Origin of the sequence: Streptomyces sp. WM6378 (assembly GCF_001279695.1) — a bacterium.
Lineage (GTDB): Bacteria > Actinomycetota > Actinomycetes > Streptomycetales > Streptomycetaceae > Streptomyces.
Genome location: NZ_LGDD01000121.1, coordinates 1 through 111,063, shown reverse-complemented (window position 1 = coordinate 111,063; position 111,063 = coordinate 1). Strand labels below are relative to the sequence as shown.

At 70.8% G+C, this 111,063-nt stretch carries 115 protein-coding genes and 2 pseudogenes (1 of these 117 only partly in view); 71 read left to right on the top strand and 46 right to left on the bottom strand.

Annotation, left to right across the window (positions count from 1 at the left end; genetic code table 11):
• Positions 1–23 carry the end of an ANTAR domain-containing response regulator gene (locus ADK54_RS13425; protein WP_063801965.1) on the top strand. Its footprint begins 808 nt before the window's first position, so 23 of the gene's 831 nt are visible here — the last part of the coding sequence; its start codon lies beyond the left edge, outside the window; its stop codon occupies positions 21–23.
• A gap of 26 nt (positions 24–49) precedes the next feature.
• On the opposite strand, the gene ADK54_RS13420 is transcribed toward ADK54_RS13425, so the two are convergent.
• Complete coding sequence (locus ADK54_RS13420; protein WP_053725833.1) at positions 50–235, bottom strand: hypothetical protein; 186 nt, start codon at positions 233–235, stop codon at positions 50–52.
• A gap of 165 nt (positions 236–400) precedes the next feature.
• Complete coding sequence (locus ADK54_RS13415) at positions 401–883, bottom strand: DUF5994 family protein (RefSeq protein ID WP_053725854.1); 483 nt, start codon at positions 881–883, stop codon at positions 401–403.
• Positions 884–1,201: 318 nt separating this feature from the next.
• On the opposite strand from ADK54_RS13415, the gene ADK54_RS13410 reads away from it, so the two are divergent.
• From ADK54_RS13410 to ADK54_RS47440, 5 genes are all read left to right on the top strand, one after another.
• Positions 1,202–1,774 carry a DUF5994 family protein gene (locus ADK54_RS13410; RefSeq protein WP_053725832.1) on the top strand — a complete coding sequence of 191 codons (573 nt, stop codon included), beginning with the start codon at positions 1,202–1,204 and terminating at the stop codon, positions 1,772–1,774.
• 5 nt (positions 1,775–1,779) lie between these two features.
• The gene (locus ADK54_RS13405) at positions 1,780–2,010 is read left to right on the top strand and encodes a hypothetical protein (protein ID WP_053725831.1); all 231 of its coding nucleotides are present in this window, start codon (positions 1,780–1,782) and stop codon (positions 2,008–2,010) included.
• Between the two features lie 111 nt (positions 2,011–2,121).
• Positions 2,122–2,394 carry a hypothetical protein gene (locus ADK54_RS13400; protein WP_053725830.1) on the top strand — a complete coding sequence of 91 codons (273 nt, stop codon included), beginning with the start codon at positions 2,122–2,124 and terminating at the stop codon, positions 2,392–2,394.
• A gap of 222 nt (positions 2,395–2,616) precedes the next feature.
• Positions 2,617–3,045 carry an STAS domain-containing protein gene (locus ADK54_RS13395; RefSeq protein ID WP_159047744.1) on the top strand — a complete coding sequence of 143 codons (429 nt, stop codon included), beginning with the start codon at positions 2,617–2,619 and terminating at the stop codon, positions 3,043–3,045.
• Between the two features lie 15 nt (positions 3,046–3,060).
• On the top strand, positions 3,061–3,396 hold the full coding sequence (locus ADK54_RS47440; RefSeq protein ID WP_053725828.1) for a fatty acid desaturase: 336 nt from the start codon (positions 3,061–3,063) through the stop codon (positions 3,394–3,396).
• A gap of 20 nt (positions 3,397–3,416) precedes the next feature.
• Here the strand turns inward: ADK54_RS47440 and ADK54_RS13385 are convergent, their stop codons facing one another.
• The 3 genes from ADK54_RS13385 to ADK54_RS13375 form a co-directional block, all read right to left on the bottom strand.
• Positions 3,417–3,824 carry a hypothetical protein gene (locus ADK54_RS13385; RefSeq protein WP_053725827.1) on the bottom strand — a complete coding sequence of 136 codons (408 nt, stop codon included), beginning with the start codon at positions 3,822–3,824 and terminating at the stop codon, positions 3,417–3,419.
• Positions 3,824–4,366 carry a hypothetical protein gene (locus tag ADK54_RS13380; RefSeq protein WP_234392040.1) on the bottom strand — a complete coding sequence of 181 codons (543 nt, stop codon included), beginning with the start codon at positions 4,364–4,366 and terminating at the stop codon, positions 3,824–3,826. Before ADK54_RS13380 ends, ADK54_RS13385 begins: the two co-directional genes overlap by 1 nt.
• 274 nt (positions 4,367–4,640) lie before the next feature.
• Positions 4,641–4,847, bottom strand: coding sequence for a hypothetical protein (locus tag ADK54_RS13375; RefSeq protein WP_053725826.1), 207 nt, complete (start codon positions 4,845–4,847; stop codon positions 4,641–4,643).
• 387 nt (positions 4,848–5,234) lie between these two features.
• Between ADK54_RS13375 and ADK54_RS45905 the strand changes: the two genes are divergently transcribed.
• The gene (locus tag ADK54_RS45905) at positions 5,235–5,411 is read left to right on the top strand and encodes a hypothetical protein (protein WP_159047743.1); all 177 of its coding nucleotides are present in this window, start codon (positions 5,235–5,237) and stop codon (positions 5,409–5,411) included.
• Positions 5,412–5,560: 149 nt separating this feature from the next.
• Entirely contained in the window at positions 5,561–5,965 is a 405-nt protein-coding gene (locus ADK54_RS13370) for a DUF1003 domain-containing protein (protein WP_053725825.1), read from the top strand.
• A gap of 9 nt (positions 5,966–5,974) precedes the next feature.
• Here the strand turns inward: ADK54_RS13370 and ADK54_RS13365 are convergent, their stop codons facing one another.
• The 4 genes from ADK54_RS13365 to ADK54_RS13355 all read right to left on the bottom strand — a co-directional run bounded on the left by ADK54_RS13365 (position 5,975) and on the right by ADK54_RS13355 (position 7,880).
• Positions 5,975–6,829 carry a hypothetical protein gene (locus tag ADK54_RS13365; RefSeq protein ID WP_159047742.1) on the bottom strand — a complete coding sequence of 285 codons (855 nt, stop codon included), beginning with the start codon at positions 6,827–6,829 and terminating at the stop codon, positions 5,975–5,977.
• Between the two features lie 203 nt (positions 6,830–7,032).
• The gene (locus ADK54_RS13360) at positions 7,033–7,395 is read right to left on the bottom strand and encodes a PRC-barrel domain-containing protein (protein ID WP_053725823.1); all 363 of its coding nucleotides are present in this window, start codon (positions 7,393–7,395) and stop codon (positions 7,033–7,035) included.
• 52 nt (positions 7,396–7,447) lie between these two features.
• Positions 7,448–7,621, bottom strand: a complete 174-nt coding sequence (locus tag ADK54_RS42650) for a CsbD family protein (protein WP_063801964.1) — start codon at positions 7,619–7,621, stop codon at positions 7,448–7,450.
• 91 nt (positions 7,622–7,712) lie between these two features.
• The gene (locus ADK54_RS13355) at positions 7,713–7,880 is read right to left on the bottom strand and encodes a hypothetical protein (protein ID WP_053725822.1); all 168 of its coding nucleotides are present in this window, start codon (positions 7,878–7,880) and stop codon (positions 7,713–7,715) included.
• A 307-nt stretch (positions 7,881–8,187) separates the two neighbouring features.
• Between ADK54_RS13355 and ADK54_RS13350 the strand changes: the two genes are divergently transcribed.
• From ADK54_RS13350 to ADK54_RS47435, 3 genes are all read left to right on the top strand, one after another.
• Positions 8,188–8,544, top strand: coding sequence for a PRC-barrel domain-containing protein (locus ADK54_RS13350; RefSeq protein WP_053725821.1), 357 nt, complete (start codon positions 8,188–8,190; stop codon positions 8,542–8,544).
• A gap of 33 nt (positions 8,545–8,577) precedes the next feature.
• Positions 8,578–8,745, top strand: a complete 168-nt coding sequence (locus ADK54_RS46730; RefSeq protein ID WP_199826943.1) for a hypothetical protein — start codon at positions 8,578–8,580, stop codon at positions 8,743–8,745.
• A gap of 274 nt (positions 8,746–9,019) precedes the next feature.
• Positions 9,020–9,379 carry an ANTAR domain-containing protein gene (locus tag ADK54_RS47435; RefSeq protein ID WP_053725820.1) on the top strand — a complete coding sequence of 120 codons (360 nt, stop codon included), beginning with the start codon at positions 9,020–9,022 and terminating at the stop codon, positions 9,377–9,379.
• A 537-nt stretch (positions 9,380–9,916) separates the two neighbouring features.
• On the opposite strand, the gene ADK54_RS13340 is transcribed toward ADK54_RS47435, so the two are convergent.
• Complete coding sequence (locus ADK54_RS13340; RefSeq protein WP_053725819.1) at positions 9,917–11,095, bottom strand: magnesium and cobalt transport protein CorA; 1,179 nt, start codon at positions 11,093–11,095, stop codon at positions 9,917–9,919.
• Positions 11,096–11,314: 219 nt separating this feature from the next.
• Here ADK54_RS13340 and ADK54_RS13335 point away from each other — a divergent pair, with 219 nt between their 5' ends.
• Positions 11,315–12,457: a winged helix DNA-binding domain-containing protein gene (locus ADK54_RS13335; protein ID WP_053725853.1), complete on the top strand. Its 1,143-nt coding sequence runs from the start codon at positions 11,315–11,317 to the stop codon at positions 12,455–12,457.
• 6 nt (positions 12,458–12,463) lie between these two features.
• Here ADK54_RS13335 and ADK54_RS13330 read toward each other — a convergent pair whose 3' ends face one another.
• Together ADK54_RS13330 and ADK54_RS13325 are read right to left on the bottom strand one after the other, a co-directional pair.
• Positions 12,464–12,814, bottom strand: a complete 351-nt coding sequence (locus ADK54_RS13330) for an SAV_915 family protein (RefSeq protein ID WP_053725818.1) — start codon at positions 12,812–12,814, stop codon at positions 12,464–12,466.
• Between the two features lie 285 nt (positions 12,815–13,099).
• On the bottom strand, positions 13,100–13,759 hold the full coding sequence (locus tag ADK54_RS13325) for a LysE family translocator (protein ID WP_053725817.1): 660 nt from the start codon (positions 13,757–13,759) through the stop codon (positions 13,100–13,102).
• Positions 13,760–13,897: 138 nt separating this feature from the next.
• Here ADK54_RS13325 and ADK54_RS13320 point away from each other — a divergent pair, with 138 nt between their 5' ends.
• Together ADK54_RS13320 and dmpI are read left to right on the top strand one after the other, a co-directional pair.
• Positions 13,898–14,794: a LysR family transcriptional regulator gene (locus ADK54_RS13320; protein WP_053725816.1), complete on the top strand. Its 897-nt coding sequence runs from the start codon at positions 13,898–13,900 to the stop codon at positions 14,792–14,794.
• Between the two features lie 137 nt (positions 14,795–14,931).
• Entirely contained in the window at positions 14,932–15,114 is a 183-nt protein-coding gene (dmpI, locus tag ADK54_RS13315; protein ID WP_053725815.1) for a 4-oxalocrotonate tautomerase DmpI, read from the top strand.
• 17 nt (positions 15,115–15,131) lie between these two features.
• Here the strand turns inward: dmpI and ADK54_RS13310 are convergent, their stop codons facing one another.
• Positions 15,132–16,358, bottom strand: a complete 1,227-nt coding sequence (locus tag ADK54_RS13310; protein ID WP_063801963.1) for an MFS transporter — start codon at positions 16,356–16,358, stop codon at positions 15,132–15,134.
• Positions 16,359–16,421: 63 nt separating this feature from the next.
• Here ADK54_RS13310 and ADK54_RS13305 point away from each other — a divergent pair, with 63 nt between their 5' ends.
• Together ADK54_RS13305 and ADK54_RS13300 are read left to right on the top strand one after the other, a co-directional pair.
• Positions 16,422–17,237 carry a helix-turn-helix domain-containing protein gene (locus ADK54_RS13305; RefSeq protein ID WP_053725852.1) on the top strand — a complete coding sequence of 272 codons (816 nt, stop codon included), beginning with the start codon at positions 16,422–16,424 and terminating at the stop codon, positions 17,235–17,237.
• Between the two features lie 126 nt (positions 17,238–17,363).
• Positions 17,364–18,905: an AMP-binding protein gene (locus ADK54_RS13300; protein WP_053725814.1), complete on the top strand. Its 1,542-nt coding sequence runs from the start codon at positions 17,364–17,366 to the stop codon at positions 18,903–18,905.
• Positions 18,906–19,013: 108 nt separating this feature from the next.
• Here ADK54_RS13300 and ADK54_RS13295 read toward each other — a convergent pair whose 3' ends face one another.
• Entirely contained in the window at positions 19,014–19,955 is a 942-nt protein-coding gene (locus tag ADK54_RS13295; protein WP_053725813.1) for a ScbA/BarX family gamma-butyrolactone biosynthesis protein, read from the bottom strand.
• Positions 19,956–20,323: 368 nt separating this feature from the next.
• Here ADK54_RS13295 and ADK54_RS13290 point away from each other — a divergent pair, with 368 nt between their 5' ends.
• From ADK54_RS13290 to ADK54_RS13275, 4 genes are all read left to right on the top strand, one after another.
• On the top strand, positions 20,324–20,947 hold the full coding sequence (locus ADK54_RS13290) for a ScbR family autoregulator-binding transcription factor (RefSeq protein WP_053725812.1): 624 nt from the start codon (positions 20,324–20,326) through the stop codon (positions 20,945–20,947).
• Positions 20,944–21,888 (top strand): NAD(P)H-binding protein, encoded by a 945-nt coding sequence (locus ADK54_RS13285; protein WP_234392039.1) that lies wholly within the window; start codon positions 20,944–20,946, stop codon positions 21,886–21,888. Before ADK54_RS13290 ends, ADK54_RS13285 begins: the two co-directional genes overlap by 4 nt.
• 95 nt (positions 21,889–21,983) lie before the next feature.
• Entirely contained in the window at positions 21,984–22,754 is a 771-nt protein-coding gene (locus ADK54_RS13280; protein WP_234392038.1) for an SDR family NAD(P)-dependent oxidoreductase, read from the top strand.
• A gap of 189 nt (positions 22,755–22,943) precedes the next feature.
• Positions 22,944–24,095: an MFS transporter gene (locus ADK54_RS13275; protein WP_199826948.1), complete on the top strand. Its 1,152-nt coding sequence runs from the start codon at positions 22,944–22,946 to the stop codon at positions 24,093–24,095.
• 74 nt (positions 24,096–24,169) lie between these two features.
• On the opposite strand, the gene ADK54_RS13270 is transcribed toward ADK54_RS13275, so the two are convergent.
• The gene (locus tag ADK54_RS13270) at positions 24,170–25,375 is read right to left on the bottom strand and encodes an IS701 family transposase (RefSeq protein WP_420717301.1); all 1,206 of its coding nucleotides are present in this window, start codon (positions 25,373–25,375) and stop codon (positions 24,170–24,172) included.
• Positions 25,376–25,546: 171 nt separating this feature from the next.
• Here ADK54_RS13270 and ADK54_RS13265 point away from each other — a divergent pair, with 171 nt between their 5' ends.
• Positions 25,547–26,329 carry a TetR/AcrR family transcriptional regulator gene (locus tag ADK54_RS13265; protein WP_234392037.1) on the top strand — a complete coding sequence of 261 codons (783 nt, stop codon included), beginning with the start codon at positions 25,547–25,549 and terminating at the stop codon, positions 26,327–26,329.
• A gap of 456 nt (positions 26,330–26,785) precedes the next feature.
• On the top strand, positions 26,786–28,393 hold the full coding sequence (locus ADK54_RS13260; protein WP_053725810.1) for an AMP-binding protein: 1,608 nt from the start codon (positions 26,786–26,788) through the stop codon (positions 28,391–28,393).
• Here ADK54_RS13260 and ADK54_RS13255 read toward each other — a convergent pair whose 3' ends face one another.
• Positions 28,394–29,089, bottom strand: coding sequence for a hypothetical protein (locus ADK54_RS13255; RefSeq protein WP_053725809.1), 696 nt, complete (start codon positions 29,087–29,089; stop codon positions 28,394–28,396).
• A 294-nt stretch (positions 29,090–29,383) separates the two neighbouring features.
• On the opposite strand from ADK54_RS13255, the gene gcl reads away from it, so the two are divergent.
• Positions 29,384–31,165 (top strand): glyoxylate carboligase, encoded by a 1,782-nt coding sequence (gcl, locus tag ADK54_RS13250; RefSeq protein WP_053725808.1) that lies wholly within the window; start codon positions 29,384–29,386, stop codon positions 31,163–31,165.
• 60 nt (positions 31,166–31,225) lie between these two features.
• On the opposite strand, the gene ADK54_RS13245 is transcribed toward gcl, so the two are convergent.
• Entirely contained in the window at positions 31,226–32,023 is a 798-nt protein-coding gene (locus tag ADK54_RS13245; RefSeq protein WP_053725807.1) for an ArsR/SmtB family transcription factor, read from the bottom strand.
• 274 nt (positions 32,024–32,297) lie between these two features.
• On the opposite strand from ADK54_RS13245, the gene ADK54_RS13240 reads away from it, so the two are divergent.
• The 3 genes from ADK54_RS13240 to ADK54_RS13230 all read left to right on the top strand — a co-directional run bounded on the left by ADK54_RS13240 (position 32,298) and on the right by ADK54_RS13230 (position 34,220).
• Positions 32,298–32,519 (top strand): hypothetical protein, encoded by a 222-nt coding sequence (locus ADK54_RS13240; protein ID WP_053725806.1) that lies wholly within the window; start codon positions 32,298–32,300, stop codon positions 32,517–32,519.
• A gap of 282 nt (positions 32,520–32,801) precedes the next feature.
• Positions 32,802–33,974, top strand: coding sequence for an alpha/beta hydrolase family protein (locus ADK54_RS13235; protein ID WP_053725805.1), 1,173 nt, complete (start codon positions 32,802–32,804; stop codon positions 33,972–33,974).
• A gap of 60 nt (positions 33,975–34,034) precedes the next feature.
• Complete coding sequence (locus ADK54_RS13230; RefSeq protein ID WP_053725804.1) at positions 34,035–34,220, top strand: hypothetical protein; 186 nt, start codon at positions 34,035–34,037, stop codon at positions 34,218–34,220.
• A gap of 95 nt (positions 34,221–34,315) precedes the next feature.
• On the opposite strand, the gene ADK54_RS13225 is transcribed toward ADK54_RS13230, so the two are convergent.
• From ADK54_RS13225 to ADK54_RS13195, 7 genes and pseudogenes are all read right to left on the bottom strand, one after another.
• Complete coding sequence (locus tag ADK54_RS13225; RefSeq protein WP_199826942.1) at positions 34,316–34,975, bottom strand: HAD family hydrolase; 660 nt, start codon at positions 34,973–34,975, stop codon at positions 34,316–34,318.
• 134 nt (positions 34,976–35,109) lie between these two features.
• A complete protein-coding gene (locus ADK54_RS13220; RefSeq protein WP_053725803.1) occupies positions 35,110–35,295 on the bottom strand; it encodes a hypothetical protein in 186 nt (61 codons plus the stop codon).
• A gap of 167 nt (positions 35,296–35,462) precedes the next feature.
• Positions 35,463–35,933: a hypothetical protein gene (locus ADK54_RS13215; protein ID WP_053725802.1), complete on the bottom strand. Its 471-nt coding sequence runs from the start codon at positions 35,931–35,933 to the stop codon at positions 35,463–35,465.
• Between the two features lie 185 nt (positions 35,934–36,118).
• A pseudogene (locus ADK54_RS13210) lies at positions 36,119–36,684 on the bottom strand (class I SAM-dependent methyltransferase).
• A 708-nt stretch (positions 36,685–37,392) separates the two neighbouring features.
• The gene (locus ADK54_RS13205) at positions 37,393–38,850 is read right to left on the bottom strand and encodes a catalase (protein WP_053725801.1); all 1,458 of its coding nucleotides are present in this window, start codon (positions 38,848–38,850) and stop codon (positions 37,393–37,395) included.
• A 201-nt stretch (positions 38,851–39,051) separates the two neighbouring features.
• Positions 39,052–39,942 (bottom strand): 2-hydroxy-3-oxopropionate reductase, encoded by an 891-nt coding sequence (locus ADK54_RS13200; protein WP_053725800.1) that lies wholly within the window; start codon positions 39,940–39,942, stop codon positions 39,052–39,054.
• 77 nt (positions 39,943–40,019) lie between these two features.
• Complete coding sequence (locus ADK54_RS13195) at positions 40,020–40,853, bottom strand: TIM barrel protein (protein ID WP_053725799.1); 834 nt, start codon at positions 40,851–40,853, stop codon at positions 40,020–40,022.
• Positions 40,854–40,977: 124 nt separating this feature from the next.
• On the opposite strand from ADK54_RS13195, the gene ADK54_RS13190 reads away from it, so the two are divergent.
• The 9 genes and pseudogenes from ADK54_RS13190 to ADK54_RS13150 all read left to right on the top strand — a co-directional run.
• A complete protein-coding gene (locus ADK54_RS13190; protein WP_053725798.1) occupies positions 40,978–41,229 on the top strand; it encodes a hypothetical protein in 252 nt (83 codons plus the stop codon).
• Between the two features lie 53 nt (positions 41,230–41,282).
• Positions 41,283–41,603 (top strand): helix-turn-helix domain-containing protein, encoded by a 321-nt coding sequence (locus ADK54_RS13185; protein ID WP_078966356.1) that lies wholly within the window; start codon positions 41,283–41,285, stop codon positions 41,601–41,603.
• Between the two features lie 167 nt (positions 41,604–41,770).
• Positions 41,771–42,283: a 2-oxo-4-hydroxy-4-carboxy-5-ureidoimidazoline decarboxylase gene (gene uraD, locus ADK54_RS13180; protein WP_053725796.1), complete on the top strand. Its 513-nt coding sequence runs from the start codon at positions 41,771–41,773 to the stop codon at positions 42,281–42,283.
• Complete coding sequence (gene uraH / locus ADK54_RS13175) at positions 42,283–42,687, top strand: hydroxyisourate hydrolase (RefSeq protein WP_053725795.1); 405 nt, start codon at positions 42,283–42,285, stop codon at positions 42,685–42,687. Before uraD ends, uraH begins: the two co-directional genes overlap by 1 nt.
• Positions 42,688–42,692: 5 nt before the next feature.
• Positions 42,693–43,616, top strand: a complete 924-nt coding sequence (gene pucL / locus ADK54_RS13170; protein ID WP_053725794.1) for a factor-independent urate hydroxylase — start codon at positions 42,693–42,695, stop codon at positions 43,614–43,616.
• A gap of 68 nt (positions 43,617–43,684) precedes the next feature.
• A complete protein-coding gene (locus ADK54_RS13165) occupies positions 43,685–45,085 on the top strand; it encodes a nucleobase:cation symporter-2 family protein (protein WP_053725793.1) in 1,401 nt (466 codons plus the stop codon).
• Between the two features lie 53 nt (positions 45,086–45,138).
• On the top strand, positions 45,139–46,530 hold the full coding sequence (locus ADK54_RS13160; protein WP_053725792.1) for an 8-oxoguanine deaminase: 1,392 nt from the start codon (positions 45,139–45,141) through the stop codon (positions 46,528–46,530).
• A gap of 423 nt (positions 46,531–46,953) precedes the next feature.
• On the top strand, positions 46,954–48,363 hold the full coding sequence (locus tag ADK54_RS13155) for a nucleobase:cation symporter-2 family protein (RefSeq protein WP_053725791.1): 1,410 nt from the start codon (positions 46,954–46,956) through the stop codon (positions 48,361–48,363).
• Between the two features lie 210 nt (positions 48,364–48,573).
• Positions 48,574–48,921, top strand: a pseudogene (locus ADK54_RS13150) (PTS transporter subunit EIIC); the annotation flags it as partial.
• A gap of 141 nt (positions 48,922–49,062) precedes the next feature.
• Here ADK54_RS13150 and ADK54_RS47430 read toward each other — a convergent pair.
• Positions 49,063–49,518, bottom strand: a complete 456-nt coding sequence (locus ADK54_RS47430; RefSeq protein ID WP_053725789.1) for an excalibur calcium-binding domain-containing protein — start codon at positions 49,516–49,518, stop codon at positions 49,063–49,065.
• A gap of 188 nt (positions 49,519–49,706) precedes the next feature.
• Positions 49,707–50,585 carry a chitosanase gene (locus tag ADK54_RS13140; RefSeq protein WP_053725788.1) on the bottom strand — a complete coding sequence of 293 codons (879 nt, stop codon included), beginning with the start codon at positions 50,583–50,585 and terminating at the stop codon, positions 49,707–49,709.
• A 130-nt stretch (positions 50,586–50,715) separates the two neighbouring features.
• On the opposite strand from ADK54_RS13140, the gene ADK54_RS13135 reads away from it, so the two are divergent.
• On the top strand, positions 50,716–51,351 hold the full coding sequence (locus ADK54_RS13135; RefSeq protein WP_234392035.1) for a TMEM175 family protein: 636 nt from the start codon (positions 50,716–50,718) through the stop codon (positions 51,349–51,351).
• Between the two features lie 56 nt (positions 51,352–51,407).
• Entirely contained in the window at positions 51,408–52,247 is an 840-nt protein-coding gene (locus ADK54_RS13130) for a pentapeptide repeat-containing protein (protein ID WP_053725786.1), read from the top strand.
• A 24-nt stretch (positions 52,248–52,271) separates the two neighbouring features.
• On the opposite strand, the gene ADK54_RS13125 is transcribed toward ADK54_RS13130, so the two are convergent.
• Together ADK54_RS13125 and ADK54_RS13120 are read right to left on the bottom strand one after the other, a co-directional pair.
• Entirely contained in the window at positions 52,272–52,880 is a 609-nt protein-coding gene (locus ADK54_RS13125; protein ID WP_053725785.1) for a TIGR03086 family metal-binding protein, read from the bottom strand.
• Positions 52,881–53,200: 320 nt separating this feature from the next.
• Positions 53,201–54,403, bottom strand: coding sequence for an FAD-dependent monooxygenase (locus tag ADK54_RS13120; protein WP_053725784.1), 1,203 nt, complete (start codon positions 54,401–54,403; stop codon positions 53,201–53,203).
• A 156-nt stretch (positions 54,404–54,559) separates the two neighbouring features.
• Between ADK54_RS13120 and ADK54_RS13115 the strand changes: the two genes are divergently transcribed.
• Both ADK54_RS13115 and ADK54_RS13110 read left to right on the top strand, forming a co-directional pair.
• Entirely contained in the window at positions 54,560–55,342 is a 783-nt protein-coding gene (locus ADK54_RS13115; RefSeq protein ID WP_053725783.1) for a M20/M25/M40 family metallo-hydrolase, read from the top strand.
• On the top strand, positions 55,339–56,937 hold the full coding sequence (locus ADK54_RS13110) for a YfcC family protein (protein ID WP_078966347.1): 1,599 nt from the start codon (positions 55,339–55,341) through the stop codon (positions 56,935–56,937). The genes ADK54_RS13115 and ADK54_RS13110 overlap by 4 nt, the downstream gene beginning before the upstream one ends.
• Before the next feature lie 61 nt (positions 56,938–56,998).
• Here ADK54_RS13110 and aceB read toward each other — a convergent pair whose 3' ends face one another.
• Together aceB and ADK54_RS13100 are read right to left on the bottom strand one after the other, a co-directional pair.
• Positions 56,999–58,618 carry a malate synthase A gene (gene aceB, locus ADK54_RS13105; RefSeq protein WP_053725781.1) on the bottom strand — a complete coding sequence of 540 codons (1,620 nt, stop codon included), beginning with the start codon at positions 58,616–58,618 and terminating at the stop codon, positions 56,999–57,001.
• 291 nt (positions 58,619–58,909) lie between these two features.
• Positions 58,910–59,512 carry a nucleotidyltransferase family protein gene (locus ADK54_RS13100; RefSeq protein ID WP_053725780.1) on the bottom strand — a complete coding sequence of 201 codons (603 nt, stop codon included), beginning with the start codon at positions 59,510–59,512 and terminating at the stop codon, positions 58,910–58,912.
• Between the two features lie 165 nt (positions 59,513–59,677).
• Between ADK54_RS13100 and ADK54_RS13095 the strand changes: the two genes are divergently transcribed.
• Positions 59,678–59,995 carry a DUF5955 family protein gene (locus tag ADK54_RS13095; protein WP_078966346.1) on the top strand — a complete coding sequence of 106 codons (318 nt, stop codon included), beginning with the start codon at positions 59,678–59,680 and terminating at the stop codon, positions 59,993–59,995.
• Between the two features lie 58 nt (positions 59,996–60,053).
• On the opposite strand, the gene ADK54_RS13090 is transcribed toward ADK54_RS13095, so the two are convergent.
• Entirely contained in the window at positions 60,054–61,541 is a 1,488-nt protein-coding gene (locus tag ADK54_RS13090; RefSeq protein ID WP_053725778.1) for a PLP-dependent aminotransferase family protein, read from the bottom strand.
• Between the two features lie 100 nt (positions 61,542–61,641).
• Here ADK54_RS13090 and ADK54_RS48260 point away from each other — a divergent pair, with 100 nt between their 5' ends.
• Both ADK54_RS48260 and ADK54_RS45900 read left to right on the top strand, forming a co-directional pair.
• The gene (locus ADK54_RS48260; protein WP_267887003.1) at positions 61,642–61,770 is read left to right on the top strand and encodes a hypothetical protein; all 129 of its coding nucleotides are present in this window, start codon (positions 61,642–61,644) and stop codon (positions 61,768–61,770) included.
• Entirely contained in the window at positions 61,767–62,258 is a 492-nt protein-coding gene (locus ADK54_RS45900) for a universal stress protein (RefSeq protein WP_053725777.1), read from the top strand. The genes ADK54_RS48260 and ADK54_RS45900 overlap by 4 nt, the downstream gene beginning before the upstream one ends.
• 63 nt (positions 62,259–62,321) lie before the next feature.
• Here ADK54_RS45900 and ADK54_RS13080 read toward each other — a convergent pair whose 3' ends face one another.
• The 5 genes from ADK54_RS13080 to ADK54_RS13060 all read right to left on the bottom strand — a co-directional run bounded on the left by ADK54_RS13080 (position 62,322) and on the right by ADK54_RS13060 (position 65,968).
• Entirely contained in the window at positions 62,322–62,882 is a 561-nt protein-coding gene (locus ADK54_RS13080) for a hypothetical protein (protein ID WP_053725776.1), read from the bottom strand.
• 8 nt (positions 62,883–62,890) lie between these two features.
• Positions 62,891–63,700 carry a papain-like cysteine protease family protein gene (locus tag ADK54_RS42645; RefSeq protein ID WP_063801961.1) on the bottom strand — a complete coding sequence of 270 codons (810 nt, stop codon included), beginning with the start codon at positions 63,698–63,700 and terminating at the stop codon, positions 62,891–62,893.
• A gap of 9 nt (positions 63,701–63,709) precedes the next feature.
• Complete coding sequence (locus ADK54_RS13070; protein ID WP_053725847.1) at positions 63,710–64,036, bottom strand: hypothetical protein; 327 nt, start codon at positions 64,034–64,036, stop codon at positions 63,710–63,712.
• Between the two features lie 109 nt (positions 64,037–64,145).
• Positions 64,146–64,787 carry a response regulator gene (locus tag ADK54_RS13065; protein ID WP_053725775.1) on the bottom strand — a complete coding sequence of 214 codons (642 nt, stop codon included), beginning with the start codon at positions 64,785–64,787 and terminating at the stop codon, positions 64,146–64,148.
• Positions 64,784–65,968, bottom strand: coding sequence for a sensor histidine kinase (locus ADK54_RS13060; RefSeq protein ID WP_053725774.1), 1,185 nt, complete (start codon positions 65,966–65,968; stop codon positions 64,784–64,786). Before ADK54_RS13060 ends, ADK54_RS13065 begins: the two co-directional genes overlap by 4 nt.
• A gap of 133 nt (positions 65,969–66,101) precedes the next feature.
• Between ADK54_RS13060 and ADK54_RS13055 the strand changes: the two genes are divergently transcribed.
• The 3 genes from ADK54_RS13055 to ADK54_RS13045 all read left to right on the top strand — a co-directional run bounded on the left by ADK54_RS13055 (position 66,102) and on the right by ADK54_RS13045 (position 69,651).
• On the top strand, positions 66,102–67,145 hold the full coding sequence (locus ADK54_RS13055) for an ABC transporter permease (RefSeq protein ID WP_053725773.1): 1,044 nt from the start codon (positions 66,102–66,104) through the stop codon (positions 67,143–67,145).
• Positions 67,142–67,837 carry an ABC transporter ATP-binding protein gene (locus ADK54_RS13050; RefSeq protein WP_053725772.1) on the top strand — a complete coding sequence of 232 codons (696 nt, stop codon included), beginning with the start codon at positions 67,142–67,144 and terminating at the stop codon, positions 67,835–67,837. Before ADK54_RS13055 ends, ADK54_RS13050 begins: the two co-directional genes overlap by 4 nt.
• A gap of 164 nt (positions 67,838–68,001) precedes the next feature.
• On the top strand, positions 68,002–69,651 hold the full coding sequence (locus ADK54_RS13045; RefSeq protein WP_053725771.1) for an alkaline phosphatase family protein: 1,650 nt from the start codon (positions 68,002–68,004) through the stop codon (positions 69,649–69,651).
• Positions 69,652–69,702: 51 nt separating this feature from the next.
• Here the strand turns inward: ADK54_RS13045 and ADK54_RS13040 are convergent, their stop codons facing one another.
• Positions 69,703–70,506: an IclR family transcriptional regulator gene (locus ADK54_RS13040; protein WP_053725770.1), complete on the bottom strand. Its 804-nt coding sequence runs from the start codon at positions 70,504–70,506 to the stop codon at positions 69,703–69,705.
• Between the two features lie 332 nt (positions 70,507–70,838).
• On the opposite strand from ADK54_RS13040, the gene allB reads away from it, so the two are divergent.
• The gene (gene allB, locus ADK54_RS13035) at positions 70,839–72,176 is read left to right on the top strand and encodes an allantoinase AllB (protein WP_053725769.1); all 1,338 of its coding nucleotides are present in this window, start codon (positions 70,839–70,841) and stop codon (positions 72,174–72,176) included.
• A gap of 4 nt (positions 72,177–72,180) precedes the next feature.
• Positions 72,181–73,296 (top strand): allantoicase, encoded by a 1,116-nt coding sequence (gene alc / locus ADK54_RS13030; protein WP_053725768.1) that lies wholly within the window; start codon positions 72,181–72,183, stop codon positions 73,294–73,296.
• Positions 73,297–73,504: 208 nt separating this feature from the next.
• Here the strand turns inward: alc and ADK54_RS13025 are convergent, their stop codons facing one another.
• On the bottom strand, positions 73,505–74,245 hold the full coding sequence (locus tag ADK54_RS13025) for an SDR family oxidoreductase (protein WP_053725767.1): 741 nt from the start codon (positions 74,243–74,245) through the stop codon (positions 73,505–73,507).
• Between the two features lie 180 nt (positions 74,246–74,425).
• Here ADK54_RS13025 and ADK54_RS13020 point away from each other — a divergent pair, with 180 nt between their 5' ends.
• From ADK54_RS13020 to ADK54_RS13010, 3 genes are all read left to right on the top strand, one after another.
• Positions 74,426–75,244, top strand: a complete 819-nt coding sequence (locus tag ADK54_RS13020) for an AIM24 family protein (RefSeq protein ID WP_078966345.1) — start codon at positions 74,426–74,428, stop codon at positions 75,242–75,244.
• A 102-nt stretch (positions 75,245–75,346) separates the two neighbouring features.
• Positions 75,347–75,973, top strand: a complete 627-nt coding sequence (locus tag ADK54_RS13015) for a dihydrofolate reductase family protein (protein ID WP_053725766.1) — start codon at positions 75,347–75,349, stop codon at positions 75,971–75,973.
• A 115-nt stretch (positions 75,974–76,088) separates the two neighbouring features.
• Positions 76,089–77,003: a DMT family transporter gene (locus tag ADK54_RS13010; protein ID WP_053725845.1), complete on the top strand. Its 915-nt coding sequence runs from the start codon at positions 76,089–76,091 to the stop codon at positions 77,001–77,003.
• Here the strand turns inward: ADK54_RS13010 and ADK54_RS13005 are convergent, their stop codons facing one another.
• Positions 77,004–77,210 carry a hypothetical protein gene (locus tag ADK54_RS13005; protein ID WP_053725765.1) on the bottom strand — a complete coding sequence of 69 codons (207 nt, stop codon included), beginning with the start codon at positions 77,208–77,210 and terminating at the stop codon, positions 77,004–77,006. It abuts the gene before it with no gap.
• A gap of 146 nt (positions 77,211–77,356) precedes the next feature.
• Here ADK54_RS13005 and ADK54_RS13000 point away from each other — a divergent pair, with 146 nt between their 5' ends.
• The 3 genes from ADK54_RS13000 to ADK54_RS12990 are packed head-to-tail and all read left to right on the top strand — an operon-like array spanning position 77,357 to position 80,465.
• Positions 77,357–78,580, top strand: a complete 1,224-nt coding sequence (locus ADK54_RS13000) for a sensor histidine kinase (RefSeq protein WP_053725764.1) — start codon at positions 77,357–77,359, stop codon at positions 78,578–78,580.
• Positions 78,577–79,254: a response regulator transcription factor gene (locus ADK54_RS12995; RefSeq protein WP_078966353.1), complete on the top strand. Its 678-nt coding sequence runs from the start codon at positions 78,577–78,579 to the stop codon at positions 79,252–79,254. Before ADK54_RS13000 ends, ADK54_RS12995 begins: the two co-directional genes overlap by 4 nt.
• Before the next feature lie 26 nt (positions 79,255–79,280).
• Positions 79,281–80,465 carry a cytochrome P450 family protein gene (locus ADK54_RS12990; RefSeq protein WP_053725762.1) on the top strand — a complete coding sequence of 395 codons (1,185 nt, stop codon included), beginning with the start codon at positions 79,281–79,283 and terminating at the stop codon, positions 80,463–80,465.
• A gap of 21 nt (positions 80,466–80,486) precedes the next feature.
• On the opposite strand, the gene ADK54_RS12985 is transcribed toward ADK54_RS12990, so the two are convergent.
• Positions 80,487–81,260 carry a hypothetical protein gene (locus ADK54_RS12985; protein ID WP_159047741.1) on the bottom strand — a complete coding sequence of 258 codons (774 nt, stop codon included), beginning with the start codon at positions 81,258–81,260 and terminating at the stop codon, positions 80,487–80,489.
• Positions 81,261–81,414: 154 nt separating this feature from the next.
• Between ADK54_RS12985 and ADK54_RS12980 the strand changes: the two genes are divergently transcribed.
• Entirely contained in the window at positions 81,415–82,617 is a 1,203-nt protein-coding gene (locus ADK54_RS12980; protein WP_053725760.1) for a cytochrome P450 family protein, read from the top strand.
• Between the two features lie 62 nt (positions 82,618–82,679).
• On the opposite strand, the gene ADK54_RS12975 is transcribed toward ADK54_RS12980, so the two are convergent.
• Positions 82,680–83,678 (bottom strand): Gfo/Idh/MocA family oxidoreductase, encoded by a 999-nt coding sequence (locus ADK54_RS12975; RefSeq protein ID WP_053725759.1) that lies wholly within the window; start codon positions 83,676–83,678, stop codon positions 82,680–82,682.
• A gap of 125 nt (positions 83,679–83,803) precedes the next feature.
• Between ADK54_RS12975 and ADK54_RS12970 the strand changes: the two genes are divergently transcribed.
• The 9 genes from ADK54_RS12970 (at position 83,804) to infA (ending at position 91,824) form a co-directional block, all read left to right on the top strand.
• Positions 83,804–84,553 (top strand): GntR family transcriptional regulator, encoded by a 750-nt coding sequence (locus tag ADK54_RS12970; protein WP_199826945.1) that lies wholly within the window; start codon positions 83,804–83,806, stop codon positions 84,551–84,553.
• 124 nt (positions 84,554–84,677) lie between these two features.
• Entirely contained in the window at positions 84,678–85,682 is a 1,005-nt protein-coding gene (locus ADK54_RS12965) for a substrate-binding domain-containing protein (RefSeq protein ID WP_053725758.1), read from the top strand.
• 98 nt (positions 85,683–85,780) lie between these two features.
• Positions 85,781–86,794: a sugar ABC transporter substrate-binding protein gene (locus ADK54_RS12960; protein ID WP_053725843.1), complete on the top strand. Its 1,014-nt coding sequence runs from the start codon at positions 85,781–85,783 to the stop codon at positions 86,792–86,794.
• Positions 86,791–87,828, top strand: a complete 1,038-nt coding sequence (locus ADK54_RS12955; RefSeq protein WP_053725757.1) for an ABC transporter permease — start codon at positions 86,791–86,793, stop codon at positions 87,826–87,828. The genes ADK54_RS12960 and ADK54_RS12955 overlap by 4 nt, the downstream gene beginning before the upstream one ends.
• The gene (locus tag ADK54_RS12950) at positions 87,825–88,667 is read left to right on the top strand and encodes an ATP-binding cassette domain-containing protein (RefSeq protein WP_053725756.1); all 843 of its coding nucleotides are present in this window, start codon (positions 87,825–87,827) and stop codon (positions 88,665–88,667) included. Before ADK54_RS12955 ends, ADK54_RS12950 begins: the two co-directional genes overlap by 4 nt.
• Before the next feature lie 75 nt (positions 88,668–88,742).
• Positions 88,743–89,912, top strand: coding sequence for an ROK family glucokinase (locus ADK54_RS12945; RefSeq protein ID WP_053725755.1), 1,170 nt, complete (start codon positions 88,743–88,745; stop codon positions 89,910–89,912).
• The gene (locus ADK54_RS12940) at positions 89,912–90,499 is read left to right on the top strand and encodes a hypothetical protein (RefSeq protein ID WP_053725754.1); all 588 of its coding nucleotides are present in this window, start codon (positions 89,912–89,914) and stop codon (positions 90,497–90,499) included. The genes ADK54_RS12945 and ADK54_RS12940 overlap by 1 nt, the downstream gene beginning before the upstream one ends.
• A gap of 204 nt (positions 90,500–90,703) precedes the next feature.
• Positions 90,704–91,501: a GNAT family N-acetyltransferase gene (locus tag ADK54_RS12935; RefSeq protein ID WP_053725753.1), complete on the top strand. Its 798-nt coding sequence runs from the start codon at positions 90,704–90,706 to the stop codon at positions 91,499–91,501.
• Between the two features lie 98 nt (positions 91,502–91,599).
• Complete coding sequence (gene infA / locus ADK54_RS12930) at positions 91,600–91,824, top strand: translation initiation factor IF-1 (protein WP_053725752.1); 225 nt, start codon at positions 91,600–91,602, stop codon at positions 91,822–91,824.
• A 169-nt stretch (positions 91,825–91,993) separates the two neighbouring features.
• Here infA and ADK54_RS12925 read toward each other — a convergent pair whose 3' ends face one another.
• The 3 genes from ADK54_RS12925 to wecB are packed head-to-tail and all read right to left on the bottom strand — an operon-like array spanning position 91,994 to position 97,796.
• Positions 91,994–94,300, bottom strand: coding sequence for an NHL repeat-containing protein (locus ADK54_RS12925; protein WP_234392034.1), 2,307 nt, complete (start codon positions 94,298–94,300; stop codon positions 91,994–91,996).
• Between the two features lie 20 nt (positions 94,301–94,320).
• The gene (locus ADK54_RS12920; protein ID WP_078966344.1) at positions 94,321–96,609 is read right to left on the bottom strand and encodes an NHL repeat-containing protein; all 2,289 of its coding nucleotides are present in this window, start codon (positions 96,607–96,609) and stop codon (positions 94,321–94,323) included.
• Positions 96,609–97,796, bottom strand: coding sequence for a non-hydrolyzing UDP-N-acetylglucosamine 2-epimerase (gene wecB, locus ADK54_RS12915; protein WP_053725751.1), 1,188 nt, complete (start codon positions 97,794–97,796; stop codon positions 96,609–96,611). Before wecB ends, ADK54_RS12920 begins: the two co-directional genes overlap by 1 nt.
• 451 nt (positions 97,797–98,247) lie before the next feature.
• On the opposite strand from wecB, the gene ADK54_RS12910 reads away from it, so the two are divergent.
• The 6 genes from ADK54_RS12910 to ADK54_RS12885 all read left to right on the top strand — a co-directional run bounded on the left by ADK54_RS12910 (position 98,248) and on the right by ADK54_RS12885 (position 103,379).
• Positions 98,248–98,532 (top strand): hypothetical protein, encoded by a 285-nt coding sequence (locus ADK54_RS12910; RefSeq protein ID WP_053725750.1) that lies wholly within the window; start codon positions 98,248–98,250, stop codon positions 98,530–98,532.
• The gene (locus tag ADK54_RS12905; protein WP_053725749.1) at positions 98,529–99,890 is read left to right on the top strand and encodes a glycosyltransferase; all 1,362 of its coding nucleotides are present in this window, start codon (positions 98,529–98,531) and stop codon (positions 99,888–99,890) included. The genes ADK54_RS12910 and ADK54_RS12905 overlap by 4 nt, the downstream gene beginning before the upstream one ends.
• 89 nt (positions 99,891–99,979) lie before the next feature.
• The gene (locus ADK54_RS47425) at positions 99,980–100,393 is read left to right on the top strand and encodes a hypothetical protein (protein WP_078966342.1); all 414 of its coding nucleotides are present in this window, start codon (positions 99,980–99,982) and stop codon (positions 100,391–100,393) included.
• Entirely contained in the window at positions 100,390–101,157 is a 768-nt protein-coding gene (locus ADK54_RS47420; RefSeq protein ID WP_053725747.1) for an isocitrate lyase/PEP mutase family protein, read from the top strand. The genes ADK54_RS47425 and ADK54_RS47420 overlap by 4 nt, the downstream gene beginning before the upstream one ends.
• Positions 101,158–101,693: 536 nt before the next feature.
• The gene (locus tag ADK54_RS12890) at positions 101,694–101,909 is read left to right on the top strand and encodes a DUF6243 family protein (RefSeq protein ID WP_199826940.1); all 216 of its coding nucleotides are present in this window, start codon (positions 101,694–101,696) and stop codon (positions 101,907–101,909) included.
• 321 nt (positions 101,910–102,230) lie between these two features.
• Positions 102,231–103,379, top strand: a complete 1,149-nt coding sequence (locus ADK54_RS12885) for a serine hydrolase domain-containing protein (RefSeq protein WP_053725746.1) — start codon at positions 102,231–102,233, stop codon at positions 103,377–103,379.
• 234 nt (positions 103,380–103,613) lie between these two features.
• On the opposite strand, the gene ADK54_RS12880 is transcribed toward ADK54_RS12885, so the two are convergent.
• On the bottom strand, positions 103,614–104,348 hold the full coding sequence (locus tag ADK54_RS12880; RefSeq protein ID WP_053725745.1) for an alpha/beta hydrolase: 735 nt from the start codon (positions 104,346–104,348) through the stop codon (positions 103,614–103,616).
• Between the two features lie 1,773 nt (positions 104,349–106,121).
• Between ADK54_RS12880 and ADK54_RS12870 the strand changes: the two genes are divergently transcribed.
• Complete coding sequence (locus ADK54_RS12870) at positions 106,122–107,204, top strand: serine hydrolase domain-containing protein (RefSeq protein ID WP_234392033.1); 1,083 nt, start codon at positions 106,122–106,124, stop codon at positions 107,202–107,204.
• A gap of 2 nt (positions 107,205–107,206) precedes the next feature.
• Positions 107,207–108,799: an alpha/beta fold hydrolase gene (locus ADK54_RS12865; RefSeq protein ID WP_199826944.1), complete on the top strand. Its 1,593-nt coding sequence runs from the start codon at positions 107,207–107,209 to the stop codon at positions 108,797–108,799.
• A 532-nt stretch (positions 108,800–109,331) separates the two neighbouring features.
• Here the strand turns inward: ADK54_RS12865 and ADK54_RS12860 are convergent.
• Positions 109,332–109,937 carry a dihydrofolate reductase family protein gene (locus ADK54_RS12860; protein WP_053725742.1) on the bottom strand — a complete coding sequence of 202 codons (606 nt, stop codon included), beginning with the start codon at positions 109,935–109,937 and terminating at the stop codon, positions 109,332–109,334.
• Between the last annotated feature and the right edge of the window lie 1,126 nt (positions 109,938–111,063).

Genomic DNA, 111,063 nt, shown 5'->3' with positions numbered 1-111,063 from the left:
CGGGAGCGGCGCACGACGACTGACGCACGAGCCGGTAATGCCCCCCGGGTCAGCAGGGGTGCTGCCGCGCAACGTCGTTGGCGAGGGCTTGGCGCAGTGCCATGAGGGAGGGCAGGTCGGCCTCGGTGACGAAGCGGTCGAGCAGGATGCTGACGCGCCATTGCCGGCCGTCGTGGACCGCGGTCACGATGTCTGCGATGGCCCTGCGCTGGTCTTGTGAGGGCGAGTTGGTCATGCGAGTCCCTGGGGTTGGAGGACCGTGGGGTCCTGTTCCCCACTCTCCTCGCTCCGAGGGAACATGGCTCTGGCATATCCCGGATCTGGCCGGGTTTCACTCTTGGCTCGCCGTCCGGCGCGGACACCTTCGGCCCTGCCACCCGCTTGAGCGGCTCGGCGGGTGTCAGGGAGCCGGCTGCTCCGAGGGGGCGGTGGCAATGAGGAGTTGTGCGGCCTGGGTGGTGTTGTCGGCGCGGACCGCACGGGCCATGGCGTTGCGCGCGGCCTCGACGCTCGTGTGCGGAGGGACCACGAGCAGCGCGAAGTGGTCGTTGTGACCGCGGGTGATGAGGACGGTGTCGTCACCGACCGGGAAGGAGTCGAGGTGTACGACCCGGTCGTCGATCACCAGGCGCGTCGGGATTTCGTTCCAGGCGGTGGCGTCCAGGCCCACGCGGGTGATGGGGCCGAGGTGCTCGGTCAGCGCGCTGACCAGCGCCGGCAGCTCCGCCGCTATGTCACGGGACCGAGGCCACCACGCGCCGTCCAGGAGTCCTTCACGGGACTGCGTCGTCTCCAGCCGGAGGAGGGCCGTTCCGGGTTTCACCGCCTGGTGAATGGCGTCCGGAAGCAGCTTCGCAGGAGTGGAGGTGTCGGATTCAGCCATGATCGGTTCGCCTACCCGCGAGGTGCGGCGACACATCGTCCTTCGCCCGTACTGACGTCGGCACCGCGATGGTGGCCGGTGAAATGCCGCCCTTGATTCACGGTACTCCCGGTGTCTGCCGTGAGGCTCGGCACCGCCCGTCCGGACTGCCTTCCATCTCCCGGAAAATGCCTGGTCGCACGGCCGCTTCGGGAGCCTTGGACCGGAGTAGAGTGAAGGAACCGGGAGCATTTCGTACGCCCGCTCCCACGCGGATGTCGTTTCCGGCGATCATAAGCACCGGGCTGTCGCAGACGGGCCCGGGGGCAGGTTCGCGCCATGACCACCACCGTCGACAGCGCGGCAGTCCGCGTCCTTGCTCCACCGCTTCCGGCACGGCTGTCCCTCACACCCAAGACCACGCTCGCCGGCCAGCTCGACGGCGCCTGGTGGCCCCGCTCCCGCAACCTCGACGCCGAACTTCCGACACTCCTCGATGCCCTGGACGGGACCTGGGAGCGCATCACCCGCGTCACGGTGAACCCCACTCACTGGCCCGTGATCCCGCACAGGGTGCCCGTCGCCGGGCACACCGTGCACGTGGGCTGGTTCACCGAGCAGGACCCCGACAAAATGATCCTGCTCTCCCGCAGGGTCGGCCGCTGGGACCTTCTGGTGATCCCGCCGGAGACCGAGCCGGCCGCCGCGGCCCGGCTGATGTCCGCCGCCGCGATCCCGGGAAGCGTTCTCACCGCCGCCGCATTGCTGACCGCCGAAGCCGTGACCGGCAGTGCCGTCGAAGCGCGGGGCAGGGAAGACGCCTGGGAGACCGAAGGCGGGGCGTGCATGTCCCCCTTCGGGTACCCGATGGGATGCCGGTTCGGCCCTCCGCCCACGGACGCGTGGAGGTGAGGAACATGGAGACCATCATCCTCATCGCGGCGATCATCGTCATGACCGGCATCGGAGTGCGCCTCGTCCAACTGCTCAATGCCCAGCACCATGCGCGGATCGCGTCCTACCACTTCGGCGACGTGCTGCCGGGTGTCGGCCGACGAAGCAGGAAGCACCACAGGCACACACCGGCAGCTCCCGGTCGACCGACCGACACCACCGGCCGCGCCGGCCGCGGCGGCACAGGCCGATGACCCGGACCGCCATCTGACCGGGGGCAGCGAGTGGGACGCCTCAGGCGCCCCGCCCGCCGGCCTTCCGCCTCGGCGCCCACCCAACCACTCCACGCACGAGAGGACGCGGCCATGGCGACACTGCGCGAGCGGAAGACCTACCGTGAGCAGGTTCTACGAGCCCTGTACGAAGCCACCGAGGGCAATCGCCTTCTCGGCGTGACCGGCGCAATGATCTGCAGCACCCTTCGGGTCCCGGAGCAGGACCTGGCCGCTGCCTGCACCTACCTGGCGGGTGAGGGCCTGATCACCGTCGACTGGGACCCGGGCAACATACCCGCGATGGTCATGCTGACCCACCAGGGAATCCGGCTCATGGAGGCCGAGGAAGAGGAGCGCGGCTGAGCCGAGGCGTCGCCAGGGCGTCTTCGACGTTCAAGTGCCGTAGCGCTGGTACGTGGCTTGGGCTGTTCGCGGCGCAGGGGCGGGACTAGGCTGTCGGCACGGCCCCAGTCCCCGGCAGCGTGAGGATCCGCTCCGAGGAGGCGCACGGTGTCCAGAGGTGCCAGAACTTCTCCCATCCCCGCGGACGCGCTCCGCTCGCCCCCTGAGACGGTGGGCACACGTGTGCCTGTACGGAGCGGCCACTCCTCGCCGTCGCTGCCTGTGTCCGTTCCGGACGGACAGCCCGCGCCCACCGGTGTTCCTGCGGACCAGGCGGTCGTCGTGGTCAGCGGAAGCCTTGGCCTCGCCACTGTTCCAGAACTGCGCGGGCGCCTGCTGCGGGTGTCCCACGGCCCTGGAATCCGGTTGGTCCTCGATCTGTCGGGCGTCACCTCCTGCGACACCCTGGGCCTCGGGCTGATCGTCGCCACCGCCCGCCGGGCCCGCTCCTTCGGCGGCAGCCTGCGCCTTGTCGCCCCGAGCCCCGCCGTTGCCAGGGCCCTCGGCACCAGCGGGCTGATCCGGCTCTTCCAGGTCTTTCCCACTCTCGACACGTCGGCCAGGGCTTCGGCCACCGAGGCGACGAGCCCGGATCTCCGCGAAGCGGCCTAGACACTGAGCCAACCCGTGGAGGCGGTCAACTGCCCTTCGCTCGCATCCTCTTCGTGGCCATGGCCGGCCCCTCCGCCCTGTATCGGCAACCCCATCGCCAACACTGTCCGGAACCTCTGGTCGCACCCCATCAGCTTCTGCGGGCACTTCCCCGAAGGCGTCCGGACCTTCACCGAAGAACACCTCGACGGTGAGACGTGCGGCGGCTGGTACCTGCGGCAGATCCAGGGCTCGGCCAACAACGACGGCGGACCCCTCTTCCACATCCTCAGCGGCAACCTCGGCCACCAGATCGAGCACCACGCCTCCACCTGGACCCGCGTTCTGCGATTCGCCGTACCAGGCCCATGAACCACAGAGGTCGCGATTGCTCAGATGGCCAGCAGCCGCTCTGCGGTCTCGCGGTACTGCCGCAGGGCGATGCGCAGTTCCTCGGTCTCTGCTTGGGTGTCCTGGCTCTGCCAGTTCGCGCGGAGGGTGCGTTGCCGTTCCGCGAGGGCGTTCGTCAGGAGGGTGACCATCTCGGCGACGGTGCCGTCGGCCTCCTCCACGGCGTGCCGCGGGCTGTCGACGAAGTTGTTGACGGCCCGCTGGAGGCGGACGGCCAGCTTGTCCCGTTCGCCCGCCGCCAGCAACCGCTGCTCCGAGCCCGCGGCGCCGGTGAACGGTTCGCCCGGCGCCTGGGACGGTTGTGGTCCAGTTGTCCGCGGGGCGTGCTGCTTGGTGGGATCCGGGCCTTCGGCCGCGGGTTGCCTCGCGCGTTCGGAGTCGTACAGCATCACGTGCCACTTCCCTTTGCTTGGTGTCGGCCGTGTGTGGTGGGTGTTTGGGCATGGTCGCCGGGGGACCGCGTGCGGTGCCGGCCCGAGTCGGCTGCCTGTTCGGTGGTCAGTGCGGCGAAGAGGCCGCGGGCCTCGACCATGGCCTCGCGCATCTCTTCGGTGCTGCTCTGGCCGCGGACCGCTGTGTGCATGTCGCGGTAGCCATAGACCTGGTCAGCGTGGTGGACGGAGAGCGCGGCCAGTTGCTCGTGGAACTGCTCCCGGCCCGGGAATCCCCGGTCCTCGGCCAGTCGGGCCAGGAGCGCGTCGGCCTCGGCGACCGCCTGGTGCGGCGAATCGACGAACTGCTCCTGGATATTGGCCCATTGGGCGACGTACCGCTCGCGGGCCTCGGGCGGAAGTCGCTGCTCCTTGAGGGATCCGTACAGCCGTACGCGTTCGCTCAGTTCTTGCTCGGCGGCCTTGGCATTGCCGTTGTGGTGGGCCAGGGTTCGGCCGTACTCGGGGCCGAAGCGGCGCTTCAGCCCCGAGTACGGCACCGCGCTGGCCGAACCCGATGAAGAGGACCGCGGCCCCGATCACGACAACCACGGCGATCATCACGATGGCGAACATCGACATGACGTGCACGGTGAAGCCGACCCCGAGCAGCAGCAGGACTAGCAGGAGAAGGAGAATGAGGACGATCATGGCGGGGCCTCCGGCAGTCACAGGGCCGCAAGCCCTGTTCTCCGCGGGGTCCGGGCGAAACAGAACGGGGGGCGCGTCGTCCGGGGGATCCGGAACGGCATAGCCCGACGCCGTACGGGCCAGTCAACTCCGGGCGCCCTGCCCTGTCAACGCGACAGCGATACGGGCCGGTTCGCGATCCGGAACCAGGACGGCGGGAGCACGCACGGGCTCGGCGGCCGCCTCCTGCGGCGTCGCCGACGGCAGCAGGTGATCCTCCCACCAGGACAGGCCCATGAGCATGGCGAGCAGGACGAAGGGGGCCAGAACGGGGAACAGTAGCGCGTACATGGGTACCGCCTGTTGTCTGGAATGGCGCTCGGGCCGGTGACAGCGGAGTCCTGCCGGTACCGCCCGGATGAGGCGCATCGAGGCCGCGTCGGGAACATGGTGCGAGGGTGCGGGCGCCGATGCGCGCGGTGCGCTCCGGAATGGGGGGCGCGGTAACTGCTCGACGCTGCCGGGGTCCTGGGCCGCTCCGCGCACGCTAGCGCCGCCCGCATTCTCTGAACAGACGTCAAGCCGCCAACGCTGGGTATTCGCAACCTCCGTACAGGACTGGGCGGTTGAGTCAGGCCCCGGTCCCCGGTTGCGATGATCCGTTCCGCGTCCGGAGGCCCGCCGTGATCGCGCTGCTCGTTCTTCTGGTCATGGCCCTCCTCGGTCTCGGATTCGTGAATGCCCTGTGGTGGGTGCTCGGCGCCGCGGTGGTGGTCTTCGGCCTCTTCCGCCACCGACGAGGGCAAGGCGCTGCACGGGGACTGCGGGAACATCGGCCACGTCCGCGGCATCGTGCAGCACTGCCCGCCCCTGCCCGGCGCGGTGGCTGCCGCCTGGCCGCTGCGGGCCGGATAGCCGTCCAACTGGCCTACCAGGGCGACTAGTTCGGCTTATCCCGTGCACCGTCCGAGGAGCACACGCAGACTGTCCCTCGGACTGTCTGACATCATCGAGCGCCATCGGGTGCGACGGCAGCGTCGACTCAGGGAAGCGGGCAGGAGCGGATGAGCGAACCCGACAGCGCGACGCGGCACCACCCGGTCGTCGTCGCCCATCAATCCAGCCGTGCCGGTGACATCCAGCTGCGCATCGCTGATGCGATCACCAAGTTCGCAGGCTCGATGACGTTCGTGTATCTCCACGCGGTCGGCTTCGCGGTCTGGATGCTGTTCGTGGAGTCCAGCCCGTGGCCCACGCTGACCCTCGTCGTGTCCCTGGAAGCGATCTTCCTGTCGACGTTCGTCATGATCGGCCAGAATCGGCAGGCAGAGTTCCAGCAGGCCAAAGCCGATCACGACTTCGTCGAGCAGGAACTGGAGCTCAAGACCAACACCGAGCTGACCCGGGCCATCCACACGATGACCGCCGAACTCCACCGCCGACTGATGGCGGAACCCGAGCAGCGGTAAGGCCGGGGGTCAGGCCGGTCGGTGCGGGGTGGACTCCGCTTCGTCGTCGGTCCATGTGGTGGTGTCCGCGATGTGCCATCCGCCCGGGCGGCCGCGGGCGGGTGGGTCCTGCGGGTTGTAGTGGCCGGCTTCCCGGGTGCAGGTGACCCTGACCCCGGAGGGGGAGTGGATCGTGGTGGCGTTGCACAGGTTCCCGGCTTCCCCGAGCGCCTCCAGGGCCCGGCGGCGCGCGGTGCTGTGGGCGCGGGCCGAGCGCGCCGCACGCTGGACGAAGGCCCGCAGTGCCTCCAGCTCGCCATCGGCGCCGAGCAGGTCCTCTTCCACGCGGATGATCCGGTACCGGCCGACTCCGTACAGTCCGCCCTCCCGTTCATTCTCCCGCAGGGCGAACATTGCGGCCTCGGCCACCGACGGCGCCTCCAGGTGCACGGTGATGGACGAGACACCGGGCAGGGAGGCGCTGATGCGTTCCGCCACGACCCGGTAGACCCGGTTCTCCTCGACCTTGACCGGCCCCCGCCCCTCCCGCTCCGCCGCCTCGGCCTCGGCCGCCACCCTCTCCAGACGCCGCAGCTCCAACTCCTGGACCCTGGAATCACGCTCCGGCGCGTAGAGGTCCATCGCCTCCTCGGCCATCACAGAACTGATCCGGCGCCACTCCGTATGCTTCCACCGCGCCAGCCGCAGCGACTCCAGCCGCCCCGGCTCCAGCCCTCCCAGCTCCTGCGGGCCCCGCTCGGTCCCGCGCTCCCAGCCTTGCGCCGTCCTGGTCTCCGCCGCCACCTGCTCGCGGGTCATCCCGGTGGCCTTCCGCTGCACGTTCTTGCGGACGATTTCCTGTGCCGTATACCTCTGAACAGGCATCTGCGTTCCGTCCCGACTGCGAAGCTCAGCGCGGTGCAGCTCCTGGAGCTGCACCCGGGGGAGCTGGGATTCTCACCTCTCTCCATGCTGCACCTCCAAGGCCGGCGGGAAGGACCCCAGCGCTGCCTGCCCGGCCGACGGCAGGTGCCCGGCCAGTGGGGCCGGGCACCCGGAGCATGGTTTTGGCGGGGAGGCCGGTCGCCCTACATCATCGGTCGCGGACGCGGGTGCGCGTAGTAGGTGCCCACCTGCTGGTGGTAGTCCGGGTTGCCGAGGTGCTTCTCCTTGTCGAACTCGGGGGCGCTCTTGATCTGGTCCTTGGTGCGGTCGACGTAGATCTTCTTTTCCTTCGGGTCGACGCGTACCACGACCCCGGCGGGCAGGAGGACCTCCTTGCCGAAGATCCATGTTCCGGTGTCGACGACGATGTACGCGGCGCCGACGTCCTCGGAGTGCTTGTCGACCTTGCCGATGCTGCCGTCACTCGCCTCGACCTTGAAGCCGGTCAGATCCATGCCGGACTGATAGGCGGCCACGGGCCGGTATGCCCACACGTTCTCGTCCACGGAGGTGCTCCTTCGCGAATGGTTCTGGGTGAGTGGGACGCTGGATCGGTGTTCAGTGCCGGAAGCTGTCCTTGGCCTTCTCTCCGGCCTGCTTCAGGTCGCCGGCGGCCTGTTCACGGCGGCCCTTCCTCCTGAGCCGCCTGTTGCCGACGGCTCGGCCGGTGCCTTCCTTCAGCCGCCCGGTGAGCGACTGGGCGCTGTTCCTGAGTTTGTCGGCGAGGCCCATGAGGGTCCCTCTTCTCGTTCGGTGAGGCGCCGGGAGGAGTCTCCCGGCGCGGGCCGCCCGTCCCGCAGACGAGGGGACGGGCAGGCGGGGGTCAGCGGTGGCTGCCGGCGGAGCGGCCCGAGCCCATACGGCCGCGCATGAAGAATCCGATGACCCACAGAACCAGCAGCACCGCGGCGACGTACCACAGGACGTGCATCGTGAAGCCGAACCCGAACAACGCCAGGGCCAGCACGATCAGAACGATCCAGAGAAGCACGGCCGAACCTCCGGTTCGCAGGAGTGCACTCTGCGTTCCGCGGGGTCTCGGCGAAGCGAGTGGCGGGAGGCCGCGCCCGGAATTCCCGGAGCGTCATGGCCCGGCGCCCTGTCCGCCACTCAACGCCGCGCCGCATGCCCTGTCAATGGCTCAGTGACGCCGGCATCGCGGGCACCGCGGTTTGTGGCGCTGTGACGGACCTGGCGGACGCCTTCGCTTGATCTCCCGTCCTATGGTGCAGGTGGACGGGCGGGAGCAGACTTGAGTAGTGAACCCGGAGTCACCGTCGAGGGCGTAGGGGCTGAGGATGATCCAGGCTGCGGATATCCGTGAGTGGCGTACTCAGGGCGTCGTCGACCCGGACGGGCACAGGATCGGCTCGTTGGAGGCGGTCTATGTGGACACCCGTACCGATGAGCCGGCGATGGCCACGGTGCAGGTCGGTCTGCCCACGCGGCACCGCCTGGTCTTCGTACCCCTGGACGACGCGATCGTCGGGCCGGGCTATGTGAAGGTCGCCTACGAAAAGGCGCTGGTGAAGAAGTGCCCGGCGATCGGCACGGACGACGTGCTGCCCGCCGAGGACGAAGAGGCGGTCTTCGCGCACTACGGCCTGACCTACCAACCCGGTGCCGGCGGTGAGCGGCAGCTCGCCCGCCGATAGAGCGCCTGCACCGGCCGAGGAGGCATCCGCGTCATGGTCTTCTTCCTGCTCCTGGTCATCGCGGCGATCGTGCTCGGCGTCATCGGCGTGCTCGCGCACGGACTGCTGTATCTGCTGTTCATCGCGATCGTGCTGTTCGCCGGCGCGCTCGTCCATCTCGCCGCGCGCTGGCGCCGCTCCGGCCGACGCCGGGTGCGCTGACCGTACGTGCGGCCCCCGACTCTTTCCCGATCTCGATCCGGGCCGGTCCACCCGGAGTTCGATGAGGTCTGAACAGATGCCGAGCCGACATCGGCAGGTGTCCGCAACATGGGGCAGGGCTACGCTGTCGGGCGAGGCCCCAGTCCCCGGCGGCGATGATCCGGTCCACGTCCGGGAGTCCCGCCGTGATCGTGGTGGGACCGCGGTGACGACTCCGGGTTCCGTGGCCACTAGGACCGCGAGCATCACAGGTGACCGCGCCAGGGGGTGCACCGTGTACGAGGCGATCGCGATCCACGAGGAACAGCATTCCGCCGTGCCCCTCGCCTCGGCGAGGGACGCCGCGCTGACTGCGGAAGTCCTCGAACTGCGCCTCCAGTGTGCCCAGTTGCGCCGGGCACTGGACAGCCGCGCCGCGATCGACCAGGCGCGCGGCATGGTGATGGCTCTCGCGCCGTGTTCGTGTGGCAAGGCATGGGACGTACTGGTCGACGTGTCGCAGCACTCCAACGTCAAGCTCCGTGATGTGGCGACCGCCCTGGTCGCCACCTCGGAGGGCGAGCCGCTTCCCACCGCGCTGCGCCGCGCGCTGCGTCTTGCACTGCGCCGCTGCAGGCCGGCGGAGCGGGCGTGAGGCCGCTTGCGGTGCGACGCCGGGGGCTGTGTCTTCAACCCGCCGGCGCCCTTCGTCCCGGCATGCCTGTCGGACATCCGGGCGAGTAGCCCGCCGCCCGGTCCTCAAACCCGGGACCTCCGCTCCGCCGCCGGTACGTTCCGGGGCTATGCTGCTGAAGAGACGTCCCAGACCCCGGCGGCAACACGGCAGTTGGCCACGATGCCCGCCGGAAGCGGACCGTCCGGCGCATCCCTCGACGGAATCGACGATGACCGGGCCCGGAACTCGAGCCGTCGGAACGGACGTTGATCCCTCCCCTCGCACGCACGCCCAGATCGGGAGCGCCGCCATGCCTGTCCCCGTACGACGCGACGGCACCTGGTGGCGCGGATTCCACGGACCACTGCCACAACATCGAGCAGCTCACCGCATCCGGTCACGTCTTCGCGATCACCGAGGTCGTGGTCCATCCGCACGAGATGGCGGGACGGCAAGAGGACGGGGCTGTCCGTGTTGTTCCGACATGAAGCCGGCGCAGAGGATTCGCGCTGCTGGCTATAGCCAATGCCGCCGCTTGAAGATGAAGTACAGGCTCACGCACACCACCGCCATCAGCAGAATCGCGAACGGATACCCGAACGTCCACCTCAGCTCGGGCATAGCCTCGAAGTTCATCCCGTAAATAGTCCCCACCAACGTGGGTGCAAAGAGAATCGCCGCCCACGACGAGATCTTCTTGATCTCCTCGTTCTGCTCGAAGCCCGCCTCCGCCAACGCCCGCATTTCCGCGTTCTGTTGCTGCGTCACCAGCGTCGCGTTGACCGTGAGGATGTCGGTCAGGGCCTGGCGGAAGCCGTCCACTCGTTCGCTGATGTGGGTCACGTGGTCGGCGACGTCGCGGAGGTAGCGCTGGAGTTCCTCGTCCGTGCCGTACTTCGCGAAGCCTGCCATCAGGGCGTGCAGCATGCCGACCAGGGGGCGGGTGGCGCGCTGGAACTCGACCATTTCCCGGGAGAGTTCGTAGATGCGGCGGGATACCTCCGGGTCGCCGCGGAAGACCTCCGTCTCGATCTCGTCGATGTCGTTCTGCACACCCGCCACGACCGGCGCGTACCCGTCCACGACCGCGTCCAGGATGGCGTACAAAACCGCTTCCGGGCCCAGCGCCAGCAGGTCGGGGTCCTCCTCCATGCGGCGGCGGACCGCGGAGAGGTCGGGGGCCGCGCCGTGGCGGACCGTGATGACGAAGTCCCGGCCCACGAAGACGTGGAGCTCGCCGAAGTCCACCTCCTCGGGGGCGTCCAGGTAGCGGGCCGCGCGCAGCACCACGAAGAGGGTCTCCCCGTAGCGCTCCAGCTTCGGGCGCTGGTGGGCCTCCAGAGCGTCCTCCACGGCCAGCTCGTGCAGATCGAACTCGCCGGCCAGCGAAAGGAGTTCGGACTCCGACGGGCGTTGCAGGCCGATCCAGGCCATGCCCTCGGGGGTCTCCCGCAGCTGGCGGAACGTCTCGGCCAGGGAGCCCGGCGAGGCGATGTGCCGGCCGTCGCGGTACAGGGCGGACTGGACGATGCTGCCGGCCCGCCCGTTCCCCGCCGGTACGTCGCCGGGGGCGGACTTCCCGTCGTCGGCCGTGGGAGGTGCGGGCTCGGCGACGGCCGGGGCGCCGGCGGGGGGCTGCCTGCGCCAGGAGTGCTTCTTCGGCGGCCGCGCGGGGCGGCCCCGTCGCTCGGGCACGATCTCATCTCCCGCTCTGCAACCGGCCCGGCGGGCGGTCGAAACGTTCGCCTGTATGCCCTCGGAATGGCCCGGGACATCTCCGAATGCCTCCGGTGAATGCCTCTGGGCAGGATATACGGCTCAAATGGCACTGGCCCGGTGGTCCGGAGGGGGCCGTCCCCCTTCGGGAGGCAATGCGGACAGGATCTGTCCTCTTGGGTGAGTACCGTGCTCGGCATGGCTTCCAAGACCGGTACCAGCGCGCGGCACGACCACCCCGTCCTCTCGCGCCGCGCCCTCAACCGCGCCACCCTCGACCGCCAGCTGTTGCTGCGGCGCAGCGACGCCTTCTCCGCCAAGGACGCCGTCGCTCACCTCCTCGGGCTCCAGGCGCAGAACGTGAAGCCGCCGTACTTCGCCCTCTGGTCGCGGCTCGCCGGATTCCGGCCGCAGGCACTCTCGGAGCTGATGGAGGCCCGCGAGGTGGTGCGGATCGTCACCCTGCGGTCCACCATCCACACGCACACCGCCGACGACGCGCTCACGCTGCGCCCGCTCGTGCAGGCCGCCCGGGACCGGGAGCTGAACACCTTCCGCAAGGGTCTCGCCGGGGTCGACCTGGAGCGCCTCGGCGGGATCGTCCGCACGCTGGTCGAGGAGCGGCCGCACACCATGAAGGAGCTGCGCGAGGAACTCCTGGCGGTGTGGCCCGACGCGGACCCCCTGGCGCTGTCCCTCGCCGCCCGCTGCGTGGTCCCGCTGGTCCAGGTCACCCCGCGCGGGGTGTGGGGCCGCAGCGGGCCGGTCGCGCTCACCAGCGTCGAGCACTGGCTCGGCCGCTCGCCCCGGCCCGTGCCCGCGGTCGACGAGACGGTGCTGCGCTACCTCGGCGCGTTCGGGCCCGCCTCGGTCAAGGACATGCAGACCTGGTCCGGGCTCACCCGGCTCGGCGCCGCCTTCGAGCGGCTGCGGCCCCGGCTCGCGGTGTTCCGGGACGAGAACGGTGTCGAACTCTTCGACCTGCCGGACGCCGTCCGGCCGGACGAGGACACCCTGGCGCCGCCGCGTTTCCTGCCCGAGTTCGACAACCTGCTGCTCTCGCACGCCGACCGCGGCCGGGTCGTTCCGCCCGAGTACAAGGGCCGCAGCTGGACCGGCAACCAGGCCCACTGCACCCTGCTCGTCGACGGCTTCCTCGCCGGGATCTGGCGGATCGAGGAGCGGAAGGGCACCCCCACTCTCCTCACGGTTCAGCTGTTCGGCGCGCTCGGCAGGGCCCAGCGCGCCGCGGTGGCCGAGGAGGGTGCGCGGCTGCTCGCCGACATGACCTCGGCCACCTCTTACGACGTACGGTTCGGTGAGTTCGTGAGCCGGAGATGAGAAGAGCTAGTGGCTCAGCGCGTGGTCCCGGCGGGCGCAGGCGGCCGCGCTCTGGCCGGGCCGCCTGCGTGGGGCGGGCGGGGCGAGCAGCGGGTCGACCGTCACCAAGGTCACGCCGAGCGGTGCCGACAGCGCCCGCAGGGCGGGTTCGGCGAGCCGGATCCAGCTCTGGTCGCCGCCCAGGACGGCGTTGAGCCGGTCCGGGCTGGTGAATCCGACGGCGGTGCGTGCGCCGAACTCGTCGCGTAGGAAGCGCAGTTGGTGTCCTCCGGCAGAGCCGAGCCGAACCGGCACGTACAGCGGCCCTGCCGGGCGGCGTTCTTCGGGGTCGGCGTCCTCGATGGTGAGGCTGTCCATGGTGTCCTCCGGTGCGGAAGTGTGGATGCCGTACGCGTCATGCGCCCGTACACCCGAAGTTATGCCCCCGGCACCGGCCCGTTCTCGCGCCATGACGCGGCATTGACCTCGACGCCCCGGATTTTGACGCCCTCCTGGCGCAGGTCGGCGCGGGAGGGTCGGCCGACCGGGTGGCGGCGGCCCCGTACGACAACTTCATCCCACCGGGTGGCGGCGGACCGCGCTCGGGCGGCCCGCCGCCACCCGAGCCCTCGGTGGGCCGTGGGCCCAGCCGGCCCGAGCGCGTCAGTCGGCCCGCCCCGTCGCCGCGACCGTCACGCCGAGCCCGATCATCGCGAAGCCGCCCGCGCCGCCGATCAGCGAGAGGCGCCGTTCGGAGCGGGCGAACCAGCCGCGCGCCGCCGCGGCGCCCAGGCCCCACAGGGTGTCCGTGATCAGGCCGATGGTGATGGGGATCAGGCCGAGCAGCAACATCTGGGAGGGCAGGTGCCCGGCCGTGTGGTCCACGAATTGCGGAAGCACCGCCGCGAAGAACACGATGCCCTTCGGGTTGGTGACGCCCACCAGGACGCCGTCCGCGACGGTCCGCAGATCGCCGTGGGCCGGCCGGACCGCGGCCACGGTCTCGCCGATGGCCGCCACCCCGAGCCGCATGTCCTTGCGGTGCCGGTACGCCTGCACCCCGAGCAGCACGAGATACGCGGCGCCCGCCAGCTTCACCGCCATGAACACCGACGCCGAACGCTCCACCAGCGCGCCGATGCCGAGCGCCACCGCGACCACCAGCACGTACGAGCCCAGCACGTTGCCCAGAACCGTCGCGAGCGCGGTGCGGCGGCCGTGCGCGAGGGCGCGGCCGATCACGAACAGCACGCTCGGTCCCGGGATCACGATCACAAGGAGGGACATCGCGGCGAAGGCGAGGAAGCGATCGGTGGACACCATTTTGTCATTCAACCTCACCTGTGTGCCGCGCGCCCAGGGCATGGACATCCCATACGTGGCCCACGCCCATACCGTCGGGCCCGGCCGCCCCGCCGCCCGCACGGGAAAGGCCGCCAACCGCCTGGATACAGTCCCCGCATGGAACTGCGGCAGCTCAGCTACTTCGTCACCGTCGCCGAGGAACTTCACTTCGGGCGGGCCGCCGAGCGGCTGCACATCGTCCAGTCGGCGGTCAGTCAGCAAGTGCGGCGCCTTGAAAGGGAGTTGGGGGCCGACCTCTTCGACCGCTCGCCCCGGCACGTGCGGCTCACCGGGGCGGGGGAGCGGCTGCTGCCCGAGGCGCGCGAGGTCCTGGCCGCTGCCGAGCGGGCCCGGGCCGCCGTCCGCGAGCGCACCACCCTGCGGCTCGGCACCAGCGCCGGGCTCGGCGAACACCTCGACCGGGTGCTCGGCGCGTTCGCCGAGATCGCCCCGGGCACGGCCGTCGAGCTGGTCTCCGCGCCCACCCGCGACCGCCTGGCCCAGGTCGCCGACGGGCGGCTCGATGCCGCGTTCGTCCGCTCGCCGCAGCCCGCGCCGGGCCTGCGCGTCCTGCCCCTGTGGGAAGACCCGCTGGTCGTGGCCCTCCCCGCGGCGCATCCGCTCGCGAACCAGGACGAGATAGCGCTCTCGGACCTGGCCGCGCTTCCCCTGTGCATCACTGCCCGGCGCAACAACCCCGCGCTCGTCGACCTCGTCGTGGGCGCCTGCCACGCCGCGGGCTTCGAGCCGGTACCGGGCCCGGTCGGCGGCTCGCTCCAGGACACCCTGGCCACCATCGGACTCGGCCAGTTGTGGACCGTGGTGTACGCGGCCCATGCCCGCGTGCTGCACAGCCCCCGGGTCGCCTTCCGCCCGGTACGCGCCCCCGGCCTCGCACTGCCCACTGGTCTGGCAGTGGGTGCCGACCACATACCGGCCACCGTCGAGCTGCTCCTGAAGGCGTGCTCAACCTCCATGAAGACCTCCATGACGTCCTCGACCACAAGCCCGTGACCAGTAACGATCACGAAAGCTGATCGCTGTGGTCGCGGTCTGCTTCTTGGCCGGGCCCGGCAGATCCGATGGACTGGCGGCACGCCGGTGAGCGACCCGGAAAGGCCGGGAAGCCGCCGCCCACCAAGGAGTTGGCCATGCCCATCGTCACCATTCAGCAAGGTCCCCGCGATGTCGAGCTCAAGCGCGAACTGGTCAAGCGCGTCACCGACGCCTTCGTCGACGCGTACAGGATCCCGGCCGAGACCGTCCAGGTGTGGATCCACGAGGTCCCCACGGACAGCTGGGGCGCGGCGGGCACGCTGACCGCCGACAAGTAGCCACGCACACCCCCGGTTCACCGCCGCCGGGCCGGGCCGTCCGTACGGGGGTCGGACGGCCGCAGGCCCGCCGCCCGCCGGGCACCCTCCCGGCGTGGCGGGCCGCCGTCCCCGTAACGACGTCGGCCGTACGCCGCGAGGGCCGTCAGCGGTACGGAGGCGACGGCCGCCACCCCGAACAGGCCCTGGAATCGGCCCAGTTGGGCTGATCCGGCGGCCAGTCCCGTGCCCAGGGCGCTGCCCAGGTAGAGGGCGACGCCGAAGAAGGCGACCCCGGTCGCGCGGGCGGTCGGCACGAGCAGGGTCGCCCACGCCTGCACCGTCGAGTGCAGGAACGCCCAGCCACCGCCGAGCAGCAGCGCGCTCAGCCCGAGCGTCACCAGGGACGGGTACAGGGCGGCGACGGCGTACGCCAGGGTCAGCTGGACGCCGCCCGCCACGATCAGCGCGACCGGACCGAGCCGGCCCGCGAGCCGCCGCACCACCTGGGCTCCGCCCATCGCCGCCACCCCGTACAGCGCCGCCACCGCGCCCGCGGTCGCCGGGCCCGCGCCGAGCGACTCCAGGGCGGGCGGCAGATAGGTGAAGCAGCCGAGCAGCACGCCTCCTTCGAGGAGGGCCACCCCCATCACGTACCACTGCCAGCGCGAGCGCAGGACGGTGCGCAGGGCGCCGCCCGCGCGAGGCGCGAGCACCGGTTCGGGCAGGCGGTGCAGGGCGAGCGCCAGATACCCGGCGAGCAGTCCGGGCAGCGCGAACACCAGGCGCCAGCTCACCCAGTGCGCCAGCGCCCCGGCGACGACGGTGGCAAGGGCGGTGCCGAGCGCGAACGCCGTCATCAGTGTGCCGAGCGCCCGCTGCCGTCCGTCGGGCGCGACCGTGTCACCCACGTACGTCAGCGAGCCCGCGATGGCGGCCGCGAAGCACGCCCCCGTGAATCCCCGCGCCGCGACGAGGGACCCGGCCCCCGGCGCCGCCGCGGACGCGAGTGCTCCGGCCGCGGACGCCGCGAGCGACAGGCGCATCACCCGCACTCTGCCGAACCGGTCGCTCGCCATCCCCCAGGCGGGCTGTGCGAGCCCGTAACCGAGGGTGTACGCGCTCGCGGCGAGCGCGGCCGTGCCGAGCGGCACACCGAACGCGGAGCCGATGAGCACCAGCATCGGCGCGATGGAGAAACGGTCGAAGTTGCTGACGAACCCGGCGGCGCAGAGCAGCCCCCCACGGGGCGGTGAAGTGGTCATGCCCCCAGCTCAGCAGGGGTGCCAACGGCTGTGTGGGCTCAGCCGATTACCATCACTCACACCGTGACGCACTCACCGGACCCCCGCGCGGAACTCGGCGCGTTCCTGCGCTCGCGCCGCGAGCGTCTGACCCCGGACGCCCTCGGACTGCCGGCCGCGCCCCGCCGCCGCACCCCCGGCCTGCGCCGCGCCGAAGTCGCCGAATCCGCCGGAATCAGCGCCTCCTGGTACGCGTGGCTGGAGCAGGGCCGGGTGCGCACCTCCGAGCAGGTGCTGCGATCCGTCGCGCGGGCGCTTCGTCTTGACGCGGCCGAGACCGCGCACGTCCTGTCATTCGTCGAGGACGTGCCGCCGCCGAGCGCCGCCCCGGCCAGCTGGGTCTCGCCGAACCTGCGCTCCCTGGTCGACGCGATGCTTCCGCACCCCGCGATGGTCATCGACCCGCACTGGGACCTGCTCGCGTGGAACGCCTCGTACGCGGCCCTCCTGACCGATCTCGCCCGGCTGCCGCCCAAGCGGCGCAACATGCTGTGGCTGGTGTTCCGCTGGCCGCCGTGCCGGACGCTGCTCGCCGACTGGGAGGCCGAAGCCCGTTCGCTGCTCGGCCAGTTCAGGGCGCGGGCCGCCCGCCATCCCGACGATCCCCGGTACGCCGAGATCATCGAGGCGATCCGCGCGGATCCCCGCGCCGCGCGCTGGCTCGACGAGCGGGAGACCGCCGCCTTCCGCCCGGCCGTCAAGCACTTCCGGCACCCGGCGGTGGGCGAGCTGCGCCTTCGCTCGGTCAAGCTCGCCGCGGTCGACGAACCAGGCCACCACTTCCTCGCCTATCTGCCGGACGGCCCCGGCTCCGAGGCGGCCCTGCGCCGGCTGCGCTGAAGGGCCGGCCTCGATCGGCGGTTCCAGCAGGTCAATTCGGGGTTTCGGCCGCTGCGGGCGTCGGTAGGTACCAGACTCCCCACTTGACAGCTGTTGCTGATGTTGCGGATACAGGAGAGAAGAGCGATGCGGATTCCGATGACGGTCTCGGACTTCCTCGACCGGGCAGAGCTGGGGTTCTCCTCCAGTACCGGCGTCGTCGACGAGCCGGACCAGCCGGGCCCACCCGTGCGGGACCTCACCTATGGGCGGGTCGCCGAGCGGGTGCGCGCCTGGCAGGCGGGGCTCGACGCGCTCGGCGTCGGCGAGGGCGAGCGCGTGGCGGTGGTCAGCCACAACTCGGCACGCATGCTGGAGCTGTTGTTCGCGGTGCCGATGAGCGGCCGGATCTGCGTGCCGGTCAACTTCCGGCTCAAGCCGGAGGAGATCGAGTACGTGGTGCGGCAGAGCGGGGCCTCGGTGCTGCTCATCGACCCGGAGGTGGACGACGCGCTGTCCGCCGTCAAGGCCCGCCACCGGTTCGTGCTCGGCGAGCAGACCGAGAACGAACTGATGCGGTTCGGCGTGGCGCCGCGCCCGTGGTCCCACCCCGACGAGGACGCGACGGCCACGATCAACTACACGTCCGGAACCACCGCCCGCCCCAAGGGGGTTCAGCTCACCCACCGCAACATCTGGGTCAACGGCCTGACGTTCGGACTGCACACCCGGGCCTGGGAGGGTGACGTCTACATGCACACCCTGCCGATGTTCCACTGCAACGGCTGGGGCATGCCGTACGTGATGGCCGGACTCGGCGTCAAACAGGTCGTGCTGCGCAAGGTGGACGGCGCCGAGATCCTGCGCCGGGTGGAGGAGCACGGGGTCACGCTGATGTGCGGGGCGCCCGCGGTGTGGAACATGGTCCTGGACGCGGCGGCGACGTGGCAGGGCGAGATCCCGGGCCGCGACCGCGTGCGGGTCGTCTGCGCGGGGGCGCCCCCGCCGACCCGCATGATCCAGCGGATGGACGATGAGCTGGGCTGGGAGTTCACCCAGATCTACGGGCTCACCGAGACGTCCCCGCTGCTCACCATGAACCGGGCCGGGCCCGCCGAGGTGGAACTGCCGTCCGCCGAGCGGGCGCGCAATCTGTCCCGGGCCGGCGTGCCCGCGCTCGGCGTCCGGCTGAAGGTGTCCGACTCCGGCGAGGTGCTCGCCCGCTCCAACGTGGTGCTCGACGGCTATTGGGAGAAGCCCGAGGAGACCGCGGCAGCGCTGGAGGACGGCTGGTTCCACACCGGTGACGGCGGCACGATCGACGAGAGCGACGGCTCCCTGACGATCTCGGACCGCAAGAAGGACGTCATCATCACGGGCGGTGAGAACGTGTCCTCGATCGAGGTGGAGGACGCCATCTTCAGTCACCCGGCGGTCGCCGAGGTCGCCGTCATCGGTGTGCCGCACGACAAGTGGGGTGAGACGATCAAGGCGCTGGTCGTCCTGGCGGAAGGTGCCTCGGTGACGGAGGCAGACATCATCGCGTACTGCAAGGAGCGCCTCGCCCGCTACAAGGCACCGACCTCGGTCGAGTTCCGCGAGGCCATCCCGCGGACGGCCACCGGCAAGATCCAGAAGTTCAAGCTCCGCGAGCCGTACTGGTCCGGTCTCGACCGCGGCATCAACTGACGTCTGTCATACGCGAGTTGGCGTACGCGTGCGAACCCGGCCGCTCCGTGCACCCTCGGAGCGGCCGGTTCTGCGTGGAAGGCCGTGCGATGAGAGTGGGCCCACCGGTCACCCGCGCCAGGTGCTGCTCGCGGAGTCGAGGCGCTGGTGGGTGAGGGTGGTGGTGAAGTGCGGGGTGTTGTTCTGGTGGAACGTGAAGGTCGTGCGGGGACGGCCTTGCGCGTCCGGGGGGAGCTGCCGGGTGTCGATCCAGCAGGGCGTGTGGAGTTCGAGGTAGCGGTGGAACAGGCAGTCCATGGCCAGGGGAATGACCGGCTCGGGGTGGTGCAGATGGTGGGCCGCCTGGTGGGCCGCCTCCAGGAGCAGCATGCCCGGCACGTGGTCGACCGGGTGGTCGAAGAGCACGGGATGCCGGGGGTCGAGCCGGAGCTGATGGCGGTGCGGGGTGCGGCTGGGTGACAGAACCACGTCGCGGGCATGGGTGCGGGCCACACGTGTGGGCGGTACGGGGAGGGTGAGTTGGGGCGTGGGCCACATATGGGCGTCGGCGTACCGGGCGCGCAGGCGGCGGTAGACGGTCGGCGTCTGGATGGTGAAGCGGGTGCGGGCGGTGGCCAGCGGGATGCCGCCGCGGAAGGCCTGGATGAGCAGCGTCAGGGCGGTGGTGCGCCGGCCGCGCCGGACCGCCTCCAGGCAGGTGACGTGCAGGTCCACAGTGGGCGGAAGTAACGCGGCGTCCAGGGCGGCGGGGTGCAGCTTGAAGCGGTAGTGCTCCCACAACAGGTGGTGCCCGAACGGCACTTCGTACGCGGCGTGCGAGAGCAGGGGGAAGATCTGCCGGATCGTCTCGCTCAGGATCAGCGGGTCGTGCAGGCCGTGGCGCACCTCGTAGAAGGGGTGGCCCTCTGGCCAGCGGGCGGTCAAGGTGAAGGCGTCGGGCGCGGTGCGGTGCCAACCGGTCAGCAGCACCTCGTCCGGATTCGTCTTGTGGACCAGCTCTCTGGGGACCGCGGAGACGGGGAGTGCGGGGCATGCGGGCAGTGGCGGCATGGGTACTCCTCACAGCCGGCCGGCCGGCGCGGGCGCCGACGACGGGCTCAGGGGTGGGGGTGCGTGGGGTGAAGGGACGCGCCGTACTGGAATGGCCGAACCGGAGTAACTGACGTGCCAAGACCGCGAGTTGAGGCAGGAGATGGGGCAACTGCTGCCACGCCGGGCAGGATCTGACGGGGCGCACCGGGTCGGCAGGTGACCGGCACGAAGCGGTGGGCGCGCGCTGGATTCCCGACGTCATGCGACCCCCCGGGCACAAGCCGAAACGGTCGATGCGTCCGCGAGATCGATGGACCGTCGTACCGATGGCCGATAATATAAAAGGCGTTCTCTATTCTTGTCGAACCCAATTCGGGAGCGAAGCGATGGCGGAAATCAGACAGGAGCGAGCGGTGCGGACCCGCGAGTTGCTCCTGCGAGCCGCGGCGGAGGAGTTCGACGAGAAGGGCTACGCGGCGGCGCTGATCAACCACATCCTCGCGCGGGCCGGGCTCACGGCGGGGGCGATGTATTTCCACTTCAAGTCGAAGGAGGACCTCGCCGTCGCGGTGATGAACGCGCAGAAGCACACGATAGAGCCACACCTCAACTCGCGTGGACTACAGCGACTTGTCGACATCACCCTGGTCTGGGCGCACCGGCTGCGCGTCGACCCGCTGCTGCGCGCAGGCGTCCGACTCGCCGTTGAGCAGGGCAGTTTCGGCATGCACGACGCCTCCACGTTCCTGGAGTGGCGCGAGATCATGGTCAAGTGCCTGGCCGACGCCGAGAGCGACAAGGAACTCATGCCGGGAGTGGTGCTTGAGGACGTCGCCGAGTTCGTGGTCGGCGCGTGTACGGGAATCCAGCTGTACGCGAACCTGGTGAACGGCCGCGAGGACCTCGTCGAGCGCACCGTACGGATGTGGGAACTGCTGCTCCCCGGAATGGCCGTGCCCAGTGCCGCGCGCCGTATCAGCCTGGACGCGGAGCGGGGTCAGGTCTCGTGAGTGAACGGAACTTGTGGCCGGATGACATCCGGGAAACCCTGGGCGCCGACGGCGAGTTGGACGGCGACGCCGCCTTCGGCGAGACGCGGCGCATGCGTGTCGTGGTCACCGGGGCGGCCGGCACCGTGGGCGGCGAGGTGGCCCGTCTCCTGGCGCCGAACCATGACGTACGTTCGCTGACCCGGGACCCGGCACGGGCCGCCCGGCAGGGGGTGGCCGGCCACATCGTGGGCGCGGACCTAGGAGATCCCGCCACGCTGCGTCACGCGATGGAGGGGGCGGACGCCCTCCTGCTCGTCACGTTCGACCCGCTGAACCCCACGCACGATGCGAACGCGCTGGCCGCCGCCAGGGCGGGCGGAGTTCGGCATGTGGTGAAGCTGTCCGCAGCCGCGGTGTGCGACCCGCTGGCCCAGGACCGGATCACCTGCTGGCAGCGCGAATCGGAGGAGCGGGTCAGGGCCTCGGGCCTGACCTGGACGCTGCTGCGGCCGAGGGCGTTCATGTCCAACGCCCTCGGCTGGGCCGCCGGGGTGCGCAAGGAGGGAGTGGTGCGGGCGCTGTACGGAACCTCGCGCAACTCCTGCGTCGACCCGCAGGACGTGGCACGGGCCGCCGTCCGGTCCCTGGTCGTCCGCGGCCAGGCGGGCCGGATCCACGCGCTGACCGGACAGCAGGCGCTGAGCGTGCGCGAGCAGGCGGACCAACTGGGCGAGTCTCTCCAACAGCCCGTCTGCTACGAGGAGTTGACGCCGGATCAGGCGTTGCGGGGATGGCGGGACAGGCTGGGGGAGCCCCTGGCCCGCGCCCTGCTGGCCAGCGCCGAACGGCAGGCGGCGGGCGCGAAGGAACAGGTCACCGATGGCGTCCGGGAGGCCACCGGCCGGCCCCCGGGCACCTTCAGGGCCTGGGCATCCCGCCACGCGGCGGCGTTCCGCTGAGCTGCCGCGCGCGAGCCGCACGAGAAGCGGCCGCCCCACACGCACCCACACATACGTACCGGCCGGGAAACCGGCACCGGGAGGGAAGAAGCACCATGACCGAAGCGCACGGCATGCTCGCGGGCAGGACCGTTCTGATCACGGGGGCCTCCAGTGGCATCGGGGAGGCCGCGGCGCGGCTGTTCGCGGCGGAAGGGGCCGCGGTGGTCCTGATGGCGCGCCGCGCGGACCGGCTGGACGCGCTCGCTCACGACATAGTCGAGGCGGGCGGCAAGGCCGAGACCGCCCCCGGTGACGTGGTCAGCGAAGAGGACGTGGCCAAGGCGGTCAAGGCCGCGGTGGGCCGGTTCGGCCGGCTGGACGGGGCGTTCAACAACGCGGGCTGGGCCACGGCGGGCACACCACTGCACGAGACGGACACCGCGATCTTCGACCGGACCATGGACGTGAACGTGCGCGGGGTGTGGAACTGCCTGCATCACCAGATCCCCGCCATGCTCGACGCGGGGGGCGGCTCCATCGTGAACACCTCCAGCGTGGCGGGCCTCCAGGCCACAGGGGCATCGGCTGCGTATGTGGCCGCCAAACACGCCGTGTTGGGGCTGACCCGGGCGGCCGCCGCCGACTACGGACGGCAGGGGATCCGGGTCAACGCACTGGTGGTGGGCAGCACCCGCAGCGAGCTGATGGAGGAGGTGCTGGCCGGGACCCCGGAACTGGAGGAGAGCTTCGTGGCCCGCTCGGTCCAGCGCCGGATGGCCGACCCGGTGGAGATCGCCCAGGCCGCCGCCTGGCTGTGCAGCGACCGCGCCACGTTCGTCACCGGCGCGGCCATGCCGGTGGACGGCGGGTGGACCGCGGCGTAACCGCCTCCGGCGGCGGAATTCCCGGCTCTCCGAACGGCATGTGACCCACCTCACGCCACTCCTCGTTGACCCTCACATAGGTGTGAAGGTTCGAGCATTCACACCATGTCAATCAGTGAGCAGCAGACCCCAGTTGATGCCCGTGACCCCCATGTCGGAATCAAGAACCAGAGCGACCGGAAACTGCCCATGCTCGCGCTCCTCGCGCTGGCCACGGCGGTCTTCATCACGAGCCTGACCGAAACGCTGCCCGCGGGTCTGCTGCCCGCGATGAGTGCGGACCTGCGTGTCAGCGAGTCCGCGACCGGCCAGACGATCACGATCTACGCCATCGGTACGGCCCTCACCGCGATCCCGCTGACCGCGGCGACGGCGGCCTGGCGGCGCAAGCGGCTGCTCCTGGCGTCGATGGCGGGGTTCGCCGTGGCCAACACGGTGACCGCCCTCTCGGGCACCTACTCGGTGACGATGGTGGCCCGGTTCGTCGCAGGGGTGGCCGCCGGTCTGGCCTGGGCGCTCCTCGCCGGATACGCCCGCCGCATGGCGCCGGCGCACCTCCAGGGCAAGGCGATCGCCATCGCGATGGCCGGTATCCCGGTCGCCCTCTCCCTGGGTGTCCCGGCCGGCACCTTCCTGGGCAAGGCCGTCAACTGGCAGGTCGCCTTCCTGGTCATGACCGGGCTCACCGTGGTCCTGCTCGGCTGGATCGGCGCCATGGTCCCGGACTACCCCGGCCAGGCCCGGAGCGGCAGGACCCCGATGGCCGCGGCGCTGAAGGTCCCCGGAGTCACCCCGGTCCTGTTCGTCACTCTGGTCTTCGTGCTGGCCCACACCATCCTCTACACGTTCATCTCGACCTTCCTCGACCAGCTGGGCATGGGCAGCTCCACCGACCTGGTGCTCCTGGTGTTCGGCGCGGCCTCGCTGGTGAGCATCTGGGTGGTCGGAGCGCAGATCAACCGCCGGCTGCGTGCGCTGATGATCGCGAGCACCGTGCTGATCGCCATCGGGGCCGCCGTCCTCGCCGTCCTCTCGGACAGCACCGCCATGGTGTACGTCGCCGTCACCCTCTGGGGGCTCGGCTGGGGCGGCGCCCCGACGCTGCTCCAGACCGCCGTCGGTGACGCGGGCGGTGAGCACGCGGACGCCGCGCAGGCCATGCTGGTGACGCTGTGGAACGTGGCGATGGCCGGTGGCGGCATCGTCGGCGGCATCCTCCTGAACCTACTGGGCTCGACCTCCTTCCCCTGGAGCATCCTGGTCCTGCTCGCGCCGGTCCTCGTCGTGGTCCTGGCCGCCCGCGCCCACGGATTCCCCGCCGAGCGCGGCAGTGCCTCCTGAGAGGGGGCGAGGGGGCGGGTTCGTTCGCCCGGAAGCTCGCGGGCGCGGTGCCGGGGCTCCCCGGGCCCGCCGGGTCACAGGCGGGCGGGCTGCCGCGCGCAGTGCTGGAGGCGGTGGTAGAGATAGGCCGCGGACGACATCGTCATGTGGTGGTGCCAGCCGGGGTAGGAGCGCCCCTCGAAGTCGAGGAGCCCGAAGTCGTCCTCAAGGCGCTGCGTGGTGGCGTGGGTCAGCGAGGGCCCGCGCAGCAGCGAGAGCACCTCGTCCGTCCGGCGGTCGCCGAGGCTGGTGAGCCAGAACCGGGCCGGGCGGCGCCCCGCCGAGAACTGCTCGGCGATCAGCCGGTGGACGCGCCCGGTGCTGGGCGCGGCCGGGGAAGTGCCGGGCAGCCGGACCGGCGCGGAGAACACCTGGACGCGCCGTGTCCGGCCGCCCTGCTCCACGTCGATGACGGACGGGTGGCGTGCCCCGCCCTCCCGCATGAACTGCCGCGCGCTCACCGGCCGGTCCGGTCCGGGCAAGGTGCCGATGCCGATGGCCGCATGCGGCGCGGGCAGCACGGGCTGGTCGGGACGTACCTCAAGGACGAAGTCCCGCTCGCGCAGCTGGAGATGGGCCGCGAGGCGAGCGGCATCGAGGGCGCAGTGCCGGTCGATCACCAGTGGAGCCGGGCCGGACACCTTCAACGCGGCCAGCCGGTCGGCCAGCTCCAGGACATGAGCCCACGCCGGCTTCGCCCGTACGGCGTCGGGGACCCTGGCCCGGCGTCTGCGCACCTCGTCGCCGCACCAGGCTTCGTCCATCAACAGGGACCACTCGACGGGGACGCTCTCCGATCCGGAGGTGAGGAACAGCCCTATCCCCACTTGGCAGTTGACGGTCCGGCCGGCCTCGGGCACGAAGCGCCTGTGCACACCGACCGAGTGCTCACCGCGCTTCTCCACCAGCGTCGTGCCGACCGTCCAGCTGTGGCCGGGCAGCCGTACGGCCGCCTTGCGGGCCAGCGACTCGCGCGCCGCGCTCCAGTCCCACGGGCTGGCGCTGATGAACTGCTGCAGCGCCTGCGCCGCGCCGCGAGGCAGACAGGCCCCCTTGGCCAGCCGCGAGACCGTCTTCTTGCCCGGGGCCGTGAGCAGCCCGCACAAGTAGGCGTCGGCCCACCGGCGTTGGTCGACGCGGGGCAGATGACCGAACACGTCCTGCGTGAATCCCGTGAAGTCGGTCATGCGGTCGTCCGCGTGCTGAGGCTGCGGCAGGACTGCTCGATGCGATAAAGCCACGGTGGATCCCTTTGAACGTCGGCGGCCGGCAGGACCTCAAAATATAGCGAACGCTATTTCTGTTTATGGCCGGGCGGGGCGATCCCCGCCGCGACTTCGGCAAGTCGGCGTTGCCGCCGAGCGCTTCGGCCGGGGAAGGTGTCCGTCTTGTGCAGGTCGGTGCGGAGAAAGGTGTTCGAGGTTGATAGGCACCCGATGGCGCGCGGCGACGAGGAGGTGCCGGCCGGGCGGCCGGCCCGGCTGCCCGCCCCCCTCTTGCTCCGCGGGTGCGCCCGCGGCGCACTGTTGTCCCGGGCACCGCACCGGGCGGCGGCCGTGGTGAAACAGCTGCGCGCGGCCCGCACCCGCGCCGCCGTGATCCGTGCGGCCGCCGTCGAAATGGACAGAGGCGGCTATGCCGGCACGTCGCTGGTCCGCATCTGCGCCGCGGCCGGGATCTCGCTGGGTGCCCTCACGTTCCACTTCCCGGCCAAGACCGCCCTGGCCGACGAACTCCAGGCTCGGGGGAGCGCGATGACCCGGGCCGCCGTGACCCAGGTCCTCGTGCTCCCCGCCTCGCCGCTGCGTCTGGCGCGGGCCGTGCTGTTGGCGGTCGCCCGGCTCCTGGAGGAGCAGACCGAGGTCCGCGCCGCCGCCCGGCTGACCCGGGAGCGTCCGCGCGAGGCAGCCGACTGGACGGCCGCATGGCTGCCCGAACTGCGCAGCCTCGTCGAACAGGCGCGAAACGAGGGCCAGTTGAGCCACTCGGTGGATCCGGAGTCGGTGACGGCGCTCGCCGTCAGCCTCGTCACGGGCGTGGACGCCCAACTCCGCCTGCGCGCCCACGCCGGGCCGGACCCCGGCGCCGAAGCGTCCACGGATGCCATCGGCCGGCTCGCCGAGCTGTGGGACATCGTTCTGTACGGGGCCTCCGCCACCGGGCCGCCCCGCTCGGAGCGGAGCGAACACGATTGAACGGCCCGAATCCGAGCCCCAGTTGACGTAACGGGGTAGGTGGGCGCCGGTTTCCGAGGGGAAGAGGGTGGGGGAAGCACAGTCCGCGGCGACTTATTGAAGTCCGTATGTGCGCCCTCGTGCGGCCCCGGCAAGATGGTGCCCGCGAAGTCACCCGGAACGGATCGTGGGCCCGGTCCACGATCCCCCGGGAACGCCTCGCCGGTGCCCCTCCAACGCACCCGACAAGCCGGGGTGCACCGTCCTGCCGAGCGCCTGACGGATGGCCATCCCCCGTCCGGCCGTCAGCCCCGGCCGGACGGTGCGCCCCACCGGGCGGCTCCCCGCCGGTCGCCCCCAGCCGGTTCGACGAGCAGGACACCCACCGAGTCGATCTTCCACACGCGCAAGCCTAGGCAGGTCAGGGCTGGTCGGGGCATGCTGGGAGTCACGGTTGAGGAAGTGAGGCGCGCTGCGATGGTGACTGACTCGTACGCCCACGGGGTGAGCGGTACCGCCCTGCTCGGCGACACGATCGGCGGCAACCTGGACCGCGCGGTCCAGGCGTACGGGGAGCGTGAGGCGCTCGTCGACATCGCCTCCGGACGGCGCTGGACGTACGCCCAATTCGGCGCGGACGTCGAGCAGTTGGCCTGTGCGCTGCTCGCCACCGGGGTCGCCAAGGGGGACCGGGTCGGGATCTGGGCGGTGAACTGCCCCGAGTGGGTGCTCGTCCAGTACGCCACCGCGCGGATCGGCGCGGTCATGGTCAACATCAACCCGGCCTACCGGGTGCACGAGTTGGAGTACGTGCTGCGCCAGGCCGGGATCTCGGTGCTCTTCGCCTCGCTGTCCCACAAGTCGAGCGACTACCGGGCGATGGTCGAGCAAGTGCGCGGCAACTGCCCGGCGTTGCGGCGGGCCGTGTTCATCGGCGACCCGGGATGGGGCCGCCTCATGGCCGACGGGGTCGGGCGGCCGCGCGCGGAACTGGCGGCCCGCGAGGCCGGGCTGTCCTGCGACGACCCGGTGAACATCCAGTACACCTCGGGCACGACCGGCTTCCCGAAGGGGGCCACGCTCTCTCACCACAACGTCCTCAACAACGGTTATTTCGTCGGAGAGTTGCTCTCCTACACCGAGGCCGACCGGATCTGCATCCCGGTGCCCTTCTACCACTGCTTCGGCATGGTCATGGGCAATCTGGCGGCCACCTCGCACGGCGCCTGCATGGTGATCCCGGCCGCGTCCTTCGACCCGGAGGCGACGCTGCGGGCCGTCGAGCAGGAGCGCTGCACCTCGCTGTACGGGGTGCCCACCATGTTCATCGCCGAGCTCAACCTGCCCGGCTTCGCAGCGTACGACCTCTCCTCGCTGCGTACCGGGATCATGGCGGGCTCGCCGTGCCCCGCGGAGGTCATGAAGCGGGTGGTCGCCGAGATGCACATGGCCGAGGTGTCCATCTGCTACGGCATGACCGAGACCTCCCCGGTGTCCACGCAGACCCGTACCGACGACGACCTGGAGCGGCGCACCGGCACCGTCGGCCGGGTCATGCCGCACGTCGAGGTGAAGGTCGTCGACCCGGCGAGCGGCGTCACCGTCCCGCGCGGCGAGCCGGGTGAGCTGCGCACCCGCGGCTACAGCGTGATGCTCGGCTACTGGGACGAGCCGGAGCGGACCGCCGAGACCATCGACGCGGGGCGCTGGATGCACACCGGCGATCTCGCGGTGATGCGCGAGGACGGCTACGTCGAGATCGTCGGCCGCATCAAGGACATGATCATCCGGGGCGGCGAGAACGTGTATCCGCGCGAGATCGAGGAGTTCCTGTACCGGCATCCCAAGATCGCCGACGTGCAGGTGGTCGGGGTGTCCGACGCGAAGTACGGCGAGGAGATCCTGGCCTGCGTCATCCCGCGCGACCCGGCGGACCCGCCCACCCTGGACGAGGTCACCGCGTACTGCCGCGAGCAACTGGCCCACTACAAGATCCCCCGCCACCTGCGGATCCTCGAAGCGTTCCCGATGACGGTGAGCGGCAAGGTCCGCAAGGTGGAGCTGCGGGAGGGCTACGGCGCCTGATCAGGCACCCGTCGTGACGAGCTCCTGAGCCGCGTCGTTCACCGGCTGCGGCGTGCCCGTCAGGTCCAGGACGAACAGCGGGACGCGCAGCTGGTCGGCGCGCGCCCTGGCGTCCTGCGCGTACCCGGCGAGCGAGAAGTGGACGCTGCGCGCGGACGCGGTCATCCCGTGCAGCCACAGGCACTCGACGGCCTTCAGTGAGGCGGGCCGCGTCGACGGGTCGACCTGGGCCACCAGGCCCCGGCCGCGCAGGTCGATGCCGGAGGCCGGGGGCGGCTCGGCCTGCAGTATGTCGCTGAAGCCGAGCCAGGTCAGGTAGAGCCCGGCCGCGGTCACCGCGTCCCTCGCGGTACGGATCGTGAGTGGCCGGAACGCCGTGCGGGCCCGTGCCGCCGACGGCTGTGGGACCTGCGCGGGCGCCGGCGGCGCCGTCACGGGCCGCACCGGCACCCTGAGGACACAGCCGCAGGAGCAGCCGAGCTCGGGCTGCGGCCACTGGCTCTGCCGCCCGCACGCCCGGCACCGGACCGTGACCCAGGCGTCCGTCCAGGTGCGGTGCGTGATCGGCGAGGGCGCGGCGCCCCGCTGGATGGGCGGCGCGAGCGGGGCACCGCAGACGCAGGGGTAGGCCGGCGGCACATAGAGGTGATCGCGCCGACAGGTCGGGCAGCGCACCGGTACGCCGTCACCGTTCATCCGCCCCCACCTCCATGACGACGCGACTTGAACGGGTTCCGCTCCACGCCGGACTCGGCCCCCCGGCGCGGCCTGCCCGGGGGCTCCGCGGTCCATGGTCCATCAACCGCGACCGCGGCGTGGCCCATTCGCGCATCCCGGTCCTCCCTTGACGCGCTGGCGAACCCGTCCTACATTGCTTCCACATAGCAGAATGAAACTTCCGCATTACGGAATAAGGCTCGAAGGTGGCGCGGCCAGGCGGCCCGTCGGAGCCGAGTCCGCCGGCCGAAGCAGGAGCACCCCATGCCTCGTATGACCGCTGCCCGAGCGGCAGTTGAGATCCTCAAGCTCGAAGGCGTCAGCCACGCCTTCGGTGTGCCGGGCGCGGCGATCAACCCCTTCTACAAGGCGCTCAAGGAGGGCGGTGGCATCGACCACACGCTCGCCCGCCACGTCGAAGGCGCCTCCCACATGGCGGAGGGCTACACGCGCTCCAACCCGGGCAACATCGGTGTCTGCATCGGCACGTCGGGCCCCGCGGGCACCGACATGATCACCGGCCTGTACTCCGCGATCGGCGACTCGATCCCGATCCTCTGCATCACCGGCCAGGCCCCGGTCGCGGTGATCCACAAGGAGGACTTCCAGGCGGTCGACATCGCCTCGATCGCCGGGCCGGTCACCAAGGCCGCGACGACCGTCCTGGAGGCCGCGCAGGTCCCCGGCGTCTTCCAGCAGGCCTTCCACCTGATGCGCTCCGGCCGTCCGGGCCCGGTCCTCATCGACCTGCCCATCGACGTCCAGCTCACCGAGATCGACTTCGACCCGGACACCTACGAGCCGCTGCCGGTCTACAAGCCGGCCGCGACCCGCGCCCAGATCGAGAAGGCCATCACCTTCCTCCTGGAGTCCGAGCGCCCGCTGATCGTCGCCGGCGGCGGCATCATCAACGCGGACGCCTCCGACCTCCTGGTCGAGTTCGCGGAGATCACCAACACGCCGGTCGTCCCGACCCTCATGGGCTGGGGCACCATCCCGGACGACCACGAGCTGAACGCGGGCATGGTCGGCCAGCAGACCGCGCACCGCTACGGCAACGCCACGTTCCTGGAGTCGGACTTCGTCCTGGGCATCGGCAACCGCTGGGCCAACCGCCACACCGGCTACAAGCTCGACGTCTACACCCAGGGCCGCAAGTTCGTCCACGTCGACATCGAGCCCACCCAGATCGGCAAGATCTTCGCCCCGGACTACGGCATCGCCTCCGACGCGAAGGTCGCCCTGGAGCTCTTCGTCGAGGTCGCCAAGGAGCTGAAGGCCGCCGGCAAGCTGCCCGACCGCTCGGCCTGGGTCGCCTCCCACCTGGAGCGCAAGTCGACGCTGCTGCGCCGCACGCACTTCGACAACGTGCCGATGAAGCCGCAGCGGGTCTACGAGGAGATGAACCGCGCGTTCGGCCCCGAGACGCGCTACGTCACCACCATCGGCCTCTCCCAGATCGCCGGCGCGCAGATGCTGCACGTCTACAAGCCGCGCCACTGGATCAACTGCGGCCAGGCCGGCCCTCTCGGCTGGACCATCCCGGCCGCACTGGGTGCCGCCACCGCCGACCCGGAGACCCCGGTCGTCGCCCTGTCCGGCGACTACGACTTCCAGTTCATGCTGGAGGAGCTGGCGGTCGGTGCACAGCACAAGATCCCGTACGTCCACGTTCTCGTGAACAACGCCTACCTGGGTCTGATCCGTCAGGCGCAGACCGGTCTGGACATCAACTTCCAGGTCAACCTGGAGTTCGAGAACATCAACTCTCCGGAGCTGGGCGTCTACGGCGTCGACCACGTCAAGGTCGTCGAGGGCCTGGGCTGCAAGGCGATCCGCGTCACCGAGCCGGACCAGCTGCTGCCCGCGTTCGAGGAGGCCAAGAAGCTGGCCGCCGAGTTCCGCGTCCCGGTCGTCGTCGAGGCGATCCTGGAGCGGGTCACGAACATCTCGATGAGCCCGACGTCCGACATCAGCGCGGTCAAGGAGTTCGAGGAGATCGCGACCGAGCCGGGCCACGCCCCGACGGCGATCCGCCCCCTCCAGGCCTCCTGAGCCACCCAAACGGTCCGGCCCCCGTTCCCCCGCACTGGGGAGCGGGGGCCGGACGCATTTCTAGCGCGGGCTCTCCTCGCGTTCGAGCAGCGTCTTGAGCGTGGAGAGGATCATCACCCAGCCGTCGCTGACGCCCTTGAGCATCTCGCTGTCCACGCTGTCGAAGCCGTCGTGCGTGATGGTCAGCTTCACCCCGAGCGCCGACGTCTCGGCCGGCTGGATGTCGAACGCGACCTGGGACTGCTCCGTGCGCGCACTCTCGAACTCCCCTTCCGTGTCGAAGAGCTGACGGTGCATCGGAAGCAGCCGATGCCAGGTGTACGCGAGCTTGCGGGCCGGCACCGCCTCGATCACCGCCTGGCCGAGATCCTCGTACGTCCCGTCCGGGCCCGTCTTCCACAGCACCGGCGAACCCACCCGCCAGTCGGACATGGGTCCCCAGCCGCCGAAGTACTCCTGCGCGAACTCGGCGTCCGTCAGGGCCTCGTAGAGCCGCTCGGGGGTGGTCTGGATATAGATGACATACACGAACTCGGGCTTGTCCATGATGAGTTGCTCCTCCAGGCTCCGCTTCGGTCTGCCGGGCGCGTCGAGCCGGCCGCGCTCGTACTTGCCGATCCAGCGCTCCGACAGCTCCTGGATCGGCACCGGATTCAGGTAGTGGATCTTCTCCCGGCCGCGCCGCACGGACGTGACGAGGCGGGCCGCTTCGAGCACCGCGAGGTGCTTGCTCACGGCCTGGCGCGACATGGCGAGGTCCTCGCCCAGCTCCCGCAGCGTCTGCCCGTTCCGCGCCTGGAGCCGGTCGAGCAGCCGCCGCCGGCTGGCGTCGGCCAGCGCCCTGAAGACGTCGTCCACACGCACCTCCGGCGTCGTGCGCACCTGCCCTGCGGCGTGGCGCCCGCCCACCTCGGGCGACGCGCATACGCAATCCCCGGACGTCGCGCACGCGCACCTCGGGCGCCGCTCGCGCACCTTCATTTCCAGATTTGCAACCATGGGGTTGCGTGTCAATTCGTGACGATTTTCGCACCAGGATGCGTTCCGGTCGGCGCAGATACCGGATCGATTCCCCATCGTCATCCGGCGGGCCTGCCCTTCAGGCCGTTTCGCGGCGCATACTGGGGTGACGATGACGAAGCCATCCGCGCCCCGGCGCCACCTGCCCACCAGCCCCTTCAAAGCCCCGGACGCTCCGGCGGCCAAGCACTTCATCCTGGGAGACCGGGTCACACACGACCAGTTCGGCCTGGGCACCATCATCGGGGTCGAGGACGGCGTCGCGATGCTCGTCGACTTCGGCTCCCGCCAGGCCCGAATCGTCAGCCCGTACACCCGCATGGACAAGCTCTAAATCTCGCCGCCAGGCGAGAGCCGCCGGGCCGGACCGCAGCCGCGGCCCGGCCCGGGTGGCACGCCCCTGGCCCACCGTGCCCCGCGAGGACTGCCCTTCCGGGTGAACCTGCCGCCCCGCCGCCCCCATGCGTACGGCCTGCAATCCATACCGTCCGCAATCCATACGGACCGCGTCCAACCCGGGGCGTACGAAGCGACGCCCGTCCCGACACCAGAGGCGGACGTGTTCCGACACCTGAGGCGGACGTGTCGGACGAACGGTCCGCCTAGCGTGTCGTCCATGGTCAAAATCTCCCGCGCGGCCACGGCCGTCGCCCTGTCCTTAGTCCTCGCGGCCCCGCTCGCCGCCGCGACCACGGCCCAGGCGGCCCCGCCGAAGCCTCCCGCCGCCTCGACGCTCGCCGCCGAGCGGATCGAACTCCCTCGCCCGATCGGCCAGTACGCGATCGGCGCGGACACCCTGCACCTCGTCGACCATTCCCGCCGCGACCCCTGGGTGTCTAGCCAGGACCGTGAGCTGATGGTGACCCTCACCTACCCTGCGGCCCGCCCCGGCGCCGGCCACCCCGCCCCGTACACGACCTCTGCCGAGGCCCCGGTCCTCCTGAAGGAGCTCGGCATCGACCCCGCGAGGGCGAGAGAGGTCACCGGCACGAGGACACACGCCCGGATCGGCGTGCGGCCCGCGCGGGGCGCCCATCCGCTGATCGTGCTCTCTCCGGGCTTCGGCGCCCCGCGCTATTCGCTCACCACGCTCGCCGAGGACCTCGCGAGCCGCGGCTTCGTCGTCGCGTCGGTGGACCACGCCTACGAGTCGTTCGGCACGAGTTTCCCCGGCGGTCGTCTACTGACCTGCGTCGCCTGCAAGGCCATGCAGGACGGCACATCAGGCAGCGTGGTCACCGCGACGCGCGCGGCGGACGCGTCGTACCTCCTGGACCGCCTCACCGGAAAGCACCCGGCCTGGCGGTACTCCACCGCGATCGACAAGCGGCACATCGGCATGGCCGGCCACTCCATCGGCGGGGCCGCAGCCCTCGCGGCCATGGCGCGCGACGGGCGCATCGATGCCGGGGTCAACATGGACGGCGCGTTCTGGGACACGCTCGCGTCCAAGGGGCTCGGCGGGCGGCCGTTCATGATGCTGGGCACCGACGACGAGACGCACCGCCCCGGCGGCAAGGACAAGACATGGGACGCCACGTGGCCCGCCCTCGACGGCTGGAAGCGCTGGCTGACCGTCGCCGGAGCCGAGCACATGACGTTCTCCGACGAGCCGGTAATTGCCGACCGCTTCGGTCTCCCGCACTCGCCGCTGCCCGCGCAGCGCTCCGTCGCCCTCGTCCGGACGTACGTGGGTGCCTTCTTCGAGCAGCAGCTGCGGGGCGTCGACCGGCCGGTCCTCGCGGGACCGACCGCCGCCAACCCCGAGGTGACGTTCAACAACCCCTGACCGCCGAACGCCCCCAACCGGGGGCTTACCGCCCGGGTTTACCCCGGTCCCAGCCCTCGGTTGACGACCCGGGGCGAGCCCGGCACCGGCTACACCGGCCGCGCCGGCTACTGGTACAAGGGCCAGGTCACCATCACAGGCGTCCGCAACTCGCCGCACCAGGTGCGCACCGCGTACTGCAACGTGCCCGTTTCGCAGTCCGGTAACTGGACCTACTGCGACGGGCGCAGCAACCGCACCCTGTAGCACCGCGATACGGCCCCGCTGAAGGGCCAGGGCCCCACCCCTCAAGACCGGGGGGGTGGGGCCCTGTCTTTCCCCGTGCCGCCAACTCAACTTGTTTATAGGGGAGTTGACGAATTGTCAGTGGCAATGGAGGTGAGCTGAGTGAGGGAGTCGATCCGCCAGTCCGCCGCCGCGACGACCTTCGAATCGTCCGCCCACCAGTGACCCCAGGGCCCGCGCCGCAGGTGTGCGACGCGCAGCCCGGCCGCCTTGGCGGGGAACACGTCGTTCACCGGATGGTCGCCGACGTACACGGTCGCGTGCGGCGCCGACCCGGCCACCTCCAGCACCCGCTCGAAGAAGGCGGGCTGGGGCTTGGACACACCCCACTCGTCGGAGGTGACCACCAGGTCGGCCGGCAGGTCGAGGCCGCGCAGGAGTTCGCCGGCGCGGGCCGTCTGGTTCCCGGCGACGATGACCCGGATGCCGAGCTCGCGGAGCCCGCCGAGGGCGGGCCGTACGTCGTCGTACAGGTCGGTCTCGTCGAGGTGCTCGCCACGGCCCGCCGCCTCCCGGGCCAGGTACGCCGCGCGGACGTCCATGCCGGGTTTGAGCATGCGCAGCGCGTCCGAGGCGTCGCGGCCTTGAACGACGACCGCCCCGACGAGCGCGGCGAGGGTGTGCCTGGGGACGCCGATCCAGTCGGCCCAGGATGCCCAGTAGCGGTCGTCGCGTACCAGTGTTTCGCCTATGTCGAGCACGATCGTCTCAATCATCGAGGCCGATCCTAGGCGGTGAGGCGGGCATGTACGTGGGACGACGCCACTACGAGTCGGTTGGCGCCGCGGTGCGGTCCGATGGCGCCACTGCGACGTCGACGGCGCGCCATGGCGATGTGTGGACGACGCCCCTACAGCGCGGACTGGAACGCCGATGCGGACGGCACGGTGTCGCCCGGCGTGGTGATGCGGTCGAGGGCGGCGGGGGCGAGCCCCGCGTGCTGGGCGGCGGCGCGGGCGGCGAGCGCCACGCGGGGGCCGGACGCGGGGACCGGGAGGGTGCGGCGGGCGGCGGCGGATACGAGCATCGTGGTCATGCCTCATTGTGCATGGCCGGACCCTGTGCCGGGCGCCGTTTCCGACGGCTCAAGTGGCAAACGTACGTGGGTGGTTGGGGCATCGGTGGTTGAGCTGCCGGGCTTCGCGGCGCGGCAGCTCATGGGGTCGACCGGGAGCCGCCGACTCGGGGGAGGGGGCCGCTGGGTCACTCACGTGAAACCTTTGCCGTGACCTTCCAGGGCACGACGACGAGAGGGCATACGTGGCCGGGGTCGGGGCGGCAGGTCCGGACGGAGGCGATCATGATGACGCCGGGTTTCCCGGCGTGGAAAACGGCGCTGGCACCGCCGGTCGGTGTGGTGCGGGCGGCAGTCCGCCGGAGCACCCCGGAGTCGCCGGACTGCGGAACGTTCCAGGTGTAGGTGAGCCCCTGGGAGCGAGAGCCGGTGAGCCGGACCTCGATGTCGTCGCCGGTCGTGACGACGACGATCCGGTCGTCGTCGGCGTTCGTCAGCACGACGCGTTTGGCGGCGGAGGCGTGGTGGGCCGCGGGGGTTGAGGGTAGGTGGGGCCGGGCGGTGGCCGGTGCGGCAGCGGCGTTCGTGGCCGACGCCGGCCCCAGCGCCAGCCCCCAAGCCAGCGGAATGGCGAGGTACTTCGATGCCTTCGTCTTCAAGACCCCTCCGAGGGTGGCCGGATCAGGCAGAACGGCGGGTTCTGCGCACGGGGATCAGGGTGACGCGCACTCGGGGTCGAGATCACTGCCTTTGCAGGTGAATACACCGAATTGGTGACAGCGGATGCCGAGCCCTTTACGGGTGCGCCCCGCCGGGCGGGAAGCGAGGCCGCTCGGGCCCCGGATCACATCTCGGCGGGGCTCTTCCGCCAGACGAAGACCTCGGTGCTCGGCTGCCGCTCGGAGAACCACCCCGACGGCGAGGCCTCCCTCAGCAGCCGACGCACGTCCGCCTCGAAGGCTTCGCCGCGCGGGCCGAACAGGTGCGGAGCCGCGTACGACATCGAGAACACCCACGCCACGACGTCGTCACACGTGCGTTCCAGCGGCTGTCCGCCGGGAACGACGTGGCGATCGGGGCCGGTGAATCCCGCCCGCGTGAGCACCGCCGCTTCATCGCCGGGCGTTCCGTGCGGCAGCACGCTGCGGCCGGCCCGCCGGCATAGCGAGTGGCCTCGGCGATCATCCCACTGTCCGCGTCCACCCCGACGACCTCGCTGAACAAGTGAGCAAGCCCCAGGGCGAGAGTGCCCGGCCCGCATCCCACGTCGATGAGGCGCCCGTGCCCATCGAGCTTGAGAACGCCGGCGAGTACGTCCGCAAGGCCGGGCGCATAGGGAAGCCTTCCGCGCCGGTAATAGGCGGCGGCACCCCGGAACAGGCTGTCGTCCCACTCCCAGCCGGCACTCACGCCCGCTCACCGCCCTTGATGGCCCGTCGTGCGTCCAGAGTTCAAAGTCGGCGGCGGTACATGGTGCTCTGCCATTGAGCTACGCCGACCCGAAGTCGACGACGGGACTCGAACCCGCAACCGCCCGTTCCCAAAACGAAGTAACCGCTGCCTGCGCACCTGGACGAGCACCACGGTAGCTGCGGATGGCGATGCCGGCACGTGAATATGAGTCCGGCTGCCCCATCCCGAGCGGGTGTTGCTCGGGATCTCGGATTCGGGCCGTGACTCGCGTCGGCCGAGCTCATGCGCGCCATCGTCAAGGGCATGAAAAAGATCAAGGCCCCACCTGAAACCACAGGTAGGGCCTTGATCATCGGACGCTCGGTTCGGGACCGTAAACCGAACCCAGCGTCCTGGCTGTGGAGTTGTTGCCGCCCGGCGGAACGAGGCTGGCGCGACAGGACGTTCGCACCGCCGGGCGGGGTTCTCGGGGGAGGTTGCGGGGATCGCGGCGGCGGCGATTGGTGTGGGCGCCCGGGTCCTTCCTTCAGGTCAGGAAGGGGGGCGCGCACGCCTTCACCACCGCACTGGCATCGCCACACCGCCGCGATCCTCGGGTTGTCCATATCCGCCGACCACCCCTCATCCGGGTCGGCGGATCGGACTGTGCAAAGGGTTTGACCTCCCGTCAAATCCCTTGCACGGTCTGGAGGTTGAACCGGGCGACTAGTCCTCGCGCAGGGCGCGGACGGCCTCCTCGACGCGCTTGCCGTACTCGGCGTCCGCGGCGTGGAAATGGGCCAGGTTCTTTTCGAGCACGTCGTCGCGGGAGACCTGCGAGAGGCCGCCGGCGATGTTCGCGATCAGGCGGGACTTCTCGTCGTCCGACATCAGGCGGTACAGCTCGCCCGCCTGGAAGAAGTCGTCGTCCTTCACGTGGGCCGGGGCGGCGTGCGTGCCCGTGTAGCCGTGGATCGCGAGCGGGGCCGACAGGGCCGCGTCCGTCTGAGCGGGGCCCGAGTACGAGTTGGGCTCGTAGTTCTTGTCGGTGCGGCGGCCGTTGCGGGTCGCCATCAGGCCGTCGCGGCCGTAGTTGTCGGCCTCGGTCGCCTTCGGGGCGTTGACCGGCAGCTGGGTGTGGTTGACGCCCAGGCGGTAGCGGTGCGCGTCCGCGTAGGCGAACAGGCGGCCCTGGAGCATCTTGTCCGGCGAGGGACCGATGCCGGGGACGAAGTTGTTCGGCGAGAAGGCCGACTGCTCGACCTCCTGGAACACGTTGTCCGGGTTGCGGTCCAGGACCAGGCGGCCCACGCGCTGCAGCGGGTAGTCGCTGTGCGGCCACACCTTGGTGAGGTCGAACGGGTTGAAGCGGTAGTCCGCGGCCTCGGCGGCGGGCATGATTTGGACGTACAGCGTCCAGGACGGGTTCACGCCGCGCTCGATGGCCTGCAGGAGGTCCGTCTGGTGGCTGTTCGCGTCCTTGCCGACCTGCTCGGCGGCCTGGTCGGAGGACAGGCTGCGGATGCCCTGGTTCGTCTTGAAGTGGTACTTGACGAAGAAGGCCTCGCCCTGCGCGTTCGTCCACTGGTAGGTGTGCGAACCGTAACCGTTCATGTGACGGTACGAAGCCGGGATGCCGCGGTCGCCCATGAGCCAGGTGATCTGGTGGGTGGCCTCGGGGGCGTGCGCCCAGAAGTCCCAGACGTTGTCCGGCTCCTGCTTGCCCGTGAACGGGTCGCGCTTCTGGGAGTGGATGAAGTCGGGGAACTTGATGGGGTCCTTGATGAAGAAGACGGGCGTGTTGTTGCCTACGAGGTCGTAGTTGCCCTGCTCCGTGTAGAACTTCAGCGCGAAGCCGCGCGGGTCGCGGACCGCGTCCGCGCCGCCGAGCGAGTCGGCCACGGTGGAGAAGCGGATGAACGTCTCCGTGCGCTTGCCCACCTCGCCGAGGAAGTCGGCCTTCGTGAAGCCGGTGACGTCGTCGGTCACCTCGAAGTAGCCGTACGCGCCGGAGCCGCGGGCGTGCACCACACGCTCCGGGATGCGCTCACGGTTGAAGCGCGCGAGCTTCTCCAGGAGGTGCTGGTCCTGGAGCAGGATGGGGCCACCGACGCCGGCGGTGGCGGAGTTCTGGTTGTCGGCGACGGGGGCGCCGGACTCGGTCGTAAGCACGCGCTTCGACATCGTGACCTTCCGTACTGGAGCTGCACTGGTGACTTGTTCCGCAGTCCCTGGAGCGTAAATTCGCCCGGAACGGAACGTCAACAGTTTGTTGAAAGAGAAGTTTGAGCTTCCGGGCGGCGGCGGCGCCTGGGCGCGACAGGACAGGTGTCAGCGCCGCCGCCGCCCGGAAATCTGGGGACCCCGAGGGGGTGTTTCAGCGGGTCAGACCTGCGAGCCCGAGAGGCGCTCGACGGCGCGGAGCAGGGCGGAGTGGTCCAGGCCGCCGTCACCCTGGGCGCGCAGCGAGGCGACCAGCTGGGCCACGACCGCGCCGACCGGAAGGGCCGCGCCGACGTTGCGGGCGGCGTCGGTGACGATGCCCATGTCCTTGTGGTGCAGGTCGATCCGGAAGCCGGGCTTGAAGTCCCGGTTCAGGAAGTTGTCCTTCTTGCGGGTCAGGACGGTCGAGCCGGCCAGACCGCCGTTCAGGACGTCCAGGGCGGCGCTGAGGTTGACGCCCGACTTCTCAAGGAAGACGACGGCCTCGGCGCAGGCCTGGATGTTGACCGCGACGATGAGCTGGTTGGCGGCCTTCACCGTCTGGCCGGAGCCGTGCGGGCCGCAGAGCACGATGGTCTTGCCGAGGGCCTCAAGGATCGGCAGCGCCGCGTCGAAGTCGGCCTGCTCGCCACCCACCATGATCGACAGGACGGCCTCGATGGCGCCGGCCTCGCCGCCGGAGACGGGGGCGTCCAGGACGCGGATGCCCTTCTCGGCGGCGTTCTTGGCGAGGTCGACCGAGGTCTGCGGGGTGATCGACGACATGTCGACGATCAGCGCGCCCTGCTTTGCGTTGGCCAGGATGCCGGCCTCACCGTACGCGATGGCCTCCACCTGGGGGGACGCCGGAACCATCGTGACGATCACGTCGGCGTCCTTGACGGCCTCGGCGATCGAGCCGGCCGCGGTGCCGCCGGCCGCCGTGAGGCGGTCCAGCTTGTCCTGCTCCAGGGTGAAGCCGGTGACCGAGTAGCCGGCCTTGATCAGGTTCTCGGACATGGGGGAGCCCATGATGCCGAGGCCGATCCATGCGATCTTGGGGAGGTTGCTCATGAGGGTGCTGCCTTCCTAAAAGCTTTGGTACGTCAAGAAGTTGAGGTCCCGGGGGTCAGGGGGCGTCCCCCTACGCCTCAACGGGCCGCGCGGGCCTCGGCGGGGAGCCACTCGAAGGAGGCGGCGGCGTCGGCGGCCTTGTACTCCAGGCCCACCCAGCCGTCGTAGCCGGCCTTCGCGAGCTGGTCGAGCAGCTCCTCAAGCGGCAGCGAGCCGGTGCCCGGCGCGCCACGGCCCGGGTTGTCGGCGATCTGCACGTGGCCGGTCTTGTCCGCGTACGCCTCGATGACCTCGGCGACGTCCTCACCGTTCATCGAAAGGTGGTAGATGTCGAGGAGGAACTTGGCGTTGCCCAGACCCGTCGCGGCGTTCACCTTGTCCACGACCTCGATCGCGGACGGGGCGCTCACCAGCGGGTAGAGCGGCGACTCCGGCTTGTTCAGGGTCTCGACCAGGAGGATCGCGCCGACCCGGTCGGCCGCGCGGGCCGCCAGGACGAGGTTCTCCAGGGCGAGGGCGTCCTGCACCTGCGGGTCGGCGCCCTCGACGCGGTTGCCGTAGAGCGCGTTGAGCGCCTTGCAGCCGACCGAGGCGGCGAAGTCGGCCGCCACCTCGATGTTGGCGCGGAAGCGGTCCGACTCCTCACCGGGAATCGACAGCGCGCCGCGGTCCGGGCCCGGCAGGGCGCCGGCGTAGAAGTTGAGGCCCACCAGCTGGGTGCCGGCGTCGTCGAGCGCCTTCTTGAGGGCGTCGAGCTCGGCCTGCTCGGGGGTGGGGGTCTCGATCCAGGGCCACCACAGCTCGACCGCCGTGAAGCCCGCCGCGGCCGCGGCCGCCGGGCGCTCCAGGAGCGGGAGTTCCGTGAAGAGGATCGAAAGGTTTACATCGAAGCGCTGGTTCGAGTAGCCCATGAGGGGTGTGCGCTCCTTCCGTATTGCGGAAGTTGTTTTCTGCTTGATGGAAGGTTGCAGCGGGACCGGCGAGCTTGTCAAGGGGGCCTCCCGGATTTCGTCGACCGCGCAGTAGGTTGAGCGCGTGCGATTGAGAGTGGAGTTCACGACCGAGCCCTTCGACCTCGACGAGGCGCCCCCGCATGCCGTGGTCGCCCGCGACGTCATTCAGGCGGCCCGGCTCGACGCGGTCGACGTCGGCCCCTTCGGCAATACCGCGGAGGGTGGCGCGGACGAGGTGCTGACCGCAGTGGACGCGCTGCTGCGCAAGGCCCTGGCGGCGGGCGCCACCCGCGTCTCGCTCCAGGTCAACGTGATCGGGGAGGGTGAGAAGTGATCGAACCCGCGGACCACCCTCTGATCCAGGCGGTCAAGCCGCTCGTCGACGCCATGGGCGCGGAGATATTGCCGCCCGCCCAAGCGCTGCCCGACGACGTGGTGCTCGCCTGGGAGGGTGAGGACGTGGTGGCCGTGCGGCTGCCCCAGCTCTCCGACTCCCTGGATCACATCCTGGCCGCCATGGAGCGCCGCCACGGCATGCCGCTCGCGTCCCTGGACCGCAAGGCCAAGCAGTCCGCCGTACGGACCCTGGAGGCGCGCGGCGCCTTCTCCGTGCGACACGGCGTGGAGACCGTGGCCTCGGCCCTCGGGGTCAGCAGGTTCACCGTGTACAACTACTTGAACAGGGAAAACTCCGCCAAGGATGACTGAGCGAGCACGCTCGGTGCCTGCTCAGGCACCCCCCGCGCAACGAACCGCCGTCCGGCCACCGGGCGGCGGTTTTTGTAACCCCAAGTTTTCAACAAAGTGTTGACGGGATGTTTCGGAGGGCGTTAGCTATCCGCAGCCCGTTCAGCACCAAGGCCACGGAGGCCGCCGTGACTACGACTTCGACGCCGGGCCTCGCCCGGTTCAACACCTCCAAGGACGATGCGGCGCTCGCCGCGCTCCACGAGGTGTGCGCCAGTTCGGCGTGGGGGAGCAAGCTGCTCGCCCAGCGCCCGTACGCCACCGCAGAGGACCTCTTCACCGCCAGCGACGCCGCTCTGGCCGAGCTGGGTGTGAAGGACCTGGAAGAGGCGATGGCAGGGCACCCGCCGATCGGCCGGCCGAAGCCCGGTGACCCCACCTCCGCACGTGAGCAGCGCGGAATGGCCGGGGCCTCCGAGGCCCTCAAGGCCGAGCTGCTCGAACTGAACCTGGCCTACCAGGAGAAGTTCGGCCACGTCTTCCTGATCTGCGCCACCGGTGCCACCGGCGAGCAGATGCGCGACGCGGTGAAGACCCGGATCGGCAACACCGCCGAGGAGGAGCGCGAGACCGTGCGCACCGAACTCGGGAAGATCAACCGAATCCGGCTGACCCGTCTCGTAGAAGAGGACAAGGACTGATGAGCACCGCGACCACCGCCTCGGTGTCCACGCACATCCTGGACACCAGCGTCGGACGCCCCGCCGAGGGCGTCGCCATCTCGCTCGCGGCCCGCTCGGGCTCCGACGCCGAGTGGATCTCGCTCGGCGGCTCCGCGACCGACGCGGACGGGCGCTGCAAGGACCTGCCGGCCCTGCCGGAAGGCACCACCCACGTACGACTCGACTTCGAGGTCGAGGAGTACTTCACGCGTTCAATCAAGACAGTGAAGCAAGCCGAGGCGCAGCAGGACGCCCCCCGCGTAAGGGACAGCGGTGCGTTCTTCCCGGAGGTGGCGATCACTTTCGCCGTCGCCCCGGGCGAGCACTATCACGTACCGCTGCTGCTCAACCCGTTCGGCTACTCCGTTTACCGAGGGAGCTAGCAGACATGCCCACGATTCTCGGCCAGAACCAGTACGGCAAAGCAGAGAACCGCGTCGTCAAGATCACGCGGGACGGCGACACGCACCACATCAAGGACCTCAACGTCTCCGTCGCCCTGTCCGGCGACATGGAGGACGTGCACTACTCCGGCTCGAACGCCAACGTGCTCCCGACCGACACCACCAAGAACACGGTGTACGCGTTCGCCAAGGAGTACGGCATCGAGTCCGCCGAGCAGTTCGGAATCCACCTCGCGCGGCACTTCGTGACCTCGCAGGAGCCGATCAAGGTCGCGCGCATCCGCATCGAGGAGTACTCGTGGGAGCGCATCGAGACCTCCGAGGCCAACTCGAAGTTCATCGGCTCCGACGACGTCAAGCACTCCTTCGTCCGCAAGGGCCAGGAGACCCGGGTCACCCAGATCACCTACGACGGTGAGAAGTGGGAGGTCATCTCGGGCCTCAAGGACCTCGTCGTGATGAACTCGACGAACTCCGAGTTCTGGGGCTACGTCAAGGACAAGTACACGACGCTCCAGGAGGCGTACGACCGCATCCTGGCGACGCAGGTCTCGGCCCGCTGGCGGTTCAGCTGGAACGACGACGAGCAGAAGGCGCCGAACTGGGAGAAGTCCTACGAGCAGGTGCGCAAGCACATGCTGCAGGCCTTCGCCGAGACGTACTCGCTCTCGCTCCAGCAGACCCTGTACCAGATGGGTTCGCGCATCATCAACAACCGGTCCGAGATCGACGAGGTTCGCTTCTCGCTGCCGAACAAGCACCACTTCCTGGTGGACCTCGAACCGTTCGGGCTCAAGAACGACAACGAGGTCTACTTCGCGGCCGACCGTCCCTACGGTCTGATCGAGGCGACCGTCCTGCGCGACGGCGTCGAGCCGCAGATCCCGGTCGACATGACCAACCTCTGACGCGGCACTGAGCCGGCCCCCGCCCGCCCGCAGTCGGGCGGGGGCCGGCCAGACCGGAGGGACATCCCATGGCACAGCCCGCAGTTGGGCCGGCACCAGCCGACGGCCCATGTACCACCCCACCTGAAGGTGCCGTGCACCCGGTGGACGAAAAGCTTCCTGCCGCGCGGCTCGTTCCCGCCGCGCTCCAGCACATCGCCGCCATGTACGCGGGCGTCGTCACCCCTCCGCTCATCATCGGCCAGGCCGTCGGCCTGGACACCGCGGGACAGACCCGTCTGATCGCGGCCAGCCTGCTCATCGCCGGGCTCGCCACCGTCCTGCAGACCCTCGGCGTCGCGAACTTCGCCGGCAACCGGCTTCCGTTCGTCAACGCCGCCTCGTCGGCCGGCATCGCGCCCATGCTCGCGATCGCCGAAACCAGCGCCAAGGGCCATCAACTCCCCGCCATCTACGGCGCGGTGATGGTCGCCGGAGTCTTCTGCCTCCTGGTGGGTCCCTTCTTCGGCCGGCTGCTGCGTTTCTTCCCGCCGCTGGTGACCGGTGTCGTGATCACGCTCATCGGCGTCACGCTGATGCCCGTACCCGTGTCCTGGGCCCAGGGCGGCGACAAGAACGCCGCCGACTTCGGGTCCATGAACCACCTGGCGCTCGCCGCCTTCACGCTCGTCGTGATCCTCCTCTTCCAGCGCTTCGGCCGCGGCTTTCTGCGCCAAGTCGCCCTGCTGCTCGGCCTGTTGATCGGCACACTCGCGGCGATCCCCTTCGGGATGGCCGACTTCTCGGCCCTGAAGTCCGCGCCCGTCGCCGCCCTGCCGACACCGTTCTCCTTCGGCGCCCCCGAGTTCCACCCGGCGGCCGTCCTGTCGCTGTGCATCGTGATGCTGGTCCTGATGACCGAGTCCAGCGCCGGCATGCTGGCCATCGGCGAGATCTGCGAACGCCGCACCGACGGGCGCACCATCGCCCGCGGCCTGCGCACCGACGGCATCGCGACGCTGCTCGGTCCGGTCTTCGGCGGCTTCCCGACCAGCGCGTTCGCCCAGAACGTCGGCGTCGTCTCGCTGACTCGCGTACGCAGCAGGTACGTTGTCGCCGTCGCGGGCGCAGCCCTCCTCGTGCTAGGCGCCTTCCCGGTGCTCGGCGCGGTCGTCTCACTGGTCCCGATGCCCGTCCTCGGCGGCGCCGGAATCGTCCTGTTCGGCTCGATCGCGGTGAGCGGCATCCGTACCCTCTCCGAGGCCGGGCTCGACGACAGCTCCAACATCATCCTGGTGGCCGTGGCGCTCGGGGCGGGCATCATCCCGCTCGCCGCGCCCACCTTCTACGCCGGATTCCCCGCCTGGGCACAGACCGTGCTCGGGTCCGGCATCAGCGCGGGAGCGCTCACCGCGGTCCTGCTCAACCTTTTCTTCCACCATCTCGGCACCCGGAGCAGCGTCACCGCCCCGGTACTCAAATCCTCGTAGGGTCCTGCCGTGCCCCGTAGTAACAGCCGCCACTGAACGAAGAAGGAAGCACCATGGCACCTTCGGCAGCCCCCCAGCGCATCGTCATCGAGAACTGTGCGATCGCCACCGTGGACGCGAATGACACCGAGTACGCCTCCGGCTACCTCGTCGTCGCCGACAACAAGATCGAGTCGATCGGAGCCGGTCAGGCCCCGAAGGGCCTTACGGGCGTGGTCCGCCGCATCGACGGCACCGGCCACCTGGTCACCCCCGGCCTGATCAACACGCACCACCACTTCTACCAGTGGATCACGCGTGGTCTGGCCACCGACCACAACCTCTTCAACTGGCTCGTCGCCCTCTACCCGACGTGGGCGCGCATCGACGAGCAGATGGGGCGCGTCGCGGCCCAGGGCTCGCTCGCGATGATGGCCCGCGGCGGTGTCACCACCGCGATGGACCACCACTACGTCTACCCGCGCAACTCGGGCGACCTGTCCGGCGCGATCATCGGCGCCGCCTCCGAGATGGGCGTGCGCTTCACCCTGGCCCGCGGCTCCATGGACCGCAGCGAGAAGGACGGCGGCCTGCCGCCGGACTTCGCCGTCGAGACCCTCGAAGGCGCGCTCTCCGCGACCGCCGAGACCGTCGACCGCTTCCACGACGCCTCCTTCGACTCGATGACCCAGGTCGCCGTCGCCCCCTGCTCGCCGTTCTCGGTGTCCACCGAACTCATGAAGCAGGGCGCCGAGTTGGCCCGCGCCAAGGGCGTACGGCTGCACACCCACGGCTCGGAGACCGTGGAGGAGGAGCAGTTCTGCAAGGAGCTGTTCGGCATGGGCCCGACCGACTACTTCGAGTCGACCGGCTGGCTCGGCAACGACGTGTGGATGGCGCACTGCGTCCACATGAACGACTCCGACATCGCCGCCTTCGCCCGCACCGGCACCGGCGTCGCCCACTGCCCGTCCTCCAACGCACGCCTGGCCGCCGGCATCGCCCGCGTCCCGGACATGCTGAAGGCGGGCGTCCCCGTCGGCCTCGGCGTCGACGGCACCGCGTCCAACGAGTCGGGCGAGCTGCACACCGAGCTGCGCAACGCGCTCCTCATCAACCGCCTCAACGCCCAGCACCGCGAGGCCGCGCTCAACGCCCGCCAGGCGTTGCGCCTGGGCACCTACGGCGGCGCCCAGGTGCTCGGCCGCGCCGACCAGATCGGCTCGCTCGAAGCCGGCAAGCTCGCCGACTTCGTGCTGTGGAAGCTGGACACCCTGGCCCACGCCTCCATCGCCGACCCGGTCACCGCGCTCGTCTTCGGTGCCGCGGCCCCCGTCACCGCCTCGTTCGTGAACGGCAGGCAGATCGTCGAGAACAGCCGTCTCACCACGGTCGACGAGGACGCCATCGCGGTGGCGACCCGCGAAGAGGCCCAGCGCCTCGCCCGGATCGTCGCGCAGGCCTGACCCCAAGGAGTCCGGCCGAGGGGGACGGCCCTCGGCCGGTCGCCGTGGACCCGAGCGGGGTTCACGGCAGCTGGACCGGGGAGTGCGTACTACAAGGACGTACGCACTCCCCGGAACGGTGAACGTATCAATCCCCGTACGCACACCGTGAGTTGGCGCGAGCCGCGCCGACCGCACAGCCGTACCGGAAGCGTGGTCCCCGCGCTGTCCGCACCGTCCCGGCACCACGGGCCATTGCTCGGCCGGCCCACAACCGTTCGGCCCCACCCGCGAACCCGATCGGTGTCACTCCGCGTCAAACAGCCAGCCGCGCTGTTCGCACTGCCCCTGCACCACCTGTTCCAGCTGCTCAACGCACCACAACGCACCACCTCCATGACACCCGCGTCCACCGCCGACGTGTAACCGACCGGAGGAACCGCCGTGGCCGCACAGCCCAGGTTTCGCAACTTCGCAGTCAGCCCCGCCCAGACCGGCGAGAAGCACCCGGTCGACGAGACGCTCCCCCCGCTGAAAATGTTCACCAGTGGCCTCCAGCACGTGGCCGCGATGTACGCGGGTGTGGTGGCCCCGCCCATGATCGTCGGCCCCGCTGTGGGTCTTGACACCAAGGAAACCGCTTTTCTGGTCGCCGCGAGCCTGTTCACCGCGGGCCTCGCCACACTTCTGCAGACCCTCGGGATCTGGAAGATCGGCGCCAAGTTGCCCTTCGTGAACGGGGTTTCATTCGCCGGCGTCACCCCGATGATCGCCATCGGCAAGGAGCACGGCCACAACGCGATCCCCGTCATCCTCGGCGCGGTCGTCGTCGCCGGACTGCTCGGCTTCATAGCCGCCCCGTACTTCGGCAAGCTCGTCCGCTTCTTTCCGCCGGTCGTCACCGGCACCGTCATCACCCTGATCGGCGTATCGCTGCTCCCGGTGGCCTTCAACTGGTCCTCCGGCGGCAACGAGAAGGCCGCCGACTACGGTTCGCTCTCCAACCTCGCGCTCGCCGGGATCACCCTGGTCATCGTGCTCGCACTGCGCAAACTCCTGCGCGGCTTCCTGCAGCAGATCGCGATCCTGCTCGGTCTGGTGGCGGGTTCGGTCATCGCCATCCCGATGGGCAAAACCAGCCTGGACGCCATCAAGAACGCGGACGTCGTCGGCTTCCCGACGCCGTTCCACTTCGGCGCCCCGCAGTTCGACATCGCCGCGATCGTCTCGATGTGCATCGTGATGCTGGTCTGCATGACGGAGTCCACCGCCGACATGCTGGCCCTCGGCAAGATCGTCGAGCGCCCTGCCGACCAGGAGACCATCGCGGCCGGCCTGCGCGCCGACACCCTCGGATCCGTGCTCAGCACCGTCTTCAACGGCTTCATGGCCAGCGCCTTCGCCCAGAACATCGGGCTCGTCGCGATGACCAAGGTGCGCAGCCGGTTCGTCGTCGCCACCGGCGGGCTCATCCTGATCGTCATCGGCCTCTGCCCGGTCGCGGCCTCGGTGATCTCCCTCGTACCGCTGCCGGTGCTCGGCGGCGCGGGCATCGTGCTGTTCGGCTCGGTCGCCGCGAGCGGCATCCAGACCCTGTCGACGGCCGCCCTGGAGAAGGGCGAGAACGCGCTGATCGTGGCGGCCTCGGTCGGCATCGGCCTGATCCCGATCGCCAAGCCGGACTTCTACCACGCCTTCCCCGACAAGGCGCTGGTCGTCCTCGACTCCGGGATCTCCACCGGGTGCGTGGTCGCCATCGTCCTCAACCTGGCGTTCAACCACTTCGGCAGGAACCGGGCCGAGGCGGCCGACGACGACCTGGCCTCGGCCGAACCGGCGGTCGCCGTGCACTGAACCCTCGGTCCTTCGGCCCGGAAGGTCCCGGCCGGTCACGGGACCTGTGGCTCAACCTGCCGGGCCCTAGGTCGCCCCTCGCCCGCTCAGCCCATTTATCCGCTGTTCACGGTGTTAGAACGGAAGGGCCGCATCCCACCACGGGATGCGGCCCGTTCGGATGTTGCGCTCCCTGCCACGGCAACACCACCCTTTCCGTGGAGGAAGCAGATGAGTACGGCCGCACAGACGGACGCGACCGAGAAGAAGAAAAAGGGCTCCGGCGTGATGGCCGTCATGCAGCGCGTCGGCCGGAGCCTGATGCTGCCGGTGGCCGTGATGCCGGCGGCGGCCCTCCTCGTACGCCTCGGCAACACCGACATGCTCGGCCGGGAGTCCTTCCCGACCGTCGTCACCAAGATCGCCGGATATATGTCCGCGGGTGGCGGCGCGATCATCAACAACATCGCGCTGCTGTTCTGCGTGGGCATCGCGATCGGCTTCGCCAAGAAGGCGGACGGCTCGACCGGACTCGCGGCCGTCGCCGGATACCTGGTCTTCCAGAAGGTGCTCGCCACTACCGCGATCTGGCGCTCCTCGAAGCGGAAGGGCGGCTGCACCGCGTGCGCTGCGGCGCGACCGCCTTCCCGAGCGCCCGGTTCGAGGACGGCGCGGACTGGATGACCTGGCGGCTCACCCAGCAACAGGCCGCCTGACCTCCTACTTCTCGCAGGCGATGCCGTCGCCGTCCCGGTCCAGGTGGGCGGCGTAGCCGGGGTCGCCGCGATGGAGGGGAGCGGCTCCGGCGGCGCGGACGGCGGCGCAGTTCTTGTAGGAGACGCTGCCCGCACCGCCACCGCCGATGTCCCCGCCGCCGTTGCCCCCGCCGTCGTTCCTCGGGGGCGGCAGGCTGGGGCCGTTCGTCTTGGGCTTCGGCGGAGCCTTGGGGGGCGGGGGCGTCGGGGCGGCGGGCTTCGAGGCCGACGGGGCGCTCGGGCTCTGACTCGCACTGGCCGACGGGGTCGCGGAAGCGGACGCCGAAGGGGTGGCGGCCGGGCTGCCGGCCGGGGGCTTCAGCGGCTTGTTGCCGTCCTGGCAGCCGGTCGTGGTGAAGGCGAGCGCACCGAGCAGGCCGGAGATGAGCAGAGTGCGGACGGCTGGCCTTGATATGCGCATGCGGCGGCTCTTTCGGACGATCGGGTGCTTGTGATGATCTGGTGAAGGAGAGAATACGGCCCGCAAAGGTTACGTAAAGAGAGATTGGCCAACTCGGCCGAATTCGGCCGCAGTACGGTCGGAGAACGTACGGAAAGGGCGGGTGCGGCAGCCCTCCGCTGCCGTACCCGCCGTTCCTGTGGGGGCTGTTACCCGATGTGGTACGGGTCGCCGTACACCTTCCAGTCGAGCGGGGTGTCCAGGTTCAGGTTGCCCTTCTTCAGGAAGACCCGCTGCTCCGTGTCGACGCGGCTGGTGTCGCTGTGCGCCTCCTCCTGCTTCATCGCCCAGACCCGGGCGTCCAGGAACGCGTTGAGGTACGTCGTCTCGTTGCCGCCCTGCGACGGGGGCTTCGCCTTGGCGAGTGCCTTCTTGCGGATGGAGCTGAAGCTGGTCGGGTCGCTTCCGTCGCCGTGCATCACGATGGCGTCGTAGTAGATGAACTGGCCGAGCGTGCCGACCCCGTCGGACTTGCCCTGCTTGACGGCCGGGTTGAAGTACACCCGGTCCCGCTCGTCGTTCTGCGCGTCTTTGAACGCCGTCTCCGACGCCGCTGTCTTCCAGTCCTTGGTGAAGTTCGGGTCGAGACCCTTGTGCGAGTCGGTCCCGTTGACCTTCTCCAGGGCCGGCAGGTACTTCGCGAGGACGTTGCCGGGATTGCGGGACGTGTAGAGCTTGACCAGATCGAGCATGTCGCCGGTGCCGGAACAGAATCCGATGATGCCGGCGGTGTAGCCGCGCCCGTCCTTGATGTCCTCGATGTACTTGTACTGCGCCTTCCAGTTCAGCGAGGAGTTCTCCGCGCTGGAGACGAGCTGCATGGCTATGTCCTTCTTCGCCGGGTCGTCGAGCCCGGTCGCGGCGGCGTTGTTCACCGTCGCATTGTCCGCCGTGGCGGCGGCCGGATTCTCAGCGGCGTACGCCGTGACCGGAACCGCCAGGAGGGCGGTGCCGAGCAGGGCGCGTACGGCGATCTTGGTACGACGTGCGGTGGTCTTGCGGTGGGGGGTGTGCACCTGGACCTCCATGAGGAGTTCGTCGCTCCGGTGTTCTGTTAGGAAACTTTCCTACCATTACCGCGGAGTGGCCGTACACCCCTGCGGCACAAGGAAGTTGAAGGGCCTTGCGACCGGGGCGGCTGTGGGGTTCATTGCCCGGGTGACTGAAACCAGCCGTTCCGAGTCGAGCCGCGTGGAGGCGTTCAGCGACGGCGTCTTCGCCATCGCGATCACCCTCCTGATCCTGGAGATCAAGGTGCCGCCGCACGCGGGCGACCACCTGTGGCGGGAGCTGGGCCACCTGTGGCCCTCGTACGCGGCCTATGTCGTGAGCTTCCTGATCATCGGGATCATGTGGGTCAACCACCACACCCTGTTCAGCTATGTGGCCCGCATCGACCGCACCCTGATGTTCCTCAACCTGCTGCTCCTGATGACGGTGGTCGCGATTCCCTGGCCGGCCGCGCTGATGGCGGAGTACCTCCGCGAGCCCGGCGCCTCGCACGTCGCGGCTGTCGTCTACAGCGGCCTGATGGTCGTGATGGCCCTCAACTATCAAGCCCTGTGGTGGCACTTGACCCGTACGGGCCACCTCTTCGACGACCGGGTCGACAACGCGGCCGCCCGCGCCACCCGTATGCGTTTCGCCATCGGCTCGCTCGCCTACCCGGCGACGGTGGCGCTCGCCTTCGTCTCGGCCCCGCTGACCCTGGCCGCGCACGGCCTGCTCGCCGTGTACTACGGCTTCAACCAGCTCAAGGTGCCGGTCGCGGCGGCGGGGGAGGAGCGCGACTAAACTGGCGGGCCGACGTCGCCGCACGTCGCACGACCAGCCAGAAGGAGTCCCGCACGTTGTCCGAGAACCACGAGGCAGCCGCCCCGGCCCCGGGTGCGACCCGCCTCACCCTCGTCTCCGACTGCGGCAACTGCTTCGGCCTGTGCTGTGTCGCCCTCGCCTACGCGGCGTCCGCCGACTTCGCGATCGACAAACCGGCCGGGAAGCCCTGCCCCAACCTCCAGCAGGACTTCCGCTGCGGAATCCACCGCGACCTGCGGGGGCGCGGCTTCCAGGGCTGTACGGTGTACGACTGCTTCGGCGCCGGCCAGAAGGTCTCACAGCAGACCTTCGGGGGCCGCGACTGGCGTACCGCGCCGGACACCGCCGCCTCGATGTTCGAGGTCTTCCCGGTGATGCGCCAGCTCCACGAGCTGCTCTGGTACGTCACCGAGGCGCTCGCCCTGCCGAAGGCACGGCCCGTCCACGCCGAGTTGCGCGCGGCCCTTGAGGAGACCGAGGCGTTCACGGCGCTGGCCCCCGAGGCCCTCGCCGAGCTGGACGTGCCCACCCACCGCGACAAGGTCAACAAGCTGCTCCTGAAGGCGAGCGAGCTGGTCAGGGCCGACTTCAAGGGTAAGAAGAAGGACCGCCGCGGCGCCGACCTCATGGGCGCCAAGCTGAAGGGCGCCGACCTGCGCGGCGCGAACCTGCGGGGTGCCTTCCTGATCGCCGCGGACCTGCGCGGCGCCGATCTGCGCATGGCCGACCTGATCGGCGCGGACTTCCGCGACGCACGGCTGTCCGGCGCCGACCTGACCGAGGCGTTCTTCCTCACCCAGGCCCAGCTGAACGCGGCGCGGGGTGACGGGACGACGAAGCTCCCGCCGTCCCTGGTGCGCCCTTCGCACTGGTGAGGATCACACCCGGCGGAGCGTCGCTCAGCGGGCCCAGCCCGGGTCCCGGCCGCTCATGCCGATCAGGCGGTCCAGCATCGGCGCCTCGTCCGGCACGTCGACGACCGGCCCGAACGCCGTGCCCCGCGCGGCCGGGTCGTCCTTCGACGGGGCGAGGAGCCCGTAGGAGACCTCCAGGTCGACCGGGGCGGGCCGGTACGTCTGGCCGGTGGCCCGCGCCACGTCCCAGCCGTGGACGACCAGCTCGTCGAGCGCGACGCGGCCCGCGATCGCCGCGGGGAACGTGAGGCCGCCCGCCTGCGTCTCGCCCTCCCAGGCCGCCGGGTCCCGCCAGGCGTCCGCCATCGCGGCGAGGTTCTCCGGCATGGACTTGCGCCAGTCCCCGGCCAGCTCGGGCGGCCTGACGCTGCCCGGGGCGGTGCTGGTCGAGGGGCCGAACTCCTTGTGCGCGGCATCCCGGAAGGCGACGCTGAGGCCCGCGATGTGCGAGAGGAGATCCCGCAGCACGTACTCGGGGCAGGGCGTCGGGACCTCCAGCTGCTCGTCGCGTACGCCTTCGAGGAGCCGTGTCAGCTCGGCCGCCGCGGGGGCGAGGTCCGGGCGGGGTGCTGGGGCGTTCGTTTCGCTGCTCATGCAAGGCAGACGGCACGGGGAACGAAAACTCATCGCCGGCCGCGCCACGCATCTGTGCGGGGGCCCGGCCTGGGCGTCGCCCTGCTGCCGCTCACCGCGTGCGGGACACAGGGGGCGACAAGGGCCGGCAGAGCCCGTCCGTGCCCGGCGGAGTCACCGCGCAGGCGAGCAGCGCCAGGTCCGTACACGTCATGTGGCACCCGCTGCAGCGTGAAGATCCGGCGCGAGGCTGCCGGGCGGGAAATGGCGCGACTTCTCGGCGCAGCCGACCGTGGTCGTCCCCTGAGGAGTCGGCCGACCGCGGTCGGGCCCCCGAGCTGTCAGGAGAGCTTCCGGCCGCCGAACGTGCTCGATCCGTCCGCCTGTCGCCACCACTTCTCCAGGCCGCTCTGGTCCATCGCGCTCCAGTCCGGGCTCTGCTGTACGAGTCCGAGGCCCAGGCGGCGGCCGAGGTCGACCATGCCGCGCCCGGCCGTGGAACGCCTGGTGTCGTAGGCTGCCAGCGCCTCGGGCCAGCTCGCGGCCGAGGTCAGCGCGGAACCCAGGGCGGTGGCGTCCTGCAGCGCCTTCACCGCGCCCCCTCCGGTGTGCGGGCGGGCCACCGTGGCGGCGTCCCCGGCCAGGGCGAGCCGGCCGACCGCGTACCGGGGCGCCGTGAAGTCGTACATCGGCTGGATGAAGAGTTCCTCGGGTGCCGTCAGGTGCATCAACTGGCCCCAGTACGGGGCGAGTTGAGTGTCCGCGATCTCCAGGGCGCAGGCGCGCAGCGCGTCGGTGAGGGTGCCGGGCGGCAGGCTGGTGGGGGAGTCGAGGGGCAGACCGTGGCCGTCCGGCGGCGCCGCGTACAGCACCCAGTTGACGCGGTGGCCGCCCCGGCCGTCCGGGATGCGGTAGATGATCGCGTGCCCGCCCGGGAAGACGGCGTACACGCAGTCCTCCACCGGCCAGAGCTCCGGATCGGGCAGCCGCTCGACGGGGAAGGCGCCGCGCCAGGCGAGATAGCCCGCGTACTTGGGCCGCACCTCGGGGTAGGCGGCGGTGCGGACCACCGAGCGGTAGCCGTCGGCGCCCACGACGAAGTCGAACCGTTCGCTGCGCCCGTCGCCGGTGCTCAACTCGGCGTGGTCCGGGGTCAGTTCGAGCCGCTCGATCGCCGTACCCGTACGAAACTCCACCGACTCCGGTACCCGTGCTCGCAGTTCGCGCCAGAGCGGGCCCCAGTTGTACGTGCGGAACGGGAAGGGCAGGATCCCGACGCGGCGGCCCAGCGGGGCCTCGCCGTCGCGCACGTACCAGCAGCGCCTGACCAGTTGGATCCACGGCATCGCCGCGTCCACGTACCCGGCGGCCTCCAGTTCGGCATAGCGGTCGTTGTGCATCGCGAGCCCCACCCCGCGGTCGGCCAGCTGCCCCGCGGCCCGCTCGTACACCGTGATCCCCTCGGCGCCACCGCGGTGTGCGGCCAGTGCCGCGGCACACCCCGCGACACTCCCGCCCACGATGGCAACTCGCCCTCCACGCATCCCCGCACCCCTCGCACTTCTCGTCGGACAGGGGGCCGGCCTTCCCCGGCACGGCGCACGCCCCCGCGGGATTCTCGCAGAACGGGTGGCGAGCACAGGAGGGTGCTGGGTCGATCACGGGATGCGGCGCCGTGCCCCACATGGTCCATTGGGCCCATGAACGCGGACCAGGACCTGCGATCGACGGTCGACGCACTGATGGACGGGCTGCGGGCCCGCGGCATCGCGGACGACAAGTCCAACATCGTCGTCCACCTGGGCATGCTGCGGGCGTACGGCGGACGCCCGCCCACCGGCATCAAGATCGTGATCGAGGGCCAGGAGGAGTACGGCAGCGCCTTCGACGACTACCCGCCCACCGACCCCGCACGGTTCGCCTGCGACGCCATGGTCATCGCCGACATGGGCAACATCCGCCCCGGCTCGCCCACCCTCACCACGGGCCTGCGCGGCGCGAGCGAGGTGATCGTAGAGGTGCGCACGCCGGCCGAGGCGCGGCACAGCGGGGAGTTCGGCGGCGCCGCGCCCGACGCCCTGCTCGTCCTGCTGCACGCCCCGAAGGAGGCGCAGGGCGCGCTGGTCGCCCATTTGGAGGCACTGCGGCCGTTCGGAATTCCGCTCACCGTCACCCCGGGCGACGCCGGCCCCGGGTTCGAGCCCGCGACCGGCGGCCCGGCCTACCGCGCCGCGCTCACCGCGCTGCGCGAGGGCTGGGGAGCGGAGCCCGCCTTCGCGGCGAGCGGCGGTTCGATCCCGCTGGTCAACGGCCTCGCCAAGGCGGCTCCCGGCGCGGAGGTGCTGCTCTTCGGCGCACAGGACAGCATGTGCGCCCTGCACGCCCCGAACGAACGCGTCCTCCTCTCCGAGCTGCGCGGCGCGGTGATCGCGGAGGCGGCGTTCCTGCGGGAGTACGCGGCGGCGTTCGGGGGTGAGTCATGACGACGGGTCCGCCTGCTGGACAGCCGCCCCAAGTGCCGCCCCCGGAGCCGCCGTTCGAGGAGCCGACGCCGCACAAGACCGGCGGATTCCGCTTCCCGAGCGCGCTGACGATCCTCGCGATCGTCACGGTGGCCGTGTGGATCCTGGCGTTCGTCATCCCGTCCGGCTCGTACGACCGCAACGCCGACGGGGCGCCCGTCGAGGGTACGTACCACCGGGTCGACAACGGCCAGAGCTTCGTGGACCGCCTGAACGACCTGTTCCTCTCGCCGGTCAACGGCCTGTACGGCATCCAGGACGCCAAGTCCGGCCGGGTCGGCCCCACGATGGCCGGCGAACTGTACGGCAGCGCCGGGGTGTTCCTCTTCGTCCTCGCCATCGGCGCGTTCATCACGGTGGTCTTCGCGACCGGCGCCCTCGACCGCGGCATCGGCCTCCTCGCCCACCGACTCCGCGAGCGCGGCGCGCTGCTCATCGCGGGCGTGATGACGGTCTTCTCCGTCCTCGGCACGGTCGAGGGGTTCGCGGAGGAGACCCTCGGCTTCTACGGCCTGATCGTGCCGCTCATGCTGGCGCTCGGCTACGACCGCCTGGTCGCGACCGGCACGATCATCGTGGGCGCGGGCATCGGCGTGCTGTGCTCGACGGTCAACCCCTTCGCGACGGGCGTCGCCTCCTCGGCCGCCGGAATCTCCCTGGGCGACGGCATCGTCCTGCGCTTCGTGATGTGGGTGGTCCTGACGGCGGTGTCGATCCTGTACGTGGTCCGCTACGGGCGGCGCGTCCAGCGGGACCCGTCGAAGTCCCTGACGGGCTTCCTGCCGGGGGACCTGGAGCACCGGGAGGCGCAGGTGCGTCCGGCGGACGGGGCGGCCGAGGCGTCTCCCGGGGCCGAGCCCCCGGAACTGACCAGGACCCACAAACTGGTCCTGACCCTCCTCGCCCTCGTCTTCGCCTTCATGATCTTCTCGGTGGTGCCGTGGTCCAGCGCCCTGACGGGCAAGGCCGACGCCACCCCGTACGGCTGGGAACTGGGCTGGTCCTTCCCGCAGTTGGCGGCCTTGTTCCTGGTGGCGGCGGTCCTGGTGGGCGTCGCGGCACGCCTCGGCGAGGCCGAACTGAGCTCGACGATCATCCAGGGCGCCGCGGACTTCATCTCTCCGGCGCTGGTCATCGTCCTGGCCCGGGGCGTCACGGTCATCATGAACAACTCGCAGATCACCGACACGGTGCTGCACTCGATCGAGGGCGTCGTGAAGGGCGCCCCGTCCGCCCTGTTCGCCGTGATCGTCTTCATCGTCAACCTCCCCCTGGCCTTCCTGATCCCGTCGACCTCGGGCCACGCCACCCTCGCGATGCCGATCCTGGCCCCGCTGGCGGACTTCGCGGGAGTCTCCCGCGCGGTGGTGGTGACGGCCTGGCAGGCGGCGAGCGGCTGGATGAACCTGTGGGTCCCCACGACCGCCGTCACCATCGGCGGCGTGGCCCTGGCGAAGGTCGGCTACAACAAGTACCTCCGCTTCGTGGCCCCGCTCCTCGCCATCCTGTTCGTCCTGATCTGCGCGTTCGTGGCGGCGGGGGCGGCGTTCACCTGACACGGCTCCGCCCCCGGTGCTGTGCGGTACCGGGGGCGGAGACGGGGGACAACTGCCGGGGCTAGCCCACCAGTTGGTCGTATGCCGGGAGGGTCAGGAAGTCGGCGTAGTCGGCGTCCAGGGAGACCTTCAGGAGGAGGTCGTGGGCCTGCTGCCACTTGCCGGCCGCGAAGGCCTCCTCGCCGATCTCCGCGCGGATCGCGGCGAGTTCCTCGGCCGCGACCTTGCGGGCGAGCTCGGCCGTGGCCTTCTCGCCGTTCTCGAACACGACACCCGCGTTGATCCACTGCCAGATCTGCGAGCGCGAGATCTCGGCGGTGGCCGCGTCCTCCATGAGGTTGAAGATGGCGACCGCGCCGAGGCCGCGCAGCCACGCCTCGATGTAGCGGGTGCCGACCTGGACGGCGGAGACCAGGCCCCCGTACGTGGGCCTGGCGTCGAGGGAGTCGATGGCGATCAGGTCGCCGGGGGCCACCGAGACGTCCTCGCGCAGGCGGTCCTTCTGGTTCGGCTTGTCGCCGAGGACCGCGTCGAAGGACGCCATCGCGATCGGGACCAGGTCGGGGTGGGCCACCCACGAGCCGTCGAAGCCGTCGCCCGCCTCGCGGTCCTTGTCGGCCTTGACCTTCTCGAAGGCGACCTTGTTCACCTCGGCGTCGCGGCGCGAGGGGATGAACGCGGCCATGCCGCCGATCGCGTGGGCGCCGCGCTTGTGGCAGGTGCGCACCAGAAGCTCGGTGTACGCCCGCATGAACGGGGCCGTCATGGTCACCGCGTTGCGGTCCGGGAGGACGAACTTCGCGCCGCCGTCCCGGAAGTTCTTCACGATGGAGAAGAGGTAGTCCCAGCGGCCCGCGTTGAGCCCCGCCGCGTGGTCCTTGAGCTCGAAGAGGATCTCTTCCATCTCGTACGCCGCGGTGATCGTCTCGATCAGGACGGTGGCGCGGACGGTGCCCTGCGGGATGCCCACGTAGTCCTGCGCGAAGACGAAGATGTCGTTCCAGAGGCGGGCCTCCAGGTACGACTCCGTCTTCGGGAGGTAGAAGTACGGGCCCCTGCCGAGGTCGATCAGGCGCTGCGCGTTGTGGAAGAAGTACAGGCCGAAGTCGACGAGCGCGCCGGGCACCGGGCGGCCGTCGAACTGGAGGTGGCGCTCCTCCAGGTGCCAGCCGCGCGGGCGCATGACCACGGTCGCGAGCTGGTCGGCGTCCTTCAGGGCGTACGACTTGCCGGACCTGGCGTCGGTGAAGTCGATGCGGCGCTCGTACGCGTCGATCAGGTTGAGCTGGCCGAGGACGACGTTCTCCCAGGTGGGGGCCGAGGCGTCCTCGAAGTCGGCGAGCCAGACCTTCGCGCCCGAGTTCAGGGCGTTGATGGTCATCTTGCGGTCGGTCGGGCCGGTGATCTCCACGCGGCGGTCGTTCAGCGCGGCCGGGGCCGGCGCGACCTTCCAGTCGGCGGCGCGGATTTCCGCGGTCTCGGGGCGGAAGTCCAGCGTGGAGGTGCGGGCGATCTCGGCGCGGCGGTCCTGGCGGCGGGTGAGGAGCTCGTCACGGCGCGCCGTGAAGTTGCGGTGCAGCTCCGCCACGAAGGCGAGGGCCGCGTCGGTGAGTACCTCGTCCTGCCGGGGCAGGGGCTCGGCATCGACGATGGCCAGCGGAGACGGCGCTGGTGCGGACATGAGCTGTCACTCCTTCGCGGGCGGTGCCCTGACGGCCGCCGGGTCGCCATGGATGGCACTCAGTGCCAGGGCTCCGAGATACGACTGCGGGCGCCGGTTGATCTGACGGGCGCTTCTGAACAGTGGATACTAGTTTCCTCATGGTGGAAGTTCAATGGTTTGTTGATGTCGAGATTCTCCGGGTCGACAGACCATGGCGCTGGGTGCCATCCCGTTCACTCCATGTTTTCGGAGGTCTCGGGGGTGTCCGCGATCCCGACTGTCTCGGCTGTCTTCCTGTGTACTCCAGGTCTACTGGAGGCGGCCGAGGTCCGCCTCCGTGTCGATGTCGTACGGCTCCGCCACGTCCCCGCACTCGACGAGCTCGATCTCCGCCTCGTGGGCCTTCAGGTAGGCGCGGGCGCCCCGGTCGCCCATGGCGCTCGCCGCGATGTCCGCCCAGCGGTCCGCGCCGAACAGCACCGGATGGCCGCGCTTCCCGTCGTACGAAGCCGCCGCCAGGGAATCGCCCGAACGGTGGGCGGCGAGCACCCGGGCCACCGCCTCGGCGCCGATGCCGGGCTGGTCGACGAGCGAGACCAGGGCGGCCCGCGCCGCGTCGTCCGATTTGGCCAGTGCCTCAAGCCCGGCCCGGAGCGAGGAGCCCATGCCCTCCGCCCAGTCCGGGTTGTCGATCAGGACGCAGCCCGCCAGGTCCGCGCGGGCCCTCACCTCCTGGGCCGCGGCGCCGAGCACCACGTACACGGTGCGGCAGCCGCCCTCGCGCAGGACCCGGACCGCGTTCTCGACGAGCGGGCGGCCGCGGTGCGGGAGCAGGGCCTTGGGGCGGCCGCCGAGCCGCCGGCCGCCGCCCGCCGCGAGCAGCAGCCCCGTGACCGGTGCCGCATTTGTCATTGGTTGCGTCATGCCCCCACATATACCTAATGCTTCTGTCGAATTCCGTCCGCGCAGTGGCGCACGACACGCCGGATGGCGTTAACTTGCCCGCGAATCCCGGCAGTTGACCTTCGCTGCACGGGTTTTTTGCACCTGCACAAGGACGTGCGTGGGGGAGGACTTTTGTTGCGAGGCGTGGAGCAGAGGGCCGTGGCCGGCAGTGGTGAGGACCCCAGAGTGAGCGAGTTGCGGGCGGCCGTGTCCCGGCTGCGCCGGGAGCTGGCCGGTCATCCGGCGGAGTTTCCCGACCGGGCCGTGGCGGAGGACGAGCTGGCGGCCCTTGACGCGATGGCCATCAGTGGCGTCCCGGAGGTCCCGCGGCTGCGTCGCTCGCTGCTGCTGATAGCGGGCTCGATCGGCTCGGTCAGCGCGCTGGCGGGCGCGGTCACCGACGTGAGGAAAGCGGTCGAGTTGTTCGGCGGGCCGCCGGGCCGGTACTGATCGCCCGGAGGCTTTCCTGTGGCGGCTCGGTCTGAACTCCCCCAGATTCAGGCCGAGTTCACGCCACCCAGTGCGGCCGGTTCTGCTCGCCGGTGAAGGTGGGCAGGCCCGCGTCCAGGGTCGCGGCCAGGCGGCGCACCGCCTCGTCCGTCCGCTCCGGCTCGTGCACGAAGGGGATGCGGAGGCGGTGTTCGTGCGTGCCGGGGTCGGCGGCGAAGCGCGAACCCGGCTGGAGGTTCACGCCGTGGGCCAGGGCGGCCTGCGCGAGCGCCCCGGCGATCGGGCGGCCGAGGTCGACCCAGAGGCTGAGCCCTCCGACCGGCAACTGCCAGCGCCACTCCGGGAGATGGCGGGTCAACGACTCGGCCAGCGCGTCGCGCCGCTCGCGCAGCTGGGGCAGCCGGGTGAGCAGGACGTCGTCCATGCCCGGCAGCAGCGTCTTGGCGAGCACCTGGTCGACGAGTGAGGGCGCCAGGTCCACGTGGATGCGCAGCGCGGCCAGTTCGTTGACGAGCCGGGAGCCCGCCCGCACCCAGCCGATGCGCAGCCCGCCCCAATGGGTCTTGCTGAGCGAGCCGACCGTGACGATCTGCTCGGACTCGCCCTGGTGGGCGAGCGACGCGAACGGCGCCGGGGCCGGTCCCTCCAGGGACATCTCGGCCATCGTCTCGTCGATGAGCAGCCAGGTGCCCGTCGCCCGGGCCGCGCGCAGCAGCCGGGCCCGCTGCTCGGCGCTCATCAGGGCGCCGGTCGGGTTCTGGAAGTCCGGGATGAGGTAGGCGAGCCGGGGTGCGGTCTGGCGCAGGGTGCATTCGAGGAGCTCGATGTCCCAGCCGTCCTCGGTCACCGGCACGGGAGTGATCCGCAGCCCGGTGTGGCGCACCGCGTCGAGGGCGTTGGGGTAGGAGGGGCTCTCGACCAGAGCCCGGTCGCCGGGGCGGCCGAGGAGGTTCACGACCAGGGACACCGCGGACTGGGCGCCGGTGGTGATCAGGATCTGCTCGGGCAGGGTGGGCAGACCGCGCCGGGTGTAGCGCTCGGCGACGGCGGCGCGCAGCTCGGGCAGGCCGAGCGGGTGGTAGCCGTTGGTGGTGGCGTGGCAGGCCAATTCGGGCCCGGCCAGTTCGAAGGCGGCGGCCAGCTCGGCGGCCGGGGCGCTCGGCGCGGCCATCGCCAGGTCGATGACGCCGTCGGGGGCCTGGTACCGGGCCACATTGGCCGGGGCCGCGCCCTCGGGCAGCTCGGTCCAGGTGCCCGAACCGCGCCGGCTCAGCGCGTAGCCGCCCTCGCGCAGCAGGTCGTACGCGGCCGTGATGGTGGCCCGGCTGACCTCAAGGGCGGTGGCCAGCTCGCGCTCGGCGGGCAGCCGCGTGTGCAGCGGGATGCGGCCGTCGAGCAGCAGGGTGCGCACGCCCTGGGCGAGGGCGCGGTAGCCGGGGTGCGGGCCGGTGATGGCGGTGACCTGGGCGGCGAGCTGGCGGCTGCCGAGCGTGCGCGCGGTACTGCTGACGGTGTCCACGGACCGGACCACCCGCATGCCTGCCATACCAACCTCCGTGAATTGGCCCTGCCTTCCAGGCCAATCAGCGTACAGACTCGGGTCCTGTCAGCGCATTGGCCTGGAAGGCCGAGAAAGGTGAGTTGTCATGGAACGCGATGTGGCGGTCACGGACCGGTTCGAGCGGGAGATGCAGCGGCGTCGCGAGGAAGGCCCCAGAGGGATCTCGCTCGCCTGGGTCCGCGGTCTGCGGCTGCGCAAGGGGCACGCGAAGTGACCGGGGGGCACGTGGTCGTGGGCGTCAGCGGCTCGCTGGGCAGCCTCGCCGCGCTGCGGGCGGCGGTCGACGAGGCCCGTAACAGCGGCCGTGCTCTGGCGGCGGTGACCGCGTGGGAGCCGCCGGAGGGCGAGATCCTCTACGCGCGCAACCCGGACAGCGCCTGGGCCGCGTACCACGAAGACCTGGCGCGCGAAACGCTCGACCGGGCCGTCGAGGAGGCCCTGGGCGGGCTGCCCGAGGACGTGGCCGTGCGGAAGCTCGTCGTACGCGGCAAGGCGGGGCGGGTGCTGTGCGCGCTCGCGGACCGGCCCCAGGACCTGCTGGTCATCGGCGCGCGGCCGGGTGTGCGGCGGGCTCCGGTGCGCCGCTATGTCCAGCAGCACGCGCACAGCGCCGTCCTGACGGCCCCGGCCCCCTGCCTCCCCAGGCACACGGTGCGGGCCCTGCGGCATGCCCGGGCGGAGGACTTCGCCCTGCACGGGTGAACAGAGCCGGGGCCGGGCCGTACGGGGGACGGCCCGGCCCCCACCGGACCGTCCCCGTCCTGGTCAGCCGCCGCCGCGATCGTCGTCCGGGGCCAGGGTGGGCGGCCTCGACTGCGAGAGCAGGCCGAGCAGTTCGTCCGCCGGATAGGCGCGACCGGCCTCCGTGCCCGGCGGTGCGGGGGCCGCGGGGATCAGGGCGTCGGCCGCCTCCGAGTGCAGCCAGACCGCGATCAGGTGTACGGCCGGAATGTGCAGCAGCCGCACCTCGGCGTCGCCGGTGTGGCCGCTCGCGGCATCGAGAGCGGCCGCCGTACCGGCCACGAACGGGCCGTAATTCAGCTGGCTGAAGACGTGCTCGCCCGACGCGTCCCGTACCGTCTCGGCGAGCGCCACCGCGTCGCTGTCGTGCCGGACCAGATAGCGCCAGGCGACCGGCTCGGCATCCGCGAGCGGGCCCGCGGGCCCGACGGTGTACAGCTGCACCGGGTCCGCGAGGCGCAGCTCGTCCGGGGCGGCCGGCAGCAGGGTCTCGGTGCGGACCCGGCCGAGCCCCGCAAGCAGCCGAAGACCGGCCTCGGCCGCCTCGCGCGACTGCTCGGGGGGCTGTGGTGACTGGAGTGTCATGGGTGGTCCTAGCCCCTCGTGTAGTAGCTGTGGGTCCAGGTTCCGCTGCCCTGGTAGCTGGTGGCGAGGGTGGTGTACACCTGGTCGGACTTGCCGTAGATCGGGTCGTCCACGGCCACGATCGCCTGGTCCGCCGGGGCGTCCACGCCCATGGCAGTGAAGAAGTGCCCGCCGCCGGCCTTCCAGCCGACCCGGATGCACAGCGGCCGCCCCGCCTTGATCTCGCTCTCCACCTCGGCGAACTCGACCCGGTTGGCGACCATCCGGTCCAGGTGGCCGACGATGCGCAACGGGTTGTCCAGCGGCTGCTGGCTGTTGCACGCGGTGCCGGACGCGCCCGCCGGAGTGCAGCAATTGGTCTGCCCCGTCTGGGAGTTGGCGACCTGGCACTGCGTCCAGGTGCTGTTCGCGTTGTAGTAGAGCGCGATGCTGGTCGCGACCGCCGCCCAGCACCAGTTGGTCTGGGTCTGCGCCTGCATGTTGAACGCGAGGCGCTGGTAGTCCCAGAGCCGGTAGTCCGGCTTGGCGTCCAGGACCGTGATGTCGGTGACGATGTTCAGCGGCGCGCCCCAGTCGACGGTCACCACGAACGTCACGCCGTGATTGGGGTCGTACGGCGGCGAGTGCGGGCTGATGTTGCCGACCCGGACATTGGCGTCCCCCGTGAACCGGGGGCTGTGCTTGACGTCGTTCGGGTCCACCGAGTACTCGGACACGGTGACCCAGACCGTCGAGTCGTGGTCGATCTCGTTCCAGTTGAAGTTCAGCACGGTACGGCCCTTGAGGCCGTGCCAGTACTGGCGCACGGTGCGTGGCATCGGGCCCCCTCAGCCGTTCTGGTACTCGATGTCGACCGGCGGACCGTCCAGGACCGTGATGTCGGTGACGACGTGCAGGGGCGCGCCCCAGTCGACGTTGACGACGAAGCTGACACCGTGGTTGGGGTCGTAGGGCGGCGCGTGGGGGCTGATGTTCTCGACGGTGATGGTCGCGGCGCCGACGAAGCGCGGGCTGTGCCGGGGGTCGTTGCCGTCCACGTTGTACTCGGACGCGGTCACCACGACCGTCGAGTCGTGGTTGATGGCGGCCCAGTTGAAGTTGAGCCTGCACCGCCCTTGCAGGTTCCACCAGTACTGGCGGCAGGTCTGGGGCATGAGGGCCTCCATGCTGTCCGTGTCATGCCGGGGACATGCCAGCAGCATGGCGGAACCTGAGGCGCACGGACCCTGCCTTGCAGCCGGTGACCGCAAGGGACGGGAGCATTCAGCCCGGCTGGCGGATCAGACGGCGCGCGCTCGCGGCCGCGACCGCCGCCGTGCGCGAGTCCACTCCCAACTTGGCGTAGATATGGACGAGATGGGACTTGACGGTGGCCTGGCTGAGGAACAGCTGCTTGCTGATCTGCTGGTTGGAGAGCCCGTCGCCGACCAGCTGCAACACCTCCAGCTCGCGCCGGGTAAGCGCTTCGGCGGGCGTGCGCATCCGGTCCATCAGGCGGTGCGCCACGGCCGGGGCGAGCGCCGACTGGCCCGAGGCCGCCGTGCGCACCGCCGCTGCCAGCTCCTCGGGCGGGGCGTCCTTGAGCAGATAGCCCGCCGCGCCCGCCTCCACCGCCGCGAGGATGTCCGCGTCCGTGTCGTACGTCGTGAGCACGAGGACGCGCGGGGCGCCCGGCCGCGCCGCGATCTTCGCGGTCGCCTCGGCGCCGTGCATCCCGGCCCCGAACTGGAGGTCCATCAGGACCACGTCGTACGCGCCCGACGAGGCGAGCTCCACCGCGCGCTCGGCGGTGGCTGCCTCCCCGGTGACCGCGAAATCGGGCTCGGTGTCGAGGACCGCGCGCAGCCCGGCCCGCACGATGGGGTGGTCGTCGGCGAGCAGCAGCCGGATGGGCGCCGCGGTCACCGGGCACCCGCCACGGGCAGCGGCAGCGTGATCGCGACGGCCGTGCCCTGGCCCGGCGCCGACTCCACGCTGAGGGTGCCGCCGAGCGACTGGGCACGCGAGCGCATCGCCGGAAGCCCGAAGCCGCTGGTCTCCTCCTTCGGCCGCCGCTCCGCCAGGTCGAAGCCGCGCCCGTCGTCGACGACGTCCAGGGCCACCGAGGTGTCCATGAAACTGAGCGTGATCTCGGCCCGCCCTGCGCCCGCGTGCTGCACGGTGTTGGCGAGCGCCGACTGCGCGATGCGCAGCAGCGCCACCTCGTACGGCGTCGGCAGCTCGACCGGGGTGCCGCTCACGCCGAACTGCACGGCCGGGCCCGGCGCCGCCGCGCAGAGCCGCTCCAGGGCGCCGGACAGCGAGCCGTGCTCCAGGTCCGGCGGGGTCAGCGCCTTCACGAACCGGCGCGCCTCGGCCAGGTTGTCCTGGGCCGCGTGCCGGGCCTGCTCGACGTGTTCGCGGGCCGGATCTCCGGCGGGCAGCGCGCGCTCGGCCGCGCGAAGCAGCAGCTGGATCGAGGAGAGGCCCTGGGCCAGCGTGTCGTGGATCTCGCGGGCCAGGCGCTCGCGCTCGGCGAGCGTGCCGGCCGTGCGCTCGGCCTCGGCGAGCTCGGCCCGCGTCGCCACCAGCTCGTCGATCAGCTCGCGCCGCCGCTCGCTCTCGCGGTACAGCGCGTCGTACCCGAGCACCGTCGCGACGGCGACCGCCGCCCCGATCAGCGGCCCTATGAACGCGCCCGGCGTGACCGGCTGGCCGTGCAGCACGAAACTCGCGATGGCCGCGCCCGCCGTGGCCAGCACGGCGGGCAGCGCCCAGCGCAGCGGCAGCAGGTGGAGCAGCAGGAAGTAGAGCGGGAAGGCGGCCCACAGCGCCTCGGGGGAGAGGACGAGCAGCGCCAGCCAGGACGCGCCGAGCGCCCCGAGCCACACCGCGGCCGCCGAGGTGCGCGGCCGCACCGCGGGCAGGGCGACGCCCGCCGCGTACACGGCGGCCATCAGGACGACCGCCGCGATGACGGCCCCCGCGTGCGGCGCGCCGTCGCCGAGGGCCCGTACCGCGGCGAGCGCGAGCAGCCCGCCGAGCAGCGCGTGCAGACACAGGCGCAGCAGGGCGGCGACGGGGGTGTGGGGGCGTGCGGAATCCATAGGTCTTCCAGCGTACGGGTGAGGCGGGCGGCCCCGGTCAACCGAAAGTTTGATGTGCGGATGCATCCTTCGATACGGGGACACATGCCCGCGTGCGATGTGGCGGCGGGCTCCGCCCGGAAGGCTTGGCCCCATGTTCGTCGCATGGAGAGACCTCCGGTTCGCCAAGGGCCGGTTCGCGCTGATGGGTACGGTCGTGGTGCTCATCACCCTGCTGGTGGGGCTGCTGTCCGGGCTCACCGCCGGCCTTGCCAGGGACAACACCTCGGCCGTCAGCGCCCTGCCCGCCGACCGGCTGGCCTTCGCCGCGCCGCCGTCCGGCCAGTCGGTGTCCTTCACCAACTCCGTTGTGCCGAGCGGCAGTTGGCGCAAATGGCAGCAGGCTCCGGGGGTGAAGGAGGCCCAGCCGATCGGCGTGTCCACGCTGAACGCGAAGGCGGGCGAGCGCACGGCCGCGGTGTCCTCCTTCGCGGTCCCGCCCGGCTCGGACCTGGCGCCGGCCGCGGTACGCGCCGGATCCGTCGTCCTCTCGCACGGCGCGGCGAAGGACCTGGCCGCGAAGGCGGGCGACACGGTGACGCTGGGCGGCAAGCGGCTGACCGTGTCGGCGGTGGCGGGCGAGGACTCCTACAGCCACACCCCCGTCGCCTGGACGGCGCTCGCCGACGACGCGCCCGCGACCGTCGTCGCGCTCACCCTCGACGGCGGCGCGGACCTCGCGGCCACCGACAAGGAGCTCGGAACCAAGAGCCTGACGCTGTCCGAGGCGCTCTCGGCGCTGCCCTCGTACAAGGCCGAGAACGGCTCGCTCCAGCTGATGCGCGGCTTCCTCTTCGTCATCTCGGCGCTGGTCGTCGGCGCGTTCTTCACGGTGTGGACGATCCAGCGCAGCGGCGACATCGCCGTACTGAAGGCGCTCGGGGCCTCGACGCCCTACCTCCTCAAGGACGCGCTCGGCCAGGCGGTCGTGATGTTGACGGTCGGCACGCTCGTCGGCACCGGGCTCGCCTCGCTCGCCGGGGGGCTCGTGGGCGGCGCGGTGCCGTTCGTGCTCGACCTCACCACGACGCTCGGTCCTGCCGCCGTCCTGATCGTCCTCGGCGTGATCGGCGCCGCCCTGTCCATCCGGCGCATCACCGCCGTCGACCCGCTGACCGCGCTCGGGAGTGCCCGATGACTTCCTCGACCCTGCTCCTCGACGACATCACGCTGACCTACCCCGACGGCGAAGGCCGCCTCACCGCCCTCGACGCGGTGTCCCTCTCGGTCGACGCGGGCACGGTGACGGCCTGCGTCGGCCCGTCCGGATCCGGCAAGTCCAGCCTGCTCGCGGTCGCCGCGACCCTGGTCACCCCGGACAGCGGACGCGTCGTCGTGGCCGGGACCGACACCGGCGGGCTCGGCCCCGCCGAGAAGGCGGCGCTGCGCCGCGACTCCATCGGCATCGTCTTCCAGCAGCCCAACCTGCTGCCCTCGCTCACGGCCGCCGAGCAGCTCCAGGTGATGGCCCACCTCGCGGGCCGCCGGCCGCGCGAGGTGCGGGCCCGCGCCCTGGAGCTCCTGGCCGCCGTCGGCCTCGCCGACCAGGCCCACCGCCGCCCGCACCAGCTCTCCGGAGGGCAGCGCCAGCGCGTCAACATCGCCCGGGCCCTCATGAACGAGCCCGCGGTCCTCCTGGTCGACGAGCCCACCAGCGCCCTCGACCACGAGCGGGGCGCCGCGATACTCGACCTCCTGCTCACCCTCACCCGCGACCGCGGCACGGCCACCGTCCTGGTCACCCACGACCGCGCCCACCTGGAGCGGATGGACGCCGTGGTGACGATGGCCGACGGGCGCCTGAGCGCGGCGCGCGCGGTGGCGGGCTGACAAGCACGGGATCCACGGCGGCACAACCTTGGCCGGCGCATGGGGCGCTCCATACCGCCCGTGCGCCGGAGGTTCACCTCCCCGGCCACGGCGGTACACAGGGCGCCACTACTCATGAGCGCGCACCCCCCAAACCCCGGTTCCACCAACGTCAGGGGACACTTGTGAACCGCCCGCTCCTCCGGCTGGCCGCCACGTTCGGCGCGGCCGGCGCGCTCGCCGGAACTGCCGTGCTGCACGCCGACGCCACTCCGGCGCGCCAGCACCGAGCCGCCGTCCAGCACGTCCTGCTCGTCTCCGTGGACGGACTGCACCAGGCCGACCTCGACCGGTACACCGCCGAGCACCCGCAGTCCGCGCTGGCCCGCCTCGCGCACGGCGGAGTGCAGTACACGCACGCGAGCACCACCACGCCCTCCGACTCGTTCCCCGGCATGACCGCACAGGTCACCGGCGGCGGCCCCGGTACCACCGGGGTCTACTACGACGACTCCTACGACCGCACCCTGCTCCCGGCCGGCACCACCGACTGCGAGAACGCCAAGCCGGGCGCCGAGGTCGACCTCACCGAGGACCTCGACAAGGACAAGTCGGCCCTCGACGCCGGCCAGGGCCTGACCGGGCTGCCCGGCAGCATCCTGCAGATGACCGGCCGCCCGCAGACCCTGCTCAACCCGGCCGCTCTGCCCGTCGACCCGAAGACCTGCAAGCCGGTCGCCCCGCACTCCTACCTGCGCGTCAACACCGTCTTCGACGTGGCCCGCCAGGCCGGGCTGCGCACCGCCTGGTCGGACAAGCACGCCGCGTACGACATCCTCGAAGGGCCCTCGGGGAACGGCATCCAGGACCTGTTCACGCCCGAGATCAACTCCGACGCCATCGGCTACCCCAAGGGCACCGACTGGACCAACGACAACAAGGCCACCCAGCAGTACGACCACTACAAGGTCCAGGCGGTCCGCAACGAGATCGACGGCTACGACCACAGCCGTAGCCACCGCACCGGCACCCCGGCGGTCTTCGGCCTGAACTTCCAGTCCGTGTCGACCGCGCAGAAGTTGCCCGCCTCCGACGGCCTCAAGGGCGGGTATGCGGCCAAGGGCGTGCCCGGGCCGCTGGTCGAGAAGAGCATCGACTTCGTCGACTCCGAGCTCGGCTCGCTGGTCGCCGAGCTCAAGGCCCGCCACCTCGACACGAGCACGACGATCGTCCTGTCCGCCAAGCACGGCCAGTCGCCCACCGACCCGGCCGCGCTGACCCGTATCGACGACGCGCCGCTGCTGGCCGGACTCAATGCGGCGTGGAAGAGGGCCCACCCGGGCGCCAGCGACCTCGTCGCGCACTCCGCGGACGACGACGGCGTGATGCTGTGGCTCACCGACCGCTCAGCGGCCGCCGCCGACTTCGCCAAGGCGTACCTGCTGGCCCAGCACGGCACCGGCACCGACATCGACGCCAAGCCGAAGGCCTTCACCGCCAGTGGTCTGACCAAGGCGTACGCGGGCAAGGAAGCGGCCCGCTACTTCGGTGTGCCGGCCGACGACGCCCGGGTCCCGGACGTCTTCGGCATCGCCCGGAACGGCGTCGTCTACACCGGCGGCACCAAGAAGATCGCCGAGCACGGCGGCGCGAACGCCGACGACCTCGACGTTCCGCTGATCGTCTCCGGCGCGGGCACCCCGGCCGGGGTGCGTGAGACAAGCCGCGTCCACACGACGCAGATCGCGCCCACCATCCTGGCCCTGCTCGGCCTGGACCCGCAGGACCTGGCGGCCGTGCGGCGCGAGCACACCCGCGTGCTGCCCGTGCGCTGAAACGCCGGTGGGCCCCCTGCCGCAGTCGACAGGGGGCCCACCGGGTGCGGCTCAGGCCTGCGCGCCCGTGTTCGCCAGCGCCGTCGAGAGCTCCTGGGCGATGCCCTGGAGGATCGGGACGATCCGGTCCGTGGCCGCCTCGGTGACCCGGCCGGCCGGGCCCGAGATCGAAATGGCCGCCGCGGTGGGTGAGTTGGGCACCGACACCGCGAGGCAGCGCACCCCTATTTCCTGCTCGTTGTCGTCCACCGCGTACCCGGCGCGTCGCACCTGCTCCAGGGCGTCGAGGAAGCCGTCCGCCGTGGTGATCGTCTTCTCCGTCGCGGCCGGCATGCCGGTGCGGGCGAGGAGCGCGCGGACCTCCTCCGGCGGGGTGTGCGCCAGCAGCGCCTTGCCCACGCCCGTGGAGTGCGGCAGGACGCGGCGGCCGACCTCGGTGAACATCCGCATCGAGTGCTTGGAGGGCACCTGCGCCACGTACACGATCTCGTCGCCGTCGAGCAGCGCCATGTTCGCGGTCTCGCCGGTCTCCTCGACCAGGCGGGTCAGATACGGCCGCGCCCACGTGCCGAGCAGCCGGGACGCCGACTCGCCGAGGCGGATCAGGCGGGGGCCGAGCGCGTAGCGCCGGTTGGCCTGCTGGCGTACGTAGCCGCAGGCCACGAGCGTGCGCATCAGCCGGTGGATGGTAGGAAGGGGAAGGCCGCTGCTCGCGGAGAGCTCGCTGAGGCCGACCTCGCCCCCGGCGTCGGCCATCCGCTCAAGGAGATCGAAGGCGCGCTCAAGAGACTGGACTCCTCCGCTGGCGGCGGGGGTCTTGGAGGCGTCGGTGGTGCTGGCGCTTGACGTCGGCACGGCGCGTTCCTTTCGGTACTGGCAGGCGAAGGAGCAGACTATCGGGCGGTTGTCCGGCCCACCCTGGACAGGTCGGGTGTCCCTGCCGGTCAGAGCGGGTTTGTCCGTTCGTTCGCGGCGCCCCGTGGCGATACCTACATTCTGCTTGGCGAAATTCTAATTCCATTCTGTGGAAACCTCCAAGACTCGCCCCCGTGTCGACCGTCACTCGTCGGCCACTCTTGACGGCTTCGTCGGCGGCGGCGCAAACTCCTTCAACAGATCGTTGAATTCCGGTGTACGGAAAAGATCCGGTGCACGGTTAAAGAATCCGCTGGGAAGTGAGGGCTCGGGTGTCCGACGTCAACCTGGTACTGCGCTCGACGCGCGTCATCACCCCCGAGGGGACGCGCCCGGCGACGGTCGCCGTCGCCGACGGGAAGATCGCGGACGTACTGCCGTACGAGGCCGAGGTCCCGGCCGGCGCGCGCCTGGAGGACTTCGGTGACGACGTGCTGCTGCCCGGCATCGTCGACACCCATGTGCACGTGAACGACCCCGGCCGCACTGAGTGGGAGGGCTTCTGGACGGCCACCCGCGCGGCCGCCGCCGGAGGCATCACCACCCTCGTCGACATGCCGCTCAACTCGCTGCCGCCGACCACCACGGTCGAGAACCTGCGGGTCAAGCGGGAGGTCGCCGCGAGCAAGGCGCACATCGACACCGGCTTCTGGGGCGGCGCGCTGCCCGACAACGTCAAGGACCTCAAGCCCTTGCACGAGGCCGGTGTCTTCGGCTTCAAGGCGTTCCTGTCGCCGTCCGGCGTCGAGGAGTTCCCCGAGCTGGACCAGAAGCAGCTGGAGCGCTCGCTCGCCGAGATCGCCGGGTTCGACGGCCTGATGATCATCCATGCCGAGGACCCGCACGAGCTGGACGCGGCCCCACACCTGACCGGCCCCAAGTACGCCGACTACCTGGCGACCCGGCCGCGCGTCTCGGAGAACACCGCGATCGAGGGCCTCATCAACGCGGCCAAGCGCGTCGGCGCCCGCGTCCACGTCCTGCACCTGTCGTCGTCGGACGCGCTGCCCCTGATCGCCGCGGCCAAGCGCGAGGGCGTCAGGCTCACCGTCGAGACCTGCCCGCACTACCTCACCCTGACGGCCGAGGAAGTCCCGGACGGGGCGAGCGAGTTCAAGTGCTGCCCGCCGATCCGCGAGGCCGCCAACCAGGACCTGCTGTGGGACGCGCTGGCCGACGGCACCATCGACTGCATCGTCACCGACCACTCGCCGTCCACCGCCGACCTCAAGACCGCCGACTTCGCCACCGCCTGGGGCGGCATCTCCGGTCTCCAGCTCAGCCTCCCCGCGATCTGGACCGAGGCCCGCAAGCGCGGTTACACGCTGGAGGACGTGGTCCGCTGGATGTCGACCTCGACCGCGAACCTGGTCGGGCTGACCCAGAAGGGCGCCATCGAGGCCGGCCGCGACGCCGACTTCGCGGTGCTCGCCCCCGACGAGACCTTCACCGTGGACCCGGCCGAACTCCAGCACCGCAACCGCGTCACCGCCTACGCCGGCAAGACGCTGCACGGTGTCGTCAAGTCGACCTGGCTGCGCGGCGAGCGCATCCAGCACGACGGCGTCATCGCCGAGCCCACCGGCCGCCTGCTCGAAAGGAACAACTGACACCGTGAGCACCCTTCCTTCCTTCACCGGTGACGCCAGCCCGTTCGGCGGCGGCGACCCGTACGCCGACTACCGCACCGCGGACTTCGGCTTCACCCAGTACGCCGACCTCGCCGACCGGCGCCTCGGCGCGGGCGTGATCGCGGCCAACGACGAGTTCTTCGCCGAGCGCGAGAACCTGCTCAAGCCCGAGGCCGCCGAGTTCGACCCCGAGCACTTCGGGCACAAGGGCAAGATCATGGACGGCTGGGAGACCCGGCGCCGGCGCGGCGTCTCGGCCGCGCAGCCGCACCCCACCGACGACGACCACGACTGGGCGCTCATCCGCCTCGGTGCCCCCGGCGTGATCCGGGGCATCGTCGTGGACACCGCCCACTTCCGCGGCAACTACCCGCAGGCCGTCTCCGTCGAGGCCGCCTCGGTGCCGGGCTCCCCGTCGCCCGAGGAACTGCTCGCCCCCGACGTGAAGTGGGTAACTCTCGTACCCCGTACGGCAGTTGGCGGCCACGCGGCCAACGGCTTCGCGGTGGACGTGGAGCAGCGCTTCACGCACCTGCGCCTCAACCAGCACCCCGACGGCGGCGTCGCCCGCCTGCGCGTCCACGGCGAGGTCGCCCCCGACCCGCGCTGGCTGGCCACCCTCGGCACCTTCGACCTCGCGGCCCTGGAGAACGGCGGCCAGGTCGAGGACGCCTCCGACCGCTTCTACTCGCCCGCCACCAACACCATCCAGCCCGGCCGCTCCCGCAAGATGGACGACGGCTGGGAGACCCGGCGCCGCCGCGACAAGGGCAACGACTGGATCCGCTACCAGCTGGCGGCGCAGTCGGAGATCCGCGCGATCGAGATCGACACGGCGTACCTGAAGGGCAACTCGGCGGGCTGGGCGGCGCTCTCGGTGCGCGACGGCGAGTCGGGCGAGTGGACCGAGGCGCTGCCCCGCACGCGCCTGCAGCCCGACACCAACCACCGCTTCGTCCTGGACGCCCCCGTCGTGGGCACCCACGTGCGGATCGACATCTTCCCCGACGGCGGCATCTCGCGCCTGCGCCTCTTCGGCTCACTGACGGCCGAGGGCTCGGCGCGCCTGACCGCCCGCCACCAGGAACTGGGCGGCTGAGCCTGCCCGTTCCCCCAAGAGCAGGGCGGCACGACACCCGCCCGCGGACGCGAGGCACCCCGACCCGACAGCACCGGGGTGCCTCGCGTTCTTGTACGCAGGCGCTCCGCGGGAACTGGAGTGCCTCATCCGCGGGCCGGTGGGGGCTGGTCGCGCAGTTCCCCGCTCCCCTTCGGGGCTGTGCCGCGCCGGACTTCCACGAGCCCGCTCAGGCCGCGTAGCCGCCGTCCACCGAGAGTTCCGCGCCCGTCACATACGCCGCCTCGTCGCCCGCGAGGTACGCCACCATCGAGGCGACCTCGTCGGCCGTCCCGTACCGCCCGAGCGAGGTCATCGCGGCCTGGTCCGCCGCCGTCGGCCCGTCCGCCGGGTTCATGTCGGTGTCGATGGGGCCCGGGTGGACGACCGTGGCGTTGATCCCCTGTCCGCCGAGCTCGCGCGCCAGCGCCTTGGTGAGGCCGACGAGGGCCGCCTTGCTCAGCGCGTAGAGCGTGCCGCCGGGCCCCGGTACCCGCTGGGCCATGCACGAGCCGATCGTGATGATCCGGCCGCCGCGCGGCAGGTGGGCCGCTGCGGCCTGGGAGGCGAGGAAGACGCCGCGTACGTTCACCGCGAGCACCCGGTCGACATCGGCCGGGCTCAGCAGGCCGAGCGGGGCGAGCACGCCCACCCCGGCGTTGTTGACCAGGATGTCGAGACCGCCGAAGGCCTCCGCGGCCCGCTCGACCGCGTGTGCCGCGGCCGCGGCCTCGCCGAGATCCGCGTGCAGCGCGAGCCCGCGCCGGCCCATCGCCTCGATCTTCGCGACGACCTCGCGGGCCGCCTCCTCGCCCTGCACGTAGGTGACGGCGACATCGGCACCCTGCGCGGCGAGCCGCAGCGCGGTGGCGGCCCCGATGCCCCGACTGCCGCCCGTGACCAGGGCCTTCTTGCCGTTGAGCGAGTTCATCGTGAGGTCCTTTTCTTAGGGTTTCGCAGATCCGTGTTTGGTTGCGGGTTCAAGCAAAGCCCTCGCGGGACCTCTACGCTGGCGGCCTTCGGACACCGAGTCCCCGGCGGCGGAGCCGGGCACCGCGTGTCGTACCTTGACCACCTGCAACACCACCCCGCACGCCTGAGGAGACCGGCCGTGACCCTTCAGCAAGAGATCGTCGGCAATGCCATGCAGATGGCCGTCGTGAACCTCACGCCCGGCCAGACCGTCTACTGCGAGGCCGGGAAGTTCCTCTTCAAGACCGCCAACGTGTCGATGGAGACCCGGCTCTCCGGACCCGACAGGGGCGGCCGCGACCAGGCCGGCGGCCAGGGCGGCGCGGGCATGGGCGGCCTGCTGCGCCAGGCCATGGGCACCGCGATGCAGGTCGGCCAGCGCGCACTCGCCGGCGAATCGCTCGCCTTCCAGTACTTCACCTCCACCGGCGGCGACGGCACGGTCGGTTTCGCGGGCGTGCTGCCCGGCGAGATGCGCGCCCTCGAACTCACCGGAAACCGGGCCTGGTTCGCCGAGAAGGACGCCTTCGTGGCCGCCGAGTCCACCGTCGACTTCGGCATCGCCTTCCAGGGCGGCCGCGCCGGCATGAGCGGCGGCGAGGGCTTCATCCTGGAGAAGTTCACCGGCACGGGCACCGTGATCATCTGCGGCGCGGGCAACTTCATCGACCTCAACCCGGCCGACTTCGGCGGCCGCATCGAGGTCGACACCGGCTGCATCGTCGCCTTCGAGGAGGGCATCGAGTACGGGGTGCAGCGCATCGGCGGCCTCAACCGGCAGGGCCTGATGAACGCCGTCTTCGGCGGCGAGGGCCTCTCGCTCGCCACCCTGGAGGGCAACGGTCGCGTCATCCTCCAGTCCCTCACCATCGAAGGCCTGGCCAACGCCCTGAAGAAGGCACAGGGCGGCGACAAGCAGGGCCCCACGGGCGGGCTCTTCTCCACCCACGCGGGATGAGCCGCCGCGCCGGGCGATGAGTTCCGCGGGAGCACGGGGTCTCCCCTGATGCGACCGGCGCGGCACGACCGCACCGGAGCGCCCCTCAGGAAGGCTCGGACCATGAAGCTCACCTTCACGTCGTTCCTCACCCTCGACGGTGTCGTCCAGGCCCCCGGCGGCCCCGAGGAGGACCCCGGCGGCGGATTCACCCACGGCGGCTGGCAGGCCCCGTTCGACGACGACACGCTCGGGCGGTACATCACCGAGTGGTTCGCCGGCGCCGACGCCTTCCTGCTCGGCCGGCGCACCTACGACATCTTCGCCGGGTACTGGCCGCGCGTCACCGACCCGGACCACCCGATCGCGGCCCCGCTGAACGCGCTCCCCAAGTACGTCGTCTCCAACACCCTCAAGAACCCCGAGTGGCACCGCACCACCGTCGTCGCGGGCTCCGACGCCGACGTGGCCCGGGAGATCCAGGCGCTCAAGGACCGGCCGGGCCGCGAACTCCAGGTGCACGGCAGCGGCACCCTCGCCAAGTTCCTGATGGGCCACGGCCTCATCGACGAGTACCGCCTGATGATCCACCCGGTGGTGCTCGGCACGGGCCGCCGGCTGTTCACCGACGGGGTGCCGCCCACCTCCTTCGCCGTCGCCGAGGTCCGCACCACCCCCAGCGGCGTCTCCGTCCACACCTACCGCCCCACCGGCCGCCCCCGGTACGGAAGTTACGACCTCGACGAGTGAGCCCGCCCGGCACGCGGACCGGCCCTTCCCGGGCCGATCACGTACGGGTACGGTGATCGTCCCCGTGCGAGCCGCCGACGTCTCCACACCCCCGCACCGTCTGGAGACCGGGCCCGTGTCGTCGATCGCCGCACCCTCCGCAGGCCTCGCCCCGCGCCGCGCCTGGCTCACCGACCTGCCGGTCCTCCTGGTGGCCGTCGTCTGGGGCGCCAGCTACCTCGCCGCCAAGGACATCACCACCGCGCACACCGTGACCGCCGTCCTGGTGCTGCGCTTCGGGGTCGTCATGCCGGTCCTGGTGGCCGCCGGACGGCGCGGCCTTCGTGCGCTGACCGCCGCCCAGTGGCGCGGCGCGGGCCTGCTCGGCCTCGTCCTCAGCGGGATCTTCCTCCTGGAGACCTACGGCGTCGTGCACACCTCGGCCACCAACGCCGGGCTCATCATCAGCCTCACCATGATCTTCACCCCGCTCGCGGAGGCCGCCGTCGCTCGGGTCCGGCCACCTCGTGCCTTCCTCGCGGCCGCCGCGCTCTCGGTGGCGGGCGTGGTCCTGCTGACCCAGGGCGGCGGCTTCACCCCGCCTTCGGCGGGCGACCTCCTGATGCTGCTCGCCGCCCTCGCCCGCACCGCGCACGTACTGTTCATGGCCCGTATCAAGGCGGTCCAGGACGCCGACTCGCTGTCCCTGACCACCGTCCAACTGGGCGGCGCCGTCGCGGTGTTCGCGGTCCTGGCCGCCGTGCCCGACGCGGGGGAGGCGCCCTGGACGGTGGCCGCGGGCTTCGGTGTCCGCGAGTGGAGCGGCCTGCTGTTCCTGTCCGTGTTCTGCACGCTGTTCGCGTTCTTCGTGCAGATGTGGGCGGTCCGCCGCACCTCCCCGTCCCGCGTCAGCCTCCTGCTCGGCACCGAACCGCTGTGGGCGGCGGCCGCCGGCATCGCGCTCGGCGGTGAACGCCTGGGCGCACTCGGCCTGTTGGGCGCGATCCTGGTCCTCGCCGGCACCGGCTGGGGGCGCCGGGCCGTGGCCTGACTACTTCTTCGCGGCCCGCTCCGACGCGATCAGCACCGCCACGCCCGCGGCCGCAAGCACGATGCTCGCGAACACCTCGTGGCCCGCCAGCGCATCGGGGCGGTGCACCAGCGCCCACAGGCCGAACCACCCCGTCCACTCGTGCACAAGACCGCCGATGCCCTGGAGCAGCAGCAGGAACCCGGCGACCTCCAGAAACTTCCTCATGCCCCGAGCCTGCGCCGACGGACCCGGCCTCCGCGTCGGCCGTCGGGACACCGCCGCCGCACCCAAAGTCTCCGGCCGTACGACTTTGGTAGCGTCCCGCGCCCGCATCACGCCGCGAGCCCGCCGGGCTGCGTAACTTTGTCGACATGACACGAGCCGGACCCGAGTTCCGCTGGCTGCTGCCCTCGGCGGTGGCCGACCCCGAGCTGCCCGGCGACCGGGCCCGGCCGCGGCGCACCGTGCGCGACTGGGTCGTCGACATCTGCGCCTTCCTCGCCGCCGCCCTCATCGGCATGCTCACGGCCGACACCCTCGACAAGACGCCCGGCTACTCCGACACCGTCCTGCTCCTCGACCAGCTGGCCGGCGCCGCGGCCTGCTGCGCGGTGTGGCTGCGGAGGCGCTGGCCGGTGGGGCTCGCGGCGGTGCTCGCCGTGGTGTCCGTCTTCGCGCCGGTCGCTTCGGGCGCGTTCCTGGTCGCCCTGTTCAGCCTCGCCGTGCACCGGCCGTTCAGGCCCGCCGTGCTCGCGGTGGGCGGCCTCGCCGTGGCGAGCTCGCTGCTCCAGCCGGTGGTCCGCCCCGACCCGACCACCAGCTTCCTTACCAACGCCGTCGTGGGCACCGTGCTGATCCTGCTGGTCACCGGCTGGGGCATGCTCGTACGTTCCCGGCGCCAGCTCGTCCTCGCGCTGCGCGAACGGGCCACCCGCGCCGAGGCCGAGGCGGCGCTGCGGGCCGAGAACGCGCAGCGCCTCGCCCGCGAGGCCATCGCCCGCGAGATGCACGACGTGCTCGCCCACCGGCTCACCCTGCTCTCCGTGCACGCGGGCGCCCTCGAATTCCGGCCCGACGCGCCGCCCGCCCAGGTCGCCCGGGCCGCCGGCGTCATCCGGGACAGCGCGCACGAGGCGCTCCAGGACCTGCGGCAGATCATCGGGGTCCTGCGCAGTCCCGGCGAGGACGCCGACGACCGGCCCCAGCCGACGCTGGCCACCCTCGACGCGCTCGTCGCCGAATCCCGCGAGGCCGGCATGAAGGTCGTCCTGGACAGCCGCGTCCCGGACGCGGCGGGCGTCCCCGCCGCCACCGGGCGCAACGCCTACCGCATCGCCCAGGAAGCCCTCACCAACGCCCGCAAACACGCGCCCGGCGCCGAGGTCACCGTCACCGTGACCGGCCGCCCCGGCGAGGGACTCACCGTCGAGGTCCGCAACCCCGCGCCCCCGGGACCCGTACCCGACGTGCCCGGATCGGGACAGGGCCTCATCGGCCTCACCGAACGCGCCACCCTGGCCGGCGGCCGGCTCGACCACGGGCGCGGGCCCGACGGCGGGTTCTCGGTCGCCGCCTGGCTACCGTGGCCCTCATGACCATCCGCCTGCTCATCGTCGACGACGACCCCCTGGTCCGCGCGGGACTCACCCTCATGCTCGGCGGCGCCGAGGACATCGAGATCGTCGGCGAGGCGGCCGACGGCTCCGGGGTCGGTCAACTGGCCCAGGAACTGCGCCCGGACGTCGTGCTCATGGACATCCGCATGCCCCACGTCGACGGCCTCACCGCCACCGAGACGCTGCGCGCCCGCCCCGACGCGCCCGAGGTGATCGTCCTGACCACCTTCCACGCCGACGAACAGGTGCTGCGGGCGCTACGGGCCGGAGCCGCCGGATTCGTCCTCAAGGACACCCCGCCCGCCGAGATCGTCGCCGCCGTACGCCAGGTGGCGAACGGTGATCCCGTCCTGTCCCCGGCCGTCATGCGGCAGTTGATGACCCAGGTGTCGTCCGCGGCACCCGGCGACCGGGCGGCCCGCGCCCGCGCCCGCATCGCCCTGCTCGCGGAGCGCGAAAGGGAAGTCGCCGTCGCCGTCGGCCGCGGCCACTCCAACGCCGAGATCTCCGCCCGCCTCTATCTGAGCGTGCCCACCGTGAAGACCCACGTCTCCCGCGTCCTGGCCAAGCTCGACCTCAACAACCGCGTTCAGATCGCCCTGTTGGTGCACGACGCGGGCCTGCTCGACGGCCCGGACCGCGACGTAGGCTGAACCGGAACGGAACGGAGGGCGGGACCATGCTGGTCGTCGATCTGAGTGAGCACGCCGAGGAATTCAACGCCGACCCCTACCCGGTGTACGCCAAGCTGCGTGCCGACGGACCCGCCCACATGGTCCGCACCCCGGCGGGCGGGGAGACCTGGCTGATCGTCGGCCACGAGGAGGCCAGGGCCGCGCTCGCCGACCCCCGGTTCGCCAAGGACTGGCGGCTGCTGGCCGAGGAGGGCTACGTCGAACTCCCCATCAGCTCCAACATGCTGGAGACCGACCCGCCGCAGCACACCCGGCTGCGCAAGCTGGTGGCGAGGGAGTTCACCCCGCGCCGCGTCGAGGCGCTCCGCCCGCGCGTCCAGGAGGTCACCGACCGGCTCCTCGACACGATGCTGGCCACCCCCGGCCGCACCGCCGACCTCGTCGACTCGCTCGCCTTCCCCCTCCCGATGACCGTCATCGCCGAACTCATCGGCGTGCCCGACCTCGACCGCGCGGCCTTCCGCGTGCTGTCCAACCAGGCCGTCGCGCCGCTCACCGACGACGGAGGCGAATCCATCCGGAAGATCGGCGAGTACCTGGCCGAACTGATCGAGGCCAAACGCTCCGCGAGCCCCGCCGACGACCTGCTGAGCGCCCTCATCCGCACGCGCGACGAGGGCGGCGACCAGCTGTCCCAGGACGAGCTCATCGGCATGGCCTTCCTGCTGCTCGTCGCGGGCCACGAGACGACCGTCAACCTGATCTCCAACGGCGTACGCGCCCTGCTGAGCCACCCCGACCAACTGGCCGCGCTGCGCGCCGACTTCGACGGGCTCATCGACGGCGCCGTCGAGGAGATGCTCCGCTACGACGGGCCGGTCGAGACGGCCACCTATCGCTTCGCCCGCGAACCCGTCCTCGTCGGCGACGCCCTCATCCCGGCGGGCGCACCCGTCCTGATCGCCCTCGCCTCGGCCGGTCGCGACCCACTGCGCCACGCCGACCCGGACCGCTTCGACATCCGCCGCGCCCCGCAGAGCCACCTCGCCTTCGGCCACGGCATCCACTTCTGCCTCGGCGCGCCGCTCGCCCGCATGGAGGGCCGGATCGCGGTCCGCAGCCTCCTGGAACGCGCCCCCGACCTCCAACTGACAACGGAAACGGCCCCGTTGGAGTGGCTGCCGGGCATGCTCATCAGGGGCGTACGTCACCTGCCCGTACGTTGGTGACACCCGCGGTGGACCGGTGACTCACGCTTTGCGTGCGGCCGCCGCCCGCTTGCGGTGCTCGCCGCGCAGCACGAGCGAGGGCCACTCGTCCCCGTACGCCCCGCAGGCGCAGACCGACCACAGCGACCACTGCTGCGGCACCGAGTAGTACGGCACGAGCACCCTGGCCGTCCGCAGCCGCGACAGCTTCACCGGAACGAGCGCGGGCAGCACGTCCGGCGCCTGGCCGGCCAGGATCGCGCGGCGGCAGGACGGGCAGGCCGGGCGCCGGTCGGCGGCCGCCTCGCGCGGCCCGGTGCGGCGCCTGGCCTGCTGGCGGTGCTGCTTGCGGACGGGGGAGTGGGTGTCCTCGGCCGCCGTGTGCAGCGGGTTGTAGAAGCAGCGCCGGGCGGCCTTGGGCACCGGCTGCCCGGCCGCCCGGGCATGGACCGCCGCGAACCGTTCGAGCGCTCGGTCGGCGAGCACCGCCGCGGCCGCCAGATCCGGCAGATCGGCTCCCTCGTCGAGCAGCTTGCCCGCGGCCTGGAACGCGTCGAAGGCCCAGGAGCAGTCGCCCTCGGCGCGCGGATCGTCCCCGAACCGCGCCGCCAACGGGGTTGCGGACAGAGGCAGTTCGGCCGTCCGCAGCACGTCACCCACAGCCGTCACCCGCGCCGACACCAGTCGGTCGAGCCGCTCGCGGGCCGTCGCCCATTCGTCGAGGACCAGCTGCTGCTGTTCCTTCGACAGCTCCGCGGGCCGCTGCGCGGGCACGGCGGGGCGCAGCCTCTCCATGAACCACCAACGCCTCAGCACCTTGCCTCCCTCGCTCCGACCAGGGTAGAAGCCTCCTAAGCTACTGGAGAGTTAAGGTGTGGCCGATCGCTCGACAAGGGGTGGAAGCTGTGCACGGTCGTCCAGGGCACGTACTGTCCGCCGTATCCGCCTGACCGGTCTGAAGGGACACGCGTTGACCAGCGACGGCATAGTCGATCTCGCCGCATTGGGCGAGGACTTCACCCGCGACCCCTACCCGGTGTACGCGGGGCTGCGGGCGCGGGGCCCCGTGCACCGCATCCGGATGCCCGAGGGGGCCGACGCCTGGCTCGTCGTCGGGTACGAGGCCGGGCGGGCCACGCTCGCCGACGACCGGCTCTCCAAGGAGTGGGACAGGGCCGCGCCCGGCCTCGGCGTGCGGACGGTCGCGCCCGGCGCCACCATGCTGGGCTCCGACGCGCCCGCCCACACCCGGCTGCGCAAGCTGGTGACGCGGCACTTCACGCCCCGCCGCATCGAGGAACTCGCCCCGCGCGTCCAGGAGATGGCCGACGGCTTTGTCGACGCGATGCTGGCCGCCCCGGACCGCAGGGCCGACCTGGTCGAGGCGCTGTCCTTCCCGCTGCCGATCACGGTCATCTGCGAACTGATCGGCGTGCCCACGCTCGACCGGGAAACCTTCCGCCAGTGGTCCAACACCTCCCTCTCGGCGCCCGCTCTGGAAGACCGCATGACCGCCGCCAAGGCGATCAACGAGTACCTGACGCGCCTGCTCGACGAGAAGCGCGCCAGCCCCGGTGACGACCTGATCAGCGCCCTGATCAGGGCCACCGACGACGAGGACGGCGACCACTTGTCGGGCCCCGAACTCCTCGGCATGGCCTGGCTGCTCCTCGTCGCGGGCCACGAGACCACCGTCAACCTCATCTCCAACGGCATGCTCGCGCTGCTCGCTCACCCGGACCAACTGGCCGCCCTGCGCGCCGACTTCGACGGGCTCATCGACAACGCGGTGGAGGAGATGCTGCGCTACGACGACCCCGTGGAGACGGCGACGTACCGCTTCACCAAGGAGCCCGTCGAGATCGCCGGCACCCTCATCCCCGGCGGCGGCCAACTGGTCCTCGTCGCCCTGGCCGACGCCAACCGCGACCCGGCGCGCTTCGAGGACCCGCACCGCTTTGACATCCGGCGCGACGCCCGGGGCCATGTCGCCTTCGGCCACGGCATCCATTACTGCCTGGGCGCCCCACTGGCCCGCCTGGAGGCCCGGATCGCGGTCCGCACGCTCCTTGACCGCTGCCCGGACCTGACCCTGGACATCGACCCGGCGGCGATCCAGTGGCGCACGGGGATGCTGGTGCGGGGGCCGGAGGCGCTGCCGGTCAGGTGGTGATTTCTGTCAGCCGAAATCTGCCGGCTGGCATCTGACGTCTGTCAGCCGAAAACTGTCAGCCGTCACCCCCCGATCTCCGCGACCCGCACCACCCGCCGCTCCCGGCGCGACACCTCGCACGCCTCCGCGATCCGCAGGGCGTGCAGCGCGTCGCGGCCGTCGCAGGGGTTCGGTGCCTCGCCCCGTACGAGCCGGACGAAGGCGTCGAGTTCGGCCTCGTACGCGGGCGCGAAGCGTTCCAGGAAGCCGGGCCACGGCTTGTCGGGGCGGCCGGGGCCGTGCGGTTCGGCCGAGGTCAGCGGGGTGCGGTCGTCCAGGCCGACCGCGAACTGGTCCTGTTCTCCGGCCAGTTCGAGCCGTACGTCGTACCCCGCGCCGTTGCAGCGGGTGGCCGTCGCCGTCGCCAGGATGCCGTCGTCCAGGGCGAGGACGACCGCCGCCGTGTCGACGTCACCGGCCGCGCGGAACATCGCGGGCCCCGCGTCCGAGCCCATCGCGTACACCTCGGTGACCTCGCGGCCCGTCACCCAGCGCACGATGTCGAAGTCGTGGACCAGGCAGTCGCGGTAGAGCCCGCCCGAGAGCGGCAGGTAGGCGGCGGGCGGCGGGGCCGGGTCGGAGGTGACGGCCCGTACGGTGTGCAGCCGGCCGAGCCGACCCGAGCGCACGAGCTCCCGGGCGGCCAGGTAGCCCGCGTCGAAGCGGCGCATGAAGCCCAGTTGGAGTTCGGTGCCCGCGGCCTCGACCGCGCGGAGGGCTTCGAGGGTGCCCGGCACGTCCAGGGCGATGGGTTTCTCGCAGAAGGCGGGCAGCCCGGCGCGGGCGGCGGCCGCGATGAGCCCGGCGTGCGCGGAGGTCGCCGAGGCGATCACCACCGCGTCGACCCCGGAGAACGCGTCCGCCACCGTTGCCGCGGCCGTCGCGCCGGTCAGCGCCGCGACCTCGGCGGCCCGCGCGGCGTCGGCGTCCGCGACCACCAGGTGCTCGACCCGGGGATGTCGGGCGAGGATTCCCGCGTGGAAAGAGCCGATCCGTCCCGTTCCGATCACTCCGATACGCATGGGCACACCGTGGCCGGGGCGGGTCATCCTGTCAAGAGTTTGTCCTGACAATCGAACTTCACGACTTCCCGTCAACATCCCCGGCGCATTACGCTCGCTCCGTGCCCAAGCAGCCCAGACCAGCGATGGACTTCCCGAAGCCGCTCCAGCTCAGCGTGGACCGCACCAGCCCGGTCCCGCTCTACTTCCAGCTGTCGCAGCAGCTGGAGGCGGCCATCGAGAAGGGCACCCTCACGCCCGGCAGCCTCCTCGGCAACGAGATCGACCTGGCGGGCCGGCTCGGCCTGTCCCGCCCCACGGTCCGCCAGGCCATCCAGGCCCTGGTCGACAAGGGCCTCCTGGTCCGCCGCCGAGGGGTGGGCACGCAGGTCGTGCACAGCCAGGTCAAGCGCCCGCTCGAACTGAGCAGCCTGTACGACGACCTGGAGGCGGCCGGCCAGAAGCCCGCCACCACCGTGCTGCGCAACACCTTCGAGCCGGCCACCGCCGAAGTCGCCGCCGCTCTCGGGGTGCCCGAGGGCAGCGACGTACACCTGGTGGAGCGGCTGCGGTACGCGCACGGCGAGCCCATGGCGCGGCTGCGCAACCACCTGCCGACCGGGCTGCTGCCGCTGGACACCGAGTACCTGGAGGGCACCGGCCTGTACCGGCTGATGCGGGGCGCGGGCATCACGCTGCACAGCGCGCGCCAGACGGTGGGGGCGCGGGCGGCCACCGCGCAGGAGGCCGACCTCCTCACCGAGGCCGAGGGCGCGCCGCTGCTCACCATGCAGCGCACCACCTTCGACGACACCGGCCGGGCGGTCGAGTTCGGCTCGCACATCTACCGGGCCTCGCGCTACTCCTTCGAGTTCCAGCTGCTCGTACGGCCGTGAGAGACGCGAGCGGTCCCGTAAAGCTCTTGAGTAAGAATGTTCGGACAAAGTATTGACCGTGTAGCGGAACCGCCGCTAGAACTCACGTGCCGCAACCGGGCGGCCGGGACAGAAGGCGGAACCCATGCGCACACCCCGCACGGCAACCACGGCGGCCGTGGCCGTCGCCGCACTGGCGCTCGCGCTCGGCGGCTGCAGCAGCTCGGGGGGCAAGAGCTCCGAGGACAAGGGTTCCGGATCGCCGAGCGGCGGCAAGGGCGTGAACACCCCCCGCCTCAAGATCGCGATGGTGACCCACTCCGGCGAGGGCGACACCTTCTGGGACATCGTCCAGAGCGGTGCGAAACAGGCCGCGGCCAAGGACAACGTCGACTTCCTGTACTCGGCGGACAAGGAGGGTCAGCAGCAGGCGCAGCTGGTGCAGGCGGCCATCGACCAGAAGGTCGACGGGCTGATCGTGACGCTCGCCAAGCCGGAGGCGGTCAAGGACGTCGTCAAGAAGGCCGTCGCGGCGGGGATACCCGTCGTCACGATCAACTCCGGCGCCGACTTCTCCAAGGAGGTCGGCGCGCTCGGCCACATCGGCCAGGACGAGGGCGTGGCCGGCGAGGCGGTCGGCGACGAGCTCAACAAGCGGGGCCGGAAGAAGGCCCTCTGCGTCATCCACGAGCAGGGCAACGTGTCCCTGGAGCAGCGCTGTGCGGGTGTGAAGAAGACCTTCCAGGGCAGCGTCGAGAACCTCAACGTCGACGGCACCAACACGCCCGCGTCCACCTCCTCCATCGAGGCCAAGCTCCAGTCGGCCAAGGACATCGACTCGGTCGTCACGCTCGGCGCGCCGATGGCGGCCGCCGCGGTCAAGGCCAAGGGCGACGCGAACAGCTCCGCCGAGATCGACACCTTCGACCTCAATGCGGCCGTGATCAAGCAGTTCAAGGCCGAGGAGATCGGCTTCGCCGTCGACCAGCAGCCCTACCTCCAGGGCTATCTCGCGGTCGACGAACTGTGGCTGAACAAGACCAATGGGGATGTGATCGGCGGCGGCAGGCCGGTCCTGACCGGACCCGCGATCGTCACCGAGAAGGACGTGCCGACGCTGGAGAAGTACACCGCCCGCGGTACCCGATGATCGCCCGGGGACCCCGCGTGACCCATACTTGGGCGGCCGGGGCAGGCCTGAACCAGCCCCGGAGGCACCCGGTGGTACAGCAAGAAGGGCACGGCGTCGTGGCAAGGGTTCGGACAGGGGTACGCGTCATGGGCGCGGTGCTGGCAGCGGTGCTCGGGGCCTCCTTGGCGGGGTGCAGCAGCACCGGCGGCAAGCGCGCAGAGGACGCGCGCAAGTCCGCGCAGGCCCAGGGGAGGGCCGCGGTGGACACGCCCCGCTGGAAGATCGCGATGGTCACCCACTCGGGCGACGGCGACACGTTCTGGGACATCGTCCAGAACGGCGCCAAGCAGGCCGCCGTCAAGGACAACATCGACTTCCTCTACTCGCACAGCGACCAGGGGCAGCAGCAGGCGCAGTTCGTGCAGGCCGCCATCGACCAGAAGGTCGACGGCCTCATCGTCACGCTCGCAAAGCCGGACGCCCTCAAGGACGTCGTCGCCAAGGCCGAGAAGGCCGGCATCCCGGTGATCACCGTGAACTCGGGCTCGGAGAAGTCCAAGGAGTTCGGGGCGCTCACCCACATCGGCCAGGACGAGACCATCGCGGGCGAGGCCGTCGGCGACGAGCTCACCAAGCGGGGTAAGAAGAAGGCCCTCTGCGTCCTGCACGAGCAGGGCAACGTCGGCCACGAACAGCGCTGCGCGGGCACCAGGAAGACGTTCAAGGGCGAGGTTCAGAACCTCTACGTCACCGGCACCAACATGCCCGACGTGCAGTCCTCCATCGAGGCCAAGCTCCAGGCCGACCCGTCCATCGACGCCGTGGTCACCCTCGGCGCGCCCTTCGCGGACACGGCCGTCAAGGCCAAGCAGTCGACCGGCAGCTCCGCCGAGATCGACACCTTCGACCTGAACGCCAAGGTGGCCACGGCCCTGGAGGCCGGCACGCTCGGCTTCGCCGTCGACCAGCAGCCCTACCTCCAGGGGTACGAGGCGGTGGACCTGCTCTGGCTCTACAAGTACAACGCCGACGTCCTCGGCGGCGGGCTCCCGGTCCTGACCGGGCCCCAGATCATCACCAAGGACCAGGCCGCCAAGCTGGAGGAGTACACGAAGCGGGGGACGCGATGAGCGCGACAGACATCGCCGAGGACGAGCGGCTGCTTCGCCGCTCGGTCTGGCGCAAGATCCTCGGCCGCCCCGAACTCGGCTCGGTGGTCGGCGCCGGAGCCGTCTTCCTCTTCTTCTCGGTCGTCGCCGGAAGCTTCCTGCAGCCCTCCAGCCTCTCCACCGTCCTGTACGCGGCCTCGACCATCGGCATCATGGCGGTGCCGGTCGCGCTGCTCATGATCGGCGGCGAGTTCGACCTGTCGGCCGGAGTCCTGGTGACGACGTCCGCTCTCGTCTCCTCGATGTTCAGCTATCAGATGACGGCGAACGTCTGGGTCGGAGTGGGGGTCTCCCTCCTGGTCACCCTCGCCATCGGTGCGTTCAACGGCTTCATGCTGACCCGCACCAAGCTCCCGAGCTTCATCATCACGCTCGGCACCTTCCTGATGCTGACCGGCCTCAACCTCGGCTTCACCAAGTTGATCAGCGGCACGGTCTCGACGAAGTCCATCGCCGACATGGAGGGCTTCGAGTCCGCGAAGAAGCTCTTCGCCTCCCAGCTGACCATCGGCTCCGTCGACCTGAAGGTCACCATCCTGTGGTGGTTCGCCCTGGTCGCCGTCGCCACCTGGATCCTGCTGCGGACCCGCTTCGGCAACTGGATCTTCGCGGTCGGCGGCGAGGCGGACGCGGCCCGCGCGGTCGGCGTACCCGTCTTCAAGACGAAGATCGGCCTCTACATGGGCGTCGCCTTCGCGGCCTGGGTCTCCGGCCAGCACCTGCTGTTCTCGTTCGACGTGGTGCAGTCGGGCGAGGGCGTCGGCAACGAGCTGATCTACATCATCGCGGCCGTCATCGGCGGCTGCCTGATCACCGGCGGCTACGGCTCGGCGATCGGCTCCGCCGTCGGCGCCTTCATCTTCGGCATGACCAGCAAGGGCATCGTGTACGCGGAGTGGAACCCGGACTGGTTCAAGTTCTTCCTCGGAGCGATGCTCCTGCTCGCCACCCTCCTCAACGCGTGGGTGCGCAAGCGGGCGGAGGCGACAGCATGACGACCACACCGGACAAGACGGCCGAGCGGACGGCGCTCGTCGAGCTCGACGACGTCAGCAAGTACTACGGCAACATCCGCGCCCTCGAAGGGGTCTCCCTGGAGGTGCACGCCGGGGAGATCACCTGCGTACTGGGTGACAACGGAGCCGGCAAGTCCACCCTCATCAAGATCATCGCAGGCCTTCACCGGCACGACGCCGGCGACTTCCGCATCGAGGGCGAGGACGTCTCGCTGAACAACCCGCGCGAGGCCCTGGACCGCGGCATCGCCACCGTCTACCAGGACCTCGCCGTGGTCCCGCTGATGCCGGTCTGGCGCAACTTCTTCCTCGGCTCCGAGCCCACCAAGGGCAAGGGCCCCTTCAAGCGGCTCGACGTCGAGAAGATGCGCGCCACCACCCGCGCGGAGCTGCTGCGCATGGGCATCGACCTGCGCGACGTCGACCAGCCGATCGGCACCCTGTCCGGAGGCGAGCGCCAGTGCGTCGCCATCGCGCGCGCCGTCTACTTCGGCGCCAAGGTCCTCGTCCTTGACGAGCCGACCGCGGCGCTCGGCGTGAAGCAGTCCGGCGTCGTCCTGAAGTACGTGGCGGCCGCCCGGGACGCCGGACTCGGCGTGGTTCTCATCACGCACAACCCGCACCACGCCTACCTCGTCGGAGACCGTTTCGTGCTGCTGAAGCGCGGCACGATGACAGGCAGCCACCTGCGCTCCGACATCACCCTGGACGAGCTCACCCGCCAGATGGCGGGCGGCAGCGAGCTCGAAGAGCTCAGCCACGAACTCCAGCGGGCCCCCGCCCCCGGCCACCTCGGCGGCCCGTCCGACAAGGAGTGAGCCGGCCGCCCCGGGCCACCGGGGCGGCCCCCGGCGCAAGGTCCGCCTCCCACAAGGGTGGCAGAATCGGCCCCGATGACCACGTACCGCGACTTCGCCCTAGCCCACCGGGGTTCCGCCCGGGCCACCGTGCTGCGCACCGTAGGCACCCGGGAACGCCGCTCGCACCTGACGGCCCCCCGGGTCCCCACCGTCGGCATCGACATCGGCGGTACGAAGGTGATGGCCGGCGTCGTGGACGCGGACGGGAACATCCTGGAGAAGCTCCGCACGGAGACCCCGGACAAGTCCAAGAGCCCCAAGGTCGTCGAGGACACGATCACCGAGCTGGTCCTCGACCTCTCCGACCGGCACGACGTGCACGCGGTCGGCATCGGCGCGGCCGGCTGGGTCGACGCCGACCGCTCCACCATCCTGTTCGCCCCGCACCTCGCCTGGCGCAACGAGCCGCTGCGCGACGCCCTCCAGGCCCGCCTCGCGGTGCCGGTCATGGTCGACAACGACGCCAACACGGCCGCCTGGGCCGAGTGGCGCTTCGGCGCAGGACGCGGCGAGGACCACCTGGTCATGATCACCCTTGGCACCGGCATCGGCGGCGCGATCCTGGAGGACGGGCAGGTCAAGCGCGGCAAGTACGGCGTCGCGGGCGAGTTCGGCCACATGCAGGTCGTGCCCGGCGGCCACCGCTGCGCCTGCGGCAACCGCGGCTGCTGGGAGCAGTACAGCTCCGGGAACGCCCTGGTCCGCGAGGCCCGCGAGCTGGCCACGGCCGACTCCCCGGTGGCGTACAACATCATCGAACGGGTCGGCGGGAACATCCCCGAGATCACCGGGCCGCTCATCACCGAGCTGGCCCGCGAGGGCGACGCCATGTGCGTCGAACTGCTCCAGGACATCGGCCAGTGGCTCGGCGTCGGCATCGCCAACCTGGCGGCCGCCCTCGATCCGTCCTGCTTCGTCATCGGCGGGGGCGTCAGCGCCGCCGACGACCTCCTGATCGGCCCCGCCAGGGACGCCTTCAGACGCCACCTCACCGGCCGCGGCTACCGCCCCGAGGCCAGGATCGCCAAGGCCCAGCTGGGCCCCGAGGCGGGGATGGTCGGCGCCGCCGACCTCGCCCGCCTGGTGGCCCGCCGCTTCCGCCGGGCCAACCGCCGCCGCGTCGAGCGCTACGAGCGGTACGCCAAGGCCGCCGAAGCCGTCCGCAGGACGGGCACCACCCGCACCACCCAGGGATCCGACTGATGACACCGTCCGACCGCCCCGCGGTGCCGCGCCAGTCCCCGCCGCCGGACGAGAAGCCCCCCGAGACCCGGCAGCACATGATCCGGCGGCGCTGGATCACCGCGGTGATCATCGTGCTGCTCATCGGCGTGCCCGCCGGCTATCTGGCGATCTCCGCCGAACAGAGCCGCACCAGCGGCCGTGACAAGGAGTCCTCGGCCGCGCAGCAGGCCCTCCAGCACGACTGGCCGTCCAAGGCCCAGCGGCGCATCTACAACGTGCCGATCCCGGCGGACGCCGTCGGCGTCGACTTCTACGAGTCGAACACCTGGAACGTCAGCAAGCTCTACGTCAACTTCAGGACCAGCGCGGCGGGCCTCGCCGAGTTCATGAAGGAGAGCGGCACCAGCACCGCCGCGCTCAAGCCCGGGGACGTGACGGTCACCCCCGAGGACGCCAAGCGCGTCGGCTGGCCCTTCTCCGCGGGCCACGACTGGGCGGGCACCACCCACGCCCAGAAGGACCCGCTGCCGACCCAGAACATCACCGTCGACGAGACCGACCCGGACAAGCCGGTCGTTTTCGTGGTGTCCACGGCTACCCCCTGACCCCGTAAGGCGCGGAAGAAAAAGAGGTTGAGGTGTGCGGACCTCGGCCGGTAGCGTGCGCGACAACGTGACAGACCGCCAGGAGGTGAGACCCGTGAACGCAGTAAGCACGTGGGTGCTCCCCCTCTTCGTCACGGCGGGCGGCTGACATAGGTGTCGCCGGGAGTGCCACAACGACAAGGCACTCCCGAAAGGCAGCACCCTATGAATTCTGTGCATTTCGCTCCAGGCCCGGACGGGCACGCGGTCGTGGTCACGCGAGTCGCGGAGCAGCAGTGGCACGCCGTGGAGGGCGGCCGGGTGGTCGGCCGCGGTGACGCGGCGCAGCGGTTCGACGGCCGGCTCTTCGTGAGCGTGGACGCGTGGCACGGGGCGGCGTTCGACCGGCTTGCCGCCGCGATGGTGGCGGACCTGCCGACGCCGCTCCATACCGTGGTCGACGAAGCCGACCTCGACTCGACGGCCAACTGGCAGCGAGCGGGCTTCAGGATCCGGCGCCGCGAGCGCGAGTACCTCGTGCCCACTGACCCGGAAGTCACCGGGCTGGGCTCTGTGCGACTGCCGCCGGGCATGACGGTCGTGCCTGCCGGTGAGGCGCAGGAGGGGCCGCTACGCGCTCTGGACCGCACGATCCGCGATGAGGTCGAGGCCACGCTCGGCTGGCAAGCGATGCCGGCCGAAGTGCTGCTTCGCCCGGGCGGGAGCACCGTGGTCGACCCGTCGAAGTACGTGGTCGCGGCGGAGTCGGGCCGCTACGTGGGACTGCTCCGGGTGGCGCCGGTACCCCGGCGGCCGCGGATCGGGCTGATCGCGGTCCGGGCCGACCGGCAGCGCCGTGGCATCGCCCGGGCGATGCTGGCCCAGGCGCTGGGCTCGTTGCACCGCTCTGGGGAGGCGACGGCATGGGCCGAGGTGGACGAGTCCAACGGACCGGCCAGGGCGCTGTTCGGCGGCGTCGGCGCCCAGCGCGTGGGCGGCAACCTGGAATTGGTCCGCGGCTGACGCCCCGCCCCACCCCCGCCATGGTGGCCTTCCACGCGATCGTGTTTTGTCTGCGATCCCACCAACCTCACCATCACCGAACGGAGAAGTGACAGAACTTGGCAAGAACAGCAAAGGGCATAGAAGTCGAGGGCACCGTCGTCGAGTGCCTGCGCAATGCCACCTTCAAGGTGGAGCTCCAGAACGGACACCAGGTGCTCGCGCACATCAGCGGGAAGATCCGGAAGAACTACATCAGGATCCTGCCGGTGGACCGGGTGCTCGTGGAACTCAGCCCGTACGACCTCACGCGCGGCCGGATCCTGTACCGGTACCGGACGTAGGGGGCCAGGACGTGCGGGCGCGGTGACGGTTTCGTCAGTAGCTGCCGGTGAGTTCGCCGCCCGCCCGTCGAAGCGCCTGTGCCACAGCTCCGGACCGGTACGGAACCGGGCCGGAGCGATGGCTGTTCGCATCACCCGGCAGGGACGCCGGACGTCCGCGCGGGCGGTGTCAGAGCACCCGGGCGGTCAGCGGGACCGGCGCGAGGCGGCCGACGACGACCTGCCCGTCATCCGGCTGCGTGCCGGTCCTGGCGTCCGGCAGGGCCCGGATGCCCAGGGTGTAGATCAGCGCGGTCTTGTCCGTGGACCCGGTGTTCAGATGCGGGTTGGAGGACACGATCAGCGTCTTGCCGCCGTCCTCGATGCGGGCGTCCAGGTTCCCCGTGACGTACGGCTGGACGAAGTAGTAGCCGTAGGACGCGCCGCCGGTGAAGGCGAAGCCGGTCGGGGCGGTGAAGCGCTGTTCGATGGTGCCGGGGTTGACCGGCTGGTTGCTCAGCGAGCGCAACTCCAGATTGAAGGTCGTGGTCTGGCCCGGAGCCGCCGCCGGGATCGACTCCTGCACCACGCGCAGCGCCGTCTCGTTCTGGGCGGTTCCGGTGATCTTGCCGGAGAGCTGGACGGGGGTGTGCCTGCCGACGCTGGCCGAGCCGTTGTCGTACCGTCCGGGCACGGCGTCGTTCCTGGCCTGCACCGGGATCGTGTAGATCACCGAACCGGTGTCGCTGGTGGTGGTGTTGAGGTGCGGGTTGGCCGTGATGACGAGGGTCCGGCCGCCGTCCTCGATGCGGTGGACGAGGTTCCCGGTGACGACGCCGTGGATGGTCTCGTAGTACGCGTACGTGGGATGGCCGGTGAAGACGAAGCCGGTCGGGGCGGTGAAGCGCTGGGTGATCGTGCCGGGGTTGACCGGCTGCCCGGCGGGCGCCGTGTACTTCACGTTGAAGGCGGTGTACTGGCCCGGCGCGATCTCGGGGACGGTGTCCTGGAAGATCGTCAGCGCCTTCTCGTCCGCGATCGGCTCGGGTACGACGACCGTGACCGGCAGCGTGTACGTGTTGTCCTTGAGGTTGAGGTCGCCGCCGTACTGGATCTCCAGCGTGGAGGTGTACGTGCCCGGCGGGGTGCTGTCCGGCGCGGTGATCCGGAACACCCCGTCCAACGTGCCCTGGTGGGCGAGGAGTTGCTGCCCGGTGAAGGTGCGGGTGAGCCGCCGCCCGGTGGTGCCCGGGCCGCCGCTCAGACCGTCGGCCAGCGTCAGTACGGCGGTCACGTACTGCCCGTCGGCCGGGTTGGGCCCGCGGCTGCGGATCCGGGCGCCGAGATCGAACTCCTGGTCGCGCTGCACCCGATAGGGGTTGACGACCTCGCCGTACAGGTCGGCGGCGGGCGGGGGCGGCGGGGTCATCTGCGCGACGCTCGTGACGCCACGGACGCGGTGGTTGTTGCTGTCGGCGATGTAGAGGTTGCCGGCCCGGTCGAGGGCCACCCCGTAGGGGTAGAAGAGGCGGGTGGCCGCGGCGGGGCCGCCGTCGTCCACGTATCCGGCGGTGCCGGTGCCCGCGACGGTGGTGATGACACCGTCCGAAGTCACCTTGCGGACACGGTGGTTGTGCCCGTCGCCGATGTACAGGCTGCCGGCTTCGTCGAGCGCCAGGCCCCAGGGGTAGTGGAGCCGGGTGCCGATGGCCGGTCCGCCGTCCGAGACGTAGCCCGCCGTGCCGTTGCCCGCGACGGTGGTGATGATGCCGTTCGTAGTGACCTTGCGGATGCGGTGGTTGTGCCGGTCGGCGATGTAGAGGTTTCCGTCGCCGTCCACCGTCACCGCCACGGGGTAGTGCAGTCGGGTCGAGATCGCCGGTCCGCCGTCGGAGACGTATCCGGCGTCGCCGTTGCCCGCCACGGTGGTGATGTTGCCGTTGGGGGTGACCTTGCGGATGCGGTGGTTGTAGTGGTCCGCGATGTACAGGTTGCCGCTGCGGTCCACGGCCACCCCGTACGGGTAGTGGAGCCGGGTGGCGATGGCGGGTCCGCCGTCGGAGACGTAACCGGCCTCGCCGTTGCCCGCCACGGTGGTGATGTTGCCGGCGGGAGTGACCTTGCGGACGCGGTGGTTGTAGGTGTCCGCGATGAAGACATTGCCCGCGTCGTCCACCGCCACGCCCCCGGGATAGTGGAGCCGGGTGGCGACCGCGGGCCCGCCGTCCGAGACGTATCCGGCCTGGCCGTCGCCCGCGACGGTGGTGATGTTGCCGTTGGGGGTGACCCTGCGGACGCGGTGGTTGTTGCGGTCGGCGATGTAGAGGTTGCCGTTCTTGTCCACGGTCACGTCGTAGGGGTACTGGAGCCGGGTCAGCGCCCCCGGCCCCCCGTCGGAGATGAATCCGCCCACGCCGTTGCCCGCGACCGTCGCGATGGCGCCTTCCATCAGGCCCGCGGGCTGCGGACCGGTTCCCGTGCTGGCTGCGGTTGTCATGATTGCTGCTCCTGTCGGGGTCAGAGGATGTGGCCGGACAGCGGTACGGGGGCCAGTCGGCCGATGACGGCCTTCCCGTCCTCGTACGAGCCGGGTGTGGCATCGGGCAGGGCGCGCACCGAGAGGGTGTAGAGCAGCGCCGTCGCGTCCGTGCTGTCGGTGTTGACGTGTGGGTCGGACTCGACGACGAGGGTCCTGCCGCCGTCTTCGAGGCGGGTGGTGAGGTTTCCGGTGACGGCCGGTTTGACGTAGTAGTAGCCGTAGGAGGCGCCGCCGGTGAAGGCGAAGCCGGTCGGGGCGGTGAAGCGCTGTTCGATGGTGCCGGGGGCGACCGGCACGTCGTTGAGCGAGCGGATCTCGACGTTGAAGGACGCCGTCGCACCCGGTGCCGCCTGCGGAACGCTCTCCTGAGCCACCCGCAGCGCCCGTTCGTCCTGACCGGAGCCGGTGACCTTCCCGGAGATCTGGATGGGGGCGTGCTTGCCGACGCCGGCACTGCCGTCGGCCGAGACGCCGGGCCGGGCGCCGGGGAGCGCCTGAATGCCGATGGTGTAGACGAGGGGGCCGGTGTCGCTGGTGGTGGTGTTGACGTGCGGGTTGGCGCTGATGGTCAAGATGCGGCCGTCGTCCTCGATCAGATAGTCCAGGTTTCCGGTGATCACGCCGTGGATGGTCCCGTAATAGCCGTACGACGGCTGGCCGGTGAACACGAAGCCGGTGGGCGCGGTGAAGCGCTGGGTGACGACTCCGGGGTTGACCGGCCGTCCGGTGGGCGAGTTGAACAGGACGTTGAACTTGGCCTGCTGCCCGGGAGCTGCCTCGGGCACGGTCTCCTGGCGAATCTCCAGGGCGGTCTCGTCGCTGACGTCCCGGGGGACGACGACCGTCACGGGCAGGACGAAGGTGTTGTCCTTGAGATTGAGCTCGCCGCTGTACTGGATCTCCAGGGTGCATTCGTAGGTGCCCGCGGGAGTGGTCTCGGGCGCGCTGACACGGAACAGCGCGTCCAGGTGGTCCCAACCGTTGGGCAGCGCCTGGAAGTAGGGGATGATCTTCACGCCGGGGAAGGTGCGGGTGAGCCGCCGTCCGGTGGTGCCCGGGCCGCCGGTCAGGCCGTCGGCCAGGGTGAGGACGACGGTGACGCTCTCCCCGTCGACGCTGTTCGGGCCGCGGTTGCGGATCCGGGCGCCGACGTCGAACTCCTGGCCGCGCTGCACGGTGTGCGGGGCGACGGCCGCGCCGTACAGGTCGGCGATCGGGAACTTGGCCGGGTCGAAGCGGGTCGCCCCGGCGACCTTGCGCACTCGGTTGTTGTTGCCGTCGCCGATGAAGAGGTTGCCGTCGCCGTCCAGCGCCACGGTGTTCGGGAAGTAGAGCCGCGCGGCGTCGGCCGGGGTGCCGTCGGCGTCGTAGCCGCCGGTGCCGGTGCCCGCGATGGTGGTGATGACGCCGCCCGGGTCCACCCGGCGCACCCGGTGATTGGCGCTGTCGGCGATGTAGAGGTTGCCGTCGCCGTCCACCGCCAGCCCTTCGGGGGAGTTGAGCCGGGTCTTGACCCCGGGCCCGCCGTCCGCGATGTACCCGGGATCCCCGGTGCCGGCGACCGTCCGGATGACGCCGTCGGTGCCGACCTTGCGCACACGGTGGTTGCCCGTGTCGGCGATGTAGAGGTTTCCGGCCCCGTCCACAGCAAGACCCTTGGGGCCGTTGAGTGTGGCGGTGGTGGCGGGGACGTCGTCCTTGTCGTAACCGGCCTGGCCGGTGCCCGCGACCGTCCGGATGACGCCGTCGGTGCCGACCCTGCGCACCGTGTGGCCGTAGCGTTCGGTGAGATACAGGTTTCCGGCCCCGTCCAGCGCGATGGCGAAGACGTTGCTGAGGCCGGCGTCGACGGCCCTGCCGCCGTCCGCGGTCCCCGTCCCGCCGCCCGCGACGGTGGTGATGATGCCGTCGGGCGCCACCTTGCGCACGCGACTTGAGCCCCACGTCGCGAAGTACACACTGCCGTCGGCGCCCACGGCCACCGACACCGGCTGGGCGATCTGTGCCGCGGTGGCCTGCCCGCCGTCACCGCTGAACCCGGAGGTCCCGGTGCCGGCGATCGTCCGGATGATGCCGTCGGTGCCGACCTTGCGTATCCGGTGGTTGTTCGTGTCGGCGATGTAGAACGTGCCGGACCGGTCCGTGGCCACATGGGGGCCGTTGAGCGCGGTGTCGGTGGCGGGGACGCCGTCCTCGTCGTACCCGGCGGCGCCGGTACCCGCCACCGTTGTGATCGTGCCATTGGCCACAGCAGTTGGTGTCGCCATCACTCCTCCTTGCCGAAGTCCATCGGGATGTCGGACGGTCTGGGTGCCAGGCCGAGCAGCCAGCCGCAGGCGTCCGCACAGCGCCCGGCCGCCCTGCCGTCGCCGTAGGGATTGCGTCGTACGAGTGGCCGGTCAGCAGCACCCAAGAGGGCTCCCTCACGCGCGAATTCCTTTTCCGCGGCCGCGACGATCTCCGATTCCTGGGTGCCGACCAGACGCGCGAGGCCGGAATCGATCCCCTCGGTCCGCTCGGTGTTGTCACGGGTCACGAGAACCGGCACGCCAAAAGCAGCTGCCTCTTCCTGGATTCCACCCGAGTCAGTGATGGCAAGAATGGAACGGGCGAGGAGCCGGGCGAAGGTGCCGTACGGAATGGGACCCGGCAGATGAACATTGGGGCGATCACGAAGAGAATCTTCGATCGCGGTACGCACCACCGGATTCATGTGTGCCGCCACCACGAAGCTGACGTCCGGGTATTCCTGGCTGAGAATTGACACCGCCTGCCCGATGCGCCGGATCGGAGCACCCCAGTTCTCTCTGCGGTGCGCGGTCACCAGAACCAGCGGAGCGGAATCCCGCTCGATGCGATGCAGCGGTGACGCCGGTTCGGGGCCGGCCGGCGGGCGGCGGCTCGCGGAGACCACCGCGTCGATCACGGTGTTGCCGGTCACCACGATCCGCTCGGCCGCCACTGCCTGGGCGAGGAGATTGCGCTGGGCGGTGTGAGTGGGCGCCAGATGGAGATCGCTCACCTCGGCGATCATGCGCCGGTGCGCCTCCTCGGGGAACGGGCTGCGCAGATCCGCGGAGCGCAGCCCTGCCTCCACGTGCACCACGGGGATCGAGGAGAAGAACCCGGCCATCGCCCCGGCCAGGGCCGATGAGGTGTCGCCCTGGACCACGACCGCGTGGGCCGCGGGCGTGTTCAGCCCCTTGTCCAGCCCCCTGAGCAGGCCGGCGGTCAGCTCGGTGATGGAGTGCGCGCCCGGTGGCAGAGTCAGCTCCGTCTGCGCCCGCAGCCCGAAACAGGCGAGGGTGTCGCGGACCACCGTGCCGTGCTGGCCGGTGGTGACGACGACCGGAAGCGCCCAGCGCTTCCGCTTCAGCTCCTGAACGACGGGGGCGAGTTTGATGGCTTCGGGGCGGGTGCCCACGATGACGGCGATGCGCTGGCGTTCGTTCAACGCGATGTGTTCTCCGTCCGTCGCACGGGATATTTGACCGTCGCGTCGACGGCATTGCGAAGAAAAAATTGGCGCACTGGATCACCGCCCGTCGCTCAGCAGAATGGAGGAACGCGCAAAGACGCGGAAGCTGAAGAGCCGAACACCCATCGTCTTGAGCGCGGCCCGCCGACGACGCTAACTCTGAGGCTCCTCGGCGTGCAATGGCCCCGATCCGGCATGAATGGCCAAATCCGGGCAGCGTTCACGGTGGGGGATGGGAAAATGCCAGGTGTGCTTGCGGATTAAGGGAATCCAGTCACCCCCGGGTCGGCGCGAAAGCGCCTCCGACCGTCTCGTACGCGCCGCTTCGGGGTCTGGCCAGCAGCGGAATTCTGGGTGACAGTGGTCGGGCCCTCGTCCCACGCCCCGACTCGTGCTCATCCCCCTTGCCCGGAGGTACGGCCGCGCCATGTACATGGGATTCACCTGGCCGCTCGTGGGCGGCATGGCCGCGGCCCGGGCCGGGGCGCCCGGACGCGGCGCCCTGGTGGCGGCGATCGGCGCGATGGTGCTGCCCGCCGGGTTCGTCCTCGGGCGGGAGTTGCAGCGCCGGCGGACCGGACGGGAGCGGTGGGCACCGGCCCCCGGGACCGGAACACCCCGCCTGCCCGTGCCCCGCCGTCCGCACCCGGTTCCGGCCGCCTCCGTGGGCGCATCCCTGACGGACCGTCCACAACAGGAGATCCCTCGGTGAAACGCCTCTTCCTCAAGGCCGTCGACTCCATCGGCTACACCGTCATCGGCCTGTCCGCCGGCTATCTCGCCCTCGCCATGGGCGCCGGGCTCCTCGAACTGCGCCGCCAGAAAGCCGCGTTGCGGGTCCAGGGAGACAGCGCGTACGACCGCCCGCACCTCGGCCGCCACGACCACCGCGACCTCTACGTCCTCGTTCCCTGCCTCAACGAGGAGTCGGTGATCGCCACCACGGTCACCGGGCTGCTCGGACCCCGTACCACCGTCGTGGTCATCGACGACGGCTCGGACGACGCCACGGGCCAGGTGGCCGAACGGGCGGGGGCGCGGGCAGCCGGTGGCGAAGGGGAAGTGGCCGTGCTGCGCCGCGAACCCCCCAACGCCCGCCAGGGCAAGGGCGAGGCGCTCAACCACGGCATCCGGCTGATCCGCGAGCGGGTCGCGGCCCGCGGCCAGGACCCGGCCGAGACGGTCGTCTGTGTCATGGACGCCGACGGCCGCCTCTCGGACCGGGCGCTGCGCCACATCCTGCCGCTCTTCGACGACCCCCGGGTCGGCGGCGTACAGCTGGGGGTACGCATCCGCAACCGCCGCGGCAACTTCCTGACCTGGTTCCAGGACTACCAGTTCTGGGCGATGGCCGCCGTCACCCAGTTCGGCCGCAACTGGACGTCCACCGTCAGCCTCGGCGGCAACGGCCAGTTCACCCGCCTCTCCGCGCTCGACGCACTGGGCGAACGACCCTGGTCACAGTCGCTGACCGAGGACCTGGACCTGGCCATCAGCCTGGCGGTACGCGGCTGGCGGCTGCGCACCACCGCCCACGCGTCCGTCGACCAGCAAGGCGTGAGCGACCTGCGACGGCTCATCCGCCAGCGCACCCGCTGGTACCAGGGCCATATGACGGCGATCCGGCGGATGGGCGAGATCTGGCACGCGCCCCGGATGGGGCACCTGGCCGCCCTGGAGATGTTCGCCTACCTCCTGGTCCCCTGGGTGCTCGACCTGCCCTGGTCGCTGCTCTTCCAGTACTGCCTGATCTGGTTCGTCCGCAGCCCCAACGTGCTGGTGCTGCGCGGCAGTCGGGCGGCCGCCGTCAACGCCACCCACCTGAAGTGGCCGGCCAACCTCGCCGCCTGGTACCTGCTCACCTTCGCCCCCGCGCTCATCACCTCCTGGACGTACCTGCGCCGCGACAGGGGCGTGGGAGTGGGCCGTGCCCTGCTGCTCGGACACTCCTTCGTCGTCATGAACTACCTGTCGTTCCTCTGCGCCTGGCGGGCCCTGTTCCGCATGGTGCGCGGGCAGACGGGCTGGACCAAGACCACCCGCGAGGTCGAGGCGGCGGCCCCGGCCTGAACCCGCCCCCCTCGCGCGGCGAGAAGACGCTCGCGCTCGCATGTTGCGGGCCGAGCCGCGCTGTCGGAGGTGGCCACTAACCTGGCACCATGCCTTTGCTGAGCCATCCCGTGCTGGCCGATCCGGAGTTCGTCGTCCCTGCGGTGCCCGACTCCCCGCCCGGTGGTGTTGCCTGGCTGAGGTCGTCCGGCGCGCGCTTCAGCGGTGGTGCTGCTCACCGCCGCGGGAGTGCGCTGGCAGTGGCCGATCTGGCCTCCGTCGATCCGGAGGGTCTTCGGCCGCGGGAAGCCGAGCGTGGGGACGGCTCGGTCGAGGTGCTCGCCAGCACGGCGGCTGGTCGCACCGATCCGCCGGTGCCCCTGACGCGCCGAGTGGCGCCGGACGGCACGCTTGTGGAGGTCAGCCTCGCCGAAGTGCCCTTCGGGATCGGCCCCCATGCACGCCCCGGCCGCGAGCAGGGGCCGGCCCTCGCGGTCGGCCTGGTGGAAGCGAGGACCCGTTGAGCACCGCGTTCCACGCACTGCATCACGCGGACCGGCCACTGCTGCTCCCCAACGCCTGGGACTTCGCGTCGTCGGCGGCGCTGGCCGCCGCCGGATTCGCCGCCATCGGCACGACCAGCCTCGGCGTGGCCGTCGCCCATGGCCTGCCTGACGCCGCGGGAGTGGCCCGTGCCGAGACCCTCGCGCTGGCGCGGAGGCTGGTCCGGTTGCCGTGTCCGGTCACCGTCGACATCGAGGCGGGCTTCAGCGCCGACCCGGGGCAAGTCGGCGACCTGGTAGCGGAGTTGGCCGATCTGGGGATCGCCGGGATCAACCTGGAGGACGGGCGGGGCGACCGGCTGGCCGACCCGGCGACGCAGACGGCGTTGATCCGCGAGGTCAAGGGCCGTGCACCGGCGGTGTTCCTCAATGCCCGCGCGGACACCTACTGGCTCGGGCTCGACGCCTCGGTGCCCGCGACGCTGGACCGCGCGCGACGGTACGTGGACGCGGGCGCCGACGGGATCTTCGTGCCGGGCCTGGCCAGGGAGGAGGACATCGCCGCCGTGACCGCCGCGGTGCCGGTGCCGGTCAACGTGCTGCACCTTCCCGCCCTCGGCCTCGACCGGTTGGGGGAGTTGGGCGTGCGGCGGGTCAGCACCGGTTCCCTGCTCTTCCGCGCGGCCCTGAACGCCACGGTCACCACGGCGGTCGCGATCCGAGAAGGCGAGCCCCTGCCCGCCGGCATCCCCAGCTACGCGGAGGTCGACGCGCTCAGTCGCTAGCGGTGGTGTGCCGGACCGGGCAGCAGAGGTCAAGAGGTCTGCCGGTGGCGATGGCGTTGATCGGGGCTTTCGCCGTCCTGCTGCTGGGCTGCGTAGTGGTCGGGGCCGTAGCCGCTGGTTTTCTGGTCGTACCAGTCGGGGCGCTGGCCGGTGGGTACCGGGGCGGGCTCGCGCCTGCTGGCGCCGTAGACGCTGGTGGCTTTGTGGGTGACGGGGGCGGCGAGGGGGGCGGGCCGGAGCTGGAGGAGGTAGGTGGGGTCGCCGGCCGCGCGGCCACAGACGGCTCGCCCGGTGGACCGGCTCGGGCGCGCCCAAGAAGCAGGACCGGGCGCTCGCCGAAGGCCCGGCCGGCGCCGGGCGGCGAAAAAGTTGGTGTGCGGGGCCGACGGAACCAGGTAACGTCTTTGTCATGTTCTTCCAGACGCCGATTTACGAGTGAGCGCGTGACGGGCCTCTGCTGACGTCCTGCGACGACGCCGCGCCCGTCCCCCACCGATGAATCCGTAGATCACTTCGCATCATTACCGGGAGAACCCGTGACCGTGAGCAAGAACATCAACAACCCCGTGGGCATGGGCGGCGGCCAGCGCAAGAGGCTGTCCCGCGCCGAACGGCAGAACAACGGTCCGCACCGCAACCTCGACCGCCAGAGTGCCGCCGACCAGAAGGCGGAGCTGGTGCGCAAGATGCGCGAGAAGGCGGGCGCGGCCGATGGCGCCGGGCAGCCCGGCGACGACACCGCACAGAGCTGACGCACCGCCGCCGCGAGGCGGCACCGCATGGGGCAGGGCCCGGACCGCGACGCGTGGTCCGGGCCCTGCTGCCCTACCGGTCGTGACCGGTCCCGCTCAGCTCTTGGCCGGGCACCGGCGTCTTAGCCGGCCACTCGGGGCAGCCGCAGATTCAGTGACCCCATCACCGCCACCACCCGATCTGCGGATGGCTACAGCCAGGACCCGCTCATAGGGGCTGTGACTGTGACGCGGGGCCGGCCGCGAGGCCTGTCGGCGCCGATGATTCCCGGCCCGTACGGGAGTCTGTCGTCCGACAGCAACCTCCCGGAAGGCGGCCTCATGACTACCCTGCACGACTTGCTTGATGCCCATGTAGGTGCCGGTACGCTGCCGGGCGCCGTCGCTCTTGTGGCACGCGGCGACCGGGTCGAGGTGGAGGCCACCGGTTCGCAGGACGCCTTGGGCGGCGCCCCGATGACCAGGGACTCCATCTTCCGGGTCGCTTCGATCACCAAGTCCGTTACCGCTGCGGCGGTGCTGGTCCTTGTGGAGGAAGGCCGGCTCGCACTGGATGATTCGGTCGGGACGTGGCTGCCGGAGCTGGAGAAGCCGTTGGTCGTACGCACTCCGGCGAGCCCGGTGGACGACGTGGTGCCGGCCGCCCGGCCCATCACCGTGTTCGACGTGCTGGCCTCCCAGGCCGGGTACGGATTCTCCTCCGACTTCACCCTGCCCGCGGTGCAGCACTTGTTTACGGTGCAGAAGGACGGCCGGGTGCCGAGCAACTTTCCGCCGGCGGACGAGTGGATGTCGGTGCTCGGCAGTGTTCCGCTGCTGTACCAGCCGGGCGATGCCTGGCTGTACGACACCTGCTCCGTACTGCAGGGGGTGCTGATCTCCCGGGTCACCGGACAGTCGCTGCCGGAGTTCCTGGCCGAGCGGATCTTCGGTCCGCTCGGCATGTCGGACACGGGTTTCGAGGTGCCGGCCGTCAAACGCGGCAGGTTCACCAGCTATTACCGCTCCGGAGACGACGGCAGCCTGGAGCTCGCCGACGGCCCGGACGGGGAGTGGAGCAGTCTGCCCGCGCTGCCGCTCGGCAGTGGCGGACTGGCCTCTACCGCCGACGACTGGCTCGCGTTCTGCCGGATGCTGCTGGCCGGCGGGCTGTCGGCCGACGGCACCCGGGTGCTGTCGGCCGACTCCGTACGCATGATGATGACCGACCATACGAATCCGGATCAGCGCGACATCGGCCGGCTGTTCCTGGACGGCCAGGGCTGGGGCTTCGGCGGCTCGGTCGATATCGACCGGACCAATCCGTGGAACGTCCCGGGCCGTTACGGCTGGGTCGGCGGCACGGGCACCGCGGCACACGTGATCCCGGCAACGGGTGCGATCACCATCCTGCTGACCCAGGTGGCAGCGATGAGCCCGGTGCCGGCCCCGGTGATCAGGGAGTTCTGGCGGTATGCGGCTGACGCCTGACACTCGCATCTCAGACCCGCAGCCTCACGGCGTGGGCCCAGCTGATGGGGCGCCGGTGGCTGAGTGCCGCCCCGACCGGCCGGTACCGCCGATGGCCGGCACCATCGCGATCGGGGCGGTTGTGCACCTGCCGGCCGCCGCCATGGAGGTGGGCCGGGGCCTGCCCTCGACGAGCGGCGTGCCGGCCGGCATCGCCTGCCGTCTACCCGGCACAGCGGCGGGGCCAGCCTGCGGCTAGCGCAAATGCCGAATGAAGAACCCGGCGGCGGCGTCCCCTGCGAACTGCGGGACGCCTGTGTGCCCGCCCATATTGGCGTTCAGCGTCTTCTCCTTGGAGCCGAAGGCGTCGAACAGGTCCAGGGCCGCCTGCCGGTCGTTGCCTTCGTCGTCCCACTGCAGCAGGACGTGCAGCGGAATGGAGACCCGGCGGGCCTCCTCGAACATGGCGCGAGGGACGAAACTCCCGGCGAACAGAACAGCGGCCGAGATGCGAGGCTCGACCACCGCCAGCCGGGTCCCGATGGAGATCACTCCCCCCGAGTACCCGACCCGGCCGCCGATCTCGGGCAGCTCCAAGAGGGCGTCCAGGGCGGTCTGCCATTCCGGGACCGCCTTGTCGACCAGCGGGAGGACGAGGGCGTCGATGATCTCGCCGCTGACCGGTTCGCCGGCCTCCATAGCCCGGCGCAGGTCGGCGAGGGCCTGCTCGGCGGCGGGCCAACGGGGCCGGTCGCCGTTCCCGGGGAGCTCGATGGTGGCCGTGGCGAAGCCGTCCGCCGCGGCGTGCCGTGCTCGGGCCACCAGTCGGGGGTACGCCTTGCGCAGCCCGAGAGGAGGGGGGCCGAGCAGGATCAGCGGCGACGGTGCGGATGCGGATCCGGGCGTCCACAGGATGCCGGGGATCTCACCGAGGATGAATTCGCGCTCAAGGACGCCGTCGTCGAGACGCTGTTCAGAAGTGAATTGCATGATCGTGCCTTTCGGGAGGGCGTTGAACGGCGCTCCCGGACGACCTATCGCCCGACCGTGACCCCGGAGGGGAGCACCCACGTCGATACTGCGCTCACGGGTACCACCTCCTCGTTCTCTCGCACGGCCTCCAGGAGGTTAGCAGCGGCCGCCGGGTCCGCCCAACGGGTTTTCGCAGGCTCCTGCGGCCGGACACCTCGGAGCCACCACCCAAGCGATCGTGGTTCGGTCCTCCTCGGACGCCTCCAGCGGATGAGGCCGCAGGCCCCAACGGGACGAAGGTGTCGTGGATTTCGAGGCGCTGTTCCCCAGCGCATGGCCAGGCGCTTGTACTGGTGGAGCAGGGCGGCGATCGTGGCGCACGGCCCCGGGTGCGCGTAGACAGTGAGGACTGCTGAGACAGAATGGGACTGGTAGAGGCGGACCACATGGCGTCCATGCCCGCGTCGCTCCACACTTTCTGACCTTCTGACCCTGGCGGTAGCTCTGCAGGTGACAGATGAGAGGGTCGGACGGGTGAGCGAGACACCGAAGAACACCCTGCAATACCGCTCTGACGGGCCAGCGGACGCCCCGGTCCTGGTCTTGGGACCGTCACTGGGTACCACATGGCACAGGTAAGCGGAGCCGTCTTCTGGCGTCCGCATGGTCCGAAACGATGGCGTTTGCGTAGGCGGATTCCTTGTGGTCCCGGAGCGTCTGCGGGGTTGGTGACACGCCGGTGACACCTGAGGCGCTTCTGGCGGCTTGGGTCGGCCGGGCGGCGGGCGAATGTGGGGGCGGCGAAGGTGGCCTGTCGCTCCGGGCATGATCGGACCATCCCAGCACCGCCGTGGCCAGCTCAGTCCATCGCGTCGGGCGTCGTGAACCTGGACTTTGAACGCGCCGCTTGTTTGCGCGCGCTGTTGCGGTCGTCCTGTCCCTCGGCCGCGTTGCGGTCAAGGCATGGAGATCTCCGAGCAGTTCGTCATCCCCGCCGATTCCGATCGCACTTGGCGCCTGGTCATCGACCGGCGGCATGTCCGGCAGTGCTACGCATTCGGGGGCGCTGAGATCGAGCGTGAGTGGACATTCCGCATGGAGGAGAGCGGTGCTATCGGTTCTCCTGACGGACCACTCACGGAGCTGCCCCGGGGACACGGAGACGTACAGTGTGATGGCCACTGATGGCATCGAGTTCTTTCCGTACGGGCGTGACGGCGCGTGCCGCGAGAACTTTGAACCCGGCGTGGAGTACACCCGGCCCGAACCCACCACACCTTGGTGGAACCGGCTTGAGGCGGTGCTCGCCGCGTGCGACGGCGAGGGCGCTGGGATGGCATCCGTATTGGCCGCCCTGCTCGACCGCCCCGGCACCACCCTGGATGACGCCACCTTCGTCAGGTCCCGGCCGGGCCTGACGCTCACCGAGGACGACACGCCATCGGCGCCACCGGGCGCCACCTACGCGGGCGAGGGGCCAGTTCATGAGGCCGGCGGCTCCGTCCCGTTGGGGGGATCACCCTACCCCGTGGGTATAGGTGGCTCCCTGGGGGATCGGGGTGCGGACTGTAGTGAGTAGGGGCGGCTCTGACCCTAGCGTCTGACGGTGTGACACATACGCACCTCAGAGCAGAGAAATCCCCCATCAGAACAGCCCGGCCGAACCGGTACGCGGTGGCTTTGGGCGCGGCATCGGCTGTGTTGGCGGTCGCCGTTCCCAGCGCGAACGCCTCGAACGTTTCTATCGCCTCGGCTGCGGCGCCCGGGCCCAGCGTGCCCGCCGGGTGCGACGTGGCGGCGCGTGGAGCGCTCACCGCGTCCCTGGACACCCTCGTCACCCGGCACGGGATCGCGGGTGCGGCCGCCGAGGTGGCCGACTCCGAGTGCGGCCGCTGGAAGGCCGCGCGGGGCGTCGCCGACCGGGACACCGGGCGCCCGATGAACGCCGACGACCGGCTGCGCATCGGCAGTGTCACCAAGACGTTCACCGCGACGGTGGTGGTTCAACTGGCCGCCGAGGGCCGGATCGAGCTGGACGCTCCGGTCGAGCGGTATCTTCCGGGGCTGATCCGGGGCAACGGCTACGACGGTCGGAAGATCACCGTACGGCAGCTGCTCCAGCACACCAGTGGCCTTCCCGACTACGTCGAGGCCATCGCCGACAGACCCGTGAACGAGTGGCGCTACCGCCACTTCGAGCCGCGTGAGCTGATCGCGACCGCGCTCACGATGGAGCGCCCGGTCAAGAAGTGGCACTACGCGACCACCAACACCCTCGTCGCCGGGCTCATCGTCGAGAAGGTGAGCGGGCGCGGCATCGAGGCGGAGGTCTCGCGGCGGATCCTGGGGCCGCTCGGCCTGCGCGACACGTACTGGCCGGGCGATGCCACTCGCGTCCGGGGCGCGCACTCGCGCAGCTACTTCCCCGATCCGGGCGGCTCGGGCCGGCAGGTCGACGGTACCGAGTGGAACGTGACCTTCGGCGGTGCGGGCGGTGCCCTGGTCTCCACCCCGGCCGATGTGAACCGGTTCTACCAGGGGCTGTTCGGCGGGAAGCTGGTGCCCGCGCGCTGGCTCGCCGAAATGAAGCGCACCGTGCCCGCCGACCCCGACCGGCTGTGGCCCGGCGCCCGCTACGGGCTGGGCCTCGTCTCGTCGCCGCTGAAGTGCGGCGGCACGTGGTGGGGGCACGGCGGGACCGTGCCCGGCGGACACCGCGCGCTCGGTGCGAGCGGCCCCGGCGGCCGCAGCATCGCCATCGCCCTCAACCAGGTCCCTGACACCGACAAGGCCGAGGCCGACTTCCGCGCCGTAGTGGACGGCGCCTTCTGCCCCACCGACCGCACCCACCCGTTCCAGGAGAAGACCGCGTGACCATGCTCACCACCACCGCACGCCGCGCTTCGGCCGCGGGCCTCGCCCTCGCCGCCGCCCTCACCACGACTCCCGCCCTGGCCACGGCCACGAGCACGGCCGCGAGTACCAGCACGGCCACGGCCACGGCCAAGAGCAGCGCCGGGACCGGCCTCGACCGCTACTACAACCAGCGTCCGGGCTGGGGCAGTTGTGCCAAGGGCCCCGACGACGCGATGGGCCGCGACCTGGACAAGGCCGGCGTGCAGTGCGCCGACGTACTCGTACCGCTGGACTACGCCGACCCCCGGGGCCGTACGATCACCGTCGCGATATCCCGGCTCAAGGCCACCGACACCCGCCACCGCATCGGCTCGATCCTCCTCAACAACGGCGGCCCTGGCGGCCCCGCCGTCCAGTCCCCGCCGGACGTGCGCAAAATGATGAAGAAGACCGGGCCGCGCTACGACATCATCGGCTTCGACCCGCGCTTCGTGGGCCGCAGCACCCCACTGGACTGCGGCTGGCCCGTCGGCACCGACATCCGCTCGGCCGGTCTCAGCCGGGCGAGTTTCGAGCGCCAGGTCGCCTTCAAGAAGGGCCTGGCCGACAAGTGCCGCGCCACCAGCGGCTCCGTTCTGCCGCACGTCAGCACCCGCAACACGGCCCGCGACATGGACGTCATCAGGGGCGCGCTCGGCGAACGCAAGATCTCCTACCTGGGCTACTCGTACGGCAGTTACCTCGGCACCGTCTACACCCAGATGTTTCCCGGCAAGTACGACCGCTTCGTCCTCGACGGGGCGATCGCCCCGGCCGACTACGGCCCCCGGCTGCTGAAGGGCTCCGAGCGCGAGAACGAGCAGGCCCTCTCCGCCTGGGCCGCCTGGGCCGCGAAGCGCCACGCCACCTACGGCCTCGGCAGTACCCGGGCCGCGGTGCTCGACACCCTCGACCGCATCGTCGCGGCGTCCGCGCGCGGCCCGCTGACCGTCGGCAAGGGCGCCGGCACCTTCCAACTCGACGATACCCAGGTGCCGTTCCTCTTCATCGCGGGGAACTCGGACGACACCCCCGAGACGCGGGCCTCGTTCGCCGAACAGGTCTCCGTACTGGCCAAGGCGGCGAAGGGGCAGCCCACCGAGCTGTCGCCCGAGTTCGCCGCCGCGCTGAAGTCCGCCCTGACCGGCGGGTCGCCGAACTCCGGCGTGCAGGCCGCGATCATCTGCGGCGACAAGCCGGCCCCGCGCGACCCCGAAACGTACTGGAAGGACATCCAGCGCAGCCGTGCCGAGCACCCGATCATGGGACCGGTGGCCAACAACATCAGCACCTGCGCCTTCCTGGATACGCCCCGTGAGCAGCCCACCCAGGTGCGCCGCGACGCCAAGATGCTGATCGTCGCCGCCACCGGCGACCCCCGCACCACCTACCGCAGCAGCCTCGACCTGCACAAGCAGCTGCCGAGCTCCAAACTGCTCACCCTCAAGGGCGCCAACCGCCACGCCCTCTACGGGCTCTACGGCAACGACTGCGTGGATAACAAGGTCAACACCTACCTGGCCACCGGCAAGCTGCCGAAGAAGGACGAGACCTGCGTCAAGCAGGCCGACTAGCCAACCGGCAGGGCAGAAGAAGGGCGCGGCTGGGAATCCTCCAAAGTGTCTCCAGCACCGCCTCACACGACACGGGTAGGCGGCGTCTCCTGGCGTCCGTGTGGTCCAGGTCGAGAGCGTTTGACCGGGTTGGGATCTTGCCGTCCAGGCGCGTCGACGCTGTTGGTGACAGGGGTGTGACAGGTGTTGACCCTCGTCGGCTTGTTTCGGCGGGGTTTTGACTGCGGGGCCGATGGTGCGGTGCTGGTCGGCCGCGGCTTGCGGGCTGTGACTGAGCGCTTCAGTTGGCTCCATCGGCCATGTGGAGCGCTCAGCTCGCGAGGCTCTGCCCAGGGAAGCGTCCAGCGGCGCATCCGTATCCGGAGGGTGGATCTTTGCGGAGACGGCGGCCTGGGAGGGCGTACATGGGCTGACCCGCGACGGCTCGGGGCCAGGTGGGCCGGGCGTCCTGACGTTGGCCGGCCCCTATTAGGTCTTGCTCCGCACCCGCCGGCGTCGGCCTGGCCGTCCAGACCGGCGGACCGGGGCGACGTCACGCAGGGACGCCGAGCGGCGGGTGCTTGAGCACGCGGGGCTTGTACTCGACCAGTTGGATGCGGCCGTCGAAGGTGCGGTGCTCGATCATCTCGAGGGCAACGTCCGGATAGCCGTCGTAGATGCGTTCTTCGCCCGTGGCCCCGGTGATCACCGGGAACATCACGACCCGGAAGCGGTCGACGAGTCCGGCTCGTAGCAGGGACCGGCACAGGCTGAGGCTGCCGATTGTGCTGAGGAGTCCCGAGCCACTCGACTTCATGGCGCGGACCGCCTCGACGGCGTCGTCGCGGACGAGCGTGGAGTTGGCCCACGTCAGTGGCTCCTCGAGTGAGGAGGAGAACACCACCTTGGACGCTTGCGTGAGCTCGTCGACGGACGCCTCTTCTTCGGGCCTGAACTCGTCTTGGCCTTTCGGGACCTCGCCTGCGGCGAAGCCCGACATAAGGCGGTAGGTGTTCGCTCCCATCAGGTAGGTGGCCTCGGGCTGCTCGCCGAGCCATGTGAGGTACTCCGGGCCCTCGAGGCCCCAGAACCCGGGCCATCCCTCTCCCGATGCGTGGCCGTCGAGGGAGGTGATGAAGTCGACGAGAAGCTCCGACATGGCGGTGTCCTTTCCTGGGGTGTCACGAGCTTGGACCGGCCGGGAGCCACAAACTCATCGGCCGCGCTGTGGAGTAACGAGAAACCCATGACGCTGCAGCCGATCAGATCGGCGGAGCGCCACCCGCGAACGGCCCGGGCCAACCGTCACGCTCAGCCGGGCCAAGTACAACGCTCAGGGGCCAACTGAAACGCTCAGTCACAGGGGCAGGTGCTTCCGGGAGGGCTGGACACACTCGATAATTCGAACAACTGTAGGCATCGTGCCGCGGGATGGCTACGATCGCAGTCGTTCAATCGCGACCTGTTGTGGGTGCGGATTGTGCAGGGGGGGGGCGGCGGATGGCCGATGCGGAGCTATCGGGTGTGGTGGTCGTTGTTCGTACGAGTGTCCGTACTGGCCTTGCCGTTCGTTTGGATGCGTTCCCGTGCCTAGGGCCGGTCGAGGTCCGTTGGCTTTGTCGTTGAGGCTGCTTCCGGTGGCGCGGGGCAAGCGGTAAGGATGAGCGCATACAGCCCTGCTGGGGACAGCGTCGGTACAGGACGAAGCGGGTTGGTCGATGGCAATCGCGGCGCGGGAGCCTTTGGGTGTGGTTGCGTGCGGGAGTGCTGGCTCCTGGCGATCTCGTGCCCCGCGATGCGAGCCTGGCGGTTGTTGAAGCCGAGGGGGCGAAGCTCGTTGCGGCCTACCGATTCGAGGCGCGAGAGCGGGAGCGACGGGCGGCTGCGGGTATGCCACCCCTGACGCGACCGGATGCCCTGAACCTCTTGATGGCGCTGCCACTCGGCGAGCCCGTTCCTGCCGGATCACTGAACGGCAGGGAACGCCGAGCGTTGAAGTGCCTGCCGAAGAACGTTCGCTTCTGCGGGGCATCCTGCACGGCCCGGAGGCCGCTGGTGGACAACGGGCGCACCGGCCCCCATCACGGCCCCACGGCCCGGCCTCCTGCCCTGCCGGCCCGCGAGGTGAGCGTTGGACCGAATGGGCACTATTTGTGACGTTTTGTGCATTCTCCTCGTTCCAGGGATGTCTGGTGGATCGGGGTCGGGCAGGTCGCGGCGTCCGGTGCGGTGCACCGCAGGGCGCCGGAGCGTCTTCCTGGGTCCCCTCTGGCCCGTGAGGGCTT

Bases quoted from the DNA above. Each gene is read 5' to 3' on its own strand.
- ADK54_RS13100 (WP_053725780.1), bottom strand. From the start codon at position 59,512: ATGACAAATGCGGCACCGGTCACGGGGCTGCTGCTCGCGGCGGGCGGC.
- ADK54_RS47425 (WP_078966342.1), top strand. From the start codon at position 99,980: ATGCCTTTGCTGAGCCATCCCGTGCTGGCCGATCCGGAGTTCGTCGTC.
- ADK54_RS13310 (WP_063801963.1), bottom strand. From the start codon at position 16,358: ATGACCACTTCACCGCCCCGTGGGGGGCTGCTCTGCGCCGCCGGGTTC.
- ADK54_RS12865 (WP_199826944.1), top strand. From the start codon at position 107,207: ATGCTCACCACCACCGCACGCCGCGCTTCGGCCGCGGGCCTCGCCCTC.
- ADK54_RS12925 (WP_234392034.1), bottom strand. From the start codon at position 94,300: ATGACAACCGCAGCCAGCACGGGAACCGGTCCGCAGCCCGCGGGCCTG.
- ADK54_RS12965 (WP_053725758.1), top strand. From the start codon at position 84,678: ATGCGCACACCCCGCACGGCAACCACGGCGGCCGTGGCCGTCGCCGCA.
- ADK54_RS13160 (WP_053725792.1), top strand. From the start codon at position 45,139: ATGGCACCTTCGGCAGCCCCCCAGCGCATCGTCATCGAGAACTGTGCG.
- gcl (WP_053725808.1), top strand. From the start codon at position 29,384: ATGACCGCTGCCCGAGCGGCAGTTGAGATCCTCAAGCTCGAAGGCGTC.
- ADK54_RS12910 (WP_053725750.1), top strand. From the start codon at position 98,248: ATGTACATGGGATTCACCTGGCCGCTCGTGGGCGGCATGGCCGCGGCC.
- ADK54_RS13060 (WP_053725774.1), bottom strand. From the start codon at position 65,968: ATGGATTCCGCACGCCCCCACACCCCCGTCGCCGCCCTGCTGCGCCTG.
- ADK54_RS13005 (WP_053725765.1), bottom strand. From the start codon at position 77,210: ATGAGGAAGTTTCTGGAGGTCGCCGGGTTCCTGCTGCTGCTCCAGGGC.
- ADK54_RS13365 (WP_159047742.1), bottom strand. From the start codon at position 6,829: ATGCCTGTTCAGAGGTATACGGCACAGGAAATCGTCCGCAAGAACGTG.
- ADK54_RS13120 (WP_053725784.1), bottom strand. From the start codon at position 54,403: ATGCGTGGAGGGCGAGTTGCCATCGTGGGCGGGAGTGTCGCGGGGTGT.
- pucL (WP_053725794.1), top strand. From the start codon at position 42,693: ATGCCCACGATTCTCGGCCAGAACCAGTACGGCAAAGCAGAGAACCGC.
- ADK54_RS13280 (WP_234392038.1), top strand. From the start codon at position 21,984: ATGACCGAAGCGCACGGCATGCTCGCGGGCAGGACCGTTCTGATCACG.
- ADK54_RS42650 (WP_063801964.1), bottom strand. From the start codon at position 7,621: ATGGGCCTCGCCGACAAACTCAGGAACAGCGCCCAGTCGCTCACCGGG.
- ADK54_RS13325 (WP_053725817.1), bottom strand. From the start codon at position 13,759: ATGGTGTCCACCGATCGCTTCCTCGCCTTCGCCGCGATGTCCCTCCTT.
- ADK54_RS13185 (WP_078966356.1), top strand. From the start codon at position 41,283: ATGGGCGCGGAGATATTGCCGCCCGCCCAAGCGCTGCCCGACGACGTG.
- ADK54_RS13290 (WP_053725812.1), top strand. From the start codon at position 20,324: ATGGCGGAAATCAGACAGGAGCGAGCGGTGCGGACCCGCGAGTTGCTC.
- ADK54_RS12880 (WP_053725745.1), bottom strand. From the start codon at position 104,348: ATGCAATTCACTTCTGAACAGCGTCTCGACGACGGCGTCCTTGAGCGC.
- ADK54_RS12955 (WP_053725757.1), top strand. From the start codon at position 86,791: ATGAGCGCGACAGACATCGCCGAGGACGAGCGGCTGCTTCGCCGCTCG.
- ADK54_RS13025 (WP_053725767.1), bottom strand. From the start codon at position 74,245: ATGAACTCGCTCAACGGCAAGAAGGCCCTGGTCACGGGCGGCAGTCGG.
- ADK54_RS13385 (WP_053725827.1), bottom strand. From the start codon at position 3,824: ATGCTGTACGACTCCGAACGCGCGAGGCAACCCGCGGCCGAAGGCCCG.
- uraH (WP_053725795.1), top strand. From the start codon at position 42,283: ATGAGCACCGCGACCACCGCCTCGGTGTCCACGCACATCCTGGACACC.
- ADK54_RS12885 (WP_053725746.1), top strand. From the start codon at position 102,231: ATGACTACCCTGCACGACTTGCTTGATGCCCATGTAGGTGCCGGTACG.
- ADK54_RS13015 (WP_053725766.1), top strand. From the start codon at position 75,347: ATGAAGCTCACCTTCACGTCGTTCCTCACCCTCGACGGTGTCGTCCAG.
- ADK54_RS13415 (WP_053725854.1), bottom strand. From the start codon at position 883: ATGGCTGAATCCGACACCTCCACTCCTGCGAAGCTGCTTCCGGACGCC.
- ADK54_RS13115 (WP_053725783.1), top strand. From the start codon at position 54,560: ATGAACGCGGACCAGGACCTGCGATCGACGGTCGACGCACTGATGGAC.
- ADK54_RS13055 (WP_053725773.1), top strand. From the start codon at position 66,102: ATGTTCGTCGCATGGAGAGACCTCCGGTTCGCCAAGGGCCGGTTCGCG.
- ADK54_RS13195 (WP_053725799.1), bottom strand. From the start codon at position 40,853: ATGGGCTACTCGAACCAGCGCTTCGATGTAAACCTTTCGATCCTCTTC.
- dmpI (WP_053725815.1), top strand. From the start codon at position 14,932: ATGCCCATCGTCACCATTCAGCAAGGTCCCCGCGATGTCGAGCTCAAG.
- ADK54_RS13220 (WP_053725803.1), bottom strand. From the start codon at position 35,295: ATGACCACGATGCTCGTATCCGCCGCCGCCCGCCGCACCCTCCCGGTC.
- ADK54_RS13260 (WP_053725810.1), top strand. From the start codon at position 26,786: ATGGTGACTGACTCGTACGCCCACGGGGTGAGCGGTACCGCCCTGCTC.
- ADK54_RS13420 (WP_053725833.1), bottom strand. From the start codon at position 235: ATGACCAACTCGCCCTCACAAGACCAGCGCAGGGCCATCGCAGACATC.
- ADK54_RS46730 (WP_199826943.1), top strand. From the start codon at position 8,578: ATGGTCTTCTTCCTGCTCCTGGTCATCGCGGCGATCGTGCTCGGCGTC.
- ADK54_RS13050 (WP_053725772.1), top strand. From the start codon at position 67,142: ATGACTTCCTCGACCCTGCTCCTCGACGACATCACGCTGACCTACCCC.
- ADK54_RS12940 (WP_053725754.1), top strand. From the start codon at position 89,912: ATGACACCGTCCGACCGCCCCGCGGTGCCGCGCCAGTCCCCGCCGCCG.
- ADK54_RS42645 (WP_063801961.1), bottom strand. From the start codon at position 63,700: ATGCCACGCACCGTGCGCCAGTACTGGCACGGCCTCAAGGGCCGTACC.
- ADK54_RS13090 (WP_053725778.1), bottom strand. From the start codon at position 61,541: ATGGCAGGCATGCGGGTGGTCCGGTCCGTGGACACCGTCAGCAGTACC.
- ADK54_RS13295 (WP_053725813.1), bottom strand. From the start codon at position 19,955: ATGCCGCCACTGCCCGCATGCCCCGCACTCCCCGTCTCCGCGGTCCCC.
- ADK54_RS12970 (WP_199826945.1), top strand. From the start codon at position 83,804: ATGGACTTCCCGAAGCCGCTCCAGCTCAGCGTGGACCGCACCAGCCCG.
- ADK54_RS13070 (WP_053725847.1), bottom strand. From the start codon at position 64,036: ATGCCCCAGACCTGCCGCCAGTACTGGTGGAACCTGCAAGGGCGGTGC.
- ADK54_RS45905 (WP_159047743.1), top strand. From the start codon at position 5,235: ATGCCCTGTGGTGGGTGCTCGGCGCCGCGGTGGTGGTCTTCGGCCTCT.
- ADK54_RS13275 (WP_199826948.1), top strand. From the start codon at position 22,944: ATGCTCGCGCTCCTCGCGCTGGCCACGGCGGTCTTCATCACGAGCCTG.
- ADK54_RS13140 (WP_053725788.1), bottom strand. From the start codon at position 50,585: ATGGAGGTCCAGGTGCACACCCCCCACCGCAAGACCACCGCACGTCGT.
- ADK54_RS12935 (WP_053725753.1), top strand. From the start codon at position 90,704: ATGAATTCTGTGCATTTCGCTCCAGGCCCGGACGGGCACGCGGTCGTG.
- ADK54_RS12950 (WP_053725756.1), top strand. From the start codon at position 87,825: ATGACGACCACACCGGACAAGACGGCCGAGCGGACGGCGCTCGTCGAG.
- ADK54_RS13235 (WP_053725805.1), top strand. From the start codon at position 32,802: ATGGTCAAAATCTCCCGCGCGGCCACGGCCGTCGCCCTGTCCTTAGTC.
- ADK54_RS47430 (WP_053725789.1), bottom strand. From the start codon at position 49,518: ATGCGCATATCAAGGCCAGCCGTCCGCACTCTGCTCATCTCCGGCCTG.
- ADK54_RS13335 (WP_053725853.1), top strand. From the start codon at position 11,315: ATGGCTTCCAAGACCGGTACCAGCGCGCGGCACGACCACCCCGTCCTC.
- ADK54_RS13000 (WP_053725764.1), top strand. From the start codon at position 77,357: ATGACACGAGCCGGACCCGAGTTCCGCTGGCTGCTGCCCTCGGCGGTG.
- ADK54_RS13330 (WP_053725818.1), bottom strand. From the start codon at position 12,814: ATGGACAGCCTCACCATCGAGGACGCCGACCCCGAAGAACGCCGCCCG.
- ADK54_RS13225 (WP_199826942.1), bottom strand. From the start codon at position 34,975: ATGATTGAGACGATCGTGCTCGACATAGGCGAAACACTGGTACGCGAC.
- ADK54_RS13410 (WP_053725832.1), top strand. From the start codon at position 1,202: ATGACCACCACCGTCGACAGCGCGGCAGTCCGCGTCCTTGCTCCACCG.
- ADK54_RS13375 (WP_053725826.1), bottom strand. From the start codon at position 4,847: ATGTACGCGCTACTGTTCCCCGTTCTGGCCCCCTTCGTCCTGCTCGCC.
- ADK54_RS48260 (WP_267887003.1), top strand. From the start codon at position 61,642: ATGGAACGCGATGTGGCGGTCACGGACCGGTTCGAGCGGGAGATGCAG.
- ADK54_RS13400 (WP_053725830.1), top strand. From the start codon at position 2,122: ATGGCGACACTGCGCGAGCGGAAGACCTACCGTGAGCAGGTTCTACGA.
- aceB (WP_053725781.1), bottom strand. From the start codon at position 58,618: ATGTCCGCACCAGCGCCGTCTCCGCTGGCCATCGTCGATGCCGAGCCC.
- ADK54_RS12945 (WP_053725755.1), top strand. From the start codon at position 88,743: ATGACCACGTACCGCGACTTCGCCCTAGCCCACCGGGGTTCCGCCCGG.
- ADK54_RS13110 (WP_078966347.1), top strand. From the start codon at position 55,339: ATGACGACGGGTCCGCCTGCTGGACAGCCGCCCCAAGTGCCGCCCCCG.
- ADK54_RS12860 (WP_053725742.1), bottom strand. From the start codon at position 109,937: ATGTCGGAGCTTCTCGTCGACTTCATCACCTCCCTCGACGGCCACGCA.
- ADK54_RS13370 (WP_053725825.1), top strand. From the start codon at position 5,561: ATGAGCGAACCCGACAGCGCGACGCGGCACCACCCGGTCGTCGTCGCC.
- ADK54_RS13205 (WP_053725801.1), bottom strand. From the start codon at position 38,850: ATGTCGAAGCGCGTGCTTACGACCGAGTCCGGCGCCCCCGTCGCCGAC.
- ADK54_RS13200 (WP_053725800.1), bottom strand. From the start codon at position 39,942: ATGAGCAACCTCCCCAAGATCGCATGGATCGGCCTCGGCATCATGGGC.
- ADK54_RS12995 (WP_078966353.1), top strand. From the start codon at position 78,577: ATGACCATCCGCCTGCTCATCGTCGACGACGACCCCCTGGTCCGCGCG.
- ADK54_RS13240 (WP_053725806.1), top strand. From the start codon at position 32,298: ATGACGAAGCCATCCGCGCCCCGGCGCCACCTGCCCACCAGCCCCTTC.
- ADK54_RS13350 (WP_053725821.1), top strand. From the start codon at position 8,188: ATGATCCAGGCTGCGGATATCCGTGAGTGGCGTACTCAGGGCGTCGTC.
- ADK54_RS13080 (WP_053725776.1), bottom strand. From the start codon at position 62,882: ATGACACTCCAGTCACCACAGCCCCCCGAGCAGTCGCGCGAGGCGGCC.
- ADK54_RS13300 (WP_053725814.1), top strand. From the start codon at position 17,364: ATGCGGATTCCGATGACGGTCTCGGACTTCCTCGACCGGGCAGAGCTG.
- ADK54_RS13165 (WP_053725793.1), top strand. From the start codon at position 43,685: ATGGCACAGCCCGCAGTTGGGCCGGCACCAGCCGACGGCCCATGTACC.
- ADK54_RS12975 (WP_053725759.1), bottom strand. From the start codon at position 83,678: ATGCGTATCGGAGTGATCGGAACGGGACGGATCGGCTCTTTCCACGCG.
- ADK54_RS12990 (WP_053725762.1), top strand. From the start codon at position 79,281: ATGCTGGTCGTCGATCTGAGTGAGCACGCCGAGGAATTCAACGCCGAC.
- ADK54_RS13320 (WP_053725816.1), top strand. From the start codon at position 13,898: ATGGAACTGCGGCAGCTCAGCTACTTCGTCACCGTCGCCGAGGAACTT.
- ADK54_RS13405 (WP_053725831.1), top strand. From the start codon at position 1,780: ATGGAGACCATCATCCTCATCGCGGCGATCATCGTCATGACCGGCATC.
- ADK54_RS13255 (WP_053725809.1), bottom strand. From the start codon at position 29,089: ATGAACGGTGACGGCGTACCGGTGCGCTGCCCGACCTGTCGGCGCGAT.
- ADK54_RS12920 (WP_078966344.1), bottom strand. From the start codon at position 96,609: ATGGCGACACCAACTGCTGTGGCCAATGGCACGATCACAACGGTGGCG.
- ADK54_RS13125 (WP_053725785.1), bottom strand. From the start codon at position 52,880: ATGAGCAGCGAAACGAACGCCCCAGCACCCCGCCCGGACCTCGCCCCC.